This is a genomic window from Desulfobacter postgatei 2ac9, assembly GCF_000233695.2.
In the GTDB taxonomy this organism is placed as follows: domain Bacteria; phylum Desulfobacterota; class Desulfobacteria; order Desulfobacterales; family Desulfobacteraceae; genus Desulfobacter; species Desulfobacter postgatei.
The window spans coordinates 561,938-677,280 of the sequence record NZ_CM001488.1 but is presented as its reverse complement, the minus strand read 5'-3'; the positions used below and the strand labels follow the sequence as shown (position 1 = coordinate 677,280).

Here is a 115,343-nt window from a genome sequence, read left to right as displayed (position 1 = left end):
AAATTCGCCATATTGACAGTACCCTGCCTGTTGTGGTGATGACCGGGTATCCTTCCCTTGAAAATACCATCCAGACCCTGAAAAACGGCGTTGTGGATTACCTGATCAAGCCGGTGAAGCTGGAGCAGATGGAGTTGACCCTTCGCAGGGTACTGCGTGAACGCGAACTTTTTGTTGAAAATCTGATCCTCAAGGAAGAAGTGGAACGTCGGGAGCGGCTGCACCAGCTCAATAACGACCTGGTCAAAAAAGTGGAGGAGGTCAACACTTTAAACCGGGTCATGGAGGATTTTGCCGCGCTGAACTCCAGTTACGAAATTTTCAACAAGGTTGTCCGGTTGAGCGTCGAAGAACTCAAAGCAGATCTGGCCTTTTTTCATGTTTATTCACAACAGGACAGCACCCTGATTCTCGTGGATAAGGCCGGCGCGGAAAATAAAAAACACCCGGCAGCCTATTCCATAGATATTCCTGAACAGGAAAAAGCATTTATCATAGAGTCGTTGGGAAACGATCACACCCCCTGTCTTATCAAGGATGCCGTAGGTATCCCGTCAATGAAAGGACAGGTAAACTCCTTTATGGTTGCACCGTTGAAAATCCGGGATAAAATTTTCGGTATTGTTTCGGCTTATATTTTCCAAGAGCCGCGTTTTTTTGGTGAACAGGATATTTATTATTTAAGCTTTATCACTCAGAAAGCCGCTTCGAGTATCGAACATATCGCTCTATATGAAAATATATATGAAAATCTGTTCTCTACCCTGTTTGCATTTGTTTCGGCTCTTGAGGTCAGGGATCTTTATACGCGCAAACACTCCACCAGGGTCGCCAGGCTGGCCCAACTGATCGCCGAAGAAATGGGGTGTAGCGAAGAAGAACTGGACATGATCAATGTGGCAGGCAGCCTCCATGATATCGGTAAAATAGGCATCAGAGATGATATCCTCTTAAAACCCGGACGCCTTACCGAAGATGAATACGAAAAAATAAAAGAGCATCCTGCCATCGGTGCTGATATTATAAGCACACTGGGCCTGTGGGACAGGGAATCGCAAATTATCCGGCATCATCACGAACGTTTTGACGGTATGGGATATCCGGACGGCCTTAAAGGAAAACAGATTCCCACGCTTGCAAGGATCTTGTCCGTTGCCGACTGTTATGACGCCATGGCCTCGGACAGGGCCTACCGAAAAAAAATGGACAAGGAGGTTGTCCTTGACATCATAATTAAAAATTCAGGCACCCAGTTTGATCCTGATGTGGTCGATGTTTTTCTGCAGGTAGCGGATCAGGATCTGCCCGATGATTTTTAATGGCTTGAGCCTGAAAATGAAATATGCTAATCTGACCTAAAAAATTATTACGTAGTATAACATTTTAGATCTTTCAGCGTGGAGTGAATTTGCATTGAGCATTTCAGACAAAAACGACAGGCGAAAACATTCCAGGGTAGTTTTTACAACCAAAATCGACATTCATATGCTTGATGAGTCCGGACAAAACGTCAAGCTTGCGGCCAATTCAAAGGATTTGAGCCAAAGAGGGGTGTTTGTTAAGACAAACTCGCGGCCTTCCTTGGATACGCCCTGCCGGGTGGGTGTTTATCTGTCCGGAGGGATAGACGATCTCAAACTGGAAATTCAGGGACGAATCGTCAGACATACGGATGCCGGATTCGGTGTAGAGTTCCAGTCCATGGACTTAGAGACATATACCCATCTCAAAACGTTGATTTTGTATAATATTGAAGGCAGTGACTAGTGCCGGGCAGTATATTGGGTAAAATTTAAAACCGGCTGGAGGTGTCGGACTTGGACGTCACACTGATAAATCCATTCATCAATGCAACCATTAACGTACTTGAAACAATGGCTTTTGTTACGGTTTCGGCGGGAAAACCCTATCTGAAAAAAGATAATATCGCCGTGGGTGATGTGACCGGTGTCCTGGGACTGACCGGCGTCGCCCACGGAACCATTGCCGTCACCTTTGAGAAACAATGCATTTTAACGGTTGTTTCCAACATGTTCGGAGAAAAAATAGACGGGCTCAACGAAGATATCGCCGATGCCGTCGGGGAATTGACAAATATGATTTCCGGACAGGCACGGCGGGAACTTGATGAAATGGGCAAGGTGTTTAAAGCGGCCATACCATCAGTGATCACTGGGAAAAAACATACCATCAGACACTATGGGAACGGCCCTAAAATCGCGATCCCTTTTCAAATCGATGGTGGAAAATTTACAATTGAGGTATGTTTTGAAAGATAGAAGATGGGTTTTAATCCAATTAAGAAGGAGAATGTGGCAATGGACACATCCATCAAGATTTTGATAGTTGACGATTTTGCGACCATGCGCCGTATTCTGAAGAATATTTTAAAACAACTTGGTTTTAAAAATCTGGTGGAGGCCGATGATGGAACAACGGCGTGGAATGTCCTTGAAAGCCAGAAGATTGATCTGATTATTTCTGACTGGAACATGCCCAAAATGACGGGGCTTGAACTGCTGAAAAAGGTGCGTGCCAGCGATCAGTACAAGAAAGCGCCTTTCCTGATGGTTACGGCAGAAGCACAGAAACAAAACGTTATTGAAGCCGTACAAGCCGGGGTGTCCAATTACGTGGTCAAGCCGTTTACAGCAGAGGGCATTTCCGACAAACTCAAAAAGATCCTTAAATAAGTCAGGTACTCATGGCCCAAGCTACAGCCGAAAAAACAACAGGATCTGTTGAAGCCCCGCCCAAAGAGGTATCGGGCTTCAACCGCAGCGGGATTGCCGGCGTAAGTAAAGGACTGATGGCCGTACTCGACCGGGTGCGTAAAGTTGCGCGCTCTGATTCATCGGTGCTTATCACAGGAGAAAGCGGTACAGGCAAAGAACTCATTGCCCGGGCCATTCATAAAAATTCAGCAAGAAAAAACGGCCCCATGGTGGTAATCAATTGCGGGGCCATTCCCAGCGAGCTTCTTGAAAGTGAGTTGTTCGGCCATGAGAGGGGTGCATTTACCGGTGCCCACCGGACAAGAATCGGTCGCTTTGAAATTGCCGATAAAGGCACTATTTTTCTGGATGAAATCGGTGACATGAGTCCTGATCTCCAGGTCAAACTGTTGCGCGCGTTGCAGGAAAGAAGGTTCGAGCGGGTAGGTGGCTCGCAGACCATTGCGGTGGATATCAGGGTAATTTCGGCCACCAACAAAAACCTGACCGCAGCCATTGAGGATAACGAATTCAGGGAAGACCTGTATTACCGCCTTAATGTGATCCCCATCAACATCCTTCCCCTGCGGGAACGCCCTGAAGATATCATGCCTCTTGTGGCCCATTTTCAGTCCGGTCTTGCACGGCGCAATGCCGAATACATGCCCAAGGCCTTTCCCGATTCAGTTAAACAGGTGCTTGCGACCTATGAATGGCCTGGAAATATCCGGGAACTGGAAAATCTGGTGGAACGGCTGTCCGTCCTTGTGGAGGGAGATACCGTCACCATAGCCGATCTGCCGGGCTGTATGACCGGTGCCAGGGCAAATGTTACTCCGGTCTGTGTGGCCGGCGTATTCCAAAATAACATCGGTTTTAATGAGGCCGTGGAATCATATCAAAAGTCTTTAATTACCCACGCCCTGAATAAAACCGGATGGGTAAAGGCCAAAGCCGCCGAAATGTTGAAAATGAACCGGACTACCCTGGTTGAGAAGATAAAAAAGATGGATATTGAACCGGAAGATGAGATGCCGGTTTTTTGACACCTGCCGCCGCAAATCCCCACACCCGCTCTAAACTTTTTATATGAAAGTCTGGGTACGTTACTCTGATCTTTCAAACTTTGTTGTGGGCTATGCCTGGCAGTTGATATGTCAGGTCAGCCCCATGGCTGTTCTTTGTAAATTCATTTGCCGGACATGCTTTTTAAAGGCCGTTTAATCTGATATCATGGATAATTATAGGTATGGCATATTACTTGCTTTTTTAGTTCTCCAACCATGAACCCTTTTGGAAAAAATATGTCATGAGCGAATCAACCCTCACATATCTGAAGGTTTTATCAGCGGCCTGGGCTGCATTGTTCTGCGTGTTCATGCCGGCAGGATCCGCCATGGCCGGCTACCCCGTCGTCAAATCAATCCACGTCAAAGACAATCCCTTCTCCGTGACGGTTAATATGACCGGGAAAGCCCCTGTAAAAGTTATCCGTATCGGAAAACGGGAAGTCCTTGTGGCCATTAAGAATGCAACTCTTAGCAAAGGGCTTGTCATCGCCGGAAAGGACAATCCTAACCTTGAATCCGTCCATGTGGAAACCCTTGAAGGCAACGTTGTCGCCTTGATGCTGACAAGCAAGTACGCGGGTAAAGAAAAGATTAAATCCTCTTTCGATACCGCCAATAACCGATTGACCGTGGTTTTAAATAAAGCCGTGGCGCCCCGTCACAAAGCCCCCCCTGTTCCGCAGGCGGCGACTATCCAGAAACCCTTAACCCAGGGTGTTTCCAAACCGGGAAAACAGGCGTCAACTCCGGCAACGGAATATAGCGTCAAAAAAAAGGATACCCGCCCGGCTAAAGCGGATGAAAGAATCAAGGAGCCACCGCTTTATATACCCCCAGAGCGTCAGGCCAGTCGTTTTAAAGGAGATATCAGTGATATGTACCGGGGCGAGGACCCGTTGCAGGGCTGCCAGACCAAGGCGGTCGAAAATGCGATGCTTCTGGTTAAAAAACAGTTGTACAAAGAAGCCGGTGCCATCCTGGAACAGTATTTGTTTGAAGAAAATCCCCTTTGCATGGAGCAGGTCTACTATTTAAAGGCTTATGTCAATTTTATGGATGTTGACAATGATGACCATAAAGGGCTTTTAAATGCAGAACGCATGTTCCAGGACGCCATGGTCGCCTACCCCAAATCAAGCTATCTTCCCTTTGCCTATGCGGCCATGGGCCTGATTCATACCCGTTTGCACAACAACGCTACCGCCGAAGGATATTTTGATATCATCAGCAAGGACTTTCCGGACTATTCCGGCATGCCTGAGGTGGAGTATCATCTGGCCGAAATTTATAATGACAAAGGGTATATCGACAAAGCGTTGAATCTGTATAAAAAGGTATTTGAGTCAAAAATAAGCAACGGATATATATCGGATGCAGGGATAGGTTATGGTAAGGCACTGTTTGAAAACCTTCGGTATTATGACGCGTTGAGTGTTTTTAATTATGTTATAAAAAATGATGTAAAAAAGGTTTATGAATCTGCTGATCTGCTCAAATACACGGCGGATGCCAATTTTGAATTGGGCTTAAGTAAAGGCGCTCGGGAGAATTATATCCGGCTGTTGAATCTTTTTCCCGATATTAAAGCCCCTGATATGGCTTTAAGCAAGGCCGGGGATGCCTACGGGATGGAGAATCAGGAAGAAAAGGCGATCAAGCTGTATGAACTGGTTCGAAAAACATATCCGGACTCCCCAGGATATATCAATGCCTCCATCGGGCTTGCCAGGTATTTAAAAACGGATGCTGAAAAGATTGATATTTACGAAATGATCAAGACTCAATTCCCTGAAAATACCTATGCCCGGATCGCCATGATGCGCCTGGCTGAAATTTATCAGAAGAATGGTGAGTATGATAAGTGCATCCAGGAAATCGAGGACCTGTTGTCCACACATCCCAAGGGGTTGCGCTACGAGGCGGTTAAATTAATGCAAAAAGCCTATGAGGCTTTGTTCAAAGAACAGTTGAAAGCCGATGGATATACCTCTGTATTGATGCGGTATGAAAAAGAACACTTGAAGATAAAAAAAATGGGGGGGCAACTGATTCCCTTTTATGTGGGCAGTGCATATTTACAGGCCAATCTGTATGAAGAGGCGTTTAATCAGTTGATTTCTGCATATAAACTTTATAAAAGGGAAGAGCGGCCGGCTTTATTGCTGTTTGGACTGGGCAAGGCCATGGATGAGTCCGGCAGGGACGAGGATGCTTTAAACCTATTAAACACCTTTGCAAAAAGATTTCCAACGCATAAAAACAGGGTAGAGGCGCTGACCAGGGTCGGGCAGATTTATCTGGAAAAAGGAAACGCTTCAAAGGCGGATGATGCTTTTGTCTCTGCGTATCAGGCGGAGGAGAATACGCTGGATAAAGGACGGATACTCATGCTTCGCGCCGGTGTTTACCAGAAAAAGTCAGACTTGAAGACGGCATCCGAACTTCAGGCCCGTGCGGTGAAGGCGTTCGCCGCATCTCCCGGCGAAAATTACGAGATACTGGCAGGTGCTTATAAAACGTTGGGTTCAACTTACCTGGAAATGAAAGCCTATGGCCAGGCAGCCAATGCCTTTGCCAAAGCCTTTGATTTTTCCGAAGGAGACCAGGCCAAGGCCAATATCGGTTTTTTGCTCGGGGACGCTTACCAGAAAGGCAATGTGCTGGACAAGGCGAAAAAAACCTTTGAGCAGGTAGCACAGTCTTACGACTCGGTCTGGGCCCGGCTTGCCCGGCAACGCCTGAGTACTATCGAGCTGGTGGAAAAAATGATAAATTCATAAGGATGCTTTGGCAACGTGCCTGGACAGCGATTATTTCTCATAATTGAAAACCCCAAAGAGCGAATGACATATACCGACTTGTTCGAGGGGATGGGTTTTCTGGTTGATGCCGTTCCGGAAGGCTCGGATGCGCTCACCTACCTGCTTTCTCAAAAACCTGCGGTGGTTGTGGCCGACGATGGTACGCCGGGATTCTCAGCTCTGGATTTCCTTAAACAGGCGGCTGATTCAGATATAGGTGTGCCAAAAACCATTATCCTGACCCCGGATCCTGTGGTGGATTATGCCGTCAGCCTGATACAGCACGGTGCCATGGATTATCTGATCAAGCCGGTTGACCTAAGACAGCTTGAACTCAGCGTTAAAAAATCTTTAGCCGCAGCCATTTCGCCCTTGCCTGCTGAAAAGGAAAAAACCGTTCAGCATAAAGCGGTTCAAATCATTACTAAAGACCATAGAATGGAGAATCTGCTTAAACTTGCCGCCCGGGTGGCGGATTCGTCGGCATCGGTGCTCATCCAGGGGGAAAGCGGCACCGGCAAGGAGCTGCTTGCAAAATTTCTGCATGAGAAAAGCGCCCGCCGGCATCAGCCTTTTATTGCCGTCAACTGCGCAGCCCTGCCGGAAAACCTTTTGGAAAGCGAATTGTTCGGCCATGAAAAAGGGGCTTTTACCGGCGCATTGGCAAGGAAAGCCGGTAAATTTGAACTGGCTGATAAGGGGACCCTGTTTCTGGACGAAATTACGGAGATGCAGTTCCACCTTCAATCCAAACTGCTACGGGTACTCCAGGAAAAGGTGGTGGACCGGGTGGGAGGAACCCAGCCCGTGGATGTGAATGTCCGGGTGGTCGCCACCACCAACCGGGATGCCAAGGCGGCCGTTGAAAATCAGGAGTTCAGAGAAGATCTCTATTACCGCCTCAATACCATTCCGCTGATTATCCCTCCCTTACGGGAACGCAGGCGGGATATTCTGCCCTTATGCGATTTTTTCATAAAAAAATACTGCAGGATTGACGCAAGATATGTCAAAGGATTGACGGAGCATGCGCTTTCCGTGCTCCATAACCACTCCTTTCCCGGCAATGTCCGGGAACTTGAAAATGTTATTCATCGTGCTGTCCTTCTTGCAGAAACCGATATGATCACCGCTTCTGATCTGCTCATGGATAATGACGCACAAACAGCTCTTTTTGAAGATACAGACGCAGAATCCTTTACTGATGAAGACTTTTCCGCAGGCTCCCTTAAAGAGATGGAACAAAAAATGATTTTCAGAACACTGGATCAAACCGAGGGGAACCGGACCCATGCGGCAAAAATTTTGGGGATCAGTGTCAGAACCCTTCGCAATAAGCTAAACGAATACAAAGAGCCTCTCTGATTATTCTTCTTGTTTATCATTTCAGGCATGAAATTTGCTTTTTCGTTTGCAGTATTGATATTCCGGCGCCCTTGCCCGGATATCTAACCCGGATATCAGGGACAATGCCACCTGTGGTTGACCCGGAGCGTCAATTAAAAAAACGGAGGTTAAAATGGCCGATTCAAGAATTTTCGGGAACACCTACGAGATGATCGCAAAAAGCATGGGCATCTCAACCCGGCGCCATAACCTGATCGCAGGCAATATCGCCAACATGGATACCATCGGGTATACGCCCAGCGATATAGATTTTCAAACTGCACTCAAACGGGCCATGGCAGAACCCGAACCGGATTACCTGGAAAAAACCAATGAAAAACATCTGCCCGGCAATATTGAAGGGGCAAACGGGCAAATGAAGGGCATGAACAGCGAGGATGTGGATATCTACCACCTGGATTCGGTAAACATTGATACGGAAATGATGAATCTGATGGAGAACAATATAAAATTCAGGTCCACGGCCGAGATGCTGCTGCGTAAAATGACCATACTCAACTATGCCATTGATGAGGGAGGAAAATAATCCATGGATTTAATGAATGCATCAAAAATCAGCGGAACGGCCCTTGCGGCCCATCGTATGAAGCTCAATGTCATTGCTGAAAACCTGGCCAACGTCGATACCACCAGAAGCGAAGACGGCGGACCCTATCGTAGAAAAATGGTGGTCTTCAAAGGCGACGATATCGACTCTTTTGAAAGTGTGGTGCAGCAAAAAATTCGAAAAGAGCAGTCCGGCGGGATTGAATTATCCGCCATTGAGCTTGAGGATGAGAAAAAGCCGGATAACGGCACAGGTGTAAGAGTTGATCAAATTGTCAGATCCCAGGAAGATTTTCATCTGGTGTACAACCCGGCTCACCCCGATGCAGATCCGGATACAGGCTATGTGAAGATGCCTAACGTGGATCATTTAACCGAGATCTCAGACATGATGGTGGCCCGTCGCAGTTATGAGGCCAGTGTCACGGCGCTTTCCACCACAAAAAATATGATCAGCAAAGCCCTTGAGATAGGTAGATAATTTTAGGTAAAGGAGTGAAGCAATGGATGAAATAAAAACACAACTCCCCGGCAAACTCTCCTTGTACAGGGAACCCGTGGCGAACCGGGCAGCCAAGCAAAGCCCCGAATTTATGGAACGGCTGGAATCAGCCCTCCAGGAAGTTAATAATAATCAGCATGTGGCAGATGAGTCGGTTGAAGCCGTCATTGAAGGCAGGCTTGGTATTCATGAAGGCATGATGGCGTTAGGCAAAGCCTCCACCTCCCTTAAAGTATTGGCACAGGTCCGGAACAAGGCCATGAGTGCCTATAACGAAGTGATGCGTATGCAGGTATAATCCCTTGCAGAGCAGGAGCCGCTTAAATGAATCCAGTAATTGAAAAAATCATTACCATGTTCAAACAGATGAGCATGATCCGTAAAATCCTCCTGGGCGGACTTGTCCTGGTGGTGGTGGCAGGGTTTATCACCATGTTTGTATGGGCCAATAAAATGCCCTATAAAACTGCGTATTCAGGATTGAGCCAGGAAGATGCCGCCGCTGTGGTGGAGACATTAAAAGCTTCCAAGACGCCCTACCGCCTGACCGGTGACGGAACCACGATTCTGGTGCCGGATGCGATGGTGTATGATGTCCGGCTGACCATGGCCAAGGAAGGGATTCCCAAAGGGAGCGGGGTTGGATACGAGATTTTTGATAAAAACGAATTCGGCACCACCGAGTTCGTGCAGAAAATCAATAAGAAGCGGGCACTTCAGGGGGAGCTGGCGCGCACCATTGCCGCATTTGATGCTGTTAAGGATGCCAAGGTAATGATCGTGATGCCAAAGGAGTCGGTTTTTGTGGAGGAGACCAAACAGCCTTCGGCATCCATTCTGCTGGAACTGGTCGCTGATCTTCAGAAAGAAGAAGTGGCGGCCATTGCACATCTGGTAGCCTCTTCCGTCCAGGATATGACCCCCAAACTGGTCACCATTGTGGATACTGCCGGCCGGATTTTGTTTGAGGGAAAATCCGAAGAAGAACAGGCCCGCATTGATGCAGAAAGCCTTGCAGATGCCCAGTATCAGTATAAAGTTCGGTTTGAAGAGAACCTGACACGCAGAATCCAGACCATGCTTGAGCGCATCGTAGGTACGGATAAAGCCATTGTCCGGGTGACCTCGGAAATGGATTTTTCCAAAAACAATATGAATGAAGAAGTTTATGACCCGTTTGAACGGGGCGGAGAATTCATACGCAGCCGGAAAAACAAAGCTGAAAAGATACTCCAGCTTGACGAGGAAGTCGGTATCCCTTCTTCGGTCAACCCCATCACCGATGAAGATGAGGCAGGCGATAAAAACCGGGAGCGGGTCAATAAGAGTGATGATACTGTCAATTATGAAATCAGCCGCCGGGTCAGGGAAACCCAGAAACCCATGGCCGAACTTACAAGACTTTCGGTTGCAGCCGTGATTGACGGTAAGTATGACTTCCAGACGGATAACAACGGCGACACCAAACGGGTATATATGCCCAGGTCTGCCGAGGAGATGCAGCAGTTTCAAAGTATTGTCAGCAGGGCCATGGGGTATAATGAGGAGCGCAACGACCAGGTTTCCATGGAGTGCTTCCCCTTTGCCTCCATCGATGATATGCAGGGCACCCAAGAAAAATTGACCGGCTGGCGCATGGTCCAGAAGGAATACGGACGTCTTATTGCCAATTTACTGCTGGTATTTGTATTGTTCCTTTTCATCATCCGGCCTATCATAAAAACTGTTCGCGACATCAAAATTAAGGTAGAACAGGAAGCGTTACCCTCACCGGAAGAACTTACCCTGCTTGAAAAAGAGGATAAGGAACCTTCCTTTGTTGAGATGAATGCGAATCAGCAGCGTGACTTCTTTGAAACCATGACCGAGGAACAAAAGGAAGAGTTCATCCAGAAAATGACCGCAGCAGAACGGAACGCATATATAGCCAATATGAATGCCCAGGACAAAGCCAGATATTATGCTGAAAAAGATCTGTTCAAGACCGTGAATATAATCAAGGGATGGCTCAGTGAAGTAGCGGAAGAAGAGGAGGGGTAATTCCATGTCCAAAACAATTGATCCGGAAAATCTGAACGGTTATCAAAAGGCGGCAATATTTCTCATGTACATGGGAGAAGAATACACAACCCAGGTGTTTTCAAGAATGAAAGAACACGAGATCGGGGAGGTTGCCTTTGAAATGTCCAAGGTCGACCAGATTACACCTGACATGCTCAAGGTTGTGTGTGCTGATTTCAATGTCAAATATGAAGGCGAACCCAAGATGATTGTTGAAGGGGACTCCTTTATCAAGAATGTGGTCACCGCGACACTCAAGGACAAGGAAGCTAAAGCCATTCTCGAAGACCTGGAAAAAAAGAAACAGGCCAGACCCTTTATATGGAGCCGGAATGTGAATACGGGTACTTTATCTGCATATATTGAAGGTGAACACCCCCAGACCATAGCCATGATCCTGGCCCATATGCCTGCAGAAATTGCTTCGGAAATTTTAATGAATCTGCAGGATGAACTTAAAGGCGACATTGCCATGAGAATTGCCCGTTTGGGCCAGATTTCCGAAGACGTTGTCAGGGACGTGGACAAGGCATTAAAATATGAGCTCAGCGGTGCAGTCGGCCCAGGTGGTAAGGCAGGCGGTATAGAAGTCCTGGTGGATATCATCAATGGTGTGGACAAATCCACCGAAGATGCCGTTATGGAATATGTTGAAGAAGATGATGCGGAAATGGCCAATGAGATCCGCAAACTCATGTTTGTATTTGAAGATCTGACCAACGTGGATGATACTGCCATGAGAGAGATTCTCAAGAAGGTGGAAGGCCAGCAACTCACCTACGCATTGAAAACCGCCACCGAAGACATGAAGGCCAAGATCTTTGCCAACCTGTCCCAACGAGCCGGTGAAATGCTCAAGGACGACCTGGATGCCATGGGTCCTGTTCGCCTGACAGAGGTGGAAGAAGCCCAGCAGGCCGTTGTCAGGGCGGCTAAGGAGCTTGAGGCGGACGGCACCATAACCCTGGGCAAAGGAAAGGATGATGTCCTTGTCTGATCAAGAAGAACATACCGAGGGGAATTTTTTGTCACAGGATCATGGATTCAAGCCCATTGATGTGGGGGCCCTCGACAGTTTTGATGACGAGGTCTCTCTTAAGAAACCAGATACCGAACCTGATTTTAATCGATTTAAACTATTGTTTGATCCTTTGGAAATTCAAAGGGAAGAAGGTGGGTTTGAGGCTGTCTATAGAGTGACCAAAAAGCTTAAGGAAGAATTGTTCGAACCTTTGATCCAGGGTGCGGATGTGGTTACGAATAAACCCGATGTAAAAAAGGAGATGTGCGCCCCCTTAGAGGAAACCCAGAACGTTGATGAGCCCGAAGATGAACCGACGCCGGAAGAACAGGGCTTTGCCGCAGGCTATGAACAGGGTATGGCCCAGGGACTTGAAAAAGGGCTGGCAGATGGTCATGCCAAAGGCTATGGAGAGGGGCTGGAAAAAGGCCGGAAAGAGGGATTTAAACAGGGGGAGACCGACGGATTTACCAAAGGCGAAGCCGCTGGTTTTGAAAAGGGACTGGAAGAGGGGCGAGATGTCGGAAAACAGGAGATTGTCCAGGAAATGACCCAGGTCCTGGATCCTTTTCGGCAGGCATTGGAAACCGCAGACCAGATGTTGGAAAACATGCTGGCCCGATACGAAATTCAGCTGGTAGAACTTGTCTGCCAGATTGCGGGGAAAGTGGTGATGGCCAAACTGGACTCGGACGATACCGTGATCAAAAACACAATCCTGGATGCGTTGTCCCAGCTTGCCTCCCCGGAGGAAATCACCTTGAGTGTGGCCGAAGAAGACTATGAATATGTGGAAATGATCAAGGAGGTCTTTTTTGAGTCGGTCCGCTCCTTGACGCATATTACGGTGAATACCGACGCCATGATTCCCAAAGGGGGATGTCGCATTGAAAGTGCCGGAGCCAGCATTGCCACGGATCCGGAAACCAAACTTAAGGCGGTTTATGAGGCCATTGCCCAGGCGGGGGTATGATGAGCGATTTTTTTAAAAAAGTGGATTTTTCCGTTTATGCCAGGGCTGTGGAAAAGGTTCGAACCGTAACCCCCGAAGGCCGGGTGTCCCAGGTGATCGGGTTGATTGCCGAAGGGGACAGCCTAGGCCTTGGCGTGGGGGGTGTGTGCCGTATAATCAATGACTATGGATTGGACGTGATGGCCGAAGTGGTGGGTTTCCGGCAAGAAAAAGCGCTGCTCATGCCCTTTGGTGATATCAGGGGAATCAGCATGGGAAGCCGGATTGTGCCGGTATGCTCTTCCCCCATGGTGCCGGTGGGCGATGAGATGCTCGGACGCGTACTGGATGGAATGGGAAATCCCATTGACAATAAGGGCCCTATTTCAGGCTCAAGTTCCTATTATCTGTATGGAAAGCCCCTGGGGCCTCTGCAACGAAAAATGATCAAAGATCCCCTTGATGTCGGTATCGGGGCCATTAATTCCATGATAACCCTGGGCCGGGGACAGCGGGTGGCCATCATGGCCGGCTCCGGTGTGGGAAAAAGTGTGCTCATGGGCATGATGACCAAGCATACCAGTGCGGATGTGGTGGTGATCGGGCTTATTGGGGAGCGGGGCCGTGAAGTCAAGGATTTTGTGGAGGAGACCCTGGGAGAAGAGGGGCTTAAACGGGCTGTCCTGGTGGCAGCCACATCGGATTCTCCGCCGTTGACCCGCATGCGGGGCGCCTATCTGGCCACCACCATAGCCGAGTACTTCAGGGATCAGGGAAAGGATGTACTGCTCATGCTCGATTCCATTACCCGGTTTGCCATGTCCTCCAGGGATGTGGGCCTGGCTGCCGGCGAGCCGCCGACCACCCGAGGATATACGCCCTCTTTTTTTGTTCAGATTCCCATTCTTCTTGAACGTCCCGGAGTCCTTGAAAACGGCGGTTCAATAACAGGAATTTATACGGTTCTGGTGGAAGGCGATGACATGAACGACCCGGTCGGGGATACGGTCCGTTCCATAACGGACGGACATATTGTCTTATCCAGGGATCTTGCCAATCGTGGGCACTACCCGGCCATTGACGTCATGGCCAGTGTTTCCAGGGTCATGCGGGATGTCAGCAAACCCGACCACATGGCGATGCGGGACAAAGCCGTCAAGATTATGGCGGCATATCGAAACGCAGAGGACATGATCAGCATCGGTGCTTATGTGGACGGCTCCGACCCCGATGTGGACCAGGCCAGGAAACTGATGCCCGGCATTAACCGGCTGTTGCGCCAGAATATTGGCCAAAAGATGGACATGCGGGCCAGTGTAGCCGGTCTGAAAAAAGCGCTGGAAATAAAGGACCCGCCGCCTGGAACAAAAAAGAATCAGGCCTAAGCCATGAAAAAATTTCAGTTCAGACTGCAAAGCCTTTTAAAGTATAAACGGCATCTTGAGCAGGTCGCCAAGCAGTCAATGGCACAGGCTGTGGGCGATCTCCTGGCCTGTGAACAGCATATAGCGGAGTTGCAAAATGACAGAATAACGGCAACGGACCAGCTTGACGCCCTGGTGGAAAAAGGGATGGGTGCAGGTCAATTCAACCGGTACAGGCAATTTATTACAGCGGTTGATTAGATGATCATGCTTGAACACACCAGAAAAACCGAACTTGAAAAGATTCTGGACGACAAGCGGGAGGCCCTTAAACAGAGAACCATTGAAAAAAAAGCCCTGGAGCGCTTACGGGAAAAACAGGCCCGGGAATATACCCATAAAATGCTCCGGGAAGAGCAAAAGAACCTGGATGAAATCACATCTTTGAGAACGGCCAGGAAGGTGAACAATGAACGCATTTAAACGCTGGATAAGCGGACTTTTGGTCAGTCTGCTTTTGGTAACGGCAGCCTTTATTGGTATTTCATATATACATGAGGAGCAACCCGCATCGGTTTGGGCAGAAGATAAACCGGAAAAGGCACCGGCTGACGGTGAAAAAGAGGAAGAAGTATCTTCACCATGCCCGGAGTGCCCGGAGTGTCCAGAGTGTCCAGACCCTGCCAAGGTCGTTCTCCAGGGCCTTGAAGATAAAAAAAAAGCCGTGGCTGAGGCCAGTGAAAAACTTGCCAAAGAAAAAAAGGACCTGGAGACCTACGAAGCCCAGATTGACGAAAAACTGGCCTCTCTGACGGCCTTGAAAAAGCAGATTGAAGAGGATATGGCACGACTTGAAAAGAAGAAAACAGCAAAAGAACGGGAAGAAGATGCCGCATTTGAGGCAAAAATGAATCGTCTGGTGAAAATGTATGCCAGCATGAAACCCAAAGCGGCTGCAGAAATTGTCAATAAGATGGAACTTTCTGTTGCCTATGAAATATTCTTAAGAATGCGCGAGGTGTCCGCCTCCCAGATCCTGGCTTTTGTGGAGAAGGAAAAAGCCGCAAAAATCAGCGAACGCCTGGCCTTTAAAAAACGGGGATAATTTCAGGCACGACAGAAGAGATACTATTCTGCCGTGCCGAACACTGTTGTAACCATCGGTTCAAAAAAAGAATTCCTGGAACCAAAATCATTACTTTAATTTAAACCTGTCGCCAGGTTTGGGAATAAAGGCATTATATCCTTTTTCGTTGAGGCGACGAGCAAAGGCTTGGCTTTGTTCAGCTTCACCGTGGACAACGGCAATGTTTTTCACCCGAAGATTCGATCCGGCAACCACCTTCATCAGTTCATGGCGGTCTGCATGGGCGGAAAACCCGCCGATTTTTTCCACATGTGCCCTTAAAGGGTAGGATTTCCCCAAAATTTTGACTTCCGGTGCCTTGTCTGCGGTCCTGTTTTCCTGCAGACCCAGTTCTTCAATACGCCGACCCAGGGTGTGGTTGGCCATATACCCCACCATCAGGATGGTATGTTTGGGATTATGGATCTTATAACGCAGGTGATGAAGAATCCGGCCCGCCTCACACATGCCTGATGCCGAGATCACGATGTGCGGGGTGTTATCCTGGGTGACGCGCATGGACTCCTCCACGGACTCAACAAATTTAATATTTTTAAAATAAAAGGGATTGATACCCTTTTCCAAAAATATTTTATGGGTTTCCTTATCATAGGTTTCCGGATGTTCTCCAAAGACCTTTGTGATATTTGATGCCAGAGGACTGTCCACATAAACAGGCACTTTGGGAACAGTGCCTGAGTCATACAACTGGTGAAGAATGTAAATAAGCTCCTGGGTTCTGCCAAAGGCAAAAGAAGGAATCAGAAGAGCGCCCCCCCGGTCAATTGTCCGCATAAGGGTGTCTTTAAGTTGGCCGGAAAGATCCGCTACCGGGGAATGATCTCGGTCCCCGTAGGTACTTTCAATGATCATCAAGTCAATCTCCCTGTCCTCTTCATCAAATTCCAGGGTGGGATCTTTTAAAATGGGTTTTTCAAACCGGCCGACATCACCGGTAAAAAGTATCTTAAGGGGTTTGCCGCCGTTTTCCGGGTTCACAGTAATCAGAGAAAAGGCAGACCCGAGGATATGACCAGCCACATAAAATTTCACAGTGGTTCCCGTACCGATCATCACCTCCGAGCCAAAAGGATATCCATCAATAAAAGAAAGGGACTCCATAGCATCTTCCTGAGTATACAGCGGCGTCACCATATCAAGACCGTACTCCTTGTGAAGTGCGGCAATGGCCTCCACATTGAGTTCATGGGGACTTGTTTTCAGCAAGTTTTTGATCCTGGCTTTTTCCTTGTTGGAAATCTGATGTTTGGTTTTGGACTGCTCAGCCTGATACAGAAACGAGCGCAGGGATTTATAGTTAAGATACAGGGCATCCGATTCCTGGATATGCCCTGAGTCCAAAAGCATGTAATCCAAAGCGTCTTTAGTGGGGCGGGTGGTGATGATCCGGCCGGAAAACCCCTCTTTTGTCAACAGCGGAATCCGGCCGGAATGATCAATGTGTGCGTGGGAAAGAACCATATTGGTGATTTGTGACCGGTTTATGGGAAAATTCTCATTTTTCTCCCGGCTCTCCTTTCTTCGGCCCTGGAACATGCCGCAGTCCAATAAAATCTTATCAACGCCTGTATCCAGCATATGCATGGATCCGGTCACCTCGCCTGCCGCTCCGAAAAATCCAACTTCAACCATAGATTCGTCCCTTTATCCAAATAATCAGTTAAATAATTTTTTTAACAATGCTGTAGTCTGCTTCGCCGGATTCTCCCGGATAGCCTTTTCTTCCTTTGCCAGATAATAAAAAATGCCGTCCAGGGCTTCTTCAACAGTATAATCAACCAGATTGCCCTTTACATCGGGAACCAGGGGCAGGGATTTATACTTTCCCATCATCTGGTTATAGGATTGAACTGCCCCGATCTCTTCGAGGGTATTCTCTATCACCGGGGTAAAGGCCTCGGTGAGATCGTCAGAGGTTTTTTCCTTGAAATACTGGGTAGCGGCATCATCTGCGCCATTCAGAATACTTGTGGCATCATCAAAGGACATCTGGGAAATGGCATTTAAAAACAATGCCTTGGCCTTGGGAGTAGCCGCCTCGGCAGCCCGATTCAGTTTCAGTTCCAGATCTTTTGCATAGGACCCCAGCCCGGGCTTATCCATCAAGGTCTGCGCCTTGGAAAGATAGGAAGGCAAAGGGATATGAATGCTGGAATCGGAATTAAACCCGTTTTCAGTGCCCAACCGGCTGACAACGGTTCCGGCGCCTGTTTCCAGCGCTTCCTTAAGACCGGAAATGATTTCGCTGCTGGTCAGAGTGCCGGCGCTTGAACTGGAACCATCAGAACTGTCACTGCTTTCACTACTGCCGCTCTTGTCCATGGATTTAATCAATGAAGCGCCCTGGTCCAGCAGAGAATTTCCGGCCAAAGTAGGTGCCTGAAACCCCAGAACAAAGGCAAAAACCATAGTTACGGCTGAAACGCTGATTCTTTTTTTACACATTTTAAACGCCTCTCCTATAACAGCCATGGGCTGGCCCTGGTCTATCACCTAGGCTCAACCCACAACAAAACATAAGGTATTGATTAGCCCATCCGAAAAATTCTTATTTCAGCTTTTTCCGGATGGTTACCCGTTCTATTTTTTCACCGATTACGACAGGGCAGCCAGCGCAGATTCATAATCAGGTTCCTGTTTAATCTCAGGGACAAGCTGGGCATAAACCACCTCACCGGCCGTATTTAGAACAACAACGGCCCGGGCAGTAAGGCCGGCCAGCGGGCCGTCCTGCATGGCCACACCATAGTCAAGGGCAAACTGCGGATTACGGAAGGCAGACGCGGTCACAACATTCTCAATGCCTTCGGCAACGCAGAACCGTTTGTGGGCAAAGGGCAGATCCCCTGAGATACAAAGGACAACCGTATTATCTTTGGTACCGGCTGTTTCATTGAATTTACGAATAGCTGTGGCGCATATGGGGGTGTCAAGGCTTGGAAAAATGTTGAGCACCACCTGTTTACCGGCATACGCAGAGAGTTTGACCTCTGACAAATCCTGTCCCACCAGGTTAAAATCTTTTGCCTTTTCACCGGTTTTCGGAAAAGTACCTGCCAAAGTTACCGGATTTCCGCCAAGTGTAATAGATCCCATAAATGTTCTCCTTTTTTGGTTTCACGCGTCTTGTTTAAATGATCAAATATCGACCTGGGAAATTATGTATTATAATATCCGCCATCCCGTCCATTTGTAAAGAATAATGGCGTTCTGTGTTATTTCAAGTTTACCAAGCCGCATAAATGAAAGATGCAGACGCACTTTTTATAACGGCCGGGACCGCGGTATGGGTGTTGATTCGAGTTTGCCTGATTTGAGGAAAAATGCAGGTTTCTGGAAAGCTTATCCGCCCATAGTAAACCTGGGCAAATCGTTCAGTGAAATGGCAGACCGTGTCTGATTTGACAAACAGCCTGGATTAACTGTTTTCCGCCACGGATTTCTGAACTTTCTTGATTGACTCGATATGATCCATTGTCTCTGAGTGAAGAATTTTCAATGTGCCTTTTACGTTATCACTCAGTGAATCGAAATGGGTGAATACATTTTTTTCAATCAGGGAATTTTCATAATCCACTGCACATATCAAGGCTGTTTTTATGTTATATTCAACATTTTCAGCTTTCTGCAGAATCTGTTCGAGTCGTGAGATGAATGCGTTCAGACTATATGTCGTTATTTTGCCTTCATCAAAGATGATTTTCCCTCTTTTAGCGGCAACCAACAATTTTTGAATCAATCTTGCGTGCCTGTATTCCTCTTTTGACAAGCGATCCCAAAATTTACTGTATTCAGGGAATTGTACAGAAAAATATCCGTACAGTTTTGAAAGCATTTCTTCCTGCATGATCAATTGTTTTATGATTTTTTCCTGATGTACTTTTAGTTCCATAGATTAAGCTCCGTTGTTATCTTAAACTTTAATTTCATAACACACTGAAAAAAAAGTTTTCAACGCTTTTTGTCAAAGTCCGGAAATAAAAGTCCGTCCATCCGGGAGGTTACGCCAGAGGTTCCGGCCACAGTTGCAGTCTTTGTGGCTGCAGCGAAGACATTCGAGGTTTCCTTAGACGGGAGAGCATAATTGACAACCATACTCTCATCATTCTGTTGCTCAACAGATACCGGGATACTGAATACTATCTCTTTTTCCTGGTTCGTTATCACGGGAAACCCATAATGGGTATTTTCATACTTGATGGGTTTTCCCGCGTCCAGGCGCCCCTGGACAAATTCATTATGAAGATCTATGCGTTGCTGAATGACTGATGAAAACTGGTCAAGGGAATTATTACATTTATCGTAAAAATTTTCCAAAAGAGTGGGGTCGATTTCATATCCTGCACAATTGCGCCCTGCAGCCATGGCCGCAAGTATTGTGGTGCCCGTACCCAGAAACGGATCCAAAACAAGATCCTGTTTCACGGAATACATATTAATCAGGCGATAGGCCAGTTCAAAGGGGAAGGCGCCGCTGCGGGTTCGGTTCTTTTGTTTTCCCATGGCCTGGCGGGTGCCTTTAAGATCAATCCAGATGTCTGAAAACCACTGGTTTCGTTCCTCCCAGAACAATGCGCTTTGCCGCCGGTTTTCCTTGGCGGCAGGAGAGGTAAATTCGCGTTTTCCCCCCTTTCTTAGAATAAGAATATATTCATGCTCTAACGTAACATAGGCCCCGGCCGGCAGCATGCCAGATCCCATGAACTTGTTGGGCGCATTGGTCTGCTTGCGCCATAATATGCAGGGCAAGGCCGTGAATCCTAATGCCTGGGCCGCATTTAATATTCTGGCGTGATTGGGGTAAAGGGCAAAATTATCCCCCAGGGTGCGCGTGGCATCACCGATATTGATACAGGCAAATCCACCGGGTGAAAGTACCCGGAATACCTCTTTCCAGACCCGATCCAGCACCTGGTGCATGAGTTCAAAGGCAAGGAGTCCCTCGGATTTTTTAAGGGCCTTTTCTATTTTTGCGTCCTGGCGGCTAAAAATTTCATCCCACATCTCAATCATGGGATAAGGAGGCGATGTCACCACAAGACTGACACTGCGGTCAGCCACCGCAGCCATTTTTGCGGCATTGCAGATATAGTGTTTATGGGTTGTTTTCATATGTTTAAAAATTAAGCCGCTCCAAAAAGCGCGGGAATCAGAATTTTTAAGCCAAGACCAATCAAAATTATTCCGCCTACAATCTCCATTCTGCTGCCGAGCGCCGCCCCCAGGCGTTTTCCGATGTATATGGCGGCCACGGACATGGCACAGGTAATGATACCAATAAGCGCTGAAGGGTACCAGATATTGACATCCATCACGGCCAGCCCCAGGCCGATGGCCAGGGCATCAATACTGGTGGCAACACTGAGCATGACCATGGTCAGGCCCTTGGAAGGATCCCTGTGAAGGCACTCTTCGGTGTGGGAGAAACCCTCCCACGCCATGCGCCCGCCCACAAAAGCCAGAAGGCCAAAAGCGATCCAGTGGTCCACGGGTCGGACATATGAAACAAATCCGGTCCCCAGAAACCACCCGATCACCGGCATCATGAACTGGAACAGACCAAAATGAAACACCAGGCGGAACACGGCCCGCGGATCTTGTGTATACCCGCAGGCCGCAGCAGCCATGGAGACCGCCGAGGCATCCATGGCCAGTCCGATGGCTATAACAACAATATCAAACAGCTGCATTAAAATTCTTTTCGTACCGCAGCCATCTCCACCACCGGCAAAGGCCCGAGAGGCTCGCCGGGCAACTGATTAAGAATTTTCTGCGGCATGGACCGGTACATCAGCCGTGCGGTCAGTGTGTATCCCTTTTGGGGTGTAGTATTTAAATTAAATAAATGGACCGCACTTTTTCCTACAGGAATACGGGTGTCGGACAAAATTTCCTTTGCTTTGGCCATGTTGATGACCGGGTTGCCAACGCCGTCTCCAAGAATGGTTTTAAACATCACAGTGTTTTCCGGCAATTCATTGTTTTTATCGGGAACACCTGTTTGAAAAACGGCTTTTCCGTCACTGTCCGTCAAGGTTACTTCAATCCATACCTGACGCAGGTCCCCTACCCCTGTGGGTAAACTGTGGCCGGCACCTGTATTGGTGACAACGACCCGGGCCGTGTGACTATCTATCATGACCAGAAAAATATCTGCCGCATGTGTCAAACGTTCCACAGCCATGACCGATTTATCTTTGGCGGAAAACATTTCCGGCACACCTGAGTTGGCGCCCACAAAACCGTGGGTGAAGATATGGGGCCGCTGTTTTGCATCTGCCGCCGCACTACCCGGGTTGGCAGGTCTCGGCGTCGATCCTGTGGCCGGCACCCCGGGCCGCTGGTACATGTGGCATCCCTGGCAGGAAACATGCTTTTCAGGATCAGGGCTGTTATACGGACCGTTTTTCCATTCCGTGTATGTGGTTTCAAGGTCGGTGCCAAAGACCGCATGTTTGACATCGTGGCAGGTACCGCAAATTTTTGAATCCGTATGCAACTTTGAAAAGGCAGCGTCGTGGAAATCAGGTTCAGCATCGTCAAAGGGACCAAACTTGACACCGGGATCATCCTCGCCCTGCCCCGGGGATAAAACCAGTCCGTTATTATACATCCGGGTGACATCCACAGCCGTGTGGCAATAGTCGCACTGGATGCCCTGGGCAGGGATCTGCCCGGTTTGGGATAGATCATCGGACAGTTTTTTCGGAAAACCCGTAATATATCCCACCGGAGTATGGCACTTTACGCAGGACTCGGCCTCCTCAATCTGGCCTGCATCAGTTAGTCCCTGGCGAAAAAATTGTGCCACCCGGTTATAAATCGGGTCTTTATGTGAAAGATTGTGCATGGAACCCTGCCACTGGGCCATAATCTCATCGTGGCATGCCCCACAGGTCTCGGGATCAATGAATTGATCCGGTTTAAAGGTATTTTCCTTGGAAGACGCGCCGGCGGGTAGCGCGGACATCAAAAGAACACACAGGAAAGTAATCCCACAGTAAGCCGCTGCAAACCATATATTTTGTTTTTTGTACATGATTGAGTAATCCTTTTACAAACAGAGTCAAAATCTTCAGTCCCCCGGACCGGTCATTTTTTTGGGGTTCAGAATTTACAGGGACCACGGCCCTGTTGCTTGGCCCTTTGGGTCCCCTTTGCAATCCAATTAAAATAACGGACAATAAAATTTTTTTTCTTGTCTTTTTTTATTCCTGGTTTTATGCCAGAGTCGTCACTGTTTTTCATGGGTTACCACATGATAAATAAGTAGAAGGTGCCCGTCTCCGATATCCTGACTGGACTCAAAAGTCAGGCCAATGTCAAGATCAAGGGGCGGGGCAAATATAGACAACCCTGAACCAAATAACCGGGGTACAATCGTCAGGTGTACCTGGGTGATCAGGTTGTCACGGGCAAACAACGTGTTGACCATGGCTCCACCAATCAGGGCAGCACTGCTATATCCCTTGCGCTCAAGATCTTCAAGAATCTTAGCCGGGGGCAGATCCGTAAATATCAGATTGTCCTGATCACTTTGTCTGGATTTATCCCGGGTCATGACAACATTAAGGCGTTCCGGCAGGGGTTTGCCAATGGTGTCATAGGTTTTTGATCCCATAATCATGGCACCTGACTTTTTGGTCAGTTCCACAAAATATTTTTTATCGGCTTTGCCGGTCCAGTCGACAAGCTGGCCGGAGTGCCTGGCAATCTTACCGTCCACAGTTGAGGCCATCAGCAGAATGACTTCCATATATTCTCCCTTTCCAGATGGAAACAGGACAAACAGAGACCGTAATAAATCCGGCAGCCCCGTCTGTCCTGTTTGACTTTAAAAACAAATCGGATATTAAAGTACTATTTATACCAGTCTTTTAAAAAAGTCATTGCCCTTATCATCAACAAGGATAAACGCAGGAAATTTTTCCACCGTGATCATCCACACCGCTTCCATGCCCAGCTCTTCATATTCAACCAGCTCGACCTTTTTAATAAAATCCTTGCCCAGACGTGCGGCAGGACCACCAGGAGAACCCAGATAAAAACCGCCGTAAGTCTTGCAGGAATCGGTAACGACCTGGGAACGGTTGCCCTTGGCCAGCATGACCATGGACCCACCTTCTTTCTGGAAAATAGGCACATAGGGGTCCATGCGGCCGGCTGTGGTGGGCCCGAATGATCCGGAAGCTTCCCCTTCAGGTGTCTTTGCAGGCCCTGCATAATAGATGACGTGATTTTTAATGTAATCGGGCAGCCCATCGCCCTTTTCATAGCGTTCCATAAACTTGGAATGGGCAATATCTCTGGCCACAATGATTTTACCGGTCAAAGAGAGACGGGTGGATACCGGATATTTGGTCAGTTCCGCGCGAATTTCATCCATGGGACGGTTCAGGTCAATCTCAACGGCAGGAGCCATTTCAGGTTCGCTGGCAGGCAGGTATTCTGCCGGGTTTTCAACCAGCTGTTCCAGGAACACGCCATCCCGGGTAATTTTGCCCTTGATCTGACGGTCAGCTGAGCAGGAAACGCCGATGCCGATGGGGCAGGATGCCCCGTGGCGGGGAAGTCTTACGACCCGGATATCCAGGGCAAAATATTTGCCGCCGAACTGTGCACCAAGACCTAAATCCCTGGACCGGTCCAGAACTTTTTGCTCAAGGTCAATGTCCCTGAACGCATGACCGGTTTCACTGCCCGTGGTGGGCAGGGTATCCAGGTAACGGGCCGAGGCCAGCTTTACAGCCTTGAGATTGAGTTCCGCAGAGGTTCCGCCAACAACAAATGCGATGTGATACGGGGGACAGGCGGCTGTGCCCAGGTGTTTCATTTCTTTCAGCATGAAGTTAATCAGGCTCTCTTCGGTATTGAGCACGGCCTTGGTCATCTGGAACAGGGCTGTTTTATTGGCAGAACCACCGCCTTTTGCCATGAACAGGAAGTTATATTCATCACCCTGGACCGCAGCGATGTCCACCTGAGCAGGCATATTGTTTTTGGTATTCACTTCTTTGTACATAGTGAGCGGCGCATTCTGGGAATACCGCAAATTATTTTGTGTATAAGCTTCAAAGGCGCCTTTGGACAATTCGCACTCATCATTGGACCAAGTCCAGATCTGCTGCCCCTTTTTACCCATAACAATGGCGGTGCCGGTGTCCTGACACATGGGATAGACCTTTTCAGCCGAAATTACGGCATTTTTCAAAAGCTCCAGGGCTACATAGCGGTCATTGTCAGAACTTTCAGGGTCATCAATCACGGCCCTCACCTGCGCCAGATGTTCAGCTCGGTACAGATGGGCCACATCCTTAAAGGCAGCCTTGGCCAGTAGAGTCAATGCAACGGGCTCCACCATGACCACATCCTTACCCTCAAATTCCCGGACCCGGACATGATCCTTGGTCAACAGGCGGTATTGCGTTCCATCCTTTTTTAACGGAAACATGGGTTCATAGTTAAATTCCATTCGTTTTTCCCTCTTTTAGTTTTTCCCTCTTTTAGAAGATCTGACAAGCAGCAATATGAACTGCCTGCTGCCTGCCGCCATTATTTGAAATAGTTAATATAAAAGTCCGAACAAATTGTCCAATTTTCTTTTATATTTTTCCAATTTTATAAAAAACTTTTTTCACCCTTGCAGAATATGCCGCCCAAAAGGTACCGCCTAAAGGCGCCAGCCCTGAAATCAGTAAACAGCTTCAGGGCTTTGCGGTCCATTGGCTGATCCGGTTATAACCGCGTTATCATAAAGCTGATCTTGCAACCACCATATCATTCTTATCAACACCCAGTAAATTTGCTATTGGATGACATTTTGCAATTAAAAGAAAAAATTGATTTGAATGGCAACTTTCCATAAGGCCTTCAAAATTGCCCTGCCCTTTGGATATGATAAGATCCGCATTCTTATATTCTTCGGCAAATTCGTCTGAACAAAAATCAATAAGTGTTGAAGGCGCATCAAACCCATTGGAAATAACCTTGCAAACTTTGTCAATGCCCACTTGATTTGCATCTTCAAGCGTTACATCGTTGATAACAGGGTTTCCCCGTACAGCAAAAGTAATGTTTGGATGCTTCATGGTTTCAATAAACAATTTATCAAAAACGATTTCGCCACAATTATCGCCTAAATACAAAATATTTTGAGCTTTACTGATTTGATTTTTTAACTCCACGGTCATATCAATTTTTAAATTTTTATGAAAAAAAGATTCAATCTGACCCGATATGTCGTCATCAACACTTTGTGCGCCATAATCAATTATATTGCCAATAACAGAAAGTTTTGCCGCCGTGCAAAAAGGATTTTCGCTTTCATTCACTATGGTTTCCCAATATGAGTACTCTTTCAGGAGAATGTTGTTGGCCTTTAATTTCTCTTCGGCGTATAGGTTTGTATTGCCAAGATGACTCTTGGCGATGCGGTGAATTTGAGTGGCCAATTGGGGATTTGAGAGTTCCCGGTTGGATTCAATAAATTTGTGAACCGCGAAAATAAAATTTTCTGCAATTTTTTCATCAGGCTTAAATTTCTTAATAAGGTTTTCAATTGTCCTTATATGACAAAAATAGCATTCGTGTCTCATAATTTCCCTTTTATGTTAAAGAACCAATAAGTTGCTAAGTTACTTTCATGACGCTCTTCAAATCACAGCGCTGAATATGACTGCTCAAGGGCGTTGCCCTAACGATTATTTTACGGCCCTACCTTGGGCAGTACATCCTTAAAGACAACGCCGTAAATATCCCAGATGGTGACAAACAATGCGGCAATAATAGGGCCGATGATAATGCCGATAATACCGAACATGGCAATGCCGCCAAGGGTGGAAAATAAAATAAAAAGATCGTGCATTTCCGTATCTTTACCCACAAGCCTGGGCCGCAGAAGATTGTCAACACTTCCCACGGTCATCCCGCAGAAAACGATAAGAGCGCTGGCCTTGAACCATGCGCCCTGGGCGAATAGCCAAAGCGCCGCCGGAATCCATATCAAAGCCGTTCCAACGGCCGGTATAATGGACAACACCGTCATGACAGCACCCCAGAAAAACGAACTGTCAATGCCGACCACGGCAAACGCGATGCCGGATGCCCCGCCCTGAACAATACCGATGATGATGGTTCCCTTGATCGTGGCCCGTGCCACAGAGGTAAATTTTTCAAGAAGCCGTCTTTCATACTTATCGTCCAGGGGCATATAAAATAAAATTTTCTCTAACAGCTTATCTCCGTCTATAAGAAAAAAGAACATGGTATATAAAAGAATGGCTGCCATAAATATAAAATTTATAGTGCCCATGGTCGCGGTTTGAAGCCCGTTGACAAAAAACTGACTTGCGGCGCCCACCAGTTCTCCGGCCTTGATGTAGATGGTTTCCCTGTAGGGTTCTACCTGTTCATAAAAAGGCAGATCTTCCAGCCACTGAGAAATCGCTATGGGTGAAGACAATTGTTTCTGGACCCAGGGTTTAGCTGTCTGCCCCACCTTGATCGCCTGGCTGGTTACAATGCCTAAAAGACCGCTTAAAGGAAGAAGAACGATCAGGATGATAATCATGATGGTAATTCCTGAAGCCGCAGCCTGCCTGCCTTTCAGGCATTTGTTAAGCCACTGATACAACGGATAGGCCAGGGATGAAAAAATCCCGGCCAGCAGAATAGCCATGAGAAAAGATTTAATCATTACAAGAAAAACAGCTGAAATAAACAACACCAGTAATAATAAAAACGAGGGGTGAATCAGGTCTCGATTCATGGGGGTTAACCTCCGGTAAATTTTTTTGAACACCCTATCCTATAAATAAAACATAGCTATCCAAGTCCAGTTGTTTCGATCCATGCGGCTTCAGACAAATCTGAAATTATTTTTACCGTAACAGGAGAGGGCAAATTGATCAACATTTGATCATCGGCAGATCATGAAAAAACAATTGACAAAATCAATATGGCTCATTATGTAATTTTACCGAATTTTCGCCGGAAGGCGATCCTATAACCTCATTTTTTTTAAAAGTAAAACGTAATAGTAATGTCAAACCACGAAGGCTGTTTTTGAAAAAAATGAACTGTCTGTTTTTTTTATACCAAAAGGGAAAAAATATAACTATTTGAATTTAAGAGGATCAGAGCATGGCCGGACACGCCCTTTCAGCGGATGACAGATGTGCTGTATTTGAGGACCTTGGTATCCGGGATTATCTTCAGGTCCTTGATCTTCAGACCACTGTCCGGGAAAAGATGATCCAGGATCGGCTCCTTGGTGACCGGGTTTTTTTTGTCCAGCACCCTGCGGTTTACACATTAGGTAAAAGAGGGGGACGGGAAAACCTTGTGGTGTCGGAACAGTTTCTGGCTGAAAAAGGGATTGAGATTGTCCAGACCGAAAGAGGAGGGAACATTACCTTTCACGGGCCGGGCCAGGCTGTGCTCTATCCCATCATCAATCTGGAGCGATCCAGGATCGGGGTGGCCGACTTTGTCCATGGTCTTGAGGAAATTATGATGAGAACGGCCCGGCAGTTTGGGGTAGAGGCCCGAAGGGATCCGCAAAACCACGGACTCTGGGTGGGGAAGAAGAAAATCGGCAGTGTGGGCCTCTCGATTAAAAAAGGGATCTGTATCCATGGCCTGGCGCTGAATGTCTGTCCGGACCTGACCCCTTTTACCTGGATCAATCCCTGCGGTCTGCAAAATTTATCCATGACTTCCCTTGCACAGGAACATCAAAATATCTTATTTGATCCAAAAATGTCCATGGAACGGGTCAAAAATCTTTTTTTTTATTTTTTTTGCAAAATTTTTAATTTTAACATAAAGGGACAAAACCCATGAACAACCGCAACGGCCATACAGAAACGTCTCCTTCCGGTTCTAACACCATCCGGAAAAGCAAACCCAGGTGGCTGAAAAAAAGCATGCCCAAAGGCGGGGATTACCAGCGGGTTACCCGGCTTTTATCCGAAGCAGGCCTTCATACCGTCTGCCAGGAAGCGGCCTGTCCCAACATCTTTGAATGTTTTTCAAAAAACACTGCCACATTCATGATCCTGGGATCCAGCTGCACCCGGAACTGCAGATTCTGCAATATAACCTCAAATGCGCCGACTCCGGTTGACCCGGATGAACCCCAAAGGGTGGCCGAGACCGTACTCAAACTGAAACTGACCTATGTGGTTGTCACTTCCGTTACAAGGGACGATCTTCCCGACGGCGGGGCATCCCACTTTGCACATGTGATTCAGGCCATTAAAAAGGCCGGTCCCCGCATCCGGGTAGAAGTCCTGATCCCGGATTTCCAGGGCGATCTCAAGGCCCTTGAAACCGTAGCCAAAGCATGGCCTGACGTGATCAACCACAACATTGAGACGGTTAAGAACCTTTACGCCAGGGTCCGTCCCCAGGCCCAGTACCAGAGATCCCTTGACCTGATTCGAAATGTCACAAAACGCTTTCCCGGACGGCAGACCAAGTCAGGCATCATGGTGGGCCTGGGCGAAACCATAGAGGAACTTGAAGCCACCTTCCAGGACATGTATGATCATGGCTGCAATATCCTCACCGTGGGCCAGTACCTTCAACCCACAAGAACCCACCTTTCCGTGGAAAAATTCTACAGCCCGCAAGAATTTGAACAACTTGACCGCATGGCCCGGGAGATCGGATTTAAACAGGTGGCTTCCGGCCCCTTTGTCAGAAGTTCCTACAAGGCCAGAGAGTTATTCGAAACACCCGAGACAAATATATGTCGTGATAAATTATGAATTTGGCGATTGATAATTTTGATTATCATTTATTTGAATCCCACTGGGAAAAATTATCACGGCAGGAAAAGGTCTTGATCGTCAAAAATGCCGGCAAATTAGATCCGGAAATTGCCATCTTGCCGGTGCTTACCGGTTTGACTTCGTATTATGCATCCGTGAGAAGCCATGCTCAAAAAAGTCTTGAAGCCATTCAAATAAATATCGGCGAACTTTTAGCAGATGCTTTGGATAAAAACCAATATGCAACGGGCATGAAAAAAAGCTTGTCCCTGTGTGCCAGGATATATGCCGCGATTCAACCCGATATGGCATTTGATCAACTGAGTTTCTTTATAAAAACATTGCTGGGGATTAAAGGTAAAGGTGCCTACTTTGCATTCAAGGCCCTTTGTCAGGGGCTTGTCAGCATTGATGACATGGAAAAACTGATTTTCACGGTCCCTGAACCCGAACGCCTGGCTTTTGTGGATGAATATATTCAATCTTCGCCAGGCATCAGGTTGAAGTTCGGATTTATGTTTAAGCGGATATTGAACTCGATTCAACAACGGGACTGTGTTGTTAAATTCTTTGCCGGTCTGTTTGACCGGCAAAGGGATGTAGACCCATTTTTAAATAATATTAATTCTGAATTAAGAGATCCTGAACAGATCCTTTCCAATGAGATACGCTCCCAATTTCCAGAAACAAGAGTAATCGGGCTGAAGGCGCTTGCCATGATGGTCACAAAAATTTCTCCTGATTTGTTGATCGATATTCTGGATAGAGAGGAAAGTGAAGAAAATCGGATTGCCGTTTACAATATTGTTGAAGAATCTTCGGTGGGGACCTATAAAGAGCTTGCCGATCCGATCCTGCGTCTTTTTTATCAACGGAGTAAAAGAGAAGCGCTTCATGCCTTTAAAGCCCTTGTTGTATCGGGAAAGTTTGCACCGCATACGTTATTGAAAATGATGCGCAATAAATATCCGTCCCTGATACCATTGATCCATAGTGACATATCCGAGTTGTCCAAATTTTCTTTCTTTATTATTCAGGACATTGCGCTGAATCAAAATCAATATGTAAATTTAAATTTCGGAGCAAATCTGGCTTGTATTTTTGGAATGATCAAAAAACGGCCGGAACGGATCGTTAAAATATTTGTCAAATATGCAACCGATGATAAAGCTGTCGACAGAACGGCAATAAAATCGTTTATCGAAAAAACAAAACAGATTCTGGCACAGGAAAAGAAAAGTATTGAAACGGAGTTTGATCCTGTAATCCAATTGGTGAATAAAAAGATCAGCGAGATGTCGCGTGCATCGTTAACTTTAATGCAAAACAGGATAGAGAAACTCAAACATAACGAAAACTCAATAACCGTATATCTTGAAGATCAGGTCTTCACCAGTGTGAATTTGTCCTCTTGTGACTTCTCGCTGACTTCTCTCTTTTTTAATAAATCCATCATTGATAACAGTGACTTTTCCAAAACCTCTTTTTCCAACACGTTTTTCAAGAAGACGGTTTTCCATAATGTTGATATGCGTCAGGCACGGTTTAAAGAGGTCAATTTTGACCATGCCGTTTTTATTAACGTGAATGCAGCATCCGCCGTTTTTACAAACTGCAGTTTTCAACATACTGCCATGTATAATTGCGACTTCAGTCATGCCTGTCTGAAAGAGGCGCCCTTTATAGAAGCCACGATTTCAAAAGTATCATTTAACCTGGCCGACCTTTCCGGATCGTGCTTTTCCTATTCCACCATTTCCGCTGTCTCATTTATGAATGCCGTCATTGATCAGGTCGATTTTTCAGGCACCAATGCCCGGTTCTGTCAATTTCCGCCAAAAGGATCCGTTCACTACAGAGCGGACGCCCTGAATTTCAACGCCAGGAAATATCAACTTTCTGTTGAGAATCTGCCGCCCATGAGAAAATCAATTGTGGCGGAAATGAATATGCAGATTTTCTGTGAGTTTATTCATTATGGAGAGAAAAAATTTTTAAAACAAAATCAGCTTTCCATACTCACAGCCCTTGATCTTTTTAATAAAGATCAGACGGATTTGTTTCAACTGATCCCATTGCTGCTTGATGAAAACATTGTTCTGCCCGGAATGCCGACCATAGACCCCCAGACACCTTGTGGGATCTGGAATTATATGACAAACCCTGAAATCCTTGAAATCTTAAGCAAATACATTGACAGCAAAAAAAAAATAACGGTTGGAGGATGCCGGGAGTATGCGATAGAAAGCCTTTTTACAATCGGAAGTGTCGGGTCCATTGCACAGGAATCAGGCTCCGATATTGATTACTGGGTCTGCATCAATGAAGCCAACTTGAGCTTCCTGGATATCGCGTTATTGAAAAAGAAACTGGAAATTCTGGAAAAAATGGCCTTGGATCAGTTTCATACCCAAGTTACATTTTTCATCGTTGATGTGCAAAGGGCAAAAAACAATGATTTTGGCGAGACAACCCATGAAAGCTCGGGTACGGCGCAATCAAATCTTTTAAAAGAAGAATTTTACAGGACAATGCTGCATGTTGCAGGAAAAATAGCGCTGTGGGCGGTTGTGCCCAGCGCCATATGTATGAATTGCTACAGCGGGATCAGCAACAGCGTGATCATTTGTTCCAATACCTCTAAATATATCGATTTGGGAGATGTCAATGCCATCTCCCCGGGTGAATATTTGGGCGCATCTTTATGGCAGATGTTTAAAAGCTTGAAAAGCCCCTATAAATCCGTCATCAAAATGGCGCTTCTTGAAAAATATGTTTATGCGTATAAGGGGAAAAAACTGCTGTGCAATGAGTATAAAGATGAATGGATGAATTCGGGAGCCCAACTAAAACTTGCCCAGAATGATGCATATTTTATCCTGTTAGAACATCTGCGTGACTATTTTCAAACGGTTGGCGATCCAGATTCGGTTGCGCTGTTGCTGCGCTGCTTTTTTCTAAAGCTGGGCATTTCAGAACAAGCCCAAATTGATGATACCATCTTTGGCCTCAGGAAAATACTTCTTGAACACTGCATCCATCAATGGGGTGTGACCAAATATGACATTTTCAAATTGGGTTGCTTCAAAGATTGGAAATACGGCGAAGTCGCAACTCTTTCAAAGAGTATCAACGACTATATGATCAAAACATATAAAAAAATAATGGATACGCTTTCCGGTCAAGCTCTCAGCCGCTCAAGGCTTAGCCCTGAGGACCGAACCGTGCTGGGGAGAAAGGTGTTTATTGAATTTGTAAAACAACCCGGTAGAATCGAAAAGATGCTTTTCTTACCTCAAAATGACCGTTACTATCAACACTTGTACCTGCAGCATATAAAAGATGGGAAGAATAGGGGCATGTGGCAGTTGCTAAACAAGGAGAGAAACGGGCACCAATATCTGGAAGATATTTTAATTAAAGCAAAGACGATTGAGGCGATAGGTGCATGGTTGATTTACAACCGGCTTTACCGTGAGGATCGCGTCATCAATTTAGTTCCGAATCCAACCTGTGTAACCTTTAATGCAATCCGGAATCTTTATAAGGCCATGCATAATTTTTTCAGTCCGCTATTGGAAAACCCTGTCAGCTTTGATCAACTGTTGATGGCCGACAAGGTTGTTGGACTGTTTGTCTCGACCAATTTTTATGCGCCGTCGAAACAAGAAAAAACAACAGATTATACAATTATTTATCTGAACTCATGGGGAGAAATGTTTCATGAGGGGTGTTCGACCCAGGGTTTTTCCACCATTGAAGAAACAGAGCAAGATATCCTGCGCAAAATGAAGCTGAAAGAGATGCCCTTAAACACAATTTTTTATTCTTCGGAAAAAGATAAAATGATCTATTGAGTCCCTAATCAAAATTAAAGAATTTACCGCACCCTTTTCTCCTTGCTTTTTTACCCCTGTCTGATAGCTTCACGGTCATGACTCTCCCATGGAACCTTTAAAATGATCAAACAATTAAAATTTATTATTTATACCCGTCCCTTTATCTGCTTTTTATATTATTTCATACGTCTTTATACCGCGACCTTCAGGTTAAAAATTGAAAATGAAAAGAGCTGGCAGAGCATGCTCAATGGAAATCAGCCGGTAATTCTGGTAACCTGGCACCAACAGTTTTTTTCGGCCATCCGGCATTTTAAAAAATATGCCCGGTATAATCCGGGGCTGATGATTTCCAGAAGCCGGGACGGGGACCTTATTTCCGCCGTGGCCCGGCGTAGCGGATGGCGCACACCAAGAGGCTCATCCTCAAAGGGGGGCAAAGAGGCCATGGCAGCAATGATTGTGCACCTCAATACCTATGGCTTTGGCGCGCATATCCTGGACGGTCCCACCGGCCCCATGGGCAAGGTCAAACCGGGCATCATAAAAATGGCATTGCAGACCAATGCCCTGCTGGTCCCTTTTTTTATCGATTCGCATCAGGCATGGTTTTTTAATTCCTGGGACCGCTTCATGATACCCAAGCCCTTTGCCAAAGTCCGGCTGCGTTTTTTAGATCCCATCCATATCTACGGGGAAAAAAATGAGGATTTTGACGTCCTGCGCGAACGGCTTGAAACGCTTATGCTGCCGGGCCTCCACCCTTAATTCAGATGAATGACAACAACCCCTCCCCGGTCATACCCAAAAGGCCTGAACACCCCGGCGTATGGGGTGGAGATACCTTTGTAAAAGGTATTGAAGGGGATGCGGTAGGAAAACTTCTGGTCCGGGTCAACATCCAGGATGGTGACAAAACCGGTTGACGGATCAAAGCCTCCCACAGGCGAAATATGGGGAATGTTCAATTCCTTTATAAACGCACCCTGGTCAAAATGGGCAATAATCAGACAACTATTGAAAAATTGAAATTTTTTAAGGTGCCCAAGAATCTGCTGCCTTACCCTGGCCCTGCGCTGGTTTAAGGAACCCCGGATCATTTCAACCTTTTTAAAGGGGATACTATAGGCCACAAGACTGTCTTTCACCACAGCCGAAAGAACCGCCAGCGGCAACCCCCGCCGTCCCTCGTATCCGCCCGGTTCCATGCGCTCTTTCCAGTGGGCTGTTCTCACTTTTTCCAGAATGGCCTGCTGGGTAATCGTCGGACCGGGGGATTCGTACCGCTCCCTTAACACATTGACCACACAGACCACCGACGCCACGGAACACGAAGATTCATGGTATTGTTTGACATGGTGGCGAAACAGGGCAGCCGGAAGGCCTGGCCCTTTGGACAGTCCTGGGGACGGAGTGATATGCCTTGCCTGGCCCGGAGCAAAACTGCCCGTGCGCGTGATCCAGTGAAAAAAATACCTGATGGCCAGGTAAGTGCGGACGATGCAAAATCTGAAAAGATTCATCATCATACCCCAAAAGGCTGATTTATTTTTCACGGATAACGGTCTGTGTCTGGCCAAGTTTCAATGCCAGACCCTGGGGAGTGTCTGTTAAAAAAGCGGTCATCTTTGCCAGGGAATTCTGGGTGAATTTGATCAGATGGGTGTCGGTTTCCATAAACAGGGCGTCCGCTTTTATGTAAAGGGCTTCAGGCTCAAGGGCAATGGTGTCAAGGGTATTTAAGGTCAATTCAATGCCGGCGTTTTTTTTGACAAGCTCCACCACAAAAACAGCCGTCTCTTCATAAGGGAAATAGACCTTTTCTTCAACATCATTAGTTATATTCTGGCGTAAAAAATATCCCTGGTCGTCTTTTTGGATGGATTGATTGAAATATTTTATAATTTTGGGGTGTTCCAGTTTCCCGTGTTCATTGTGCCAGGTGCCGTCGTTGTCCATCCAGAAAACGGCCTGCTCTTTGGGGATAATATTCTGTTTTCTTGTCCGGGTCATGGGCGATCCTTATGTTTAGAATTTAAGGTTTTCTTGTATCTGAAAACAAAAACAGATACAAGTGGCAAACATCTTTAACGATACGCAGAAACACCTTGTGATGACCCGCCATTTGGAAAACGGTCTTTCAATGCTGCCCCGCAAGGTAAAAGATTTTCCCGGCATTGCAGGCCTCTGTGCTGGGGCAGATGAACAGAGCCCTGGAAGAGAAACGTTATCTCCTGCTGGCAGCCACGCCCATTGCCGAGAGATCCCTGACCATCCAGGGTATCCGGGTGGTGGTGAATTCAAGCCTGGTCAACCAGCCGGAGTTTTCACCCTGGAAAACCTGGACCGTACTGTGAGACAAAAATTTAATTCCCTTGACATACTCACCGATTACTGTATACTCCTCAACTATTGCACTACTTTAAAGTGCTTGAGTTTCTTCCTTAGATATTTTCCCCGAGAAATCAGTGATTATTCTTTAAGATCGAGACGATTTATTTTTATTTTTGTTTAGGAGAATACTTATATGTCAAACGGTATAGTAAAATGGTTTAGCGAGTCAAAAGGTTTTGGATTTATTGAACATGCAGGTGGCGGCAAAGATGTGTTTGTGCATCATTCAGGCATCAATGCATCCGGCTTTAAAGTTCTCAATGAAGGTGATCACGTATCATTCGACATTGAAGACGGTCCCAAAGGACCATCAGCTGCAAATGTGACTGTGATTTAAAATACCATTTTATCTTTGTGACATTTTAGCCCCTGAGTAGATTATTACTCAGGGGCTTTTTCATTTTCATCTATCCTCAAATACAACCGCTCCAAAATTCCAAGATATATATCCAACATTAATAAGTCTAAAAAATTTTGGGATGTTGCATTTCATTGTAACCGCTCCATCGCCATTCTGATGGATGGGAGACGACGCCTGTTCGTACCATATTCATGTCAATATAAATCAGAAAACTGACCCAAAGGGTTACACTCAAAAAACTTTAGCGGTATAAAAACAAGAAAATCAGGTACAGAGAAGAAGCCGCCTGCTGTTTCGGGGCAGACCGAATAAATATTAAAAGAAGTGACAGCAATATTTAAAGAACATCAATGAGCTTTTCAATTGATTTGGCGCCGGGTAAGCTATAGAATATTACGGATTTGCAAATTTTATTAAATCCGACAAAGCAAACGAACGTCGAAACAAAAATCGCCCGCAATGACCCTTGCCCATGCGGAAGCGGGAAAAAGTATAAAAAATGCTGCGGGTAAGGAAAAATTATTGATATAACACCCATTGCACAGGAGAATTAACGATGCAAGACGATTTTTACCCCAATATCATGGCCTTTTTTAACGATTTAAAGATAACGCAAAAAGCCACTTATCCCGACCGGATGAATAAGGACGAAGTGTCCACGGTTATTGACCTTGCAATCCACGCCAAAAATTCAGAGTCAATGGGTGGCGGCATCAAGGGGTATGACAAGCTTTTAGAACAAATCACTCGTCGGATGTCATTGGATCACGGCGAAGAAGCCGTAATCGGGTCTTTAAACCAGATTATAACACAATTGGAGAAGATCGCTGAGTATGCCCGTCAATTAGATGAAGAAGAAGCCGGGTGTAAAAGCAATGAAGCTTCGTATTAACATTCAAGGATGGTTGATTACCCAAATTAAAAACAATTTTTCCATGGACTTAAATGAGTTAAGGCACAATACCGCAGACGGATGATTTCAAAAGGGATCTGGGCTCCCGCTGACAATATCCGGGCCGCAAAACAGGAAGTGGCGGATAAGAGGGCAACGCCAGTCTATGCCAATGAGCGAAAGCGGGAACTGGCACGAAGAGAGGCCAAGCAAAACGCCTATACACAAAAATTTAATGATCAAATCATCAAGTTTTTGAATTTCCACCCCAGGTATGAAAAAGAGGCCCAACGCCTTGGAAAAATCATAACCACCCACGCAACCCCTGTGGGCAGCGGAACCGTTGATAGGACCCAGCTTATTCCTATTAATAAGAGAGCTCAAGCTGCTGTAATTGCATGGATGCGACATAAGACCACTGCATATGATTCGATGTTGAAAATCAATTAAAGGAAAACAGAGCCAAATGAAAAAAGACAGGATGTGGAAATCCTGTCTTTCGTAAATCGGCTGTTTTGGTCAATTTACCCCTACAGCCCTCTCTCAAAGGTTAATTTTCAGGGTGTGTATCCGTCTGATAGCGTTCTTAGAAACGCAACAATATCGGCCTCTTCCTCTGGAGTCAGACCTAAATCTCCCAGTTCATCGGTGTTGACATGCACCTCGACTTCCGGGTCCGGCCACGCGTTAACATCTCTTGTGTTGTAAAAATGGACAATCTCTTCTAAAGATTTAAAAAAACCGTTGTGTGCATATGCTTTAACAAAACCTTCCTCCGGCCTCTTATCCACATTTCGAAGGGTGGGGACTTTCTGCTTTCCATTCTGATCGGAATCACCAAGAAATCCCCCAAGCCCCAAATCAACCCAGTCCTCGCCATCCGGATTGATTTTTTTCGGCTGAGAATAGAAAGGATTCTCAGGTTTTTTAGGTACTCCAAGATTATCGTATGTAAAATCAGTAAACAATGGTTTGTCGCCGCTGCTAGGATGACAAGCAGCGCAGTTGCCCTTCTTGTCGTCATTAAAAAGCGAAAGCCCCCGTTGCTCTTGGGCTGTAAGCTCTACTTGGCCTTTCAGATAATAATCGAATTTTGAGGTGAAAGGATTCACCTCCTCGGATCTTTCATAAGCAGCGATGGATTGAGCGATCATCACATAAACATCGTAAGTATTCTGTTTTATATATTTAAAATCGAGAGTTCCAGGCCCCCATACTTCTTCGAAAAGCCCGGCATAGTCCGAAATGGCCACCTTAAGCACAATAAGTAACATATTGGGAGCAGCTTGCTCTACAGGATTCAGGAATGGCCCCATGGCCTGCTCGGCTAAAGGATCACCGAGTACCCATCCTGAAGCTCTTCCGTCCCAGAACATACCGCCGACCCATGCCTCATCAGCGTCGTGATAGTCCAATACAGGACTCTCGCCGCCATAAGCAGCTGTCGGGGGTTTCCGGTTACCCGCCCGGGTATGAATCGTCCCATTATAAACCGCTGGGCCTGCATTGATAAGTGAATCAGGTCCGGTAAACCCAGTTTCAGGAGCGTGACAGCTTGCACAGGACATCTTTCCGTTAACGGAAAGATTTTCGTCAAAAAAAAGAGCCTTGCCGAGTTGCTCTATAGGGCTAAGCTCTTGAGCCATAAGAAGCGTTGGTACGATTGCCAATACAACCATTAAAAACAAATAAAACAATCCTTTTTTCATAAATACCTCCATCAGGTTAAAGTGAAAAATTCATAAATAGCCTCTTTACACTGGAAAGAAGCATTAACCAGCCCAAGGGATGCTCTTGCTTTTAATTTGATTATTTTTTCTCCTGATTCCACCTAAGGCTACCAGGTCAGCACTATTAAGAGAGAAGGGCAGTTGTTATTCAAGTACAACAATTATTGGTGCATATTCAGATAGCTACGATGAAGAGTAACAACAGGATAGCAAGCATAATATTTAAATACAAGCCCTTTTTGAAATTGTAGTTTCAACAAACAACCGTTTAAAAAGAGACATCCGAATAAAACACAAAAAACAGTAATGTTGTTAAAATTCATCCATCATGCTAAATTTATTTTTGATTAAAACAAACATGGGAACAATATGCGAATCGCCGTCATTTCAGACATTCATGGTAATATAGAAGCATTTAAAACCGTGCTTAAAGATATGGAACTTCAGGCGATCAATAAAATTATTTCCCTGGGCGATAATATCGGATACGGCGCTGATAGCGAGGCGGTTATCCAGCAGATAATCGCAAGCAGGATACCATCTATTCTTGGCAATCATGAACTGGCCTGTATCAATGAAAAAGTGTATAAATGGTATATCGGGGATACAAAAAAATCGCTGGATGCCACCCTGTCCAAATTGTCACCATCATCTATTGACTATTTAAAGGGATTACCCGTCAATCTTTCTCAGTATCAGGCTTTTTTTGTCCATGGGTTCTGGCCGGATTCCGTTCGGCATTATCTTCACCAAATCCCCAACTCTGAATTGCGCCATGCGTTTGGGCAGATAAAAGAATCCATCTGTTTTTTAGGGCATACCCACAGATTAAGCCTTGTTTTCCCTGAAGATCGCGACATTCAGGTTCAACCATTGAATCCGGGGTTGACTCAGCTTGACAAAAATAAAAAATATATGGTGAATGTCGGCAGTGTCGGCCAGCCCCGTGACGGCGACCCAAGAGCCAAATATGTGATCTGGGATACGGAAAAATATTGTCTGGACATCCGGTATATAGACTATGACAATCAAACAGCCGCCCGGAAAATACTGGCCGCAGGCCTGCCGTTTAAATACGCCCAGGCAGTAGATCCGGACATAAAAAAATAAGTGCCTCTTTTCTTTATTTTACAGAACAGACCCCTTTGACAAAATTATAATCAAAAAGATCGCTGCAGTTTACAAATCCCATTTGAGCATCCACGGTCCAGACAGCTCTTTTTGAACGGGTATCACTGCTCCAGAGCCACTTTTGATCGGGTGAAAATACGTGTTCCATGCAAAAATCGTCATCATGCTTTGGGTTAACCAGTGACAGTATCTCGTTGATGGTGGGCATTCGCCAATTTTGACGTCCGCCGAATCCGGATTCGGACAGCAGTTGAATATAACGTTGGGCCTGATCCCACATCATGGGATAGCGCGAACCCGATTGCTGCCAGACCAGATTGGTGGCATGGTCTATCACCGTGGTATCACTTATTTTTTGAAACGCATTTTCAACAAAGACCAATGGCTGGTTTAAATCATCCAGATTGAAAACCTTGCCGGCGTCCTTTGCAAGTATTCTGGACGATTCGGATCTGATGGGGAGCGTGGGTTTGATCCGGGGAGCCGTTTTTTTTTCCTGAAAAATTTCATCCGGCGCAAAACATTCTCCCTGTCTGGCATTCTTATATTGTACGGAAAACGCCTTTAATCCATCCGACATTGCCTCCGCTGTCTGAAACCGGTCATCCGGATGAGGGGCAATGGCCTTGAGAATGAACCGGTCACAGTTGCCATCCAATTGCGGATTTAATTCACTGGGCTGGGCTGGATTTTTATCGGGCAGATGACCTGTTACCATCCGGTAAAGGATCACCCCGGCAGAATACAGGTCTGCTCTTTGATCCACGGTTTCAGGAGAATCAATCTGTTCCGGAGCACTATAAAACGGTGTGCCGATGGTAAGTTTTTCTGCACAAAAAAATTGTTTTTCACCCCTGCGTTTGGAAAGACCAAAATCAACAATCTTCACCGTTCCCGTATCTGCAATCATGATATTAAAGGGTTTTATATCCCGGTGAATGATATCCGCCTCGTGCAGGCGGCAAAGCCCTTCAACAATCTGGGTCAGGTAATGGCAGGCTTTGTCAACGGACACCTTTCTGGAGGGCCTGTCTGCCCAATAGGATTCTCCAATGAGTTGTCCTAGATTCCGGCAGTAATATTCCATCAGGTAAAACAATTCATTTGCTCTCTCTTCAAGACTCCAGATGCCCACCACATTGGGATGCCGGATATTTGCAATCACCGCTGCCTCATGAATAAACTGCTCTCTGAGGCATGTTAAACCGACCTTTTCAATCAAGGCCCGGCTGGGGGTGAACAATTTTAAAGCAGCCGTTTTTTCAAGCACCGGGATGGTGACGCGATAAATCCGGCCCATGGTGCCACTGCCGAGAAATGCGTTGATCTTGTATCTACCGATATATTTGTCGTTTTTACTCGTCATCATTTTTTTCTTAAAAGCATATCATCTTCTTTAAAAAATCGCGAAGTCAGCACCGCGATTCACGGCGGCTCAGCCGCCGTGAACGTTACAAATAACCGGCGTGTCCGGTTCATTTAACCGGAAATTGGACAAAAAAGCTATTTGTTAAAAGGACACTGGTTAGCGCAGAGCTTTCATGGCCCCCATATATCCACGCAGTTTTTTACCCACTATTTCCACAGGATGGTTACGGATGGCATCATTAACCTGGATCAGGCGGATGTTGTCCACGCTGTTGTCTTCAAGCGCCAGGCCCTTGCCGATCACATCAGTATCAAGGCCTGCCATGAAATCTTTAAGCAGGGGCACCGCGGTATGGGAAAACAGATAGCAGCCATATTCGGCAGTATCTGAAATCACCACGTTCATTTCATACAGTTTTTTCCTGGCAATGAGGTTAGAGATCAGGGGCACCTCATGCAGGGATTCGTAATAGGCGGATTCGGCAATAATGCCGGCTGACACCATGGTATCAAAAGCCAGTTCCACGCCAGCCTTGATCATGGCCACCATGAGAATGCCGTTGTCAAAATATTCCTGCTCCGGGATGTCTGCCTCCTGGGACGTTGATTTTTCAAAGGCCGTATCCTGGGTCTGGGCCCGCCATTTGAGCAGATTGGCGTCATCATTGGCCCAGTCTTCCATCATGGTTTTTGAAAACGTACCTGTCATGATGTCGTCCATGTGCTTGTTGTACAAAGGTGTCCAGAGCGCCTTGAGCTGCTGGCTTAATTCAAAGGCCTTGATTTTAGCCGGATTGGACAGCCTGTCCATCATGTTGGTGATGCCGCCGTGTTTCAGGGCTTCGGTCACGGTTTCCCAGCCATACTGAACCAGTTTGGATGCGTATCCTTCATCCATGCCGCTGTCAATCATCTTGTCATAGCACAGCAGCGCGCCGGTTTGCAGAACCCCGCATAAAATGGTCTGCTCGCCCATGAGATCCGATTTTACCTCAGCCACAAATGAGGACTGCAAAACACCGGCCTTGTGACCGCCTGTGCCGGCCGCATAAGCTTTGGCAAGTTCAAGGCCCTCCCCTCTGGGATCGTTTTCCCGGTGTACGGCAATCAGGGTGGGCACGCCAAAGCCTCTTTTGTACTCTTCCCTTACTTCGGTTCCCGGGGATTTGGGAGCCACCATGATAACAGTGAGGTCTTTTCTGATCTGCATGCCCTCTTCAACAATATTAAACCCGTGGGAATAGGAAAGGCAGGCATCCTTTTTCATCAAAGGCATGACGGATTCAATGACATTGGAGTGCTGTTTGTCCGGGGTCAGGTTGATGACCAGATCTGCCGTCGGCAGCATCTGTTCATAGGTACCCACGGCAAAGCCGTTCTCCGTGGCATTTTTCCAGGATTGCCGTTTCCCGGAAATGGCGGCTTCTCTTAATGCATAGGAGACATCCAGGCCGCTGTCCCTTAAATTCAGGCCCTGGTGCAGCCCCTGGGACCCGCATCCCACGATCACAATTTTTTTCCCCTTGAGTGCCTCAACCCCGTTAAATTCGGAAGGGTCCATGAAGCGGCACTGGGAGAGTTCTTCAAGTTGCAGCCGCAATGGCAGAGTGTTGAAATAGTTGATGCCCATATATTGTCTCCTTAATTTTAGTTTCTGAACGACAAGTCACTCATCTGCGACGCCGAAGATGGGCAACTTCTCGTCCAAACAACAGGTAAATGTTGTGAATAAAATGGCTTAAAACTATCGTTGCGTCAAATGAATCATTTGCAATTTAGTATTGCAAACATCGAAACAAACTTTTAAAATATTTGATATGACAATGCGTCACCATAATTGAGGCAAAAACAAGAGATGGATATCCGCACCCTTGAATTATTCCACCACCTGGCCGGCTCTGTACACTTCTCCCGGACAAGCCAGGCATGCAATATTTCACCGTCAGCCCTGACCCGGGTAATCCAGCGTCTGGAAACGGATGTGGGAAAACAGCTTTTTATCCGGAGCAACCGCTGTGTGGAGTTGACCTATGCCGGACAGGCCTTTAAAAAATATGCCGAAGATGTGCTTGGCCGGTTTGAACGACTCCAGGGAGAATTATCAAAGGATGCAATCCTGTCCGGCCAGCTTTCAATTTACTGCTCGGTGACCGCCGCATACAGTATCCTGCCCAGATTTATTCCCCGCTATCGCGCCATGCACCCAAGGGTGCAGATTCACCTTGAAACAGGAGACCCGGCCCAGGCGATAGATCGACTGATGAACCGGGATGCAGATGCAGTCATTGCCGCCCTGCCGGAAAAACCCGGAACCCAGATCAGTTTTTTAAACATGGCGGTCAGCCCCCTGGTTTTTATCGGGGCCGGGCATTATCCCGATGTGCTGGTAAGAAACAGCAAAAAGGAGCCAAACTGGGAAAAAATACCCCTGATTCTTGCGGATAAAGGCTTAAGCCGGGAGCGTATTGATCGGTGGTTTGTGGAAAATTCCGTGCTACCGCGCATTTACTCCCAGGTCACGGGCCATGAAGCCATTATCGCCCTGGTCAACCTGGGATTCGGTATCGGATTTGTGCCACGCCTGGTTCTGGAAAAAAGCCAACTTTACCGGGATATTGTTGTACTGGACAACATGCCGGAACTGCCCCCTTATGAAATAGCCCTTTGCACACGGAATACAAACCTTTCCAATCCCCGGGTCCGTGCTTTGTGGGATATCGTTGCAGGGGTGTCTTGAATTCGGTTTTAAATATACATACAGCTTGTTTGGTAATTGCGACAAACCAAGACCAAAAGAGACTTGACCCTTGAATTTGATACATATCGAATTATATTCCCTCGAATGTTTTGCCGAAACCAACAGCCTGCAAGCTGTAACAAAACCCCTGGAGACCAGATATGTCACAAGAAAAAGATCTTCCCGCCGGTGTATTTCTGCAACGGGACGGTAAAACCTTTGCTGCCCGCATCACACCGCCTTCCGGAAAACTCAGCGCCCGGGATCTGGAAAAAATGGCTGAACTTGTCCGGGCCTACGAGGTGCCGATGGTAAAGCTGACCTCGGGACAGCGCATTGGCTTTTACGGACTCAGCAGGGAAAAGATTCATGCCCTGTGTGACGCCATGCCGTTCAGAAGCGGCGGACACTATGTCCAGGCATGTCCGGGGACGGATTGGTGTAAATTTGCCAAGCAGGATGCCATGGGCCTTGCCCAAATCCTTGAGGAAAAATATGGCGCCATTCCAACACCGGCCAAAATCAAACTGGGCATTTCCGGCTGCACCTTTAGCTGCGCAGAATCCCGCCTCCGGGATATCGGATTCATCGGTACGCCCACAGGCTGGCGTATGTTTGTGGGCGGTAATTCCGGCATGAAACCCAGAATCGGTGATGAGCTGGCCAAAGAGCTCTCCATCCAAAAAGCCCTTGCGCTTTGCCAAAAATTTCTCGACCTTTACTGTGAAACAGCCCCGGCCCAAAACAGAACCTCCCGTTTTGTTGAAAAGATGGGTATCCAAACCATCAAAGAAAAGTTAGGTCTTCAGCTGTAATAATAACCACCTCAACCTTCATTCAGGAAAAATAATGGAATTAAACACCGCCGGGAAAGTGGTGAAATGAGGAATATTCAACGCCATGAAGTCTGCCGTTTGGATTATTGATAAAGATCACTGCATCTTAAAATCGAACAATGCTGCCGAGCGTTTATTCAATCGAAGCAATTTAGAGATAATCGGGAAAAAATGCTGGCAAATTGTGCATGGTGCCGACCAGCCGGTTAAAGAGTGTCCTCTTATAAAAGCCCGTCAAACTCTGCAACAAGAATCTATTGAGATCCAAATTAATGAGAGATGGTTTGAGGTCATTGTAGATCCGATTTTCGATTCTACGGCAAAGCCCTCAACGTTTATTCACATCATCACTGATATTACCGAAAGCAAACGGACATCTGATAAATTAGAACGCAGCCAAAAACTGCTTGATAATGCTCAACGCTTGGCAAAAACAGGTGGATGGGAGTGGAATGTAGAAGACCAAAAGATGTATTGGACAAAAGAGTTGTATCGGCTGCATGGATTTGAACCCACTCAGTATGAATCCGGTTCGTCTGAGCATATTAATGCAAGTCTTGAATGCTATAATCCTGAAGACCGACCTAAAATATTGTCGGCTTTCCATCAATGTGAAAAGAAAGGGATTGGCTATGACCTGGAATTTGAATTCCAGAAATCGTCAGGGGAAAAAAAATGGATTAAAACTGTGGCCGAACCTATTTGGAAAGGAGATAAAGTTGAAAAAATCGTCGGCAATGTTATGGATATTACCGAATCTAAATCGGCGAAGGACAAACTTGTCGTACAATCGAAAAGAATCAAGACCTTTTTCAATTCCATCAATGACGCAATATTTATCCATCCTGTGAAACAGGAGGGTTTTGCACCGTTTGTAGAAGTTAATGACATAGCCTGTAAACGATATGGGTATACCTATGATGAGTTGATGAATCTTTCGGTACCGGATATAACCGTCAAGCCTGATGTTAACGGGCATGCCAAACCCGATTATAGAAACAAATTGCGCAAAGAAGGGCATCTGGTTTTTGAAACATTTCATATCAAGAAATCAGGTGAAACCTTTCCCGTTGAAGTAAATTCAAACATCTTCTATAAAAATGGAAAACCTCACATTCTTGCCGTTGTTCGGGATATTACAGATCGAAAAAATATGGAAGAACTGCAGATTCAAAATTGGCACCTTAAAAAACAGGAAAGCCTTAGCCGAATGGCGGCAGCGATTGCGCACCACTTCAACAATTACCTGATGGGGATCATGGGGAATCTGGAACTGAGTCTTAAGTTAATTGAGTTGGAGAAATCCCCACGTGACAATCTGATGAAAGCCATACGACTTGCTCAAAAGGCTTCCAAAGTCAATGGGTTGATGCTTACCTACCTTGGGAAAAACAATTCTGGGAAAATGAACATGGATATAGGCAAGGTCTGCAATATGATCATGCCTCTTCTTCGGGCCTCATTGTCAAGCAATATCGTTCTGGAAGCAAATTTTCCGGCTCATGGTCCCATGATCTATGGGAATGTGAATCAGATTCAACAACTTGTCATCAACCTTGTTAGCAATGCCGCAGAGTCCTATCAAAAAGAAGGCACTGTCTATCTTAGTTTGAAGACCGTCCTCGCCAACGAAATACCCCAAAAGTATAGCTTCCCTGTAGATTGGATACCTGACTGCAATGAATATGTCTGCCTGCAGATAGAAGACTTTGGTTGTGGAATTGAGGAACAGAACCTCGAAAAAATTTTCGATCCGTTTTTTTCGACCAAAGCGGCAGGCAGAGGGCTGGATTTACCTGTTGTTATGGGGATTGTAAAAGCAAACAATGGTGTCATTACCGTAAATAGCAAATACGGTCAGGGGAGTACGTTTCGGTTCTTTGTCCCTGTGGCAGTAAAACAAAATTCATAGACAAAAATTATTCAATCGGTCATTTTAGGAAGTTGGAAACTGATCTGGGGCGGCATAGAAATATCTTTTCTTGACATAGTTGGCTCCTCCTTATAAAAACGACGAGCTTGTTTCTTTTAAAAGAAACAAGCTCGTCTGACAAATTGATATACACCCTTAATGGAAAAGGAGCCGGATCATATGCCCACCAAAATTTTTTTAAACGAGGATGAAATTCCCCGCCAATGGTATAACCTGGCAGCAGACCTGCCGGGCACCATCAATCCGCCCCTGGGACAGGACGGCAAACCCATCAGCCCGGATATGCTGGCCGCCGTGTTTCCCATGAATCTGATCGAACAGGAGATGTCCCAACAGCGCTGGATTGATATCCCAGAGGGTATTCTGGATCTGCTTTACCGGTGGCGGCCCTCTCCGTTGCACCGGGCGATACATCTGGAAAAGGCGCTGGGAACACCGGCAAAGATTTTTTATAAAAATGAAAGCGTTTCTCCGGCCGGCAGCCATAAACCCAATACTGCCGTGGCCCAGGCCTGGTACAATAAGGAGTTCGGCATCAAGCGGTTGACCACGGAGACCGGGGCCGGGCAGTGGGGGTCTGCCCTGTCCTATTCCTGCGCCCTTCTGGGCATGGAGTGCAAGGTATTCATGGTCAGGATCAGTTTTGACCAGAAGCCCTTCAGAAAGTCACTCATGGAGACCTGGGGCGGAGAATGTGTTGCAAGTCCGTCAAATGAAACCCAGGTAGGCCGGGATATTCTGGCTAAAATGCCGGATACGCCGGGATCCCTGGGCATTGCCATTTCAGAGGCCATTGAAGCTGCCGTCAGTGATAAAACCGGAAAGACCCGGTACGCTTTAGGATCAGTGCTCAATCATGTCATGCTCCACCAGACCATTATCGGACTGGAAGCAAAAAAACAGCTGGACAAATTCGGAATAAAAAAGGTGGACACCGTGATCGGGTGCGCCGGAGGCGGTTCCAATTTTGCAGGGCTGGCCTTCCCCTTTGTTCTGGATAAAATCAACGGCGCGGATATTGAAATCATTCCCGTGGAACCCGCCTCCTGCCCCACCCTGACTGCAACCCCGTTTTCCTATGACTTCGGGGATGTGGCCCAGATGACCCCCATGCTGCCCATGCACTCTTTAGGGCACAAATTCATCCCGGCCCCCATCCATGCCGGCGGTTTAAGATACCACGGCATGGCGCCCCTGGTGTCCCATGCCGTTGAAGCCGGACTGATGAGCCCCATGGCCATCAAACAGCTGGAATGTTATGAGGCAGGCCTCACGTTTGCCCGCACCGAAGGCCTGGTTGTAGCCCCTGAAACATGCCATGCCGTAGCCTGTGCCATCCGCTGTGCAAAACAGGCAAAAGAAGAAGGAAAGGAAAAAACCATTATATTCAACCTGTCAGGCCATGGGCTCATGGACCTGGCCGGGTATGCAAAATTCATGGCAGGGGAACTCCAGGATATTGTCATGTCTGCCCAGGATGTCAAGGAATCCAGAAGGATAAGTATTACCGGATATCCAGTTCCAAAAATTTAATCGCTGTACCTGAAAATTTTACCCCGGCACCACCGTATGGCCTGCCGCAATATCCTGGTACGCCGGGGTAGATATAAAAAAAACAGGTAATTATTTCCCTTGTGATTTTTTTATGGGAAAATCCTGCCCCGGCAACTGTAACACTTTCAATTTCATGCACAGACAAACTTGTCGTAATACATTGAAAAAATTACATGTTAATCAATATTCAATTGGTTGGCATGATGGTTGCTTTTTTTGATGGTAAAACTCATGAAAAAGGCCATTAAATTAAAGGTGACTCATGTTATCCAATGTTTCAGACATCAATGCGTTACTGACAGGACGTTCTTCAGACGCCCTCATGGGTGCAACCGCTACCGGCACTGTTTCCACAGACAGTGGTGCTGCGGTCTCTGCATTTCAGGGGCAGCTGGACAAGGCCATGCAACGGGACTCAGGCATGGAACGCTCAAGAGAGATAAACACCGTTGAGCAAGAGACCCATGTCAGGCGTTCAGAGGATAACAGTGTTCAGACGCAGGCCTCACCGCTTACCACTGCGCAAAAGCCCAACTTGTCCACCGAAGAACAGAACACTGAAATATCCACGGTGGAAAAATCTCGTTTTGCTGTCCGAACAACTAAACAAAAGGTTTCAGACCTTGAAGATGCCCTGGAACATGGCGGGGGTTCTGACTTTCTTACGGAATTAAAAAGTCTGCTTTTATCCATTTCCAATTACGATCTGGACAATCTGTCCCTGGATGAAGAGGGGCTTGACGCCCTTGGCGATCTGCTTGTTCAGGCTGGTTTTGATCAGGCATCTGTTGAGGAAATGCTGTCGGATCTGACCCTGAGCCTTGAAGAGGGGGGCGGCCTGATCTCCGTGGCCGGTTTCATGGATGATCTGTTTGACCTGCCCCTTGCCGAAGCTGAAGAGATCACCCCGGCAGAGACGCTCATGCCCACCTCTGATCTGCCCTATATCAAATCCCTTTTGTCAATGATGGGCATGGATGATCAGGAAATGACATCAATCATGGATCAAGCCTCCGAAGGGACCCGTGGATTTGATTTTGATACGTTTATTGAACAGCTTGAGCAACTTCTGGATACCGCCGGTGAATCCGGCGTGACCTATCAGACAAAAGATGAAGACGATGCCTATACCACCCTTTTGCAACAGCTTGATCTGGATTCTTTCATTGAAACATCTGACGAGCCGTTGACCCTGGCCACGATAATTGATGCCTTTGCCCAGAAGCGTAACCTGTTGGAAGAGAATCAGGCAAACCAGACTGAACAATCATTATCAGACACATTTACAACCGATTCTTTTGATGCCCTCGCAACCCGGTCCGGCCGACACGGATTGCTTAACCAATTTTTTTCCGGACTGAATTTTCAAGAAGAGCGTGAGGGAGCTGTCGATTATAGCATAACGCTTAGCGAAAGTTCCGACGCCATGGTCAAAGAAATTGAGGAGCGGTTCCAGGTTCAGTTCATGGATCAGATCAACAGGCGTGAGGTGAGTGCAAAAACGGCTGCCGAGGCCTCTGCGGTTGGAAATAGTGCCTCCGGTAACCTTCAAACAGGAAAAACCGATTCTGATGATGCATTTAAAATCGCCAACAGTTTTTCTGACACCGCAGGAACAAGCAAGGAATCGGCATCACAGATTTCCACCACGGCAACCCAGGCCGATGCAGCTGCTCTGGAAAAGATGACCGCCTCCACAAATTCCCAGTCAGGGGATACAATGTCCAAAAATTCAGAAGCCCATGCCCTTGTTTTTGGCGTGGAAAAATCAACCACGACAGGGAGTGTGGGAACTTCGGGTACACAACGCACCGAGCAGGCCTTTTCCACACTGCCTGACTTTGTCACCCGGCAGGTGGGAAAAAGCATTGTCCGATCAATCAATACCGGAGACGACACCATCCGGATGCAACTAAAACCCCCTGAATTAGGCCGGGTCTACATGAGCATTGACCATAATGGGAACGGCATAAAGATCAGCGTGATTACTGAACACCAGTCAGCAAAAGATATTCTGGCAGCCAATGTTAATGAAATCAAAACCATGCTCTCTTCCTCCGGTATCAGCCTTGAGAGCTTTGAAGTTGATATGAGCAGCGATTTCCAGCAGTCCATGGCCGATGCCCGGGCCCAGGGGCAGTCAGCCGGAAAAAAGCAGACAAAGCGCGGGTCCGGTGACGATGCCCAGGAAGAGGCGGCAGATCATTTAACGGATCATACCGCGGCTATAAATAACAGGGGTTCGCTGCATTTTGTTGCATAATCCCCCTGCCCTCTTGACCGTGGATCTGTCAAAAGATTGACAGATCCACGGTCAAAGTGACGTTTTTTTATATCGTGTTTGAACGATACTCAAATAAATAATTTTGCAAATCTTTCTTCTTTCCTATAATCTTTACCATAAATTTTTTGTTTCCCTTCTATCCAGGTAAAACCCATGCAGGCTGGCATAAGGCTTGCTGTCACTTCTTATAGCCTGATATATTAAGGGTATTTGCAATGCAGCCTGCAAAGACCAGCTCGGCAAATGAAGGACCAGACTATTTTGGGAGGTGTTGTGGCTGAAGATCTGCTGGAAGAACTCGAAGGCGATGAACTGACCGAATCCATAAACAATGGTGGCGGGGTTTCAGAAGAAGGACCTGTCAAAAAGGGATTGATCGGCAGACTGCTGTCAGGAAAGAAAAAACTGATCATTATTCTCCTGTCGTTTCTCCTTTTATTGGGCGGGATTGGTGCCGGTGTGTTCTTTTTTTTATTTGGCGGTAAGACAAAAGAGGTCCCTGAACAGCCGGTTGCTGAAAATGTCGTGACTGAGGAAAGCATTCAGGCGGCCCTGAAAGACCAGAACAAAGCGATATTTGAGGATATTGTGCAGCTGGAACCCTTTGAACAAATTCTTTTAAAACAAGATTCAAACATGCATTACATATCCATGGGCATCGCCCTTGAAATGATAGATCCCGAGTTTCGAAGGCAGGTCTATACCATGGAGCCCAGGATAAGAAAAATAATTGAAAGCCAGATGCGGCAGATGAGCTGGATGGATCTGCGAAGCCCCCATGGCAAACTTAAACTGAAATTTGCACTTCTCGACCGAATTAATCAGATTTTTCCCAAAGTTGCCATAAGGCAAATTTATTTTACCAATTTTATAATGCAGTGATGGTGCCATGAGTGAAATTCTATCCCAGGACGAGGTTGACAGTCTACTAGACGGACTGGATTCCGGAGAAGTAGACACTGAGACCGATATTCCGGAAATTGATGAGGAGGCGATTGAAGGTGTTGTTGCCTATGATTTCACCAGCCAGGACAAGGTGGTCAGGGCAAGAATGCCTACCTTTGACGTTATTAATGAACGTCTCTCCAGGGAAGTTCGGGCCACATTGTCTTCACTGCTCCAGACCAATGTGGATGTGTCTGCCAATCCCTTTGACACCCTGAAGTTTTCTGAATTCGTCCGCAGCCTTCCTGTGCCCACAAGTCTTCACGTATTCAGGATGGAGCCGTTAAGGGGACATGGTCTGGTGGTGTTTGAAAGCCAGCTGGTTTATAACCTCATTGATACTTTTTTTGGTGGAGAAGCATTGGGAAAAGCAAGGGTGGAGGGCCGCGAATTTACCCGCATTGAAGAGGTGATGATTAAAAAGGCAGTCCTGGCGGTTCTCAAAAACATTGAGGCCTCCTGGGCCCCCATAGAGCTGGTCAAAGCATCCCTGATCCGTTCGGAAATGAACCCCCAGTTCACGGCCATTGTACTGCCCACAGACCTTGTCATCGTTACCCGGTTTGAAATCGAACTGGAGCAGGCCGCAGGGAATCTTGTGGTCTGCTATCCCTATTCCATGATCGAACCCATGCGCAACAAACTGTCATCCGGTGTCCAGACGGAAATTGAAGAAATCGACTACAACTGGCGGCGGATGATTGAAGAGGTGATCCTCAATTCCCAGGTGGATTTAAGAATTCTTCTGGGTAAAACAGAGATCACCGGTGAACGGCTCTTGTATATGCAGCCCGGTGACGTCATCCAACTGGATAACGACGCATCCGACCCATTACCCTGCTTTGTGGGAGGGCTTGTGAAACTGACAGGATTCATTGGTGTTCAGCGGGGTTTTCAGGCATTTAAGATTAAAGATAAAATTGTAACCGACTGTAAGAGGTAAAGATGGTTGATAAAAACGGCACGACAAATGATGATTATCTGGAAGAAGAATCCAGGCATGACGAGGAGCATGGCGCAAGGGAACTGGATTTTATCCTGGATATCCCTTTGGAGCTTTCCGTGGAACTGGGCAAAACCAAAATGCTGGTCAATGATCTCCTACAGCTGGCCCAGGGATCCATTATTGAGTTGAACAAACTTGCCGGTGAACCCCTGGAGGTATATATCAACCGTAAGCTCATTGCCCGGGGAGAAGTTGTGGTGGTCAATGAGAAATTCGGGGTTCGTCTCACCGACGTCATCACGCCCATTGACCGTGTCAAATCCCTGGCCTCGGAAGATCAGTGAATACGCATACCGATATGTGGGTGGAATTTGCCAAAAGTTTCGGCATGCTGTTTGCTGTTCTGGCTTTTTTTCTACTGGCCCTTTATCTTGTTCGCAGGGTTTCAGGCCGGTTCGGCGCGCGAGATTCAGCGGAACTGATAAAGGTTTTATCCGTCCATCATTTATCCCCCAAGGAAAAACTGGTACTGGTATCTGTTCAGGATGAATCGGTTCTTATCGGGGTTTCGCCCGCCGGCATATCGTCTTTGGCCCGTTTTCGCGAGGTCCAAAAAACCGTATTGGCACCTTCGGAAAAGACCACAGGATTTCAGACGCTGCTCAAAAAAAGTTTGATGAAAGAGAGCAGTGGTCACAATATGCCCTTGGAAAATAATTCTTCCAATTCCCGTCCCGATTCCGGGAAAGGAGAGAGATCATGATCAGACATGGTCGCTTGATCGGGTGGGCAGGGTTGATTCTGCTTGCAACCATCATGATCACAGGCGTTGCTGATACCGCAGGTGCCGTCACCTTCCCTATTCCTTCCCTGGAACTGAGTGTCGGCACAGCCCAGGAACCCGAAGAGGTGGCGGTCGTCCTTGAAATCATTGCCCTTTTAACCATTATTGCCCTGGCTCCGGCCATTTTGATCCTGATGACCCCGTTTACCCGTCTGGTGGTGGTATTTCACTTCCTGCGCCAGGCCATCGGCACCCAGTCAAGCCCGCCCAACCAGGTGATCATAGGGCTTTCACTATTTATGACTTTTTTTATTATAAAACCCGTGGCGCTGGAAGTGTATGACAAAGCCTTAAATCCCTATCTTGAACGTGAAATTTCCTATGAAACGGCCTTTGACGAGGCGCAGAAGCCCATACGGAAATTTTTGCTGCTCAACACCAGGGAAGCCGACATTGCCCTGTTTGTCAAAGAGGCCGGAATGAAAAAGCCTGAAACCAGAGATGATGTGTCACTTCTGGCACTGATTCCGGCCTATGTGATTTCCGAGCTTAAAACAGCATTTATCGTAGGCTTTATTTTGTACGTTCCCTTTCTTGTCATTGATATGGTCGTCGCCTCGGTGCTGCTGGCCATGGGCATGATGATGCTGCCCCCGGTTATGATTTCCCTGCCTTTCAAGCTGATGCTTTTTGTCCTTGTGGACGGCTGGCATTTGATTGCAGGCTCAATGATAAAAAGTTTTGGAGTGTAAAATGACCCCTGAATTTGTTATAGAATTTGCCAAACAGGCCATTATCCTGACCATTCTTTTGTCCCTGCCCATGCTGGGTTTGGGCCTGATTGCAGGTCTTATCATCAGTGTGTTCCAGGCTGTTACCCAGATCCAGGAGATGACCCTTACCTTTGTACCCAAAATCCTTGCCGTTTTTATCGGGCTTTTATTTGCTGCGCCGTGGATGATGGAAAAACTAATCTCTTTTACGAGCAATATCATTACCAATATACCCATGTATATCCGGTGATCTAAACCTGAGGTGTCTAAAAAAGGCTATTTTGCTTCATTTTTATTGCTCGGAATTTTGCTCGGCAAGCTAATCAGTAGTGTATTGATCTTGACATCGAGTCCATTTTACATACAATAATATTTTTTTCAATCCTTCTACAAAACATATGAGCAGCCGTATTTTTCCTCAAATTATGCCAGCCAGAACCATCTTTGAAAAGCTTCCGGAAAAAAGTGGCCTGATTTTAATGAAGGATTGTTTGGCAGTCAAATTCAAAAAAATCTAACAGCGAGTGGTAAACAAGGAAACAATGAAATACAGCTTGAAAGAACTGGTTGACATAGACAAACTGCAAGAGTTAACCGATGAATTGTACATAATCACCTCTGTTCACTCTGCCATCATCGACATGGATGGGGAGGTCCTAACCAGCTCGGGGGGGCAAAGGATATGTACGGATTTTTACAGGCAGCATCCACAGACCCTAAAAGAGTGTATCAAGAGCAATACAAAGATCAGAAAAAATCTGTATACGGCTGCGCCTTTTGTGATCCATACGTGTCCGCGTGGATTGGTTTATGCATCGTCTCAGATTATCATAGCAGGGGAACATGTTGCCAATGTATTTTCAGGGCAGGTTTTTTTGGAACCCCCGGATAAAACCAAAGAGCAATTTTTCAGAGAGCAGGCACAAAAATTTGGATTTGACGAGACAGAGTACATTAAAGCTTTCAGGGGAATTCCGATTTGCACAGAGAAAAAGTTCCGAGCGATCCTCTCTTTCCTATTCAAATTTGCGCAAATGACCGCCCAACTAGGATATACCCGGCTGAACGAGTTAGAATCTTTAACGGCGTTACAAGAAAACGAGAAAAGATTTGACCTTAACTCCCGCGGCAAGGCTATCTTTGATGAAATCGGCAATCCTGTTCGAATGGTTGGCTGCACCCGTGACATCCACGAACAAAAATCAGCAGAAGAGGCTTTGCGTAAAAGTGAGGCCAATTTTGCTGAAGCTCAACGCATCGCGCACTTGGGAAGTTGGGAGTGGGATATCATAACGGATGAGATTCAACTTTCCCATGAGGCTTACCGAATAGTTGGCCTGGACCCACAGAAAATGAAGTTATCCCTTGACGATTTCATAGACGTTGTTCATCCCGAAGACAAAGCCTATATCCGGGAACAAATTGACAAGATTCGGAATAAAGAGATGGATGAAGGTTACGAATACAGAATAGTGCATTCAAACGGTGATGTTCGACATGTACAAAGCTTTGGTAAGATCTTCCTTAATAAAAACGGTGTTTGGGAAAAGATGATCGGTACGGTGCAAGACATTACCGATCAGGTGCAGCGTGAGCTGCAATTAAAGGAAAGTGATGACCGATTTAAAAGATTACTTAACTCACTAAATGATGTTGCCTGGGCTGCTGATCTTGATGGACAGCTCCTCTACCTTAACCCTGCTGCTGAATCTGTCTATGGCAGAGCGCTGTCGAAGCTTTATGCAAACCCGGAATTCTGGATTGAAATGGTTCACCCTGAAGACCGTGAAAAAATATCATGGGAAGCCGAGCATTTGTTAAAAAATGGAAAAGTTGAGAGTCAATACCGGATTATTAGAGATGACGGCAAGATCCGATGGCTCAATGATAAAAAAACTGTTGTTTATAATGACGCGGGTGATCCTGTCCAGATTGGTGGTATTGCAAGAGATATTACAACAGAGAAAATAGCTGTTAACCAAAACAAAAAGTTCATGTATGAACTTGGCGAACGTCTAAAAGAACTTGACTGTATGTATAAAATATCCAACTCCATACGCCTTAGCAAAACACTTGATCAGATTTTTGAAGATGTTGTGCGATTTATACCACCCAGTTTTCAGTATCCTGAATCAACATGCTGCAGGTTGCGTTTTGGAAAAAAAGAATATATTTCAGAAAAATTTAAAAAAACCCCCTGGAAAATTTCCTCTGATATTATTTTTTCTAATCAAAAAGAGGGCGAAATCGAGGTTTTCTATTTAAAAGAATCTGTTTTTGATGAAACACCTTTTTTGAAAGAGGAACAAAACCTTATTAATGGTATCTGCCAAATCTTGGCCGAGGCCTGTCAGCAGCACAAGACACAAAAGAAAATTGCCCAAATTAACAGCACATTGAACTTGCACAGCGAGTGTAATAAAATTATAGTTCATGCTAAAAATGAATCTGATATGATTAATAGTATCTGCCGGATTATTGTTGAAAAAGGAAATTACCGTTATGCCTGGATCGGTTTTGCTGGCCAGGGCAAAGAAAAACTCATAATTCCGTCAGCTCAATATGGATGTGGGGAAGGCTATCTTGACAACTTGAATGTTAGATGGGACGATACAGAATTGGGCCGAAGCCCAATAGGCAGAGCAATTCGCGAGAACACCCCTGCTGTCAGTCAACAAATATCTTCTGATCCTAATTTTTCCCCCTGGAGAAAACGAGCGGGAAAGAGGGGTTTTCGCTCAAACATTGCCCTGCCGCTGAGTTTCGAACATCATATTTTTGGCGCTTTGAGCATTTATGCCTCTGAAAAGAAGGCGTTTTCTGCTAAAAAGGCAGCACTTTTAAAGGAAATCGCAAATGACCTGGCATATGGTATCATGGCAATACGCGCCTCTGAAAAACACAGGAATATTAAAAAAAATCTGCAAAGCGAACGTAACAAACTTCAAAGCGTATTAAATGGTGTTGGAGACAGCGTGCATGTTATTAATAAGGACTATACCATCGAATTCCAGAACAATGTTTCCAAAGATGTGTTTGGAGAGTTGCAAGGCAAAAAATGTTATAAAAATTTTTTTCAGATGGATGAACCTTGTGAATTCTGCCTTCTGCAAGAATCTTTGAGTGAGAATCGTATTCAGCACCTGGAAACAAATTTTACGGATCAAAAACGATATGATATTGTTTTCTCCCCTTTTCAGGAATCAGACGAAAAAATGAAATCAGTTATTGTTATGAGGGATATTACTGAAAAAAACCGCCTGCAGGCCGAGGCCATGCGAGCAGGTCATCTTGCTTCCCTGGGTGAACTGGCTGCCGGAGTTGCGCATGAGATCAATAATCCTGTTACCGGTATCATCAATATTGCTGAGATCCTTATTGATAAATTCCATGAACTTGGCGGGGATAAAAAGATTCCGGAACGAATTGTCCATGAAGGAGAACGAATCGGAAACATTGTAAAAAATCTGCTTTTATTTGCAAGGGACAAAAAGGAAGAACACAGTCCAGCCCAGATTAATGATATTCTTACTTTGACACTTGAACTTGTGGAAAGACAGCTCTTAAAGGATGGTATACATTTGTCTGTAAATATCCCCTCTGATATGCCTCTAATTAAAATGCGCCGTCAGGAAATCCAGCAGGTTTTTTTAAATATTATCAGTAATGCACGGTATGCTTTAAATAAAAAATATAAAAATCCACATGAGAACAAAATACTCGAAATCAATGGCGAAATTATTGAATCAGGGAAAGAAAAGTATGTGCGTTTAATATTTTATGACAGAGGCCTGGGAATTCCCAAGAAGCTTGTCGATAAAGTAGCTGACCCCTTTTTTTCCACAAAGCCCCAAGGTGAGGGGACAGGGCTGGGGCTTTCCATCAGCCATGGAATTATCAAAAATCATGGGGGGAACCTCTGGTTTGAAAGCAGGGAAGGTGAATATACAAAAGCCATGGTCAATCTGCCGGTGAATAACGGGTGGCAATCAAAAAAGGAAATATGAAACCAAAGATTCTTATCATTGATGATGAAGAAAATATTCGTTTCGGCTTTGAAATGATCCTTGCTGATCAGGGCTATGATGTGATGACAGCCATAGACTATGATTCAGCGCTTAAAATCATTTCAGACAAAGAACTTGACCTGATAATTTCTGATATTATCCTTGGGAGCCATTCAGGGATTGATTTTCTCCATGAAATAAAAACCAGGAAATTACACTGCCCGGTTATCATGATAACGGGTGAGCCCAATATTCAGACGTCAACAGATGCTGTCCGCCTTGGGGCCTTTGATTATATTCCCAAACCCATTCGCAAAGAGACCCTTTTACGCATAACCAGTCATGGTCTTCAACATAAAAAACTCTTAGACACTAAAATACAGATGGAAGAGGATAATTTAAGAATTCGTCATAATATGGAGGCCATCTTCAGAAGTCTGAAAGATGGCGTTGTCACGGTGGATAAAGCCTTGCGGGTAATTGAGGCCAATGAGGCTGTCAAAGATCTCTGCAGGTTTCCTGTCAAAGATATTACCGGGAAAAATTTTGGAGAAATTCAAACAAGATGCAGCAGGTCATGCATCAATGTTTTAAAAAAGACTTTGAAAACCCAAAAAACAATCAATGAGTTTCGAATTGAATGTAGGCATCCTGACAAACCAGGGCAGATAGTGCTTTTAACAGGGTCTCCTCTCAGGCATAACGACATCAAGTCTCTTGGCGCCGTCCTTGTTGTCAGGGATATTACAAGGCTTACCAATCTTGAACGTGAGTTAAAAGAGCGGAACCAATTTCACCGGATCATCGGAAAAAGTCACAGGATGCAAAAAATTTATGCCCTCCTTGAAAATCTTTCAGATACAGACAGCACGGTTTTGATTACCGGTAAAACCGGGACAGGCAAAGAACTGATTGCCGATGCCATTCACCATAACAGTACGCGTAAAGGAAAACCCTTTGTAAAAGTCAATTGCAGTGCCCTTTCTGAAAATCTTCTTGAAAGCGAATTGTTCGGCCATGTTAAAGGCGCATTTACAGGTGCCGTTAAAAACAGGGAAGGCCGGTTCCAGATGGCAGACCAGGGCACCCTTTTTCTGGATGAAATAGGTGATGTTTCTCCTTTGATCCAGCTTAAACTTTTAAGAGTGATCCAAGAAAAAGAAATTGAACGGGTGGGTGATTCAACTCCGATGAAAATTGATGTCCGTGTCATAGCCGCTACAAACTGCAATCTGAAAGAAAAGATAAAAACCGGAGCGTTCAGGGAAGACCTGTATTACCGGATCAAGGTTGTGGATATCCCGGTTCCTTCACTTAGTGAAAGGCGCGAGGACATCCCTCTTCTGATAAACCATTTTTTAGGGATATTTAACACACGGTTCAAAAAACAGATTAATGGACTGTCCAATGAAGTGGTTACTGCATTTATGAATTATCCCTGGCCGGGAAACATAAGAGAACTTGAACATACCATGGAACATGGGTTTGTTTTATGTCAGGGGCAAACCATGCTGTTCGATCATTTGCCTGTGGAAATAAAAGAGTATTCAGGAACTCAAAAACCGGTTTGCTCAGGAAAAAAGTCTGTGAATAAAGATGACATCCTGAATGCTTTAGAAAAAGCCTATTGGAACAAATCCCAGGCCGCCCGCCTGCTTGGAATAGGCCGTAGAACCATCTACCGAAAAATCAAAGAATACAAGATTTTAGACCCAACGAAATGAGTGTGCCGACACACTTTGTACCCGGCACACTTTGTGCCAAAGACATCCGATAGAACCCCTCTTAAGTACCCACCATTGAATTGTCTTTCATTGTAACTATCTGATAGAACAGATAGAGCTAAATTAAACTCCATACATCTTGTTTGTATTGGCACACAAATTGCTTTAACCCTATTTGTACGAATAAAATTCATCGAGTAACCCGATTATTGCATAAAAGGGGTTTGAGTGTTCATGACCAGGCCTCTTTTTTTCAATTATCTCCACTGCGTTACAGGGCACAGGCATTAACAAATGCCCGGACAAAAAACGACAATGGTAAGAAGGATTTAACATGACAAAAGTACTGATAGTTGATGATGAAGAAAACATAAGATTTTCTTTTGCAACGATACTTACAGATGCCGGACACGATGTCATAAAAGCAGGGCACCTGATTGATGCAAAAGCAATCCTTAATGCAAATCAGTTTCATGTTGCAGTTATCGACAGGCTTCTTGAATCACATAACGGCATGGAATTGGTTAAATATATTAATAAAACACAACCGTTTTGCACCACTATTTTAATATCGGCATTCCCAAACTTTAAATCTGCATCAGAAGGATTCACATATAACCTTTTTGCATACCTTCAAAAACCGGTAAAAAAAGATCACCTCTGCAATATAGTTGAAAAAGCAGCGCAAAACAGCAAGAAAAAACTAAAAACACACAATGTCGAATACCAGCTTATGCAGGCTCAAAAAATGGCAACCATAGGAACGCTTTCCAGCGCCATCGTGCATGACTTAAATAATTTGCTTATGACTATCAACGGGTATGTTGATCTGTCCGGCTTTTATCTCTCCTCGAAAGATCCTCTTTCAAAAAGTTTGACGAAGATACGCAAAATTAGTGAACACGGTGAAAATCTTTCAAATCTGATCCTTTCATATATTCAACAAACCAATGAAAAGCCCGAGTACGTACAAATTCAATTCCTGGTTAAAAAAACATTGGAGTTTTTGCAAATTCTTTTACCAAGAAAAATTAGAATCAGAGAAAAAATTAACAACGGCAATGATACGATCCTTGCTCATCCGGTTCAAATTCAACAGGTCATTGTGAATCTTGGGATCAATGCAATGCATGCAATGGGAAATGAGGGAGGCATAATTGAAGTGAGCCTTGAAAAGGTTAAACTCGATACCACGTCAATGAAATGCCTGGACATCAAAACCCGCGACTGTATTAAGTTTTCCATGAAAGACACAGGGTGCGGCATGGATGAAAAGACGTTGGAACAGATATTTAAAACCTTTTATTCAACTAGAGAAAAAGGAAAAGGCTCAGGTTTAGGCCTGAGCATCACCCACGATATTTTGAAAAATCATGGGGGCGGCATTAAAGTGGAAAGCCTGTTGGGAAAAGGAAGTTCGTTCCATGTGTATCTTCCAATAATTGATAAATCACATAAAAACTGAGGCTCAAGTTCTGGTATGGCCACTGGGTCAACATTATAAGAAACTGGGGCGCATTCCTTGCGGTGTAATTTTATAGACATAGACTGCACCCTATCGGTTTGCACCCCTTACCCCCCTCGTGGCCGAGGTTATGATCAAGCATCTATTTTTAAAAGAAATAAAGGACCCGTGTACGCATGCAGAAAAGTCATATAAATGATTTAAATACACATTTTTTAGTTGTCAGTTACCATTCAATTATTAAATCATCAATAAAGCAAATTTTAAAAAACAATGACTTCCATAACTATTTGTTTGCCCGGAATGGACATGAAGCACTCAGGATTATTCAAAGCCATGAAAACAAAGTAGAGTTCATTATTTCAGATTGGGATATGCCGATTATCAATGGTATAGAACTGCTGAAAAAGATAAAGAATGACCCCGAGCTTTTCATGTTGCCGTTTATGCTGCTATCTAAATATTGGTCAGTAGAATTACGACAGATATATGCGATAGAAGAAGATGCGGACATATTTATGACTATTCCATTTAAAGAAACGGACGTGATAAACAACCTATTAAATTGCTTGAATAATTTTAAGCATTTGACATATGAAAAAAAAATGCTAAAAAAAATGATCCATAACAAACTAAATAATAATTACATGGAGGTTTTAAATTTAGGAGTTCAGTTAAGCAAAAGGGATCTGTCTGCAAAGGCTTCCATTCTGACCGGGGAAAGTTTATACCATTTAGAAAAATATGATCAGGCCAAACAGGTTTTAAAGAAATCCTTGTCCAAAGAAAAAAACAGCAAGGCCTACGATCTGTTGGGCAAAATCTACTCAAAACAGGGTGACTCTAAAGAATCATTGAAAAATTTTAAGATGGCACAGGAACGCAATCCCCTGAATATTAGTCGGTCAATCAATCTGGCTAGGGAATATCTTTTACAGGGAAAAATTAGAATGGCATTCGAACTTGTAAATGATATTTTAAAGTCAAAACCCACGTATCTCGATCTAATTAATATAGCAAATCTTTACTTAGGGATGGGTTATTTGGACGAGGCTTATAAAATTTTAAAAATTTTAGATCCCATTAATGATACGGCGCAGGTTTTTTATATCTGTTGCGTAAAATTATGGCAGAAAGGGGCTCGTAAAAGTACTCTTAGCCTTTTAAGTCGTTGCATCAATAAACTTCCCCAAAATCATCTTTTTCTCTATTATCTTGGAATCATTTTTTTAAAAAAAGAAAAATTCCTGCTGGCAAATAAATATATCATGAAAGCTCTGAAGATAAATCCTAATTATGAACCGGCCAAGCGGGGCATGGCGTATTTGAAGAAAATTGACCCCAAATTTGGACTATTTAGGGAAGCCCCATGACTTCTGCAACGCTGGGGTAAGAAAGGGCCGCCTGTGGAACTGCTTGATCTCATTGACCCCATTCGTTTCAGAACCTTTATGCTGGTTTTGGCACGGGTATCGGTATTTTTATTTTTGTTCCCTATTTTCAGCTCATCTGCGTTTCCCAACCAGTTGAAAATAGGACTGGCCTTGGTTTTAGCCCTGTTGTTTTATACGGTGGTGCCTGTGGATCCCGCCCGGTTCCCAAGGGATATCCCCACCTTTGGCTTGATGCTGGGGGCAGAGATCCTGGTGGGCTTTACCCTGGGGCTTTGCCTGAGAATCTTTTTTGCAGGGGTCCAGATGGCCGGCGAACTCATCGGCTTTCAGGTCGGTTTTTCCATGATCAATGTCATGGATCCCCAAAGCGGTGAGAATGTGTCCATCATGGACCAGATCGGCTACTGGGTCTGCCTGATCATTTTTCTTGTACTCAACGGACACCACATTATCATCATGTCCATGATCGACAGTTTTGAACTGGTTCCTGTGGGCGGGTTTGTCATGCATGCGGCCATCCCCCCCCGGGTTATGGATGTGGCAGCCGGGCTGTTTGTGGATGCCGTTAAAATCAGCGCTCCGGTAATAGCCGTTTTAACTTTTGTCAATACCGGCTTCGGACTGGTTGCAAAATTTTCACCCCAGACCAATGTCATGATTGTGGCGTTCCCGGTAAAGATCGTAGTGGGTCTGATCTTTTTTGCCATGACCTTGCCCATCATCGCCATTGTCAGCCGGGACTACATTGAACCCTGCAGAAAACTGTTTCTGGCTTTATTGTTTTATATGGGCGGAGGATAAAATATGGCAGAAGATCCGGAGGGTGGCGGCGAGAAGACCGAAGACGCGTCGTCACGAAAGCTCGACAAGGCAAGAGAGGAAGGGCAGGTTGCCAAAAGTATGGAAATCCCTTCGGTATTTGTCTTGTTGGGCGGTGTTATGGCTTTATATACCACGGGATTTTTTTTCTACCAGAACTGCGTGGAGGTATTTCATTATAATTTTATCTTTGAACGGGTACCTGAACTGAACCCGGCAGACTTGACCGCGCTGCTGATTTATCATGCCAAAAAGATGTTTTTTATGTGTCTGCCCGTATTTGCAGCAGTCTGCGTCGTGGCACTTGTGTCCAATCTCGCCCAGGTCGGGTTCCATGTATCCTGGAAAGCCATAGAGCCGAAACTGAGCAAGCTGAATCCCATTAACGGGTTTAAACAAAAATTTTCTTCCCGGGCTGTAATCGAATTTGTGAAATCACTGGTTAAGATTGCCGTTATTTCACTGGTCTGCTATCTGGCCACAAAGGGTGAACTTTCAAAAGTGCTTACCCTGTACGATAATTCCACAGCCCAGATTCTTTTATTTCTTCTTATTAAATCCTTCTGGATTTTCATAAAAGTTTGTCTTGTAATGACTCTGGTTGCCATCCTGGACTATGCGTTCCAGAAATGGAAATTTTTAGAAGAGCAAAAAATGACCAAAAAAGAGGTCAAGGATGAACACAAACAGACAGAAGGTGATCCGGCGGTTAAATCCAGGATTCGCCAACTCCAGATGGCTGCGGCCAGAAAACGCATGATGGCTGCCGTACCCAAGGCAGATGTCGTTGTGACCAACCCGACGCACCTTGCTGTGGCATTGCAGTATGACAGAGAAAAGATGGTTGCCCCGACCGTCGTGGCCAAAGGCGCCGGGGCCGTGGCTGAAAATATCAAAAAAATTGCCCAGGAAAATGATGTCCCCATCGTGGAAGATAAGCCTTTGGCCCAGAATTTGTATAAATCAGTCGATATTGGAGGGCAGGTTCCCTTTGAATATTACCAGACTGTAGCTGAACTGCTCGCTTACGTTTACGGACTTAAGAACAGTTAGACACCAGGCAGTCAAATTTTTGGCACAAGATGTCAAGTATCCATCAATAAGCAGTAAGAAGTAAGGAGGATAAATGGCCGCAGAAAACGTCGGTATCATGGCCACAATGAAGAAAGAGTCATCAGATATCCTGATGGTTCTGGCCTTTATCGGCATTCTCATGGCGATGATTCTGCCCTTGCATCCCATTATCCTTGATTTCTTTCTGGCCCTGAATATCTCCCTTGCCGTGGTGGTACTGATCACCACCATGTATACCCAGAAACCACTGGACTTCAGTATCTTTCCTTCCCTGCTTCTGATGCTCACCCTTTTCAGGCTCTCGTTGAACGTGGCATCCACACGGCTGATTCTTTTGCACGGCAGCGAAGGCCCGGAGGCAGCCGGGGCGATCATCATGTCATTCGGTGCCTTTGTGGTGGGCGGCAACTATGTGGTGGGTCTAATTATTTTCATTATTCTGGTACTCATCAATTTCATGGTAATCACCAAGGGTGCCGGTCGTATTGCAGAGGTGGCCGCCCGTTTTACCCTGGATGCCATGCCCGGCAAACAGATGGCCATTGATGCGGACCTCAATGCCGGCATGATCGACGAAATAGAAGCCGGCGAGCGAAGGGCTGCCATTGCCAGGGAATCGGAATTTCATGGCGCCATGGACGGTGCCTCCAAATTTGTCCGTGGCGACGCCATTGCCGGCATTGTGATCACTTTGATTAATATCGGCGCAGGCTTTCTTATCGGTGTGGTGCAGCAGGGGATGCCGCTTGGGGAGGCTTTGACCAATTACACCCTGCTCACCGTGGGTGACGGCCTTGTCTCCCAGATTCCGGCGCTTTTGATTTCTGCTGCCTCAGGTCTTCTGGTATCCCGTTCCGGCGCAGACAGCAAGATGGGACAGGCTTTTGCCAAGCATCTGTTTTCCAGTACCACCCCGGTAATGGTGGGGGCTGTGGTTGTTTTTCTCATAGGCGTTATCCCGGGCCTTCCCACTATCCCCTTTATGACTTTAGGAATTACCATGGGAACCATTGCCTGGTATTTTTTAGGACAAGAGGGAAAAAAAGAGGAAGAAAAACAGCAGGCCATTGAAAAGGCCCAGACCCAGGCCCAGGAAGAGACACCCGGAAAACCCGAGGATGTGGATCATCTGCTGCGTCTGGATACCATGGAACTGGAAGTGGGATATGGCCTTATTCCCCTGGTGGACAAGCAGCAGGACGGTACGCTTCTGGGACGGATCAAGGCCATCCGCCGGCAGTTTGCCACGGAGATGGGTATCATTGTTCCGCCTATCCATATCCGGGATAATCTGAATTTAAGCCCGGCCCAGTACCGCCTTATGATTAAGGGCGTTGAGACTGCCGGTGCAGAGCTTATGGTCAATCACTATCTGGCCATGGATCCCGGTGGTGCGGCTAAAAAAATTGACGGGATTGATACGGTTGAACCGGCCTTTAATCTGCCGGCCCTGTGGATACCCATGTCCAGGGAAGAGGAGGCCAAATTTTCCGGATACACTGTGGTGGACAACTCCACGGTTATTGCCACCCATTTGACGGAAATCATCAGAAACAATGCCCACAATCTGCTTAGCCGACAAGATGTCCAGCATCTTCTGGATAACCTGGCCAAAACCAGTCCCAAGGTTGTGGAGGAACTGGTGCCCAATCTTTTAAGTGTCGGCGCTGTCCAGAAGGTGCTCCAGAATCTTTTGCGGGAACGTGTCTCCATTCGGGATCTGTTGACCATTGTGGAAACCCTGGCAGATTTTGCCCCGGCGGGCAAGGACCCGGATCTGTTAACCGAATATGTGCGCCAGCGGGTTGCCAAAGGTATGCTGGCGCCTTACCTGCAGCCCGGTAAAAAATTGCAAGTCATGACATTGGACCGCAGGCTTGAAGAAATTCTAACAAAAAATATCAAGCGGACCGACCACGGGACTTACCTGGCTTTAGAGCCTGTCCTGATAACGGAATTTGTCGGTGCCGTATCCAAACAGGTGGAAAAACTCATCACACTGAATACCCAGCCTGTGCTCATGACCTCGCCCACATTGCGCCGTCACGTTCGTCGTCTGATTGAGCCCTCTCTTCCCAACGTTTTTGTGGTATCCCACGCAGAGATCGTGGATGATATTAACCTGCAGGCTGTCGGAAAGGTGACCTTAAAGAATGGATAAAAAAATTTTCAGGGCACCGAATATCCAGACCGCCCTTGCCGGGATCAAGGAGGAACTTGGGCCCGATGCCATGATTCTTTCCACCCGAAAGGTGCCCAAATCCCCAAGAGATCCCTACGCAAAGACCATGTTCGAGGTTGAGGCCGCAATCCCTTCGACCGGTGACAACAAACCTGAATCCCCTCTTGTCCAGGATGTGAAAGCCCTTAAGTCAGATCTTGCGCAAATAAAAGACATCCTTTCTGTAGCCGGTTTTGGTTCCGGGGTATCCTCCATTCTGTGCAACCATTTTGAGTCCGTAGGTGTGCTGGCATCCCTGCTTCGCTGCGGCGTCAGCGAACGCCTGGCGGCAGATCTTGTTCAAAAAGCTGCCTTAGATTTGGATAAAACCCTTGATACGGCAACACAAATGAAGCAGTTGAAAAAGAGCGTTATGGGCCTTTGCCTGGATCAATTTCGCACCAAGGATTTTTTCACACGGCATAACGCTTCGGGGCTCCCCCAGGTGGCGGCCTTTGTGGGGCCGACCGGTGTGGGAAAAACCACCACCATTGCCAAACTGGCGGCCTGTTTAAGTTTTACCCGGAAAATGAAGGTGGGCTTAGTCTCCATAGACAATTACAGGATCGGGGCCTTTGAGCAGCTCAAAGCGTATGCCGGCATCATGGGGCTGCCCTGTATGCCTGCCTTTTCACGCCAGGATCTGGCATGCGCCCTGGACCGGATGAAATCCATGGATCTGGTGCTTATTGATACGGCCGGACACAGCCATTACGATAAGGAAAAAATTGACGAAATCCTTGAACTGGTCAGAAATGATTTCCAGATCAGTGTTCATTTAACCTTGAGTGTTACCTCTGAATTGATTAATATGAAAGAAGCGGCATCTGCTTTTTCCGTATTTAATCCAGACACCTATGTGTTTACAAAAACTGATGAGACAAAAAGATGCGGGAAAATCCTTGACCAGGCGGCAAGCTATGACTTGCCGGTTTCATTGGTGACCAACGGCCAGAAGGTGCCCGAGGATTTGATTATCCCGGACCGCCATGAGCTTTTGAAGATAATTCTGAAAAAAGAGCCCAAAGGAGATTAGGTGGATCAAGCAAAAGGACTGCGGCAGATAGCCAGGACAAGTGCGATGCAAAGACGGGAACGGAACGGGGCTTCCAATGGCAATTCATACCCCAGGGTCATTGCGGTGACCAGCGGTAAAGGCGGGGTGGGTAAAACCAATATTGTGGGAAATCTGGCCGTGGCCATGACACGACTCGGCAAACGGGTGGTGATCATAGATACGGATGTGGGCCTGGCCAATATTGACATCGTATTTAACCTAAGACACAAATATAACATCCGCCATCTGATATCCGGGGAAAAAACATTATCCCAGGTGATGGTAACAACGAATCATGGCATCGGTATTCTCCCGGGGGGATCCGGGTTTGCCGATTTGACCCATTTCAGTGAAGGTGAGAAATTGACCCTGCTGTCGGAGTTTGAGGCTTTTTCCAACATGGCAGATATTATTTTGCTGGATACAGGCGCCGGTATTTCATCCAATGTGCTCTATTTTAACGCATCTGCAGACCAGTGCCTGGTGGTGGCAACCACGGAACCCACCTCAATCACCGATGCCTATGCCCTGATGAAGGTCATGTCTCAAAATTATGGGATAAAGTATTTCAAACTGGTGGTGAACATGGCGGAGAACCGAACCGGGGCCAAAAAAGTTTACGGATCTTTAAGCAACGCCCTGGATAAATTTTTAAAAAATGTGGTTCTTGAATACTGTGGACATGTCCCTTTTGATCCGGCTCTGCAAAAGGCCGTTCGAAACCGCAGCATCCTTTTAGATATGGTAAAACACAGTCCTGCAGCCGATGCCATCGCTGATCTTGCAAAGAATCTGCTCAATGACGACAGGACGAACCAGAACCAGGGAAACCTGACCTTTTTTATGAACCGGGTGTTTGAAGCGGCCCAATAAGCGATGATCGTCATTTTATAAAAGGAAATAATAACGGTTCCATGAAATACCCCCTTAAAAAAAATCAAGCGGCGTGGGAAACCTGGCGACAGGAGAGTATTGTCAATTACGCTTATCTGGTCCGGTACATTGCCTCCCGGTTTGCCATGCGTCTGCCCGCCAGTGTGCTTTTTGACGAACTGATGTCAGCAGGTTCCCTGGGCCTCATTGATGCGGTGGATAAATTTGATCCAGGCAAACATGTCAGCCTTGAGACCTATGCCCGGTATCGTATTAAAGGGGCCATTCTGGATGAATTGCGCAGCATGGACACCTATTCAAGGTCCATGCGAAAAAAAATCCAGAATATCGCCCGGGCTGCAAAAACCATTGAGGATGAAAAGGGGCGGCCGGCCGATGACGATGAAATCAGTGAGGCGTTGGGTGTCGATCTGGAAACTTACCAGAATATGCTGACCGATATCCATGGGGCTGCTGTCCTCAGCCTGGATGATTTCATCAAGACGAAAACAAATGATATTTCTTACCAGACCCGTTTTCAGGCCGGACTCAGAGATGACGAAAATCCCGAAAACGACTTTTACCGAGCAGAATTGAAATCCGTTCTGGTGAAGGCCATCAAAAAATTAACGGAAAAAGAGCAGATTGTTATCTCTCTTTACTATTATGACGAACTGACCTTGAAAGAAATTGGAGAGGTTTTGTCTTTGACGGAATCCAGGATATGTCAAATCCATACGGCTGTTCTGGTGAAACTGCACGCAAGCCTGGATAGTTATGGGAAATAATCAATAAAAATGGCCTGGTATTTGCTTTATTTCAATCAATTAAGACAATCAATAAGAATCCATCTGTTTTGAATTTTAGGGGGCAGTTATGTCAGACCCGATTTTGGAAAAAGAAGATGATCTAATTTCCCAGGATGATATTGATAAACTGCTGGATATCTCTTCCGGAGATGACGATGCCGGCGAGTTGTCCCAAGATGATATAGACAGTCTGCTCAACGGGCCGCTTCTGGATGACGATGACAATCTTGAAGACGATGGCGGTGAATTATCCCAGGATGATATTGACCAATTCATGAATGATTCTAAGGAGTCTGATTCAGATGACGATGACGAATTGATCTCACTGGAAGATATTCAGGGTGCAATCAGTGGCGATACCCAGGGGAATGATCCATCCGAGTCTGAACCTGAGGATTTAGAAGCGCAATCAAACCAGGACGAAGTGGCGGAGAAAACGACCGAGTCTGTGATCGTTAACGACACCCCGGCCACGGAAGCCTTGGGCCAGGAAAAAGACCCCTTTGATGAACCCATAGATGAAAGCCAGGCTGCAGAGGTGACCGATTGTATAATCACCCAGGACGCCATGGATGCGCTGATTGAGGCCGGCCTGCCGGCCCAGGAGGTTCCGGAAGCGGATGCCGGGGACGATCGAGAGGATAATCTGCCGTACAGGATAGACCTGATGTCTGCAATAGATGGTCGCGGCGCGGATGATGACGTAACGCAGGAAGATATTGATGCCCTTCTCCAGCAGTCAGATGAGCAGGATGGGTTGCTGGATGGAGATGAGGATATCCTCATATCTCAGGACGACATCAATACTCTTCTCATGGCCGCAGATCAGGAGGATGAAGATCTACTCGGCGATATTGGGGGAGAAGACGATGCGCCTGATATGGAGGACCAGCTCGATGATGCGTTTGATAACCTGGAATCCGACTCGGATCAGGTGGTTCTGGAAGGCATCGAAGGTGCTGAAATTTCCGGCGAAAATAGACCTGTCCCAGCAGGACCGTCGAAAAAAGGCGGGCGGATCAAAGCCTTTCTCAAGTCAAAGGTGATGCTTGCTGCCGCTTCTGTCCTGCTGTTCATGGGCATATCCGTTCCATTAAGTTATTTTCTGTTTTTTTCAAGTGCGCCTGTGCCACTGCCGAAAAAACAGACCGCCTCCTTGACCGAAATTGATCTTATCCGGGACGGCCAGGCTAATTTTCCTGCAAAGATAGCGGCTCCCGCGCACAGCCGCAGGCCAGGAACAATTTTGTTAACAGATTTTATCATTCTTGCCTCAGATCAAAGCCGGACCATGACCTATGTGTATGCAGATGTCTCTATTGATTATTCAGATCAAAGGGCTTATGATGAAATAAACAGTAATCTTGCCTTTTACCGGGACTTAATTTACGGCGCTATCCAGACCCGGCTGGTGTCGGAAAAAAACAATGATGTGACGGAAGCTGATCTGCTATCGGGTGTGGAGGCCTCATTGAAAAAGGTGTTGCCGCCCCAATATATTGAAAAGATTAGTTTTAAATCTTTTAAAGCAACTTAACACTGGAAACAAATGACCACAGTTCATGGACATAACCAGATTTTTCAGCAATCCGGTATTGCCCAGGATTTGGCCCAGCAGATTCAGTCCCCAAAACCGGATCCTGACCAGGCAGCCATACAACATCAAAATCACCAGGTGGTGGAAAATACAACTGTTCAGGAAAGCGAAGAAACACTCTCTTTGAAACAGGAAAAAGAAAAGCGACAAGAGGTGCTTAAAGCCAAACGTGCAAAAAAACAGCCTTCCAAAGATGACCTGCCGCCGGACCCCGATGGATCGGGCCGACTTTTAGATATCACGGTATGATGCTAAAGGTCCCCACCGAATTGCTTGTTTTACTTTCACTTATCATTGATCTGTTCTTAATCTTTCTGCTGCTTCTCTTTATCCGACGGGCCAACCGGCTTCAACGCAATCCCAAGCCGATACAGGGAACTGACCTTGGCGACATTGCCGCCCAGACCCGTGAAAAAGCCCAGGTTATGGCCAGGGAGGTTCTGACGGAAGCGTCTGAGATTATCGAACCTATTTTGGAAGCGTCAAAGAGTGCGGCCATGGAGTTTGAGCGGCTGGTACAGGAAAAACAGACACTGACCCGGAAACTTGATCAGTCCCTGGATTCAAAAATCATCAGCATCAATCTGCTTTTATCCCGGGCCAACACCCTATACAGCCAGCTTGAAAATCAGCATAAGTCCCTGCTGAATGCCCTGCCCAAGGGAGGATCTGCTTTTTTTCACAAAGAGACCGATCTCCTTGATCAACAGCAGCGGATCATAGATCTTTATTATCAGAAGATGGATGTTGACACCATTGCAGAAAGGCTTTCCATACCCAGAAGGGAGGTTTCGCTTGTCATTGACCTCAAAGAAAAGTTTATTGCAATGGAGAAGTCCAGATGATTCCCAGCCATCCCCTTACGTCCCTGATACTTAGCGGCAGCAGCCAGGAACACTCCAAACTGTCAGGTATCATGAATTTAAAGCCCGGCCAGATTGTCCCGGATTCAAACCCACGTCCAGAGGCGGATAACTCCTTTCAGAGGACCTTTTCCCAATCTTTTTCACTGGCAAAAATTTTCCAGGGATTGAGTGCGCTCAGCCAGACCCAGGAACCGATTCTGAGTGATATCCTTATGGAACTTTCCCTGAAATCCGATGTCCGGGATGATCAGTTCCTGTCCAAAGTAATAAAAAATATGGGCTTAGGCTTTGAAAAGAAACTCGCAACCGCTCTTGAAAAGGCCGGGGATAAAAAAACGGTTGCGCATGAGATCAAACAATTGGCGACCCAGGACTTAAAAGCTGCCTCTTTATCCCTTGCCGGCACAGAAGGTGATCCGGCAAAAGCCTCTGTATTGAAACATATTTCAGAGGCGTTGGATAATTTTGCCCAGTTAAATGTCAAATCAGGGGATAGTGGGCAAAGTCAGGATGGCGTACGATTTCTGATGCCCTTTCCTGTCTGGCGGGAAGGTGGTTTTGATTTCGGCCAGCTCATGATAGACATGGGAAAGAGAGGCACAGCAGATACAGAAAAAAAGATGCTCAGTATTTCCTTTTTATTGAACATGACCGCCCTTGGCCCCTTACGGGCAGATTTTTCCATTCTGGATAAAACCATTGCCGGCCGATTTTTATTGGAAAATCAGGCAAGCTGTGATTACCTTGCCCCAAGAATTTCAGAGTTGAGACAGCGTCTGGCAGGAATCGGATATCAGGCAGGAAATATCGACTGCCAAGTGGCCCGACCGGAACAAATTGCCCCGACCAGTTTAATGCTTTCCATGAAAACACCCGATCAGATTCCGGGTCTCAATATTGTGGTTTGACCATGACACCTAAAGACAAAAGAAAAAAAGCAGTTGCCCTGAAATATGACAGGCTTAAGGACGGAGCTCCGGAGGTCACCGCTAAGGGCCAGGGCAAGGTGGCTGAAAATATCATTGCCCTGGCACTGGCCCATGGCGTTCCGGTAAAGGACGATCCTGACCTGGTGGAGGTTCTGGCATCCCTTGACATCAGCCAGGAAATTCCGCCTGAAATATATGTGGCGGTGGCCGAACTTCTTGCTTTTGTTTATGGGGCCAATGCTAAAAAGCCCGAAAAAAAATCCTGATGTCGTCCAGAATCATTATTGTTCAAGCTTTTTACTGTCAATAAGCCGATTGCATTTATGACAGGCCATTTTATACTCCCAAAACAGTGGGAAAAAATTTCTGGGTGCGTCAAATCCGGCTGCCTCAGGTGTCGGCCTTTTGGCACATTATTTTTAAAATCAACTTGTTTCCCTTTAATTATAAGCTTTAAAAAATAATTTTTCCTGAAAAGAGCGTTGTTCAGAGTCTATAATTAATTGAAAAGAAATATGGCACTCCATTTGCATGGGGTGTGGATAAGGTGCGATTAAACCAATCAATGCCGTAGAAACACCGGCAAACCATGCAAAGGAGTAAACTGCCCTATGATTCTTGAAATGACGCGGCCGACCCAGGGCGGGTTAAGGCAGGAAAGAAAACTTGAAGCCGTCTCCAATAATCTGGCCAATGCCTCCACCATTGGGTTTAAAAAAGATTTCGTCAGTTTTGATAAAGCATTCAAGGCCCGGGTGGATCAGGACTTTACCCAGGGTGATGTTATAAAAACCGATAATCCCCTGGATGTGGCCTTAGGCCCCCAGGGCCTTTTCAAAGTGGAAACCCCGGACGGCATAAAATACACGCGAAACGGAAATTTTTCTTTGAGCAGCGAAGGCATTCTTGTGGATAAAAGCGGTAATCCTGTCATGGGTCAGGGCGGGGCGATCTTCATTGATACTGTCGACCCAAATACAAGTGTAAATATTGATGAATACGGGCAAATCTTTTTAAATAATGAAATTTTGGATACCCTTGATGTGGTCTCCTTTGAAAACATGAAAGGGCTTGAGAAAACCGGAGATAATCTGTTTGTCTATACCGGAGATACAGCAGATGAAATTCCCCCTGAAAATGTCAGGGTTGAAGCCGGCTCCCTTGAGCAGGCCAATGTTCAGGTCGTAGAAGAAATGGCTAAAATGATTGATTATCAGCGGATGTTTGAAACTTACACCAAGTCCATGAAGACATTTGATGAAATTGATTCAAAGGCAATAAATGACGTAGGGCTGTTTACATAAAGGAGTAAACTTATGATACGGGCACTTTGGTCGGCAGCTACAGGAATGATGGCCCAGGATACGCAGATTGGCGTTACCGCCAATAACCTGGCCAACTCTTCCACCACCGGGTTTAAAAAATCCCGGGCAGCATTTGAGGATTTAATGTATATGACCCAGCGGGTCGCAGGACAGACAACCCCCGGCGGGGGACAGGTGCCTACCGGAATTCAGGTGGGTATGGGCGTGAATACGGCAGGTGTTCAAAAAATATTTACCCAGGGAGATTATGTCCAGACTGATAATCAGCTGGACTTTGCCATTCAGGGAGAGGGATTTTTCAGGGTCCTGCACGGGGACGAGGATATGTATACCCGGGCCGGGGATTTTTCCCTGGACAGCGAGGGGTACGTTACCTCCCAGGCAGGGGACCGTCTTCAGCCCGAGATATCCATCCCTTCGGAGGCTGTTACGATTACCCTGGACAACGACGGGACCCTGACCGTATTTGCCGACGATGATACCATTCTGGCCACAGAGCAGGTGCTTGTAACCACCTTTGTGAATCCCGCCGGACTATATGCCGTAGGCGGCAACCTGTTCAGGGAAACCGAAGGTTCGGGCACCCCCCAGGAAAATACGCCGGGGGAAAACGGGGCCGGAACCGTGTTGAACTACTATATTGAAAGTTCCAACGTAGATGTTGTAGAGGAGATGGTCAGTCTGATTTCAGGCCAGCGCACCTATGAGGCCAATTCAAAATCCATCACCACCGCCGATAGTATGCTGGCAACGGCGGTCCAGTTAAAATCTTAAAAAAACATTGAATGGATACCGCCATGAATACCTCCACGATTTATAAAAAATTTTTGATGGCAGTGTCCTGTCTGGCCTGCATGTTTGCTTTCAGTCTGCCGGTCTTGGCCACCCCGCCGGGGAAAATTATTATTGAGGTTGCCCGGACAGCAGAAGTGATAAGCCCTGTCATATATTTAGGAGAGATCGCAAAGATAACAGCCCCTGATTTTTTCAAAGAAGAACTGACCCGCATTGATCTTGGGAAATCACCCGGGGCCGGACGGATGAAACAGCTTTCAGGTGAAAGGGTTACAGCCGCCATAACCGCCATGGGCCTTAATGACAATGATATTAATATACAGGTGCCTAAACGGGTGTTTGTCAAACGCGCCGGTCAGGACCTTGACCCGTCGTACGTGGAAAAGGAGCTTGAACAGTTTTTATCCGGCTTTTTGCCAAAGGATAAATTCAAGTTAACGGCCTTCAGTGTCCGGGGGATTGAACCCTATCCCAAGGGCAATTTATCCCTGGTGTTTGATAAACGATATACACCTTCAGACAATGGCCGCCTGTCCGTTCATGCCGAAGTTTGGGTGGACGGCGTCAAACAAGACCGATTGACCGTCACAGGGCGTCTCTCACAGATGAAGCCTGTCGTTGTAGCGGCAACGCGCCTGGAAAGGGGACAGACCATTACCCCGGCTGATGTCACCCTGCGTGACATGGACCTATTCGGACAGCAGCCGGATGTAATGACTTCGGTTGAGCAGGTCAACGGTATGGTGACAACCCGGACCATTGACAAAGGAGAATGCGTGACCAGGGGTGAATTCAAACAGGCGCCGTCCATTGAAAAAGGCGCTGTGGTAAAACTGGTGGCCCAAAAAAATCGTTTATCCATTGTTACGTTAGGAATCAGTAAGGAGGACGGCTATCCGGGCCAGCCTGTGACAGTGCAAAATTTAACATCGGGAAAAGTGGTGCGCGGCATTGTTAGGGCAGACGGCACCGTGGAAGTCGTTTTTTAGCCAGGAGGCTTGGTATGCAGTCCATTCATAAACAAATAATACGTGGGGGAGTCGCATTGTTGCTGACGCTTATGGCAGGGACGTTTACCGGTTGTATGTCCGGTCGCGGGGAGTCGGCCTTAAGCGTTGTGCCCCAGGACACAATACCTGCACCTGCCGTGCAACCTGAATACACCATGGCAAAGCCTGTGGAAGGCTCTCTTTGGACGGCGCAGAACAGATTCCTGCTGGATGACACCAAGGCGGCTTATGTCGGGGATACGGTGATCGTGGATATTGTCGAAAACGCCTCTTCGGAAATGGAGGTAAATTCCGAGGGTGGGCGGACAACCAGTATGTCGGTGGGAGTGCCTACATTGAATGCATTCGGAAAAGTAACGCATCTTGGCGGCGGTTCTGATGGAGGCAACCTCATTGACACCAGTTTTGAAAATTCCACCAAAGGGGAGGCCGCAAGTGACCGGTCAGGTCAGGTAACCGCCTCTATTGCGGCCCGGGTTACGGAGGTAATGCCCAACGGCAACTTGAGCATTTTCGGACGCAGGGCCATGAAAGTGGATAATGAGGTTCAGTACATCATGGTCTCAGGAATTGTCAGACCCGAGGACATTGATTCGGACAATCGGGTGGAATCCACCTCGTTAGCGGACTCTCGCATTGAGTACTACGGCAGAGGGGCCCTGGCCGACAAACAGAAACCGGGCTGGGGTACGCGGATAATTGATAATATTTGGCCCTGGTAAGCCTTGGGGGATAAAGGAGTGGGCATCATGAACAATCTGTTGAAAAAAATAACCATCGGTATAGGGGCCGTGCTGTGTCTGCTTTCCCTCTCAGAGCCCGCCATGGCCACCCGAATCAAGGACATGGCCGCCATCCAGGGGGTCCGTTCCAATCAGCTCACCGGATACGGTCTGGTGGTGGGGCTTAACGGCACAGGAGATAAGAACAATATTCTATTCACCCGCCAATCTTTGACCAATATGCTTAAAAAAATGAATCTTCATTTTAACAAAAACCAGATCAAGGTCAAGAATGTGGCCGCCGTCATGGCCACGGCAAATATTCCGCCCTTTGCCCGGATCGGGGACCGCATCGACATCACGGTTTCGTCGTTAGGTGATGCCACAAGCCTTAAGGGCGGAACCCTTTTAATGATGCCCATGAAAGGGGTTAACGGTAACGTTTATGCCATTGCCCAGGGTGCAGTAAGTCTTGCGATACCCGCCGGTGTGAACGACCGGAGCAGTCATCTTCTCACGGCCCGGATTATCAACGGGGCCACAGTGGAGCGCGAGATCCCATTTCGTCTGGAAGGAAAAGAACAATTGACGTTATCCCTGTTCCGGCCGGATTTCACCACGGCCCGGCGGGTGGGCGATACCATCAATGCCGCTTTAGGGGAAGGGATTGCAAAGATTATTGATGCCGGTTCCATCCGTCTGAACGTGCCCGAATCCATGCAGCAGGAACATGTAGCCGAGTTTATTGCCGATGTGGAAGGGCTCTCTGTGGTTCCGGATACCGTTGCCAAGGTTGTGATCAATGAAAAAACCGGTACGGTGGTTATCGGCAGTGAGGTGACCATTTCAAATGTGGCCGTGGCCCATGGAGATCTGAACGTGACGATCCAGGGACAAAACCCCCAGTATATTATGGAACTACCCGGCACCTCCACCATCGGAGAACTGGTTAATGGACTGAACTCTTTAGGGGTCCAGCCCAGGGACCTGATCAGTATTCTGGAAAGTATTAAGGCGGCCGGGGCGCTACAGGCCAGTCTGGAGATACTTTAGACTTATTAGAGGGGAAAAATTATGGCTATTCAAATGCCTGGGGTTATGACGCCTGTTACAGATACCCAGGATACGACCAATACGACCCGGCAGATCGAGCGTGAAAAAGATCTTGAAAAAGCCTGCCAGGGGTTTGAGGCTTTAATGCTCAATACCTTGATGCAGCGTATGCGGGACACCCTGCCCGGAGACAGTCTTTTCCCCGAAAGCAATGCCTCTGACGTCTACCAGTCCCTACATGACCAGTTTCTTACGCAAAATTTATCCCAGGGTCGTCGTGTGACCGGCTTCAAAGAATTTTTATACCAGCAGCTTCAGGACTCAGTTTGACAGCCTGTTGAAACATTTTGATTGTATTGGATCATGGCATAATAGTTGCTTTTTTTTAAATCCGCACAAAACGAAAAACGGAAAATATTTCCTTGTTTTACGGATTGAAAATATTCTTAACTATTCAATATCGTAGTTGATAGAAACAAGATAAGGAGAAGGGATATGAAAAAAGCTGCCGATAGTATCCAAACGCTGCTTAAGGAAAAACTTGCCTGCTACCAGCAGCTGAACCTGGTATTAAAGGCTGAAAAAAAGGCTATCGGAACCGTTGACATTGGCATGATATGGGAAACAACCAGAGCAAAAAAAGATCTTATCGGCAAAATCGAAGAATTGCGAAACAATATTCTTGTTGCCTGCCAAAATCATTTTCCCGGCATGGATAAAAAAACGGATACCTTTTCCCTGGGCGCACTGGTACATGCTCTGCCGCTGCCCAACAAAAACAAAATCGAGATAAGACAGCTCAAACGAACCATTGATAAAGAAAAAGAGATCGTGGCCCATTTTATAAAATCCAATCGCGTTCAGGTTAAAAAGCATCTGTCTGTTGTGGATAACATTATGGCGCTAATCGGAAACAACCCTGCTCAGGCCCGATACACCGGCAAGGGGATGGTGACCCAGGGAAAAAAGAACAGCTGTCTGTTCATGGCCCAGGTGTAGCACGACCTGCGGGAACAAAGGTTGACTCTGACGTTGCATATGATTATAACAATGGTACGTTCGGCGATGAATTTAAGAGTCAATTGGGGCGGTCTGTAAGTCCTTTTTGAATTCAACGGCTAAAAATATTAATGTCAGCCTGATGGATTATTTGTTAAGCCTATGCTTATTCTAACACGAAAAGTTGGTGAGAGTATCGTCATTGCTAATGATATCATCGTAAAGGTGGTTGAAACCGGCAAAAACAGCATTCGGTTAGGTATTGATGCGCCCCGGGAAATATCGGTCCTGCGACAGGAGGTATTTGACGCCATTCAAAAGGAGAATATCCTTTCCTCCCAGGGGACAACAGATAATATTGATATTGCAAAGGCAGCCAAACTGATAGGTAATAAGGACAAGGAGTCTGAATAAAAGGTAATGAAGATTAATACAAGGCAATTGGGTGAAGTGAATATTGATGATGATAAAATCATCAATATGCCGGAGGGTATCCCCGGATTCAGGCAGCAGAAACGATATGTTGTTCTTGAAAAAAAGGAAACCTCTCCTTTTTATCTGTTTCAATGCGTGGATGACCCGAATCTGGGCTTTGTGATCATGGACCCCCTTCGTTTCTATCCAGAGTACACACTCTCTGTTAAGGATTTTGATAAGACGATTAAATGGGAATTTGGAAAGGAAGAGCTATCCTGTTTTGTTATTATCACTATTCCCCAGGGCAAGCCTGAAGATATGACGGCGAATTTTATGGCGCCCATTGTGATTAACAATGAACGAAAAGAAGGGATGCAACTGATCCTCCAGGGCAGTCCCTACTCACACCAGCAACCGCTTTTGAAATAAAAAAATCAAATTAAACATTCGTACTGAAAAGAAGGCCGCTTAAGTCCTGCATTTTTTCACGAAGCTCAAGAAGTTCTTCTGCAGGGAACTGCTTGATCACTTCATCGGTTTCTTTGTCCATAATTTTGACCACCACATCCTCGGTGCCGTCGTCGATGGTAAAATTCAGCCTGGTCTGAACAGTGTTGGCGAACGCTTCAAGGGCTTCGACCATCTCTTCGACATCTTTTCTGGTCAGTTTGGCCTGATTGCCGGAAGTTTCACTCTTTTGTTCAGAAGTCCGGCTTTCAGCGCGCTTAATATTTGCCGAAGAAGATGTACTCTGCTTTAATTCGGACAGCGTATTACTGTTTGCACTTACTGTCTTGGCAGTAGCTTCCTGACCCCGAATGCCGGGTTCAGGTCTATCTGTATTGGTTATTGAACTTCCTGTTACATTCATATTTTTTACCTTCCTAAGGTAAACAATTCCTATCGGCTGATGCTGATAAGTCTTGAAATGCCCTTTGACCTCGGCCGGCTCTCCAGGGTTGCTTTCCCGTGCTTGAGATGTTTAAAACTTTTTTCCAATTGGTTTTTATGCCTTTGTATCTCAACCCCGATGTTTTCGTCAACCATTTAGTATCGGTAAAAATCGGTAATACTTTATACATAATTCTGATGATTTTTTTTTACCTTTCCCACAGGGGCAAGGTATATCGCAAACTCTTCTTCACCATCAAGACCGAGCAGTTCATCTAATTCTTCCTGATCGTAAGCGGCAATCGCACAGGTCCCGGCATCAATCGTTTCACAGGCAAGGTATAGATTCTGGCAAACATGGCCTGCATCCAGAGCAATGACCTTATGCGCTGCCAAACCATACCGCCATTCCATTCTATACGGTATGGCAGACCAGATGAACGTAACAGCCGATTTGCCCGGATAGGACTGGTTAAGGGAAGCAATGATCATTTTTTCTGACAGCAGGTCATCCTTGAATTCAAATACGAGTTGATGGGAAAGGGGTAAATATCTGTAAACGCCTGGCTCAATGTCATCCACATTAAAAACGGCAAGATAAGTTTCAATAGCATGACGACAGCCGGCGGACGGCACATTCCTGTATGCATGTCCGTGAAATCTTTTTCCCCTGACACCCTGGGTACACCACAACAGGTAAGCCAGCTCTTCTAATGTCAGGCTTTGATTCAAATAAACCCGATGACTCTTTCTGTTGCCTATGGCATGCGTGAGATCTGTCTGGGAAATCCTATTCCATTCATCAGGACCAGGAAGATCTATTAATATTGCGCCCTCAGAATATGGTTTTTCAATGGGAGGGACTGGAACGCCCAGGTTTTGGTCGGTAAATTTGAAAGGAATTGTTTTACGAATACTATCTTTGAGAAAGTATCGATACTTTTTGAATTTGTCATCCTTCATGATTTCCCCTGAAAAAGTGGTTTTGTTCAAAAGAGGTTTTAAAATCATATTTTTCGTTTCGGCTGGTTATCATTCGCCAGCAACTCATCCAAAACAAAAAAACACCACCTCAAAAATCTTCATCTGTCTGCTGCTTCAGTTCCTCCAGGGCTTTGCGTAATTTTTGATTTTCAGAGATCATATTTCGCATTTTCGTAAAAGTGCGCATGATCTGGATGTTTACCTGAATTGCCCGGTCACTTCGCAATACACTGGAAAGCATGGCAACACCTTGTTCCGTGAATACCATAGGCGGATATCTTAAACGCCTCTGATCAAAAGTGGGGGTTGCAATCCGTGACCTTAAATCTGCAAATTCCTCTTTTGACAATTCAAACATAAAATCATTGGGAAAACGGTTCATATTTCTTCTGACAGCCTGTTTTAAGCGCTTTGTTTCAACTCTATAAAGGGCTGCAAGATCCCGGTCTAACATCACCTGAACGCCTCGGATAAGATAAATTTTTTCTGTAATTTGTTCAGTGGTAACAAGTTCTATTTCAGCCACCTTATCTCCTGTCTTAATACCACAGGCTATGATATTAAAAAATCCCCCAGCGCTTCAGCGCCATCGCCTTCATTACCCTGCGTTGAGCCAGATGCAAAGCAGCTTCCCTGGGGAGGATGTTCTTTTGTTTGGCCTCCTCCAGCATAGTGCGGGTATTGGCGGTGATTTTATCGCGGATGTTTTCCATGGCTGTTGCCTGGGATCCTCCGTGATATTCCACCGCAGCGCAGATGACGCCGCCGGCATTGGCGATGAAATCGGGCAGGTTCAGCACCCCCTTGGCATGCAGATACTGCTCTGCTTCAGGGGTCAGCGGGATGTTGGCCCCTTGCGCAACCAACTTTGTTTTCAGGCGATGAACGTTGTCCTTATTCAGGATGTCGGGTCGGGCGGCAGGCACCCAGATGTCACAGTCAAGGTCAATCACCTCTTCGCTCTCAAGTTTCTTACCCCGTGGATAGTCCAACACCGAGCCTCCGCCCGTCTTGATCCGGACCAGTTCCTCCACATCAATACCGTTCGGGTCATGGATGGTTGCCCTGGAATCGGCCACCCCTACCAGGATAACGCCTTTTTGTGAGAGAAAACGGGCAGCATGGCTGCCCACCGCGCCAAAACCCTGTATCACAAGACGCGCGCCGGCAAGGGAAAAATTGCAGTACTCGATCGCAACCTCTATGGCCTGCTGAACACCGAACCCGGTGGCACCGATCACGTCCAGAGGAATGCCGCCCAACTCAAAGGGCAACCCCACGGAACGGCCGATTTCATCCTTGACCCAGGCCATGCATTCCTCATTGGTGCCCATATCCGGACCGAAAATATAATCCTTCTCATTACGAAGGGCATGGGCAAAGGCACGAATCAACAGTTCCTTTTTTCCCGGATCCATTTGCGGGTCACCGCAAAGCACGGACTTGCCCCCGCCATGGGGAAGTCCCGCTGCCGCGTTCTTCAAGGTCATAGCCCTGGCCAGACGGGCACATTCGACCGTGCTTACATCCGCCGCCATGCGCAGTCCTCCAATGGAGGGGCCGGTGGCGACATTGTCTACCACAAGTACCCCTTTAAGGCCAAGGTGCGGCTGATAAACATGAATAACCTTAGCGGGTCCTAAACTGTCACCCAATGCAAAAATGTCTTCCACAGCAGTCTTGCCTCCTCTGTGATCGGAATAGTATTCAAAGGATGGAAATATCCTTTTCTATAAAATTAAGAATAACAAAGAACAAAACGATTATCAAGAACCTGAAATATAGCCCGAATGGGCACGACGAGCAACATGTCGGGACTGTGCCCGGTTGGGGTTTCGATGCCAGATCAGCCTTGACATGATAAATAGTTTTCTATAGATGACTTTACGAGTTCATATATTGACACCAGAAGGTAAAGGAGCATGCAATGGCAGCCTTTCAACCAGCCTATATTGAGACCAAAGAGAAAGGACTGCTCCGGGATAAAATCAATAAAGCGCGACATCTGTTAAAATCCTGTGAGCTTTGTCCTAGAGCGTGTAAGGTCGACCGTCTTTCCGGGGAGTTGGGTGAGTGCTCTACCGGTGAAGAAGCGGTTGTTTCCAGTTTTAATCCCCACTTTGGGGAAGAACCCCCATTGGTCGGGGCTTTTGGCTCCGGCACCATTTTTTTCACCCACTGTAACTTGAAATGTAATTTTTGCCAGAATTACGATATCAGTCACGAGGGAAACGGAGAGGAGTGTGGACTCGGGCAGTTGGCCGGCATGATGTTGATCCTGCAGAATAACGGTTGCCATAACATTAATTTTGTGACCCCCACCCATGTGGTGCCACAGATTTTGTCTGCCCTTGATATGGCGATTGACGGGGGATTAAGGATACCCCTGGTATATAATTCCAGCGGATACGACAAGGTGGAAACGTTAAAACTGCTGGAGGGAGTGATCGATATTTATATGCCGGATTTTAAATTTTGGGATCCGGCTATTGCCGAACAAACCTGCAATGCGCCGGATTATCCCCAAATAGCCGCAAAAGCCGTTATCGAAATGCATCGACAGGTTGGCGATCTGCAGCTTGATGAAAACGGTATTGCCACACGAGGGTTACTGCTCAGACACCTGGTCATGCCCTCCGGGATGGCCGGGACCGGGGAGGTGATGTCATTTATTGCCAACCATGTCTCAAAAAACACCTATGTCAACATCATGGATCAATATCGCCCTTGTGGGAAGGCGCTCCACGTGAAAGAATTAGCAAGGCGTGTCTCTGTGACTGAATTCAACAAAGCTGTCAAAGAGGCTAAAGACGCGGGGATCAGCCGATTTGCAGCATTTTAGATAGCGCCCGGACGATTGATCCCCAGTCTTCAGCCTTCTGTCTGAAGCAGGCGGAACAAGGTTTTCCTGGCCAGGATATCCCCCGAAATGTGGTCATAATTTTTGTCAACGGGGCATCCATGGGCAGTTTCAGGGCTGTGGCCCGGGTGATGTCCCAATTGGTCACGATGCCGATGGGCCGACCCTTTTCCGAGACTACCGTAACAATAGATACATGGCTCTCCACCAGAAGTTCGGCGGCATCTGTTATCTGCTTGTTCAGGCCGATGACGGGTGCCGGAGCCATAACATCCCTGGCGGTTTTGGATTTTTCTTTTGATGCAATCCGCCGTACCGATATCTTTTCCGCCACTTCACAGGGCAGGCTCTCCCCGTCCCGGCACAACCCCTGGATGAGTTCTTTCATATTGGCGGGAATAATCCGTTCATGGGCCGCATAGATGACCCCTCCTGCATTGACCAGGTAATCGGTAGCAATGAGTATCCCCCTGTCCCGAAAAACATGACGCTCCATCCGTCGACGCTGGGCTTTCCGGGCCGGATCCGGGGAATAGGTGTTGGCCCCTTCCACAATCATTTGCCATTTTCCCATCCGGTCGCAGGTCATGGAGGGGGAGGTTATAGGGGAAACGTCCAGATAATTAAACACGGGTGAGGCCGGAATCAGGCAGAAGGCCGACTCGGTGAGCAGGTTGTCCGGGTTGTTGGAAAAGACGGTTTTAGAGCCCACCGGATGAGAACCGTGCATGATCCGTTCGTGGTAATACGCCCCGGCAACGTTCCCCAGGGTTTTCCACATACTGAACAATTGGGACCAGGGCAGACCGTCCGGATTGAGCAGATAGCCTGTGGCGTCGCTGATGCCCTTTATCCTGGGCCGGTAGTTGCGGGTGTTCTCATGGAAGAGCCTTGCGGTATTTGCCCCTACGGCCCCGAAGCCCTGGATGAGTACATCCAGTTCCCCGACAGGGGGGATCTCCATGGTTTTAAACTGGGGCAGTTCCCTGAGGCGGGGAAGATGCTCTACCAGGGCATTGAACGCCGCAACTACCCCCCTGGCGGCTGCGCCCAGTTCGTCAATCCGGTTCCCGCCCATGTCCGCCGGCTTGGAAACCACGTTATCAATCCCGTTTTCAATGGCGAAAATTTTCATGTCCTGGTCATTGGTCCCCACATCCGGTCCCGGGATGTAGATATCCTTATACCGCTTGATCAGTCGGCCAAACCCCTTGATGATCTCTTTTCGCTCTTTTTTGTCCATGGCACCTGGACAGACAATATTGTTGAAGCAAAATGATCATAAGAACCTAACCCTATACCCCTTCCCTCAATTCCATAAACAAACGCTCGGGCGTAATGGGCGCGCAATAGGAAGCGTTCTCACTACCGGCGGCCATCTTTATGGCAAAAAAAGCCCCGATTCCGTACATAAAGGGAGGCTCCCCCACGGCCTTGGAACCCTTAACGGCTCTGTCGTTATGTGCATCCTCCAAAAATTTTACTTTCATATCCAAAGGGGCGGAAGAGATATCAGGCATTTTATAAGTTCCCGCAGTGGCCGTAAGGGGTCTGCCCGCCTCGCTGTAACGCATCTCTTCCATGGTCACCCATCCAATCCCCTGAACCATGCCGCCTTCAACCTGGCCAAGATCAATGAGGGGATTTATAGATCGCCCAAGGTCATGCACCACATAGGCCTTTTCTATCGTGTAGGTTCCCAGTAAGCGGTCCACTTCGGCCTCAAAATAGGCTGTTCCGTAAGTATGGTAGGCAAAGGGACGACCCTTCTCGACAGATGTATCAAAGTGAAGGTCCGGCGTGGAATAGTGGGCTTCGGCGCTTAACTGCACCCGAGAACCATAGGCTTGCATCACCAAATCCTCCCAACCGAGCCCACAGACTTTCTCCTCTCTATATAACCGGCCGTCTCTAAGTGAAAAATCCTCCCATACACATTGATATTCATCGGCCATAAATTTAAAGAGGCGCTCTTTTATCATCTCACAGGCCATCAGGGCGGCCGCCCCATTCAGGTCGGTTCCGCTGCTGGCAGCGGTGGGACTGGTATTGGAAACGCGCGTGGTATTGGTGGATTCGAGCTTAACCCGCTCAGGAGCGATCCCCAGGCTGTCGGCGACGATTTCGCGGATTTTGTGGTTTACCCCCTGCCCCATTTCCACAGCCCCCGTACTTACGCCCACGCTACCGTCCGTGTAAACGTGGATATGCGCCCGGGCCTGGTTTAAAAATATGGTGGTAAAGCTTATGCCGAAACATACGGGCATCAGGGCATACCCTCTGCCGTAGCGGGAGACTTGACCGGAAGAATTCTTCTCTTTCCTTCGGGCGTCGTCAATGACACGCATCCGTTTCTCAAGGTCATAATGCGCATATGCCTTGTCCCAACAGCGCTCGGCCCGGGCATTTTCCGCCGCCATGCCATAGGCAAAACAATCTCCCGTTTTAATCAGATTTTTGCGCTGCAGTGTTTCTACGCAGATCCCGCTTATTCGGGATGCCTCCCGGATGGCTGCTTCAAAGACGAACATGGCCTGGGGAGCGCCGAATCCCCGGAAGGCGGTGTTAGGGGTTATATTGGTGCGGCAGGAAGCTGCTGTGGCATGTACGTTGGGTACATAATAGGATGCGGTGGCGTGGAAGAGGGTTCTTTCCAAAACAGAAGTGGACAAGTCGGCCGCCGCTCCGGCATTCTGATAATAGATAACCTTGAAGGCCAAAAATTTTCCCGCCCCATCCAGGGCCAGGGTAAAATCAGAGCTATAGGGATGCCGTTTGCCCGTGGCCCGCATATCATCGGAACGTCTTAAAACCATACGGCATGGAACACCTGATTTTTGAGCCCCCAGGGCGGCAAAACAGCCCCAGGTATTGGCTTGGATCTCCTTGCCCCCAAAGCCTCCTCCCAGTCGCCGAACATCTACTTCAATCCTGTTCATGGGCAATCCGCAAACCCTGGCAACGCATCGCTGCACCATAGTGGGGGCCTGGGTACTGGAAGCCAGATGGAGATTGCCCTCCTCCGAGGGAGTCGCTACGGTGCCCTGGCCCTCCAGGTAAAAATGCTCCTGGGCGCCCGATTCGGCCTCTCCCTTGACGACATATACTGCAGACGCAATGCCCTCTTCCACATCGCCCAGGGTAAAGGATCGTACCGGGGCAATCAATTGATTCCGGTTGTAGGCCTCCCGGGGATTCAGAACAGGGGTTTCTTCGGCAATGTCGATTTTAATAAATCCCACCGCATCCCGGGCGGCCTCCTCAGTCCAGGCATAAACCGCGGCCACCGGCATACCCGCAAAGGTCACCTCATCCTCGGCCAAGAGGAGTTCGTCCTGAATTATGCCGCCGATCTGATTTTCCCCGGGAATATCCTTTGCGGTAAGGATGAACGCCACTCCCGGAACCTTCCGGGCGGCGGAAATATCCAAATTCCGAATTTTTCCCCTGGCTAAGGGAGAGAAGAAGACAACACAGTGCAATCCACGGGCGGGAAAATCCCTGTCATCCACATAGCGGGTAAGCCCCATCACATGATAGGTGGTATCAGGATTGATCATAGCACCCCTCCTTTTACAAAATCGCCGTAGGAACAGGTATCGGAAAAACAGTGCAGATAGTGATCCGCCATCAGGGCACAAGCCAATCGCCTTTTATACTCGGCACTCCCCCGAATATCGTCTATGGGACTGATCTCTTCCTGCAGGACTTCCATGGAGCCCAGAAATGTTTCCCTGGTCAGGGGTTTTTCCCTAAGCCACGCCATGGTCTGACGGGCTGTAAAGGGGATAGGTGCCACACCGCCAAAAGCCAAACCAACAGAAGCCAATGCCTGGTTATTAACCGTAAAAACCGCCGCAGAGTTGCAGCCGGCGATATCCAGACGTTTTCTCTTGCTCACCTTGGTGTAGTTCCATAATTGGGCGCCATCCTGTTTTGTCACCAAGAGGGATTCCACAAGCTCATCGCTGTTGAGGTCCAACTCTTTATAGCCCAGAAAGAACTCCCTTAGAGGCAGTCGACGTCGGAAACCTTTGGACGAAACCAATTGGATTTGGGCATCCAAGGCGAGCAGAAGAACGGCACAGTCCGCAATGGGTGAGGCATTGACCAGATTGCCCCCTATAGTGGCCCGATTCCGTATAATATGGGAGGCCATGACTATGAGCTTTTCACGCCACCCGGGAAATTGATCAATTAAGTGAGGATCCCGCAGCAACTGCTCCATGGAGGCTGATGCGGCGATTTCTATCATCCCTTCCTTTACCCGGATAGGCTCGGATTCGGGTATGAGGAACCGGGGTTTCGACTTATTCAGGGCGTCTCCCTGTTGAACATACAGATCGGTGCCCCCCGCAATAAGAAGCCGATCTTTTTCACCCCCTTCAAAGGTCAAATCCGGCGAATCAGCCAGGCAGTTACCTCTCAGCTTGGCAAGTCTCTGAGGGATCGTGGCAAAATAGGCAGGAAGCAGGTCCAGTTCAATCAGTCCCTGAAGGGAAGGAACCTTACCCAACAAAGGTTCAACGATCTGCGCCACGGCCCGGCGAATGGATCCGTAGCCGGTACATCGGCAGAGATTGCCGTCCAGGGCATCCACAGCGTCCTGGAGGGTAACGGTCCTCCCCTCCAGAAGATAACCGGTGAGGGAGAGGATGAATCCGGGGGTACAAAATCCGCACTGGGTCGCGCCCTGATTGATAAAGGCTTGCTGGAGTCGATTGGGTCTCTCCCCCTGAAGTCCCTCTATGGTCACAAGATGGGTGTTGCTGATCTGTCCTGCCGGCATAAGACAGGAAGGCATAGGCCGATAGCCAACCAGGGGGAATCGTCCCAGTATCACTGTACAGGCGCCGCACTCACCTTCCCGGCAGCCTTCTTTGGTTCCGTACAGTCCCAAATCTTTTCTCAGAAGATCCAGGACCGACCGGCCCTGCGACAGGCAAAGGTCCATCTCTTTGTCATTTAAAATAAATCGACAGCTTTTTTTCATAATTGCCTACCTGCTAAAATCCTTGTTTTAATATGCCTGTCGTCTCCGGCGTAAAGGAACCGCTCCAATTGATTGAGGGGAGACAAATCTACCGCTTCAGGCAGTCCCATATCAATGGCAAGGGCGTCAAAACTCATGCCCGGCTCAAAGGCACCGCAAGGCACCCATCCCTGGCGGGTGAAAAATTTACCATTTCCCATGGTGGCCAAATAAAAGGCTTCCGAAAGGGTTACCGCTCTGTGATTCTCTTCGGGCCGCAAAATCCGAAGCAGCGTGGAAGCCTGTACCGCTTGAACAACCGAGCGATACATGGCAAGGGTGTGCCCGGCGCCCACATCGGAACCCAGCCCCAGGTTGACACCCCTGTCCAAATAACGTCCCAGAGGCATGATGCCGCTGCCCAAATTGATATTGGCGCTGGGGCAGTGAACCAGTGTGGATTCCCGCTCCATGATCAGATTGATCTCCTCATCATTTAAGAAGATGGCGTGGGCCATCAAACTCGCCGGTCCCAGGAGGCCGCAGTCATTATACACATCGGTATAGCTGCGACTTTCCGGGAAGAGCTGGGAGACCCATTGCGCTTCGGTGAGGGTTTCGGCAAGATGAGACTGGACCGGCAGATTCAACCGTTGAGAGAGCCGGCCCAACTCTTTCATGAGCTTTTTCGTGCAGCTCGGCGCAAAACGAGGGGTAACTATGGGCCGGACCCTGCCCTGACCCGCCAATCTCCGGCAGAATTCCTCACTGCCTTTGAAGGAGGCTTCGGAGGTCTCCTTAAGATCATCGGGCGCATTCCGATCCATGTTGACCTTGCCCACAAAAGCAATCAGTCCGGCCTTTTCCAGGGCTTGCGCCAGAATCAGGGTCGATTCCAAATGAACCGTACCGTAAACCACAGACCGGAGGCTGCCCTGCCGCAGCAGTTCGGCGGCAAACAAGGGATAAAGCGACCGGGCATACGCTTCGTCGGCAAAGCGGGACTCCCGGGGAAACGTATGATTTTCCAGCCAATCGAGCAGTCCGAGAGTCAGCCCCACCCCCATCTGCATATGCTGGGGCGCATGGACATGGAGATCAATAAAAGAAGGAATAACCACCCCCGCTCCCGAGTCCTTTACAGGAAGAGACGAAAACTGAGCCGGTACCTCCCTCTCCAGGGAGAGGAGCTTGCCATCCTCAACGATGGCGATAGCATCTTTTCTTACCCTGAACTGCCCCGGTGTGGGCGTGTCGATAAAATGGCCTTTATATAATGCTGTCAAATTCACCGCTCCCTCATATGACGAATTTTATTTTCCTGTATTTAACGGCGCTTATCTCTGCTTTTGACCGCAGGTTCAGCGCCTGCCGAGGATATGTTCGGCCAACAATTAAGTACTGACTGCTGCCAAACGGTCTCATTTCCTCCTGCCCAAGCCCGGAGCAAAAGTTTCCGGCGCCCCGGCTTAATGGTAACCACATCCGTACCCAACATGGCAATCGCGACATGATGTCGTTCCATTGATTTCATGAGTTTGAAAAATTTAAATTCGGGTCATTTCAGCTGTTAAAATCTCCATCAAGAGTCAATAATAGCTCCCTTTCCCCGGCTTTATCTTGCTTGCACTCCATATTAGTCGTCTCCTTTCAACCCTATCTCAACGGCAACCTCACGCATTCCCATGATCGTATCCCTAATCAGGTCGCCCAATTCAACCCCCAACATATCCGCGCCTTTCTGGATAATTGATCGATCAACGCCCGCCGCAAAACTTTTGTCTTTCCACTTTTTCTTGACCGATTTGGCTTTCATGTCCATAACGCTCTTTGACGGCAAATGCGTGTTTGATAAGGCTCTGACTCGTGTTGTATTTTTTTAGAAGCGCCAAGGCTGCGTCACGTGTAGGTATTTGACTGCTCATCAGATCTCCTCTTTATGGTGAATTCTTTTTGAATACAGCAAATACTTAGCATAACCTTCATTCGCCTAACAAGCCCCTGAAACGATCGAGGTCGCACCCCAATAATTGTCTTAGGCCATTTTTTCGGTTAAGTTAAGCAAAAGTCAGGTTTAAATAATGTTAAGACGAAACCCTGCAAAAGAGACAGACAAGGAGAATCCAATGAAAAAAAGTCATACCAATCCATACGCGGCCCTGGATCAGCCCCAGGTGCTTCAATTTTTGTTTCACCCAAGGCGTGATACTTCGAAAAAGGCAGTTTCCGAAAAGGAGCATTTTATTCCGGTTGATCAGGATATTGAAGTCGGAGCGGCCTTTCACCTCGCAGATCGGTCATTTCCCAACATCCTTTTCTTTCACGGCAATGGCGAGATCGTATCCGACTATGATGATCTTGGCCCCATTTTCAACCGTATGGGCATCAACTTCCTGGTGGTGGATTACCGGGGATACGGTAAATCCTCAGGCTCGCCCACGGTCTTTTCAATGCTTCTGGACTGCCACACAATTCTGGATTTTGTCGTTAACGAACTTAAAAATCTCAATTTCACAGGTTCTCTTACTGTTATGGGCCGTTCCCTTGGGAGTGCATCGGCTCTGGAGTTGGCTGCCACCCGCCAGGACAGCATTGACAGGCTGATCATCGAAAGCGGATTTGCCCATGCAGCCCCGCTTTTGAAAACCCTTGGGCTTGATCCTGACATGATCGGTTTTCAGGAATCACAAGGATTCGGCAATGCCGATAAAATCAAGCATTGGAACAAACCGCTTTTAATTATTCATGCACAGTTTGACCATATTATCGACTTTTCACAAGGAGAAGTGCTTTATAACCTTTGCCCGTCTGCCGACAAAGACCTTTTGATGATTCCCGGCGCAAATCACAACGATATTTTTATTAAGGGGTTTGATATGTATTTAAACAGCCTGAAAAATTTTCTCCTTCCACCGGACTTGTAGGCAGACATGAGCCATAATAAATCGTTATACCTGTTTATTGTTTAGTTTTCTTCATTAATCAGGAGCGCAGTCGGGTGGGAACGTTTTTTTTGTGCCCACCCGTTGTCCATAAACTTGAAGCCCATCTGATTTATCGTTCAGGCACAAAATATTATACATACAATGGTGGGCAACGCTGCGCTTTTGCCCACCCTATATGGATAGTTTGAAAGAAGATACAATTAGAAAATCGTGGATTGTCCCCTATTTTATCTATTTTGGAACTTTGTCCAACGAAATGCCCAGTGCCTTGGCCACTCCTTCTCCGTAGGCCGGATCGGCCTTCAAACAGTTGCCGATATGACGGATTTTAATCATCTCCGGGGCATCGTCCATTGCACGGGCAGTGTTGCCAAACAGAACCTCCTGTTGCTCATTACTCATCAAACGAAAAAGCTTTCCGGGCTGGGTATAGTAATCACTGTCATCCTCGCGTGCGTTCCAGTGAGTTGCTGCACCGCTCAATGCCAGAGGCGGCTCGGAGAAGTCTGGCTGTTCTTGCCATTCACCATAGCTGTTTGGCTCGTAGCCAAGGGTTGAACCATAATTGCCGTCCACCCGCATTTGACCGTCGCGGTGGTAACTATGGAAGGGACAACGGGCTTTGTTTACCGGGATGAGATGGTGATTGACACCTAACCGGTAACGTTGAGTATCTCCATAGGAAAAAAGTCTGCCCTGAAGCATCTTATCTGGCGAGAAGCTAATCCCCGGAACCACACTGGCTGGATTGAAAGCCGATTGTTCGACTTCAGCAAAATAATTCTCCGGGTTTTTGTTAAGCTCAAAAAAACCGACCTCAATTAGCGGGAAATCCTTTTTGTACCAGACTTTCGTCAAATCAAAAGGATTGTAAGGAAGCTTGGTGGCCTCTTCTTCGGTCATAATCTGGACAAACATGGTCCAGCGCGGGAATTCTCCATTCTCAATACTGTAGTATAGGTCGCGTTGATTGCTTTCACGACATTTCCCGATTACTGCTTCAGCTTCCTTATCGGTTAGGTTTTTGATGCCCTGTTGGGTGCGGAAATGAAATTTGCACCAGTAACGCTCGTTTTTAGCGTTAATAAAGCTGAATGTATGACTGCCGAATCCATGCATATTGCGGAAGCTTGCTGGAATTCCGCGATCACTCATAACCACTGTCACTTGATGCAATGCCTCGGGCAGGGAAGTCCAAAAATCCCAGTTGTTTTTAGCACTGCGGAGGTTGGTGCGAGGGTCACGATGTACGACATGGTTAAGGTCTGGAAATTTGAGAGGATCGCGTAAAAAGAAGACCGGTGTATTATTCCCCACCATATCCCAGTTGCCTTCCTCGGTGTAAAATTTAAGTGCAAAACCACGAATATCACGCTCTGCGTCTGCAGCGCCCCGTTCTCCGGCCACGGTGGAAAAGCGTGCAAACAATTGAGTTTTTTTACCGATCTCAGAAAAGATCTTGGCGCGGGTGTATTGGGTGATGTCGTGGGTTACGGTGAAAGTTCCATAAGCTCCGGAACCCTTAGCATGCATCCGTCGCTCGGGAATTACCTCTCTATCAAAATGGGCCATTTTTTCCAGGTACCAGACATCCTGGAGCAACTGAGGGCCGCGAGGACCAGCGGTCATGACGTTCTGATTGTCCGGTACCGGAGCCCCAGCATTGGTTGTGAGCTTATTGTTCTGATCCTTCATTATTGTTCTCCTTTTTTGTTATTATTTTGTTAGACTAACAGATTGTACAAGTTGGTACAGCAGGAAAAAATATTATCCAAGCATTATATGCAAAAGGTTGGGACAAAAAGGAAAATAAAAATATTTTAAAATTAACATTTCCAGCCGAAAATTGCAACACTAAATTCCCGGCTCTGGAAGGCTTCAACAGTATAGGTGTGACAAGCCTGTCAGGTGAGATCCACAATCCCGTCCACCTTGAACCCCTCCAGCATACGGGTTAAAAGAGCTTCACGACCCCGGTTGGGACTCATGACCGATTAATTGGCGTTGGACGTATCGATTTTTCCGCCGCCCATGACCTTGTAAAGGTTAATCAAATTGCTTAAGTAAGCCTGCTTCAGGACAATGGCTCCCTGCTCAGCGCTGAATAGGGAGCGCTGGGAATCCAGAACCGTGAGGAAATCATCTACGCCGTTGTCATACCTGGCCTTGGACAGATCGTAAGCTTTCTGGCTGGCCGACACCAATGCATTCTGGGCATCCAGCTGACCTTTGTAGTGTTTGCGCGCCGCCAGCTGGTCTGCCACTTCCCTGAAGGCTGTCTGAATGGCGCCTTCATACTGGGCTGCCGCAATTTTTTCGCCAACAGTGGCGACATCCAGGCTGGCCTTGAGCCCTTCCCGATTGAAGATGGGAATGGTGAGATTGGGAGAAAAGGCCCAGGAAAGGCTTCTGGACGGATCAAACAGATAGGAAAGCCCCTGGGCGGCAAACCCGAAGGAGCCGGTCAGGCTTATGGTGGGATACATGGCTGCCCGGGCCGCGCCAATGTCTGCATTCGCAGCCTTTAACTGATGCTCAGCAGCCTGGATATCCGGTCTATCCAGGAGAATTTGAGAGGGAAGCCCCGCCGGCAGTTGAGTCAGAACGCCGATGTCGTCAATTGTTTCAGAAGGGGGGGGGGCAAAGGCATTGATAAGATCATATACCCCGGGGCCTGCAAGGTACACCAGGGCGTTTTCCGCCTGGGAGACCAGCCGTTTGTACTCGTAAATGGAGGCTTTGGCACTCTCTGTGGATGTTGCGGCCTGGGCCAGGGCAAGCTGGTCTGTGGAGCCTGCGTCATACTGGGTCTTGATTACATCATATGTGGATTTCTGGGCCTTGTAGGTCTCCTCGGCAAGATGCTGCAGCTTTCTTTGGGCCAAAAGGTTGACATAAGCGTCTGCGGTTTGCGCCACCAGGGCAATGCGGGTGCTTGATGCCGCTTCCCGGGTCGCAAGATAGGTTTCAAGCGCACTTTGGCTCAGGCTTTTAACCCGGCCGAAAAGATCAAGTTCATAGGCCGTGAGGCCCAGTCCCACACTCATGGATGTATCTGTGGTATACGGCTTTCCCAAAGAACTGCTGTCTTCGGCAATACCCTGGCGGTTTAAGCCTGTGCTGCCTGCAATGACAGGCAGTTCATCGGATTTCTGTATCCTGTAGGCAGCCTTTGCCTGTTCAATATTAAGCAGAGCCACCTTCAGATCACGGTTGTTTTCCAGAGCCATGGCAATGATCTCCTGCAAGGTCCGGGAAGTAAAGTAATCCTGGTAGACGATATCTGCTGCGGCGTGGCCGGACAGTGCATCTTCTTTTGGGTCTGTGCCTGACCAGGCGTCGGACACCGGCATTTCCGGCGGTCTGTATTCTGGAATAAATGAGCAGCCGGCAGTAAAAAGTATGAGAGCGGCAAGGATTACCGTAATTAATCTATATATCATCATTCATTCTCCTTGGCCTATTTTGGCCTGTTTTTTCTTTTCACTGCCTCGTTCAATGAGGACGAAAAAGAGAGGAACAAAGATAATCGCCAGGGTTGTGGCTGCCAGCATGCCGCCGATAACACCGATGCCGATGGCGTTCTGGCTGGCAGAACCCGCACCGTCGGAAATGGCAAGCGGTGTCACACCCAGAATAAACGCAAAGGAGGTCATCAGGATGGGTCGAAGCCTGAGCTCTGCGGCTATGACTGCCGATTGAACCAGTTCAATCCCGCTTTCGTACAGACTTTTTGCAAACTCGACAATGAGAATGGCATTTTTGGCTGCAAGCCCCACCGTGGTAAGCAGCGCAATCTGAAAATAGACGTCATTGCTTAATCCCGCCAACTTGGTGGCCACCACGGATCCGATAATACCCAAAGGCACAACCAGCATGACCGAAAATGGAATGGACCAGGACTCATAAAGGGCGGCCAGACACAGGAACACAAACAAAAGGGATATGGCGTAAAGCATTCCGCTCTGGGAACCGGCCATCCGCTCTTCATAGGAGAGGCCCGTCCATTCCAGAAAAATTCCCTTGGGCAGTTTCTGGGCCATATCCTCAACAATAGTCATGGCTTCACCCGAGGAAACCCCCGGGGCCGGTGCGCCTAATATCTCCACCGAAGAGGTGCCGTTATACCGTTCCAACCTTGGAGATCCATAGGTCCACTCGCCATAGGTGAATGAAGAGAACGGCACCATGGTGCCCTGGTTATTCCGCACATGCCATCTGTCAATATCTTCGGGGAGCATGCGCGATCCTTGATCCCCCTGGATATATACTTTTTTGAGCCGGTTGCCGTCCATGAAATCATTGACATAGGATGAGCCCCAGGCGGTCTGGAGCACATTGGTAATATTGGCCGTGGTCACGCCCAAAGCTTCGGCCTTTTCATAATCAATGTGCAGCTTGTACTGCGGCACATCAGACAATCCGTTGGGGCGGACACCGACCAGCTTGGGATTCTGAGCAGCCATTCCCAGCATCTGGTTTCTGGCGTTCATCAATGCAGTATGACCTAATCCCCCACGATCCACCAGCTCAAAGTCAAACCCGGTGGCATCGCCCAGGGCCAGGATGGCCGGCGGAATAAAGGCATAGACGGATGCGTCCTTGATGCTGAACATACTGGCCATGGCCCGGCCTGCAATTGCGGCGGCTTTCTGGTCGGGCCGGTGACGCAGGGACCAGTCCGTAAGGTTCATAAAGCCCATGGCCACATTCTGGCCCCGGCCGGAATGGCTGTAGCCGACTACGGTGAACAGACCTTTTACATTACCTTTCTCCTGGTCCAGAAAGTAGTCTTCCACCTTATTTACGGCCTTCTGGGTCCGTTCCATGGTCGCACCCGGCGGGGCGGAGATGATGGTCATCATCATGCCCTGATCTTCGTCAGGCAAAAATCCTGTGGGGATCCCTTTAAAAATGTAAATCAGTCCCACAATGATCAGTGCATAGACGACCAGGAATCTTACCGCCCGGGAGGCTGAATACCTGACACTGGATTTATACATGGCCTTGCTGAGGTCAAAGCCTTTGTTGAACCAGGCGAAAAAGCCGCGTTTATGTTCATGGTGCCCTTTTTTCACAGGTTTGAGCAGTGTGGAGCAAAGCGCAGGGGTCAAAACCAGGGCCACAAGCACTGAAAGCGCCATAGCCGATACCAGGGTCAGTGAAAACTGACGATAGATGGCACCGGTGGAGCCGGAGAAAAACGCCATGGGAATAAACACCGCAGACAGCACCATGGCAATACCCACAAGGGCGCCGGTGATCTGATCCATGGACTCCCGGGTGGCTTCTTTGGGGGATTTACCGGTTTCGGACATCACCCGCTCCACGTTTTCAACCACAACAATGGCATCATCCACCAGAAGCCCGATGGCAAGGACCATGGCAAACATGGACAATGTATTGATACTGAACCCAAATGCCGACAAAACGGCAAAAGTGCCGAGCAATACCACCGGCACCGCAATGGTTGGGATTAACGTTGCCCGAAAGCTTTGCAAAAACAGATACATGACCAGGAACACCAGCACAATGGCTTCTAACAGGGTCTTGACAACTTCTTCGATGGAGAGCCGGACAAAGGGCGTGGTATCATAGGGAAAAATAACTTCCAGTCCCGGAGGCAGGAACTGGCTTAATTCCTTAACTTTATCTTTGACCCGTTCGGCCGTATCAAGGGCATTGGCGCCGGTGGCAAGACTGATAGCCATGGCTGCGGCAGGATTCCGGTTATATCGGGTGTTGAACCCGTATCTTTCAGGTCCCTTTTCCACTTTGGCCACATCCTTCACCCGGACCTGGGATCCGTCCGGGTTGACCTTGACCAAAACCTTTTCAAAATCTTCCACCGTCTGCAGTTTGGACTGGGCCGTCACAACGGCATTGATCTGCTGGCCTTTGATGGCCGGGGCACCGCCAAGCTGACCGGATGAGACGTCGGCGTTTCGCGCCTGGATGGCAGAAACAACATCCGAGGGCATCAGGCTAAACGCGTTGAGTTTTTCCGGATTAACCCATATCCGCATGGCGTACTGGGAGCCGAACACGGTTAAATCGCCCACCCCCTGTACGCGGGAAACCGGATCCGCCATGTTGGATTTAAGATAATCGGAGAGATCATCACCCCTATAGGTGCCGTCTTCGGAGTACAATCCGACCAACAAAAGAAAGCTGTCAGAGGCCTTCTGGACGGTCAGGCCCTGCTGCTGAACTTCCTGGGGCAGCAGACTTTCCACTTTTGATATTTTATTCTGCACCTGAACCTGGGCAATATCCGGATCCGCTTCCGGTTCAAAGGTCAGGCTGATGGTGAGCTGGCCGCTGGATTCACTGGATGAAGAGAAATATCTTAAATAATCAATGCCGGTCAGGGCCTGCTCAATGACCTGGGTGACACTGTCTTCCACCACCTGGGCGGAGGCGCCTGGGTACATGGTTGAAATGGTAATGCTGGGCGGGGCAATCTTGGGATATTGTTCCACCGGCAGAGTGAGCACGGCAAACAGCCCGGACAGCATGATGACAATTGCAATAACCCATGCAAAGATGGGCCGATCTATAAAAAAACGAGACATGTTTTTATCCTGCTATCATGAGTTGGTGGATGCTTTGTATTCCACGGTCGTAACCTTGGCCTGGGGGCTGATTTTCTGCAACCCCTCAACCACCACCCGGTCACCGGGGGAGAGGCCGGCAGAGACCACCCACTGGTCCTTGACTGCCTGAGAGACTTCAACCGGCTGATATTCAACCGTATTTTGCTCATTCACAACCCACACGGAAACAGACCCGTCCGCATTGCGCACCACAGCCTGCTGGGGAACGGCAATGGCTTTATCCTGGCGGGACTGCTCTACCCTGGCACGGACAAACAGGCCCGGCAGAAGTTCCTTTTCAGGGTTGGGGAACAGTATCCTCAACTGGACCATCCCGGTGCCCTGGTCCACCGTGGCATCGGAGAACAGCAGTTTGCCCTTCAGGTCATAGGGGGTGCTCTCCTTTCCGATGAACAGGCTGACCATAGAGTTCTGTTCAGAATTGTTCAGGCCTTTCTTAAGCGCCATGAGCTCCTCGCTGGACTGGTTTACGTCTACATAAATCTGGTCCAGATTCTGCACCACAGCGAGGGCGGTAGTTTGATTGGCCGTCACCAAAGCGCCTTCGGTCACCGATGACTTGCCGATGCGCCCGGATATAGGCGAAAACACCTTGGTATAGTCCAGATTGATTTTTGCGGTGGCCAGATTTGCTTTGGCAACAGCCACGTCAGCCTTGGCCTGGGCCAGGGCTGCCACGGTATCGTCATAAACCTGGCGGCTGACACCGCCCATTTTAACCAACCGGCTGTACCGGGCAAGTTTGGGCTCCGCTGCCTTGACGTCGGCCTCGGCGCGAACCAGACTCGCGGCTGCAGATTCATATGCGGCCTTGTAGGTGGAGGGATCAATTTGATAAAGCTGCTGCCCTTTGTTAACCAAACTGCCCTGGGTAAACATCCGTTTAAGTATGATGCCTGTTACCTGGGGACGAATTTCAGCCACCTGGTATGCAGACGTTCTGCCGGCCAGATCCTTAGTCAATACAACTTCCTGGGGCTTGACCGTATAAACCGCCACTTCAACCGGGGGACGGGCCTGGGCAGACTGAGCATGTGTCTGCTGGGGCTGGGGTGACGCCTGGCTTTTTTTTGCCCCTGCCCACGGCAGCGAAAGCTGTCCCGTAAAATACAAGTATCCGCCGCCAATGAGTACGGCCGTGATAAAACCAAGCAAAAAACGCTTCATAACGATCTCTCCTGTTCCTTAAGTATACTTTTGTCCAGAAAGCGGACTATTTCCTGTTTGAGTTTTTCCAAATCCTGGAGCGCATCCTCCCGGTAAGTCAGGGACTCCAAAGGACCCACCACCGTACCGAATATCATGGCTGCCATGACATAGGGGTCCGCATCCATAAACTGCCCCTGGTGCATGCCTTCCCGGCAGATGTTAACCAGGGGGATGATGATGAGATCCATGCGCTCGGTGACGGCAGCAGCTGCCGAACGCTGGCTCTGGATAAATTTAAAATAAAGTGGGTACTCTTTCTGAAAATTAAACACATTCTCCACGAACCCGTATATTTTTTCCATGGGTGGAATCTTTTTTTCAAATATTTTGCATGATTCCTTTTTAATGGGAATGATCACAGCCTCATGGACAGTGTTCAACAGGTCTTTTTTGTTTTTAAAATAATTGTACACGGTTCCTTTGGACACACCGCACCTGAACGCCACCTTGTCCATGGTAACGGGTGTCCCTTCATGGATCATTGCCAGCACGGTTTTTACCACCTGCTCCTTGAGCAGGCGGTTCATCATCTCTTTTCTTCTTGTGGGCAAATTCATTGAATGTTTCCTTGGGTTGCCCCCGCCATCATTCCTGTGGGGAAAAACAAAAACATCTCCTGACTATATCGGTTAAATAAATGACCAGATAGTCAGAAAATGACTTTCGAGTACAATAAAGACGAAGGCCCTTTCTGTCAAGGGTATTTTCACAGCTTGTAATTGCTATCCTGTCTTAATTCTTGACAAAACAAAAGACGCTATCATACTATCAATACTATTATTTATAAGGTCCTTCATTCGTTCGTTTTCATGAAAGAAAATTGATTTTTTAGGGTCTTTCAATTTTTTATACAAATAATTTATAAGGAAGAATTTGCATGAACAGGAAAACAAATTTAATTTTAGTGGCAGCCTGTATTCTATTCTTTATGACGGCAGGGTGTATGTCTTCAATGTCAACCGGCGACAGTGGCGCAAAAACAACCGCCACAGGCGCTGCCGGCGGGTCAACGGCCCAGAACGCAAACCAGGGTCTTGAGCGTTGCACGGCTTCTTTGGGCACTTTAGCCATTTATGAAGATAAAAATGAACCCTGGTATCACTATTTGACAAGAGACCTGCGCTTGCCGTCCACCGTGCCCGTGCTTCGCCTCCTTGCCCAGCAGTCCAATTGCTTTGTGGTGGTTGAACGCGGCAAGGCGATGAACCAGATGATGGAGGAGCGTGCGCTGATGCAGTCCGGTGAAATGCGCAGTGGGTCGAATTTTGGAAAGGGACAGATGGTGGCGGCAGACTATACCATGACGCCGAGCATCACTTTCAGCGCCCGTGATACCAGTGGGGGCAGGGCTGTTGTGGGAGCGCTTCTCGGGTCAGTGGCCGGTGCCGTGGCCGGTGGATTCAAAACCAGCGATGCCAGTACCATGCTGACGCTCATTGAAAACCGTTCCGGGGTTCAGCTGGCTGCGGCTGAAGGCAGTGCCAGAAATACGGATTTCTCGCTTGTGGGCGGAATGTTTGGACATCATGCCGGGGGCGCGGCAGGGGCCTATGGCAGAACACCCGAGGGCAAAGTGATTATCGCTGCATTCACCGATTCCATGAACAATATGATCAGAGCGGTCAAATCTTATAAAGCACAATCGGTGGCGGGCGGGCTTGGCACAGGCGGGACCATGGCTGTGCAGGGCGGAGCAACGGCAATGGCGGCATCCAATGTTCTTGAAGGTGTCATGACCCAACGCAATTACAACGCTGCCTCCGGAGTTTATGATTATGTCATCATCACCAAGGACGGTTCCCGGACATTTACATTCAGCAGTGCCCAAAAAATCCCATACAAAAATGACCTTGTCCAATTTTATGCGCCGGGCGGGCAGGTGGATGTAAACTCATTCAAATTGATAGAAAAAAGATATATGCAGAAGTATTTGCAGTAATTATTTGATGTAAAAGATAACAATTCCAACAACTTAAAAAAGCGTACATTCAGACAAATGAACTTCTCGAATGTACGCTTTTTTTCGCGTCTTTTAATGGTCTAATGCAACCTCATGGGCAAGCAGATCAGCAGCTTCTTTCACATTCATCCCTTCATGTATCAAGCCATAGACCGCTGACAGCAATGCGGTGGGGTGCGGGCTTTGCCACACGTTTCTTCCCATGACGATGCCTTTGGCACCGCCCTGGAGCGCACCATATATCATATTTAACGTGTCAAGATCCGTTTCACATTTGGGCCCGCCGGCAATCATCACCGGCACAGGGCATCCGGCCACAACCTTCTCAAAATCGGTTTCCGTATAATAGGTCTTGATGATATCCGCCCCGTGCTCCGCACCAACCCTTGCACCCAGTGCAATGAATTTGGGATCTTTTTTTTTGTCTTCATTGGTTTTTCCCAGACCAATCACCCCTAAAAGCGGCATATCCCATTTTCGGCATTCCGTTGCCATCCGGGCCATACTGATCAGGGTTTCATGCTCATATACCGAGCCCACAAACGCGGTGGTTGCCATGGCATCCACGCCAAGCCGCAACGCCTCTTCGGCATCTGCGGTTTGACCCTCCCGGGTCAACTCCGGCCCGGCAATGGTCGCCCCGCCGCTGGCGCGAAGGATAACCCCCGGATCTCCTGACGGGTCAAACGCATGGGTATATATGCCTTTGGTCATAAGCCAGCAATCAACCTTGTTGGTAGCGTCCAGCGTTCGAATCGTACCGGCAATATCCACAATACCGGTCATGGCACCAAGCGCCATGCCGTGATCAACCGCAAGGACCAAAGAACGTCCCGTTTTTTTATTAATAATTTTTCTCAGCCGTCTTTCTTTTCCGTCCATAAGATGACATTCCTTTTCGTATATTAAAATTCGACAATTCCACGAATCATTTGCTGGTTCTTGGCACACTCTACGGCTTCTAAAAAGGTATCAAGGGTAAACCGGTCCGTAACAAGATCATCGACGGTGATTTCATTGTTTATAATAAGCTCAAGGCTCTTTTTGAAATCGCTGGGTGATGCCGCAAAGGTCCCGGTTAAATTTATTTCGCAGTAATGAAGCCATCTTGGATCCACCGATATGGTATGGCCTGCCGGAGGCCCGCCGAAAATATTAAATGTGCCGCCTTTTCTGGTCAGCTGTAAGTTTTCCTCAATAACCGACGGGATACCCAGGGATGCAATAACGGCTTGTGCACCTTTCTTGTCGGTCAGCTTCATTATTTCTTCAATGTGATTTGTCTGCGTTGGATTGATGCAATGGTCTGCGCCCATATCTTTAGCAATCGCCAACCGGTTTTCCAGTAAATCGACAACAATCACAACAGCACCCATCCACTTTGCCAGTTTCAGGTGCATGAGCCCCATGGGGCCGGCGCCCAAAATCACTACAACCTGGTCAGGTCCCACCTTACAGGTTGACAGGGACGCCATGGCGCATGATAAGGGCTCGGATAAAACCGCTTTATCAAACGGCACATCATCCGGAATCTTTATGACCCCGCCAATGTTCACAATCTCTTTAGGAAGACGCACATATTCGGCAAAACCACCTTCAATACCGTGGGCCAACCCGAATTCGTGCTCACATAAATTATGCCGCCCCTGGCGGCAGTAATAACACTGCCCGCAAACAGCAATGGGATAAACCGCCACCCGGTCACCGGGTTGATACGCCGTAACGCCCTTCCCTATTTCAAATATCTCACCCACCACCTCATGCCCCAAAATGGTCGGCAAGTCCTTGGGAAGCCCTTGACCGAGCAAAGTCTTAATGTCAGTGGCGCAAATGCCGGACACTTTTGTTTTTACAATAACTTCTCCGGCGCTTGCCGTTGGTGTGGGATATTCTTCAATGCGAATATCATCTTTTCCATAAACTACTGCTGCTTTCACGAATGAATTCTCCTATTTTGAATGCTTACCGCGAATGGTTGTCATAAGAGACCTTAGCTTTGCCGCATCTTTCTTTCCGCGGGTCGCTTCCACGCCGGAGCATAAATCAATGCCGTAGGGGTTGATCCTGTCAATGGCCTCTCCTACATTGTCCGGATTGATCCCGCCGGCCAGCCAGATAGGCAACGTACCCCGCATCGCATCCATCAGTTCCTTAACGATGTCCCAATCCGAAGTAACGCCCGTGCCGCCAAATTTCATCGCTCCTTTGGACAAGGCGGCGGTATCGAAAAGAAGGGCGTCGACACCGGCTGTCACAGAGGTTTGAGCCGTCTTTTGAAAATCTTCCAGATCCACCGCTTCACCCGCCCGGGGCAAATGGAGCGATTGCCAGATTTCAACCTTCGGATAAGTCTTCTTTAAATATGTGACAAAAGAGGTTTCTGCCAAACTTAAAAATTGTACGGCAAATGGGTTCAGTTGCTGAATAAGCGATTCAACACGCGTTGATGCCATATTGTAAACCAGGGCCACCGCCGGAATGAGGGGAGACGAAAAGAGAGGTTTGGCCGCTTCAATGGTCAAAGACCTCGGGGAAAAATCGACCTCCACCACCACGCCAAAAAAATCAGCCCCTTCACGGGCAGCCATTTCGGCATCTTCCATATTGGTGGTGCCGCAAATTTTGGCTTTGTAACCGCTTGTCATAAGAATTATCCTTGAAGCCAGGTATCATTTATAAAGGTTCTTTCAACACCGTTTTCCGTAATCGTACCGCCTATGTTGTCAACTTCGGTTTCTATAATGCGCGTGTCTGAAATGTTTTTTGCTTTAAGGTATTTCAGCGCCCGATCATATGCATCCTGATTTCGGGTCAATGCAAAAACCGTGGGTCCCACGGAACTCATGCCGGCAACCTCAATCCCCATCCCCCGAAAGGCATTAATATAGCTGTATATGGGCGTTCCAAAAGCACCGTGCTGTTCGCACTCGGCCCGTTTGGATCCCATGTGCGTCAGTTCAAAAAGGGCATCGCCCATCTTTTTAAGATCATTTCGAATCATTGCGGGTATCATGTCCAACAAGACAATCTGTGCCTTAGCGCCAACCTGAAGCGCATCAAGGGTTCTTGCCCGTCTCATTAAAAGCTCGACTTCGGATTCGGCAGCGGTCTCCTTTCCTTGGAATTCGTCCTCCAGGGTATCAACCTCCGGGATGAACATCAGCACCTTGGTATCCGGCAGTGCCACACGCTGAACCAGCACCAGGTCATCACTGGCAACCACCCAGCCACCGTTGATACTGACCATGGCACCGATACCGGTTTCAAAGGCCGGAAGCAGATATTGTTCATTCACAGGGCTCTCCTCGCAGGAGTGAAATCCCATAATCCGCCTCAGTTCCCACCCATAAAAAGGCCTGCCCAGGACTTCATTCATACCGATACACACGGCACACATGGAACCGATGGAAGAGCCAAGCCCCACATGACGGCGCTTATGGTCTTGAAGTTCTATTTCAAACCCACCGTCATACCCCAATAATTTTTTAAAAATATGTCCGTAATGCGCCATGATAAGTTGGCGTTCGCCTGTGGTACGAATAACCGGCTCGGGAATCGACTTCACCTTTGCATAAAAATAGACGCCGATACTCACACCAAGGCCGCCACCACCGGGGCGGTTCAAATTAAACCGGTTCATATCAAACACGTTCAGATGAAGCCTTGCCGGCACCTTGACATCTACTTCCCTGCTTTCAACATCTCCAACCTGTCGTGGTTCAAGACCCATCTTCTCATAGGAGTGAATAAAATTTTCGTCCCCAGGCTCAAACTCCTCCAACACCGTGGTCACTTTATCAAATCGGCCGCCTACAATGTCAATTTCCACCTTCTGTTTTTGTTGCTTTGAAGTCTGACTCTCCATTCGGTTCCCCTTTGCTTGAAAATCGTTAATTAGGCTGTCAAAATATAGGCTGTCAAAATAGGCGGATAGCATACTTAAATAGACAATTCTCGTCAAGACATCACACTGTCTCCTGGCAGATGAACCGCAATCTGGGGAAAGGGAATATCCCAGTTGTATTGGGAAGCCGCGTCAACGCACCATCTTTGTATGCTTCGTGTCAAACGGTTGTACACGGGTGCCTGACTGCCTTTGAAATCGGTAATGACCACCAGATCCAGGGATGAGGCCCCGGCTTGCGCAAATTCCACCCTCAGGTTCAGCAGGTCGTCAGCATACCCTTCTTTTTCAATCTGTTCTTGGATAAATGCGGATAAAAGTTCAGGAATCGTTGTAGTGGCATCTTTCTGGTGGCCATAACCAATACCGAAGGGCACCTTAATTCGGAAATTCACAGAAAGGTTCAAAGGCGTCATGGCCAAAAAATCAGCCGTTTGATAGGTCTTTTTCGCACCGCCCCTTAATACCAGCTCCACGGTTTCATGGCTTAAATGGGTTACACCGCCCCGGGTGCCGTCGGAAAGGATTACCCAGTCGTTTTTCCGGCAGGGGAACCAGGATTCATGGGGATCACATCTCCGGGATGTTTTGCCGATAAGTTCCATAATGGGTATCCTCAGTGTAATGCCCAAATCAGGATTTTCCAGCAGGGTATGAAAATTGATGTTTTTAACCCGCCATGCAACGCCCTGGTAGATCATGCGTTCGCCTTCCCTGACCGCCCCGACATTGAGCATCAGCTTACTCTTGTCCAGATACATGGGCAACGTGTACTTAGTGGCCCACACCACGCCCATAATAAAAATAATGGTCAGGGAAAGCAGCACCCAGTCCTCCACAAAATAAAAGACCGCCATGACCGCCAGCACCGTCAATACAAGCATCATGAGCCGGTACACCAGTTCAAGCACCCGTATATGAAAGGGGCGGTACTCCAGTTTGTATCCGGGCACAAGGCGGATCAGGGTGTGGTAGAGACCTTTGATTAACAGCACCACACCAATGCAGGCCAGGATAGCCAGAAACAGGTATAATCCGCGGGTTCTGAAAAATCTTTTAACAGAGTCCTGGGTGCTGTCAATCACCGACGCCTCTTGACGCTTGATTTCCTCAAGTTTAAGCTGGACAAGGTCCACCTTATTCTTTATCTGACTTTCAATCCCTTTGTATTCGGGCAGGATATCTTTAAGGGCGGTGACCAGCGCCTGATCCTCGGTCTGACTGAGCAAAGACTCAACGCGGGTTCTGGCCTTGATTGCCACGGGAAGCAACTCCTGGTAATTGGCCAATTCATCATTGAGTTTAGATTTATGCCTGGCTTTGACCGTCAGCCGCTTAAGCTCCATAATCCCGGGCTCGGCCAGGGAGAGAAGTTCGTCTTTCCAGTCAAACCGCTCTTTTTTCTTGGCCACAAACCGACCAATTTCAACCCCTGTGGCGGTCATTTCAAAATCGGTTACAGCATCCGCCATCTGTTTATCCAGTGCGGCAAGCTCTTCGTTAAGATATTGTCTTTCGGTTTCGGAACTGGCCTTGTCCATGGCCTGTTTCTTTTCATCCATACGTTGTTTCAGCGTGGCTTTACTTTTGACAATAGACCTGAGAATTTCAAGGGTATTCTGTTGTGCTTCAGCCTCAAATGTTGACGAATCATCCGCTTTACCCAGGGTCTGGGCCGCAGCCCCTGATGCCGAAGAAGCAGCGGGGGTTTCCTGGCTGATTGCGATGCAGGGCAACAAAATTAATGCTGTAATTAATGCTGTAATGATCAGTGCTATATATTTTTTCATGTGCTTTTTCTCCGGTTCATCCAATGGCATCTTGTGACATTAAAAAAAAAGGGCGAAGCGCATTAAATGCCCTCGCCCCTGAACCATTACCGGTTTAATTATTGTTGAACTTTATTCTTCTTTTCCGGCATCTGCCATCATTTTAAGCATGGCATATTTTTCCTCAACCTCTTCTCCAAGGGCTGCCCTTAAACGTTTGGACTCCTCGGGGAAACTTTTTTCCAGGGCCGCAAACCGCACTTCACCGCTCAAGAACTCCTGCAGGGTGCCGTCAGGTTGTTTGGAGTCAAGGATAAAGGGGTTTTTACCTTCATGGGTAAGCTGGGGATTGAACCGGAAAATAGGCCAGTAACCGGATTCAACAGCCAATTTCATCTCTTCCTGGGTTTTACCCATACCTTTTTTGATGCCCTGGTTAATGCATGGGGCATAGGCGATGATCAGGGAGGGGCCGGGATAGCTTTCCGCTTCCAGGATCGCCTTAAGCGTCTGGTTCTTACTGGCGCCCATGGAGATGGTTGCAACATAAATATACCCATAACTCATCATCATGCGGGCCATATCTTTTTTCCCGATTTTCTTTCCGGATGCAGCGTATTTGGCAATGGCACCGGTGGGAGTGGCCTTGGAGGACTGCCCGCCCGTGTTCGAGTAGACTTCGGTATCCAGCACCAGAATATTAATATCATCCCCGGATGCCAGTACATGGTCCAGGCCGCCAAAACCAATATCATAGGCCCAGCCGTCACCGCCGAAAACCCAATGGGATTTTTTCACGAACAGATCATTTTCATCATAGATCTCTTTAAGCAAGCCCGAGGAGGCATCTTTGAGCAGTTGTTTAAGCTCACCACCGTATTTTTGGGACTCTTCAAGATTGTCCTTGCCTGCGATCCAGCCTTCCATGGCGGCTTTGATATCATCGGAAACGCCCTGTTCAATGGCCTTTTTCATCTTTGAAGCCAGGGTGTTGCGTCTGGATTTGGTGGCCAGCAGCATACCGTAACCATATTCGGCAGCATCCTCAAACAGGGAAGATGCCCAGGCAGGACCCTGGCCGTCGGCATTGGTACAATAGGGCATAGACGGCGCAGATCCGCCCCAGATGGAGGAGCAGCCCGTGGCATTGGCAACGGTCATTCTCTCACCGAAAAGCTGGGTGATCAGTTTAACATACGGTGTTTCCCCGCAGCCTGAGCATGCACCGGAGAATTCAAGCAGCGGTTTCCAGAACTGGCTGCCCTTGAGCGTGTCGCGTTTCATAAGATCGGTCTTGAACGGAACAGTCAAAGAAAATTTGTGATTTTCTTTTTCCACGTCCACCTGGGAAGCAAGGGGTTTCATTACAAGGGCAGGTGTCTTGGCCGGGCAGATATCCGCGCAGTTACCGCAGCCCTGGCAGTCAAGGGGATTGACCTGAACTCTGAATTTCAAATCTTCCATGCCCTTGCCTTTGGCGTCAACGGTAACAAAGGATGCCGGGGCATCTTTGAGTTCATCCGCTGTGGCCACAACGGGGATAATAGCGGCATGGGGACATACAAAAGAACACTGGTTGCACTGGATGCAGTTGTCGGCAATCCACTCGGGCACATTAATGGCAACACCGCGTTTTTCATACTGGGATGTCCCTGCTTCAAATACGCCATCCACGGAGAAGGCCGATACGGGCAGATCGTCACCTTCCTGGACATTGATCTTGCGCATAACATTGTCCACAAAGGGTGTGGCAGGTTCCTCAATTCTGGGCTGGTCTTTGGCGTCTTTCCAGGATTCGGGTACATCCACTTTCACCAGGTTGTCCAGGGTTTTGTCCACGGCCTCGATGTTCATGTTTACGATGGCATCGCCCTTTTTGCCGAATTTCTTTTTAATATCGGTTTTAAGCAGGTCGATGGCTGTGTCAACGGGAAGGATATTAGCCAGATTAAAAAAGCAGGTCTGCATAATCATGTTGATGCGGTTGCCTAGACCGACTTCTCCGGCGATTTTCACGGCGTCAATATTGTAGAAGTTCAGATTTTTCTCATATATGGTTCGGCGCACATGCCCCGGGATATGTTTTTCCATATCGGTAATAGTACTCCATTCGGAATTAAGCAGAAAAGTGCCGCCTTGTTTAATCCCCATAAGTACATCGTAAATTTCCACATAATTGGCCTTGTGGCAGGCCACGAAATCCGGCGAGTCAATCATGTAGGTGCTTTTGATTTTCACGTCCCCAAACCGCAGATGGGAAACCGTAAGCCCGCCGGATTTTTTGGAGTCATAGGCAAAATACCCCTGGGCATATTTATCCGTATTGTCACCGATAATTGTAATGGCAGACTGATTGGCACCCACGGTTCCGTCGGACCCAAGCCCCCAGAACTTCGCGGAGACGGTGCCTTCCGGTGCAGCGTCAAACCCTTTTTCCACATCCAGGGAAGTATGGGTGACGTCGTCGATGATCCCCACGGTGAAATGATTTTTCGGGGAAATGGACTTCATGTTGTCATATATGGCTTTGACCATGGACGGATTGAATTCCTTGGAGGAAAGTCCGTAACGGCCGCCGATGATCCGGGGGCCTTCGCCGTATTCCATAAAAGCGGTGCAGACATCCTGATACAAGGGTTCGCCGATGGCACCGGGTTCCTTGGTCCTGTCAATCACCGTCAGGGTCTCCACGGAAGAGGGCACGGTGCGCAAAAATTCCTGGACGTCAAAGGGTCTGTACAACCGTACTTTTATCAGGCCTAAGCGCTCGCCCATGGAATTGAGTTTTTCAATGGTCTCTTCAATGGCTTCACAGCTGGAACCCATGGCAACAATAACGCGGTCGGCTTCAGGGTCACCCACATAATCAAAGGGTTGATAACGCCGTCCGGTAAGATCGCCTACCTTCTTCATATAGTGTTTAACAATGGCAGGAACTTTAAGGTAAAAGGAGTTGGTTGCTTCCCTGCCCTGAAAATAGATATCCGGATTCTGGGCGGTCCCGCGGGTGTCAGGGTGTTCAGGGTTCATGGCCCTGGCCTTGAATGCCCAGTATGCATCATAGTTAAACAGCGATGCCATCTCCTCGTACTCAATCATTTCAATTTTTTGAATTTCATGGGAGGTTCTGAATCCGTCGTAGAAATGGAGGAACGGCACCCGGGCGTCCATGGTTGCAAGATGTGCCACAAGGGCTAAGTCCTGGGCTTCCTGAACAGAGTTGGAGGAGAGCATGGCAAAACCGGTCTGCCTGGCGGCCATAACATCCTGATGATCTCCGAAGATGGAGAGGGCATGGGCGGAAATGGCGCGGGCCGTTACATGAAAAACACAAGGAAGCAGTTCGCCTGCAATCTTGTACATATTGGGTATCTTGAGCAACAATCCCTGGGAGGCTGTAAAAGTGGAGGTCAAAGCGCCTGCGGCAAGGGAACCGTGGACAGCACCGGCAGCACCGGCCTCGGACTGCATCTGCTTGATGTCCAGGATCTGCCCGAAAATGTTTTTTCTTCCCTGGGAAGCCCAGGAGTCCGCAATTTCACCCAGAGGGCTCGAAGGTGTGATCGGGTAAATCGCTGCCACCTCGCTCATGGCGTATGCCACATGGGTTGCCGCAGTATTCCCGTCAATGGTCTGCATTCTTTTTTTCATAATCTTTCACCTCGTTGAATGGTAATGCAAATAAGATTTAACCCAAATATATAGAATCCATTGAACAATATAACAAAAAAATTGAACAATATAACAAAAATAACAAAAAAATCGGCTTGTAGAACTTGCCGCAAACCAACTTTTTAAGTCGTTTTTAGTTAATAAATAAGCAATCTATTGCTTATTGAACTGCTTTTATATCTCACAACTGAAAAACCCGGTCAAGACCTATTTTGACATCAACCATGTGATCGAAACAATAGACGATATATCGAAACAGAGCAATCTTCTGGCCTTGAAAGAGAATCCGATTCCAGCCAGGTTGGCGGAAATCGGATTTTTTATGTTTGCCCATGCAATCCAAAGCCCCTATGCCAGACCGCTGGGAGGGATTCCTATATGCCCAATTTCTTTTCCAGTTCGGCCACGGCCAGGGTCGTCTTGATCACAGTGTCCGGATTAAGGGACATGGTCTCGATGCCGCATTCCACCACAAATTCGGCGAACTCCAGGTAATCGCTGGGGGCCTGGCCGCAGATGCCAATGTATTTGCCCTTTTTTACGGCGATCTCAATCACCTGGCGGACCATCTTTTTCACCGCCGGATTGCGCTCGTCATATACATGGGAGACAAGGGACGAATCCCGGTCCACGCCGAGCAGCAATTGTGTCAGGTCATTGGTGCCGATGGAGAAACCGTCGAAAATCTCCAGAAATTCTTCGGCCAGGATTACATTGGACGGAATCTCGCACATGCAGATAATCTTAAACCCGTCTTCACCCTGGCATAGACCGAATTCGGCCATGGTATCAATCACCTGTCTGGCCTCGTCCAGCGTTCGGCAGAAGGGGATCATAACCTGGACGTTATGAAGCCCCATCTCGTTCCTGATTTTAAGCATGGCCTTGCATTCCAGGCCGAAAGCTTCCTTGTATTCCTTGGCATAGTAACGCGAGGCCCCGCGCCAGCCGATCATGGGATTCTCCTCGCCCGGCTCGAACTGGGTGCCACCAATGAGGTTGGCGTATTCGTTGGTCTTGAAATCCGAAAGCCGGACAATGACCGGTTTGGGATAAAAGGCTGCGGCCAGCATGCCCACGCCCTCGGCCAGCTTGTCCACGAAATATTCGCTCTTGTCGTTGTAGCCGATGGTCATATCCGCTATGGCCCGTTTTAAAATCTCGTCTCCCAGTTCATCGTACCTCAGAAGGGCCAGGGGATGAATCTTGATATAAGAATTGATGATGAATTCCTCACGGGCCAGGCCCACCCCATGGTTGGGGATAAAACTCTTTTCAAAGGCCTGCTCCGGGCTGGCCAGGTTCAACATGATCTTGGTTTTGGTCTTGGGCAGATTTTCCAGATTCGTCTCCTTGACCTCGTAGGGCAGAAGTCCCGCATACACATAACCGACACTGCCCTGGGAGCAGTCCACAGTCACTTCCTGGCCGGTTTCCATCCGGGTGGTGGCGTTACCGGCGCCCACGATACACGGAATGCCCAATTCACGGCTGACAATGGCCGCATGGCAGGTGCGCCCGCCCCTGTTGGTGACGATGGCCCCGGCAATCTTCATCACCGGTTCCCAATCCGGGTCTGTCATGTCCGTGACCAGCACCTGTCCCTTCTGGAACCGGGAAATCATCTGAGCGGATTTTATGACGTTGACCCCACCCTGACCGATGAGTTCGCCTACGGACTGGCCGGTGCACACCACCTCGCCCTTCTCCTTGAGGTGGAATTCCCTGAGAACGGCCTGGTCCTTCAAGGTGTGCACGGTCTCAGGCCGGGCCTGGACGATGAACAGCTTGCCGGTCTCGCCGTCCTTGGCCCATTCGATGTCCATGGGCTTAAGGTATCCGGCCTTTGCCGAATAGTGATCCTCAATAACGCAGGCCATCCGGCCCAATTCCACCACCTCATCGTCCCTGAGCACCAGACGGCGGCGGTCCTCATCCGGTACAGCCACGTTCTTGGTGGGCTGTTTGGCATCCGTGGTGTAGATCATTTTTATGGCCTTGCCACCGGTCTTTTTCATGATGATGGGTTTGAAGCCCTGCTTGAGCGTGGGTTTGAACACGTACCATTCATCCGGATTGACCGCACCCTGGACCACATTCTCCCCCAGTCCGTAGGCGCCGGTGATGAACACCGCGTCCCGAAAGCCGGATTCCGTATCAATGCTGAACATAACCCCGCTTGAGGCCAAATCGCTTCTGACCATCTTTTGCACGGCAATGGACAGGGCAATGGAAAAATGGTCAAAACCCTTGTCTTCGCGGTAGGATATGGCCCGGTTGGTGAACAGGGAGGCAAAACAGCGGTGGCAGGCGTCCACCAGATCTTCGACGCCACGAATGTTCAGGTAGGTGTCCTGCTGTCCGGCAAAACTGGCGTCCGGCAGGTCTTCGGCCGTTGCCGAGGAACGTACGGCCACATCGACGTTCTTGCCGTATTCCTCTTCCAATTTGGCGTAGGCACTGGCTATTTCCTTATACACCTCACCTGGAAATTCCAGGCTGCGGATCAGGTTCCTGACCCTGGCCCCGCGTTCCTGAAGGTTGTCCATGTCATGGGTGTCCAGGTCCGACAATATCTCCCGAACCCTGTCCATGGCTTTGGATTTTTCCAAAAGATAGGTATAGGCATGGGCGGTGACCGCAAATCCATTGGGAATACTCACTCCCTTGGGGCTCAAATTGCGGTACATCTCCCCCAGACTGGCATTTTTGCCCCCCACCAAGGGCACGTCCTCAATCCTCAAATCCTTGAACCAGGCCACGAACGGCTTTTGATCTTTATGGGTATTTTTGCCCATTTTTACCTCCGATTTTGTTCAGGTTATGGCTTGATCAATGTCCTCAGCACATCTTCCTTGCCCACAATGCCCAGCATTTTGCCTTCCTGAACCACGGGAATGGTGTGAAAATGCTTTTCAACCATCAGGGCTGCAATCTCACTGACCGGTGTGTCGGGTGTTACGGTGACAGGATCTGTAACCATGGCCTGGGCCACGGTGCTGGCAGCCATTTTTTTTATCTGTTGTTCTAGTTTCTTAGATGAAGACAAGGGAATAATACCGTCCAAAAAAGTGAGTATGGGTGGCAGAGAGATTGTTTTCTGCTGGAAAATGAGATCACTCTGGCACAGAATTCCTTTAAGCATGCCATTTTCATCCACTACGGGCACACCATTAATGTGATTGTTTAACAAAATATCCACGGCCCGAGCGATGTCGGTTTCCGGGGTTATTGAGATAACTTCTTTTTCCATGATGTCTTGAGCTGTTTTCATTTTTGATCTTCCTAAATAATAATTGATTTGTTCATCGTCTCCAGAACCGCCCTGACAACATCCTCCGGAGCGGGTATAAAAACCTTTTCAAGGCTTGATGCGACAGGCACCGGAATCTGTGGTGCACCCACCCGTTTAACAGGCCCCTTCAAATCGTAGAAAGCTTCCTCGGCCACCATGGCGGCCAATTCCGCCCCAAAGCCGCAAAAACGGTTCGCCTCATGCACGACCACCAGGTGACCTGTCTTGCGAACCGATTCGAGAATACAAGCCTTGTCCAAGGGTACCAGAGACCGCAGGTCGATGACCTCACACGAGATGCCTTTCTCACTTAATGGTTCAACAGCGTTCATGGCAGTGTAAAGGGCCTTGCCGTAAGCAATCACGGTGCAGTCGGCACCCGGTACGGCAATCCGGGCCTTGCCCAGAGGGGTGCGGACGTCTGCGTCCGGAAACGTCCCTTTCATCCCGTAGAGCATCATGTCTTCCACGATGATCACCGGGTCCGGGTCAAAAATAGCGCTGAGAAGAAGTCCCTTGGCATCCTCTGCAGTTGACGGCCAGACGATTTTCAGACCCGGAGTGTGGGCTATCCACGCTTCCAGGTTGTGAGAGTGCTGACTGCCGGCGCCGAACCCGACACCGGCTTTGACGCGCACGGTCAGTGGGAAACTTGATTTGCCGCCGCTCATGTAGCGCAATTTCCCGGCGTGGTTGACCAGCATGTCACTGGCCAGGGTAATGAACGGAAAAAACATGATCTCCACAACCGGCCGCAGCCCCATGCAGGAGGCCCCCACAGCGAGCCCTGCAATGGCCGCTTCACTGACCGGCGTATCTTTCACCCGGCGGCGTCCAAATTTATCCAGAAGACCGTAAGTCGGCATGTTTGGATCACTGTGGATGGACACGCCCACACCTTCTCCGGCAATAAATACCGTATCATCCATATCCATGGCAGTGGACAGCGCGTTGTTTATTGCATTTCCGAACGTTTTTTGACTCATGGCACAACTCCTTTCAGGCATTGAACGCCCGGACAAATACATCTGTCATAGCGGTGTCGGATTCAGGATAGGGACTGGCCTCGCCAAAGGCCACAGCCGCTGCCACGCGAGCTTCGGCATCCTGTTCGATGTTTTGAATTTGGGCCTCATCCAGAATGCCGGTGTTGAGAAGCGCACGGCGGTACCTCATTATTGGGCACTTGAGGGCCCACGCCTTGAGCTCCTCGGGATCTACATAATACTGGTGGTCCTGCTC

At 47.6% G+C, this 115,343-nt stretch carries 103 protein-coding genes and 1 pseudogene (2 of these 104 running past the window's edge); 64 read left to right on the top strand and 40 right to left on the bottom strand.

Annotated elements, in window-relative coordinates; translation table 11 throughout:
* From DESPODRAFT_RS03155 to DESPODRAFT_RS03075, 16 genes and pseudogenes are all read left to right on the top strand, one after another.
* Window positions 1–1,319, top strand: partial view of an HD domain-containing phosphohydrolase gene (locus DESPODRAFT_RS03155; protein WP_004071251.1) — the 3' portion only. 208 nt of this gene lie to the left of the window's left edge; only the last 1,319 of its 1,527 coding nucleotides appear in the window; its start codon lies beyond the left edge, outside the window; it ends in the stop codon at window positions 1,317–1,319.
* A gap of 94 nt (window positions 1,320–1,413) precedes the next feature.
* On the top strand, window positions 1,414–1,767 hold the full coding sequence (locus DESPODRAFT_RS03150; protein ID WP_004071250.1) for a PilZ domain-containing protein: 354 nt from the start codon (window positions 1,414–1,416) through the stop codon (window positions 1,765–1,767).
* 50 nt (window positions 1,768–1,817) lie between these two features.
* The gene (locus DESPODRAFT_RS03145; protein WP_004071248.1) at window positions 1,818–2,279 is read left to right on the top strand and encodes a chemotaxis protein CheX; all 462 of its coding nucleotides are present in this window, start codon (window positions 1,818–1,820) and stop codon (window positions 2,277–2,279) included.
* 39 nt (window positions 2,280–2,318) lie between these two features.
* On the top strand, window positions 2,319–2,693 hold the full coding sequence (locus tag DESPODRAFT_RS03140; protein WP_004071246.1) for a response regulator: 375 nt from the start codon (window positions 2,319–2,321) through the stop codon (window positions 2,691–2,693).
* Between the two features lie 11 nt (window positions 2,694–2,704).
* Entirely contained in the window at window positions 2,705–3,760 is a 1,056-nt protein-coding gene (locus tag DESPODRAFT_RS03135; protein WP_004071245.1) for a sigma-54 interaction domain-containing protein, read from the top strand.
* Window positions 3,761–4,023: 263 nt separating this feature from the next.
* On the top strand, window positions 4,024–6,564 hold the full coding sequence (locus tag DESPODRAFT_RS03130; protein WP_004071242.1) for a tetratricopeptide repeat protein: 2,541 nt from the start codon (window positions 4,024–4,026) through the stop codon (window positions 6,562–6,564).
* 15 nt (window positions 6,565–6,579) lie between these two features.
* Window positions 6,580–7,950: a sigma-54-dependent transcriptional regulator gene (locus tag DESPODRAFT_RS03125; RefSeq protein ID WP_004071240.1), complete on the top strand. Its 1,371-nt coding sequence runs from the start codon at window positions 6,580–6,582 to the stop codon at window positions 7,948–7,950.
* A 154-nt stretch (window positions 7,951–8,104) separates the two neighbouring features.
* On the top strand, window positions 8,105–8,518 hold the full coding sequence (gene flgB / locus DESPODRAFT_RS03120) for a flagellar basal body rod protein FlgB (RefSeq protein ID WP_004071238.1): 414 nt from the start codon (window positions 8,105–8,107) through the stop codon (window positions 8,516–8,518).
* A 3-nt stretch (window positions 8,519–8,521) separates the two neighbouring features.
* Complete coding sequence (gene flgC, locus DESPODRAFT_RS03115) at window positions 8,522–9,019, top strand: flagellar basal body rod protein FlgC (protein WP_004071237.1); 498 nt, start codon at window positions 8,522–8,524, stop codon at window positions 9,017–9,019.
* A 22-nt stretch (window positions 9,020–9,041) separates the two neighbouring features.
* The gene (fliE, locus tag DESPODRAFT_RS03110; protein WP_004071235.1) at window positions 9,042–9,338 is read left to right on the top strand and encodes a flagellar hook-basal body complex protein FliE; all 297 of its coding nucleotides are present in this window, start codon (window positions 9,042–9,044) and stop codon (window positions 9,336–9,338) included.
* 26 nt (window positions 9,339–9,364) lie between these two features.
* Window positions 9,365–11,080 carry a flagellar basal-body MS-ring/collar protein FliF gene (gene fliF, locus DESPODRAFT_RS03105; protein WP_004071233.1) on the top strand — a complete coding sequence of 572 codons (1,716 nt, stop codon included), beginning with the start codon at window positions 9,365–9,367 and terminating at the stop codon, window positions 11,078–11,080.
* Between the two features lie 4 nt (window positions 11,081–11,084).
* Window positions 11,085–12,098: a flagellar motor switch protein FliG gene (fliG, locus tag DESPODRAFT_RS03100; protein WP_004071232.1), complete on the top strand. Its 1,014-nt coding sequence runs from the start codon at window positions 11,085–11,087 to the stop codon at window positions 12,096–12,098.
* Window positions 12,085–13,095 carry a FliH/SctL family protein gene (locus tag DESPODRAFT_RS03095; RefSeq protein WP_004071229.1) on the top strand — a complete coding sequence of 337 codons (1,011 nt, stop codon included), beginning with the start codon at window positions 12,085–12,087 and terminating at the stop codon, window positions 13,093–13,095. The genes fliG and DESPODRAFT_RS03095 overlap by 14 nt, the downstream gene beginning before the upstream one ends.
* Entirely contained in the window at window positions 13,092–14,459 is a 1,368-nt protein-coding gene (locus DESPODRAFT_RS03090) for a FliI/YscN family ATPase (protein WP_004071228.1), read from the top strand. Before DESPODRAFT_RS03095 ends, DESPODRAFT_RS03090 begins: the two co-directional genes overlap by 4 nt.
* A gap of 3 nt (window positions 14,460–14,462) precedes the next feature.
* A pseudogene (gene fliJ, locus DESPODRAFT_RS22025) lies at window positions 14,463–14,921 on the top strand (flagellar export protein FliJ).
* A complete protein-coding gene (locus DESPODRAFT_RS03075) occupies window positions 14,908–15,543 on the top strand; it encodes a MotE family protein (protein ID WP_004071226.1) in 636 nt (211 codons plus the stop codon). Before fliJ ends, DESPODRAFT_RS03075 begins: the two are co-directional and overlap by 14 nt.
* 90 nt (window positions 15,544–15,633) lie before the next feature.
* Here the strand turns inward: DESPODRAFT_RS03075 and DESPODRAFT_RS03070 are convergent, their stop codons facing one another.
* From DESPODRAFT_RS03070 to DESPODRAFT_RS03020, 11 genes are all read right to left on the bottom strand, one after another.
* On the bottom strand, window positions 15,634–17,217 hold the full coding sequence (locus DESPODRAFT_RS03070) for an MBL fold metallo-hydrolase RNA specificity domain-containing protein (protein WP_004071224.1): 1,584 nt from the start codon (window positions 17,215–17,217) through the stop codon (window positions 15,634–15,636).
* A 24-nt stretch (window positions 17,218–17,241) separates the two neighbouring features.
* Window positions 17,242–18,030, bottom strand: coding sequence for a DUF4197 domain-containing protein (locus DESPODRAFT_RS03065; protein WP_040015812.1), 789 nt, complete (start codon window positions 18,028–18,030; stop codon window positions 17,242–17,244).
* 150 nt (window positions 18,031–18,180) lie between these two features.
* Window positions 18,181–18,681, bottom strand: a complete 501-nt coding sequence (gene tpx, locus DESPODRAFT_RS03060) for a thiol peroxidase (RefSeq protein ID WP_004071220.1) — start codon at window positions 18,679–18,681, stop codon at window positions 18,181–18,183.
* A 322-nt stretch (window positions 18,682–19,003) separates the two neighbouring features.
* The gene (locus DESPODRAFT_RS03055) at window positions 19,004–19,477 is read right to left on the bottom strand and encodes a hypothetical protein (RefSeq protein ID WP_004071218.1); all 474 of its coding nucleotides are present in this window, start codon (window positions 19,475–19,477) and stop codon (window positions 19,004–19,006) included.
* Window positions 19,478–19,536: 59 nt separating this feature from the next.
* On the bottom strand, window positions 19,537–20,697 hold the full coding sequence (locus DESPODRAFT_RS03050) for a DNA-methyltransferase (protein ID WP_004071216.1): 1,161 nt from the start codon (window positions 20,695–20,697) through the stop codon (window positions 19,537–19,539).
* A gap of 11 nt (window positions 20,698–20,708) precedes the next feature.
* Window positions 20,709–21,275 (bottom strand): manganese efflux pump MntP, encoded by a 567-nt coding sequence (locus tag DESPODRAFT_RS03045; protein ID WP_004071214.1) that lies wholly within the window; start codon window positions 21,273–21,275, stop codon window positions 20,709–20,711.
* Window positions 21,275–22,624 (bottom strand): multiheme c-type cytochrome, encoded by a 1,350-nt coding sequence (locus tag DESPODRAFT_RS03040; RefSeq protein ID WP_004071213.1) that lies wholly within the window; start codon window positions 22,622–22,624, stop codon window positions 21,275–21,277. Before DESPODRAFT_RS03040 ends, DESPODRAFT_RS03045 begins: the two co-directional genes overlap by 1 nt.
* 195 nt (window positions 22,625–22,819) lie before the next feature.
* Window positions 22,820–23,341 (bottom strand): dihydrofolate reductase family protein, encoded by a 522-nt coding sequence (locus DESPODRAFT_RS03035; RefSeq protein ID WP_004071212.1) that lies wholly within the window; start codon window positions 23,339–23,341, stop codon window positions 22,820–22,822.
* A 108-nt stretch (window positions 23,342–23,449) separates the two neighbouring features.
* Window positions 23,450–25,057, bottom strand: a complete 1,608-nt coding sequence (locus DESPODRAFT_RS03030; RefSeq protein WP_004071211.1) for a fumarate hydratase — start codon at window positions 25,055–25,057, stop codon at window positions 23,450–23,452.
* A 277-nt stretch (window positions 25,058–25,334) separates the two neighbouring features.
* A complete protein-coding gene (locus tag DESPODRAFT_RS03025) occupies window positions 25,335–26,180 on the bottom strand; it encodes a damage-control phosphatase ARMT1 family protein (RefSeq protein ID WP_004071210.1) in 846 nt (281 codons plus the stop codon).
* A gap of 110 nt (window positions 26,181–26,290) precedes the next feature.
* Window positions 26,291–27,352, bottom strand: a complete 1,062-nt coding sequence (locus tag DESPODRAFT_RS03020; RefSeq protein WP_004071209.1) for an AI-2E family transporter — start codon at window positions 27,350–27,352, stop codon at window positions 26,291–26,293.
* Window positions 27,353–27,726: 374 nt separating this feature from the next.
* Between DESPODRAFT_RS03020 and lipB the strand changes: the two genes are divergently transcribed.
* From lipB to DESPODRAFT_RS03000, 4 genes are all read left to right on the top strand, one after another.
* Complete coding sequence (gene lipB, locus DESPODRAFT_RS03015; RefSeq protein ID WP_004071208.1) at window positions 27,727–28,428, top strand: lipoyl(octanoyl) transferase LipB; 702 nt, start codon at window positions 27,727–27,729, stop codon at window positions 28,426–28,428.
* Window positions 28,425–29,357 carry a lipoyl synthase gene (gene lipA / locus DESPODRAFT_RS03010; RefSeq protein WP_004071207.1) on the top strand — a complete coding sequence of 311 codons (933 nt, stop codon included), beginning with the start codon at window positions 28,425–28,427 and terminating at the stop codon, window positions 29,355–29,357. The genes lipB and lipA overlap by 4 nt, the downstream gene beginning before the upstream one ends.
* Before the next feature lie 74 nt (window positions 29,358–29,431).
* On the top strand, window positions 29,432–33,217 hold the full coding sequence (locus DESPODRAFT_RS03005) for a class I adenylate cyclase domain-containing protein (protein ID WP_245532003.1): 3,786 nt from the start codon (window positions 29,432–29,434) through the stop codon (window positions 33,215–33,217).
* 102 nt (window positions 33,218–33,319) lie between these two features.
* Entirely contained in the window at window positions 33,320–33,967 is a 648-nt protein-coding gene (locus DESPODRAFT_RS03000; RefSeq protein WP_004071205.1) for a lysophospholipid acyltransferase family protein, read from the top strand.
* On the opposite strand, the gene DESPODRAFT_RS02995 is transcribed toward DESPODRAFT_RS03000, so the two are convergent.
* The gene (locus DESPODRAFT_RS02995) at window positions 33,964–34,755 is read right to left on the bottom strand and encodes a phytochelatin synthase family protein (protein WP_245532002.1); all 792 of its coding nucleotides are present in this window, start codon (window positions 34,753–34,755) and stop codon (window positions 33,964–33,966) included. The two genes, DESPODRAFT_RS03000 and DESPODRAFT_RS02995, sit on opposite strands and share 4 nt — an antisense overlap.
* Window positions 34,745–35,212 (bottom strand): hypothetical protein, encoded by a 468-nt coding sequence (locus DESPODRAFT_RS02990; RefSeq protein ID WP_004071203.1) that lies wholly within the window; start codon window positions 35,210–35,212, stop codon window positions 34,745–34,747. Before DESPODRAFT_RS02990 ends, DESPODRAFT_RS02995 begins: the two co-directional genes overlap by 11 nt.
* Window positions 35,213–35,400: 188 nt before the next feature.
* On the opposite strand from DESPODRAFT_RS02990, the gene DESPODRAFT_RS02985 reads away from it, so the two are divergent.
* From DESPODRAFT_RS02985 to DESPODRAFT_RS02970, 5 genes are all read left to right on the top strand, one after another.
* Window positions 35,401–35,556, top strand: a complete 156-nt coding sequence (locus DESPODRAFT_RS02985) for a hypothetical protein (RefSeq protein WP_157488400.1) — start codon at window positions 35,401–35,403, stop codon at window positions 35,554–35,556.
* A gap of 170 nt (window positions 35,557–35,726) precedes the next feature.
* The gene (locus DESPODRAFT_RS02980) at window positions 35,727–35,930 is read left to right on the top strand and encodes a cold-shock protein (RefSeq protein WP_004071202.1); all 204 of its coding nucleotides are present in this window, start codon (window positions 35,727–35,729) and stop codon (window positions 35,928–35,930) included.
* A gap of 425 nt (window positions 35,931–36,355) precedes the next feature.
* Complete coding sequence (locus tag DESPODRAFT_RS21670) at window positions 36,356–36,466, top strand: SEC-C metal-binding domain-containing protein (protein WP_216594034.1); 111 nt, start codon at window positions 36,356–36,358, stop codon at window positions 36,464–36,466.
* A 44-nt stretch (window positions 36,467–36,510) separates the two neighbouring features.
* Complete coding sequence (locus tag DESPODRAFT_RS02975; RefSeq protein WP_004071201.1) at window positions 36,511–36,846, top strand: hypothetical protein; 336 nt, start codon at window positions 36,511–36,513, stop codon at window positions 36,844–36,846.
* A gap of 81 nt (window positions 36,847–36,927) precedes the next feature.
* Window positions 36,928–37,296 carry a DUF2293 domain-containing protein gene (locus tag DESPODRAFT_RS02970; RefSeq protein ID WP_245532001.1) on the top strand — a complete coding sequence of 123 codons (369 nt, stop codon included), beginning with the start codon at window positions 36,928–36,930 and terminating at the stop codon, window positions 37,294–37,296.
* A gap of 107 nt (window positions 37,297–37,403) precedes the next feature.
* Here the strand turns inward: DESPODRAFT_RS02970 and DESPODRAFT_RS02965 are convergent, their stop codons facing one another.
* The gene (locus tag DESPODRAFT_RS02965) at window positions 37,404–38,555 is read right to left on the bottom strand and encodes a cytochrome-c peroxidase (RefSeq protein WP_004071200.1); all 1,152 of its coding nucleotides are present in this window, start codon (window positions 38,553–38,555) and stop codon (window positions 37,404–37,406) included.
* A gap of 390 nt (window positions 38,556–38,945) precedes the next feature.
* On the opposite strand from DESPODRAFT_RS02965, the gene DESPODRAFT_RS02960 reads away from it, so the two are divergent.
* Window positions 38,946–39,686: a metallophosphoesterase family protein gene (locus DESPODRAFT_RS02960; protein ID WP_004071199.1), complete on the top strand. Its 741-nt coding sequence runs from the start codon at window positions 38,946–38,948 to the stop codon at window positions 39,684–39,686.
* Window positions 39,687–39,699: 13 nt separating this feature from the next.
* On the opposite strand, the gene DESPODRAFT_RS02955 is transcribed toward DESPODRAFT_RS02960, so the two are convergent.
* Both DESPODRAFT_RS02955 and ilvC read right to left on the bottom strand, forming a co-directional pair.
* On the bottom strand, window positions 39,700–41,076 hold the full coding sequence (locus tag DESPODRAFT_RS02955; protein WP_004071198.1) for a protein kinase domain-containing protein: 1,377 nt from the start codon (window positions 41,074–41,076) through the stop codon (window positions 39,700–39,702).
* Between the two features lie 156 nt (window positions 41,077–41,232).
* On the bottom strand, window positions 41,233–42,705 hold the full coding sequence (gene ilvC / locus DESPODRAFT_RS02950; protein WP_004071197.1) for a ketol-acid reductoisomerase: 1,473 nt from the start codon (window positions 42,703–42,705) through the stop codon (window positions 41,233–41,235).
* A gap of 225 nt (window positions 42,706–42,930) precedes the next feature.
* On the opposite strand from ilvC, the gene ilvY reads away from it, so the two are divergent.
* The 35 genes from ilvY (at window position 42,931) to fliW (ending at window position 79,452) form a co-directional block, all read left to right on the top strand.
* Window positions 42,931–43,812: an HTH-type transcriptional activator IlvY gene (gene ilvY / locus DESPODRAFT_RS02945; RefSeq protein WP_004071196.1), complete on the top strand. Its 882-nt coding sequence runs from the start codon at window positions 42,931–42,933 to the stop codon at window positions 43,810–43,812.
* A gap of 161 nt (window positions 43,813–43,973) precedes the next feature.
* Complete coding sequence (locus DESPODRAFT_RS02940; protein WP_004071195.1) at window positions 43,974–44,627, top strand: ferredoxin-like domain-containing protein; 654 nt, start codon at window positions 43,974–43,976, stop codon at window positions 44,625–44,627.
* Window positions 44,628–44,712: 85 nt separating this feature from the next.
* Window positions 44,713–46,560 carry a PAS domain-containing sensor histidine kinase gene (locus tag DESPODRAFT_RS02935; protein WP_004071194.1) on the top strand — a complete coding sequence of 616 codons (1,848 nt, stop codon included), beginning with the start codon at window positions 44,713–44,715 and terminating at the stop codon, window positions 46,558–46,560.
* 180 nt (window positions 46,561–46,740) lie between these two features.
* Complete coding sequence (locus tag DESPODRAFT_RS02930) at window positions 46,741–48,114, top strand: TrpB-like pyridoxal phosphate-dependent enzyme (RefSeq protein WP_004071193.1); 1,374 nt, start codon at window positions 46,741–46,743, stop codon at window positions 48,112–48,114.
* Window positions 48,115–48,397: 283 nt separating this feature from the next.
* Complete coding sequence (locus DESPODRAFT_RS02920) at window positions 48,398–50,398, top strand: flagellar hook-length control protein FliK (protein ID WP_004071192.1); 2,001 nt, start codon at window positions 48,398–48,400, stop codon at window positions 50,396–50,398.
* A gap of 294 nt (window positions 50,399–50,692) precedes the next feature.
* The gene (locus tag DESPODRAFT_RS02915) at window positions 50,693–51,301 is read left to right on the top strand and encodes a flagellar basal body-associated FliL family protein (RefSeq protein WP_245532000.1); all 609 of its coding nucleotides are present in this window, start codon (window positions 50,693–50,695) and stop codon (window positions 51,299–51,301) included.
* 7 nt (window positions 51,302–51,308) lie between these two features.
* The gene (fliM, locus tag DESPODRAFT_RS02910; protein ID WP_004071190.1) at window positions 51,309–52,307 is read left to right on the top strand and encodes a flagellar motor switch protein FliM; all 999 of its coding nucleotides are present in this window, start codon (window positions 51,309–51,311) and stop codon (window positions 52,305–52,307) included.
* A 2-nt stretch (window positions 52,308–52,309) separates the two neighbouring features.
* Complete coding sequence (gene fliN / locus DESPODRAFT_RS02905) at window positions 52,310–52,654, top strand: flagellar motor switch protein FliN (protein WP_004071189.1); 345 nt, start codon at window positions 52,310–52,312, stop codon at window positions 52,652–52,654.
* Window positions 52,651–53,073, top strand: coding sequence for a flagellar biosynthetic protein FliO (fliO, locus tag DESPODRAFT_RS02900; RefSeq protein WP_004071188.1), 423 nt, complete (start codon window positions 52,651–52,653; stop codon window positions 53,071–53,073). Before fliN ends, fliO begins: the two co-directional genes overlap by 4 nt.
* A complete protein-coding gene (fliP, locus tag DESPODRAFT_RS02895) occupies window positions 53,070–53,846 on the top strand; it encodes a flagellar type III secretion system pore protein FliP (RefSeq protein WP_004071187.1) in 777 nt (258 codons plus the stop codon). Before fliO ends, fliP begins: the two co-directional genes overlap by 4 nt.
* A 1-nt stretch (window position 53,847) precedes the next feature.
* Window positions 53,848–54,117 (top strand): flagellar biosynthesis protein FliQ, encoded by a 270-nt coding sequence (gene fliQ / locus DESPODRAFT_RS02890; RefSeq protein WP_004071186.1) that lies wholly within the window; start codon window positions 53,848–53,850, stop codon window positions 54,115–54,117.
* A gap of 292 nt (window positions 54,118–54,409) precedes the next feature.
* Window positions 54,410–57,874: a PocR ligand-binding domain-containing protein gene (locus tag DESPODRAFT_RS18515; RefSeq protein WP_004071185.1), complete on the top strand. Its 3,465-nt coding sequence runs from the start codon at window positions 54,410–54,412 to the stop codon at window positions 57,872–57,874.
* Entirely contained in the window at window positions 57,871–59,598 is a 1,728-nt protein-coding gene (locus DESPODRAFT_RS02880; RefSeq protein ID WP_004071184.1) for a sigma-54 dependent transcriptional regulator, read from the top strand. The genes DESPODRAFT_RS18515 and DESPODRAFT_RS02880 overlap by 4 nt, the downstream gene beginning before the upstream one ends.
* A 334-nt stretch (window positions 59,599–59,932) precedes the next feature.
* Window positions 59,933–61,063 carry a hybrid sensor histidine kinase/response regulator gene (locus DESPODRAFT_RS02875; protein ID WP_004071183.1) on the top strand — a complete coding sequence of 377 codons (1,131 nt, stop codon included), beginning with the start codon at window positions 59,933–59,935 and terminating at the stop codon, window positions 61,061–61,063.
* Window positions 61,064–61,239: 176 nt separating this feature from the next.
* The gene (locus DESPODRAFT_RS02870; protein WP_004071182.1) at window positions 61,240–62,436 is read left to right on the top strand and encodes a response regulator; all 1,197 of its coding nucleotides are present in this window, start codon (window positions 61,240–61,242) and stop codon (window positions 62,434–62,436) included.
* 33 nt (window positions 62,437–62,469) lie between these two features.
* The gene (gene fliR / locus DESPODRAFT_RS02865; RefSeq protein ID WP_004071181.1) at window positions 62,470–63,258 is read left to right on the top strand and encodes a flagellar biosynthetic protein FliR; all 789 of its coding nucleotides are present in this window, start codon (window positions 62,470–62,472) and stop codon (window positions 63,256–63,258) included.
* A 3-nt stretch (window positions 63,259–63,261) separates the two neighbouring features.
* The gene (gene flhB / locus DESPODRAFT_RS02860) at window positions 63,262–64,329 is read left to right on the top strand and encodes a flagellar biosynthesis protein FlhB (RefSeq protein WP_004071180.1); all 1,068 of its coding nucleotides are present in this window, start codon (window positions 63,262–63,264) and stop codon (window positions 64,327–64,329) included.
* Between the two features lie 73 nt (window positions 64,330–64,402).
* Window positions 64,403–66,511, top strand: coding sequence for a flagellar biosynthesis protein FlhA (flhA, locus tag DESPODRAFT_RS02855; RefSeq protein ID WP_004071179.1), 2,109 nt, complete (start codon window positions 64,403–64,405; stop codon window positions 66,509–66,511).
* Window positions 66,504–67,607, top strand: a complete 1,104-nt coding sequence (locus DESPODRAFT_RS02850) for a flagellar biosynthesis protein FlhF (RefSeq protein ID WP_004071178.1) — start codon at window positions 66,504–66,506, stop codon at window positions 67,605–67,607. Before flhA ends, DESPODRAFT_RS02850 begins: the two co-directional genes overlap by 8 nt.
* On the top strand, window positions 67,608–68,501 hold the full coding sequence (locus tag DESPODRAFT_RS02845) for a MinD/ParA family protein (protein WP_004071177.1): 894 nt from the start codon (window positions 67,608–67,610) through the stop codon (window positions 68,499–68,501). It begins immediately after the preceding gene.
* A gap of 41 nt (window positions 68,502–68,542) precedes the next feature.
* Complete coding sequence (locus DESPODRAFT_RS02840) at window positions 68,543–69,289, top strand: FliA/WhiG family RNA polymerase sigma factor (RefSeq protein ID WP_004071176.1); 747 nt, start codon at window positions 68,543–68,545, stop codon at window positions 69,287–69,289.
* Window positions 69,290–69,377: 88 nt separating this feature from the next.
* A complete protein-coding gene (locus DESPODRAFT_RS02835; protein ID WP_004071175.1) occupies window positions 69,378–70,847 on the top strand; it encodes a hypothetical protein in 1,470 nt (489 codons plus the stop codon).
* Between the two features lie 12 nt (window positions 70,848–70,859).
* Complete coding sequence (locus DESPODRAFT_RS02830; RefSeq protein WP_004071174.1) at window positions 70,860–71,156, top strand: hypothetical protein; 297 nt, start codon at window positions 70,860–70,862, stop codon at window positions 71,154–71,156.
* Window positions 71,153–71,752 (top strand): hypothetical protein, encoded by a 600-nt coding sequence (locus DESPODRAFT_RS02825; protein ID WP_004071173.1) that lies wholly within the window; start codon window positions 71,153–71,155, stop codon window positions 71,750–71,752. Before DESPODRAFT_RS02830 ends, DESPODRAFT_RS02825 begins: the two co-directional genes overlap by 4 nt.
* Complete coding sequence (gene fliK, locus DESPODRAFT_RS02820; protein WP_004071172.1) at window positions 71,749–72,681, top strand: flagellar hook-length control protein FliK; 933 nt, start codon at window positions 71,749–71,751, stop codon at window positions 72,679–72,681. The genes DESPODRAFT_RS02825 and fliK overlap by 4 nt, the downstream gene beginning before the upstream one ends.
* Window positions 72,682–72,683: 2 nt before the next feature.
* The gene (locus DESPODRAFT_RS02815; protein ID WP_004071171.1) at window positions 72,684–72,968 is read left to right on the top strand and encodes an EscU/YscU/HrcU family type III secretion system export apparatus switch protein; all 285 of its coding nucleotides are present in this window, start codon (window positions 72,684–72,686) and stop codon (window positions 72,966–72,968) included.
* Window positions 72,969–73,313: 345 nt separating this feature from the next.
* The gene (locus DESPODRAFT_RS02810) at window positions 73,314–74,006 is read left to right on the top strand and encodes a flagellar hook-basal body protein (protein WP_004071170.1); all 693 of its coding nucleotides are present in this window, start codon (window positions 73,314–73,316) and stop codon (window positions 74,004–74,006) included.
* A gap of 12 nt (window positions 74,007–74,018) precedes the next feature.
* A complete protein-coding gene (flgG, locus tag DESPODRAFT_RS02805; RefSeq protein ID WP_004071169.1) occupies window positions 74,019–74,801 on the top strand; it encodes a flagellar basal-body rod protein FlgG in 783 nt (260 codons plus the stop codon).
* A gap of 23 nt (window positions 74,802–74,824) precedes the next feature.
* The gene (flgA, locus tag DESPODRAFT_RS02800) at window positions 74,825–75,811 is read left to right on the top strand and encodes a flagellar basal body P-ring formation chaperone FlgA (protein ID WP_004071168.1); all 987 of its coding nucleotides are present in this window, start codon (window positions 74,825–74,827) and stop codon (window positions 75,809–75,811) included.
* Between the two features lie 14 nt (window positions 75,812–75,825).
* Window positions 75,826–76,554, top strand: a complete 729-nt coding sequence (locus DESPODRAFT_RS02795; RefSeq protein ID WP_004071167.1) for a flagellar basal body L-ring protein FlgH — start codon at window positions 75,826–75,828, stop codon at window positions 76,552–76,554.
* A gap of 27 nt (window positions 76,555–76,581) precedes the next feature.
* Window positions 76,582–77,607, top strand: coding sequence for a flagellar basal body P-ring protein FlgI (locus DESPODRAFT_RS02790; RefSeq protein ID WP_004071166.1), 1,026 nt, complete (start codon window positions 76,582–76,584; stop codon window positions 77,605–77,607).
* Between the two features lie 21 nt (window positions 77,608–77,628).
* Entirely contained in the window at window positions 77,629–77,937 is a 309-nt protein-coding gene (locus DESPODRAFT_RS02785) for a rod-binding protein (protein ID WP_004071165.1), read from the top strand.
* Between the two features lie 165 nt (window positions 77,938–78,102).
* Window positions 78,103–78,606, top strand: a complete 504-nt coding sequence (flgN, locus tag DESPODRAFT_RS02780; protein WP_004071164.1) for a flagellar export chaperone FlgN — start codon at window positions 78,103–78,105, stop codon at window positions 78,604–78,606.
* Window positions 78,607–78,768: 162 nt separating this feature from the next.
* Window positions 78,769–79,020, top strand: a complete 252-nt coding sequence (csrA, locus tag DESPODRAFT_RS02775; protein ID WP_004071163.1) for a carbon storage regulator CsrA — start codon at window positions 78,769–78,771, stop codon at window positions 79,018–79,020.
* A 6-nt stretch (window positions 79,021–79,026) separates the two neighbouring features.
* Complete coding sequence (gene fliW, locus DESPODRAFT_RS02770) at window positions 79,027–79,452, top strand: flagellar assembly protein FliW (protein WP_004071162.1); 426 nt, start codon at window positions 79,027–79,029, stop codon at window positions 79,450–79,452.
* A gap of 10 nt (window positions 79,453–79,462) precedes the next feature.
* On the opposite strand, the gene DESPODRAFT_RS02765 is transcribed toward fliW, so the two are convergent.
* The 4 genes from DESPODRAFT_RS02765 to DESPODRAFT_RS02750 form a co-directional block, all read right to left on the bottom strand.
* Window positions 79,463–79,894 (bottom strand): flagellar protein FlaG, encoded by a 432-nt coding sequence (locus tag DESPODRAFT_RS02765; RefSeq protein WP_004071161.1) that lies wholly within the window; start codon window positions 79,892–79,894, stop codon window positions 79,463–79,465.
* Window positions 79,895–80,097: 203 nt separating this feature from the next.
* Window positions 80,098–80,877, bottom strand: a complete 780-nt coding sequence (locus DESPODRAFT_RS02760; RefSeq protein WP_004071160.1) for a SagB/ThcOx family dehydrogenase — start codon at window positions 80,875–80,877, stop codon at window positions 80,098–80,100.
* A 109-nt stretch (window positions 80,878–80,986) separates the two neighbouring features.
* A complete protein-coding gene (locus DESPODRAFT_RS02755) occupies window positions 80,987–81,424 on the bottom strand; it encodes an ORF6N domain-containing protein (protein ID WP_004071159.1) in 438 nt (145 codons plus the stop codon).
* 34 nt (window positions 81,425–81,458) lie between these two features.
* Complete coding sequence (locus tag DESPODRAFT_RS02750; RefSeq protein WP_004071158.1) at window positions 81,459–82,571, bottom strand: Glu/Leu/Phe/Val family dehydrogenase; 1,113 nt, start codon at window positions 82,569–82,571, stop codon at window positions 81,459–81,461.
* Between the two features lie 254 nt (window positions 82,572–82,825).
* On the opposite strand from DESPODRAFT_RS02750, the gene DESPODRAFT_RS02745 reads away from it, so the two are divergent.
* Window positions 82,826–83,740 carry a radical SAM protein gene (locus DESPODRAFT_RS02745; RefSeq protein ID WP_004071157.1) on the top strand — a complete coding sequence of 305 codons (915 nt, stop codon included), beginning with the start codon at window positions 82,826–82,828 and terminating at the stop codon, window positions 83,738–83,740.
* Here the strand turns inward: DESPODRAFT_RS02745 and DESPODRAFT_RS02740 are convergent.
* From DESPODRAFT_RS02740 to DESPODRAFT_RS20240, 5 genes are all read right to left on the bottom strand, one after another.
* Complete coding sequence (locus tag DESPODRAFT_RS02740) at window positions 83,718–85,001, bottom strand: CBS domain-containing protein (protein ID WP_004071156.1); 1,284 nt, start codon at window positions 84,999–85,001, stop codon at window positions 83,718–83,720. The two genes, DESPODRAFT_RS02745 and DESPODRAFT_RS02740, sit on opposite strands and share 23 nt — an antisense overlap.
* 52 nt (window positions 85,002–85,053) lie before the next feature.
* Window positions 85,054–87,318 carry a molybdopterin cofactor-binding domain-containing protein gene (locus tag DESPODRAFT_RS02735; RefSeq protein WP_004071155.1) on the bottom strand — a complete coding sequence of 755 codons (2,265 nt, stop codon included), beginning with the start codon at window positions 87,316–87,318 and terminating at the stop codon, window positions 85,054–85,056.
* Window positions 87,315–88,751 carry an FAD binding domain-containing protein gene (locus DESPODRAFT_RS02730; protein WP_004071154.1) on the bottom strand — a complete coding sequence of 479 codons (1,437 nt, stop codon included), beginning with the start codon at window positions 88,749–88,751 and terminating at the stop codon, window positions 87,315–87,317. The genes DESPODRAFT_RS02735 and DESPODRAFT_RS02730 overlap by 4 nt, the downstream gene beginning before the upstream one ends.
* Window positions 88,748–90,016, bottom strand: coding sequence for an amidohydrolase family protein (locus tag DESPODRAFT_RS02725; RefSeq protein ID WP_040016148.1), 1,269 nt, complete (start codon window positions 90,014–90,016; stop codon window positions 88,748–88,750). The genes DESPODRAFT_RS02730 and DESPODRAFT_RS02725 overlap by 4 nt, the downstream gene beginning before the upstream one ends.
* A 471-nt stretch (window positions 90,017–90,487) precedes the next feature.
* A complete protein-coding gene (locus tag DESPODRAFT_RS20240) occupies window positions 90,488–90,655 on the bottom strand; it encodes a hypothetical protein (RefSeq protein ID WP_172635706.1) in 168 nt (55 codons plus the stop codon).
* A gap of 201 nt (window positions 90,656–90,856) precedes the next feature.
* Between DESPODRAFT_RS20240 and DESPODRAFT_RS02715 the strand changes: the two genes are divergently transcribed.
* Window positions 90,857–91,654, top strand: a complete 798-nt coding sequence (locus DESPODRAFT_RS02715) for an alpha/beta hydrolase (RefSeq protein ID WP_004071152.1) — start codon at window positions 90,857–90,859, stop codon at window positions 91,652–91,654.
* A gap of 252 nt (window positions 91,655–91,906) precedes the next feature.
* Here the strand turns inward: DESPODRAFT_RS02715 and DESPODRAFT_RS02710 are convergent, their stop codons facing one another.
* The 5 genes from DESPODRAFT_RS02710 to DESPODRAFT_RS02690 all read right to left on the bottom strand — a co-directional run bounded on the left by DESPODRAFT_RS02710 (window position 91,907) and on the right by DESPODRAFT_RS02690 (window position 100,058).
* Window positions 91,907–93,370, bottom strand: a complete 1,464-nt coding sequence (locus DESPODRAFT_RS02710) for a catalase (protein ID WP_004071151.1) — start codon at window positions 93,368–93,370, stop codon at window positions 91,907–91,909.
* 299 nt (window positions 93,371–93,669) lie between these two features.
* Window positions 93,670–95,121, bottom strand: coding sequence for an efflux transporter outer membrane subunit (locus tag DESPODRAFT_RS02705; RefSeq protein ID WP_004071150.1), 1,452 nt, complete (start codon window positions 95,119–95,121; stop codon window positions 93,670–93,672).
* The gene (locus DESPODRAFT_RS02700; protein ID WP_004071149.1) at window positions 95,122–98,250 is read right to left on the bottom strand and encodes an efflux RND transporter permease subunit; all 3,129 of its coding nucleotides are present in this window, start codon (window positions 98,248–98,250) and stop codon (window positions 95,122–95,124) included.
* 15 nt (window positions 98,251–98,265) lie between these two features.
* The gene (locus tag DESPODRAFT_RS02695; RefSeq protein ID WP_004071148.1) at window positions 98,266–99,459 is read right to left on the bottom strand and encodes an efflux RND transporter periplasmic adaptor subunit; all 1,194 of its coding nucleotides are present in this window, start codon (window positions 99,457–99,459) and stop codon (window positions 98,266–98,268) included.
* Window positions 99,456–100,058, bottom strand: coding sequence for a TetR/AcrR family transcriptional regulator (locus tag DESPODRAFT_RS02690; protein WP_004071147.1), 603 nt, complete (start codon window positions 100,056–100,058; stop codon window positions 99,456–99,458). The genes DESPODRAFT_RS02695 and DESPODRAFT_RS02690 overlap by 4 nt, the downstream gene beginning before the upstream one ends.
* Before the next feature lie 320 nt (window positions 100,059–100,378).
* Between DESPODRAFT_RS02690 and DESPODRAFT_RS02685 the strand changes: the two genes are divergently transcribed.
* Complete coding sequence (locus DESPODRAFT_RS02685; protein WP_004071146.1) at window positions 100,379–101,440, top strand: CsgG/HfaB family protein; 1,062 nt, start codon at window positions 100,379–100,381, stop codon at window positions 101,438–101,440.
* Between the two features lie 93 nt (window positions 101,441–101,533).
* Here the strand turns inward: DESPODRAFT_RS02685 and DESPODRAFT_RS02680 are convergent, their stop codons facing one another.
* From DESPODRAFT_RS02680 to DESPODRAFT_RS02635, 10 genes are all read right to left on the bottom strand, one after another.
* Window positions 101,534–102,343: a class I fructose-bisphosphate aldolase gene (locus DESPODRAFT_RS02680; RefSeq protein ID WP_004071145.1), complete on the bottom strand. Its 810-nt coding sequence runs from the start codon at window positions 102,341–102,343 to the stop codon at window positions 101,534–101,536.
* A 23-nt stretch (window positions 102,344–102,366) separates the two neighbouring features.
* A complete protein-coding gene (locus tag DESPODRAFT_RS02675) occupies window positions 102,367–103,398 on the bottom strand; it encodes a zinc-dependent dehydrogenase (protein WP_004071144.1) in 1,032 nt (343 codons plus the stop codon).
* A 12-nt stretch (window positions 103,399–103,410) separates the two neighbouring features.
* Window positions 103,411–104,106, bottom strand: coding sequence for a phosphoribosylanthranilate isomerase (locus tag DESPODRAFT_RS02670; RefSeq protein WP_004071143.1), 696 nt, complete (start codon window positions 104,104–104,106; stop codon window positions 103,411–103,413).
* Between the two features lie 5 nt (window positions 104,107–104,111).
* Window positions 104,112–105,326 carry a sugar kinase gene (locus tag DESPODRAFT_RS02665; protein ID WP_040015808.1) on the bottom strand — a complete coding sequence of 405 codons (1,215 nt, stop codon included), beginning with the start codon at window positions 105,324–105,326 and terminating at the stop codon, window positions 104,112–104,114.
* A 92-nt stretch (window positions 105,327–105,418) separates the two neighbouring features.
* A complete protein-coding gene (locus tag DESPODRAFT_RS02660; RefSeq protein ID WP_004071141.1) occupies window positions 105,419–107,155 on the bottom strand; it encodes a hypothetical protein in 1,737 nt (578 codons plus the stop codon).
* A 111-nt stretch (window positions 107,156–107,266) separates the two neighbouring features.
* Entirely contained in the window at window positions 107,267–110,785 is a 3,519-nt protein-coding gene (nifJ, locus tag DESPODRAFT_RS02655) for a pyruvate:ferredoxin (flavodoxin) oxidoreductase (protein ID WP_004071140.1), read from the bottom strand.
* A 395-nt stretch (window positions 110,786–111,180) separates the two neighbouring features.
* Window positions 111,181–113,604 carry a phosphoenolpyruvate synthase gene (ppsA, locus tag DESPODRAFT_RS02650; protein WP_004071139.1) on the bottom strand — a complete coding sequence of 808 codons (2,424 nt, stop codon included), beginning with the start codon at window positions 113,602–113,604 and terminating at the stop codon, window positions 111,181–111,183.
* A 23-nt stretch (window positions 113,605–113,627) separates the two neighbouring features.
* A complete protein-coding gene (locus tag DESPODRAFT_RS02645) occupies window positions 113,628–114,080 on the bottom strand; it encodes a CBS domain-containing protein (RefSeq protein ID WP_004071138.1) in 453 nt (150 codons plus the stop codon).
* An 11-nt stretch (window positions 114,081–114,091) separates the two neighbouring features.
* Window positions 114,092–115,087, bottom strand: coding sequence for an alpha-ketoacid dehydrogenase subunit beta (locus DESPODRAFT_RS02640; protein ID WP_004071137.1), 996 nt, complete (start codon window positions 115,085–115,087; stop codon window positions 114,092–114,094).
* A gap of 13 nt (window positions 115,088–115,100) precedes the next feature.
* Window positions 115,101–115,343, bottom strand: the final stretch of a protein-coding gene (locus tag DESPODRAFT_RS02635) for a thiamine pyrophosphate-dependent dehydrogenase E1 component subunit alpha (protein ID WP_004071136.1). Its footprint extends 744 nt past the window's final position; 243 of the gene's 987 nt are visible here — the last part of the coding sequence; its start codon lies beyond the right edge, outside the window — the gene reads right to left on this strand; it ends in the stop codon at window positions 115,101–115,103.

Bases quoted from the DNA above. Each gene is read 5' to 3' on its own strand.
- DESPODRAFT_RS03140 (WP_004071246.1), top strand. From the start codon at position 2,319: ATGGACACATCCATCAAGATTTTGATAGTTGACGATTTTGCGACCATG.
- ilvC (WP_004071197.1), bottom strand. From the start codon at position 42,705: ATGGGCATCAACTATTTCAACACTCTGCCATTGCGGCTGCAACTTGAA.
- DESPODRAFT_RS03130 (WP_004071242.1), top strand. From the start codon at position 4,024: ATGAGCGAATCAACCCTCACATATCTGAAGGTTTTATCAGCGGCCTGG.
- DESPODRAFT_RS02850 (WP_004071178.1), top strand. From the start codon at position 66,504: ATGGATAAAAAAATTTTCAGGGCACCGAATATCCAGACCGCCCTTGCC.
- DESPODRAFT_RS18515 (WP_004071185.1), top strand. From the start codon at position 54,410: ATGAAATACAGCTTGAAAGAACTGGTTGACATAGACAAACTGCAAGAG.
- DESPODRAFT_RS03025 (WP_004071210.1), bottom strand. From the start codon at position 26,180: ATGAGACACGAATGCTATTTTTGTCATATAAGGACAATTGAAAACCTT.
- DESPODRAFT_RS02960 (WP_004071199.1), top strand. From the start codon at position 38,946: ATGCGAATCGCCGTCATTTCAGACATTCATGGTAATATAGAAGCATTT.
- DESPODRAFT_RS03050 (WP_004071216.1), bottom strand. From the start codon at position 20,697: ATGAAAACAACCCATAAACACTATATCTGCAATGCCGCAAAAATGGCT.
- fliE (WP_004071235.1), top strand. From the start codon at position 9,042: ATGGATGAAATAAAAACACAACTCCCCGGCAAACTCTCCTTGTACAGG.
- DESPODRAFT_RS03030 (WP_004071211.1), bottom strand. From the start codon at position 25,057: ATGGAATTTAACTATGAACCCATGTTTCCGTTAAAAAAGGATGGAACG.
- DESPODRAFT_RS02830 (WP_004071174.1), top strand. From the start codon at position 70,860: ATGACCACAGTTCATGGACATAACCAGATTTTTCAGCAATCCGGTATT.
- ilvY (WP_004071196.1), top strand. From the start codon at position 42,931: ATGGATATCCGCACCCTTGAATTATTCCACCACCTGGCCGGCTCTGTA.
- DESPODRAFT_RS02745 (WP_004071157.1), top strand. From the start codon at position 82,826: ATGGCAGCCTTTCAACCAGCCTATATTGAGACCAAAGAGAAAGGACTG.
- fliW (WP_004071162.1), top strand. From the start codon at position 79,027: ATGAAGATTAATACAAGGCAATTGGGTGAAGTGAATATTGATGATGAT.
- DESPODRAFT_RS03045 (WP_004071214.1), bottom strand. From the start codon at position 21,275: ATGCAGCTGTTTGATATTGTTGTTATAGCCATCGGACTGGCCATGGAT.
- flgN (WP_004071164.1), top strand. From the start codon at position 78,103: ATGAAAAAAGCTGCCGATAGTATCCAAACGCTGCTTAAGGAAAAACTT.
- flgA (WP_004071168.1), top strand. From the start codon at position 74,825: ATGAATACCTCCACGATTTATAAAAAATTTTTGATGGCAGTGTCCTGT.
- DESPODRAFT_RS03040 (WP_004071213.1), bottom strand. From the start codon at position 22,624: ATGTACAAAAAACAAAATATATGGTTTGCAGCGGCTTACTGTGGGATT.
- DESPODRAFT_RS02975 (WP_004071201.1), top strand. From the start codon at position 36,511: ATGCAAGACGATTTTTACCCCAATATCATGGCCTTTTTTAACGATTTA.
- DESPODRAFT_RS02690 (WP_004071147.1), bottom strand. From the start codon at position 100,058: ATGAATTTGCCCACAAGAAGAAAAGAGATGATGAACCGCCTGCTCAAG.
- fliM (WP_004071190.1), top strand. From the start codon at position 51,309: ATGAGTGAAATTCTATCCCAGGACGAGGTTGACAGTCTACTAGACGGA.
- DESPODRAFT_RS02680 (WP_004071145.1), bottom strand. From the start codon at position 102,343: ATGGACGGAAAAGAAAGACGGCTGAGAAAAATTATTAATAAAAAAACG.
- DESPODRAFT_RS02715 (WP_004071152.1), top strand. From the start codon at position 90,857: ATGAAAAAAAGTCATACCAATCCATACGCGGCCCTGGATCAGCCCCAG.
- lipA (WP_004071207.1), top strand. From the start codon at position 28,425: ATGAACAACCGCAACGGCCATACAGAAACGTCTCCTTCCGGTTCTAAC.
- DESPODRAFT_RS02825 (WP_004071173.1), top strand. From the start codon at position 71,153: ATGATGCTAAAGGTCCCCACCGAATTGCTTGTTTTACTTTCACTTATC.
- DESPODRAFT_RS02730 (WP_004071154.1), bottom strand. From the start codon at position 88,751: ATGAAAAAAAGCTGTCGATTTATTTTAAATGACAAAGAGATGGACCTT.
- fliG (WP_004071232.1), top strand. From the start codon at position 11,085: ATGTCCAAAACAATTGATCCGGAAAATCTGAACGGTTATCAAAAGGCG.
- DESPODRAFT_RS02740 (WP_004071156.1), bottom strand. From the start codon at position 85,001: ATGGACAAAAAAGAGCGAAAAGAGATCATCAAGGGGTTTGGCCGACTG.
- DESPODRAFT_RS02785 (WP_004071165.1), top strand. From the start codon at position 77,629: ATGGCTATTCAAATGCCTGGGGTTATGACGCCTGTTACAGATACCCAG.
- DESPODRAFT_RS02695 (WP_004071148.1), bottom strand. From the start codon at position 99,459: ATGAAGCGTTTTTTGCTTGGTTTTATCACGGCCGTACTCATTGGCGGC.
- flgB (WP_004071238.1), top strand. From the start codon at position 8,105: ATGGCCGATTCAAGAATTTTCGGGAACACCTACGAGATGATCGCAAAA.
- DESPODRAFT_RS02700 (WP_004071149.1), bottom strand. From the start codon at position 98,250: ATGTCTCGTTTTTTTATAGATCGGCCCATCTTTGCATGGGTTATTGCA.
- fliP (WP_004071187.1), top strand. From the start codon at position 53,070: ATGATCAGACATGGTCGCTTGATCGGGTGGGCAGGGTTGATTCTGCTT.
- DESPODRAFT_RS02795 (WP_004071167.1), top strand. From the start codon at position 75,826: ATGCAGTCCATTCATAAACAAATAATACGTGGGGGAGTCGCATTGTTG.
- DESPODRAFT_RS02985 (WP_157488400.1), top strand. From the start codon at position 35,401: ATGAACAGAGCCCTGGAAGAGAAACGTTATCTCCTGCTGGCAGCCACG.
- flhA (WP_004071179.1), top strand. From the start codon at position 64,403: ATGGCCGCAGAAAACGTCGGTATCATGGCCACAATGAAGAAAGAGTCA.
- DESPODRAFT_RS02980 (WP_004071202.1), top strand. From the start codon at position 35,727: ATGTCAAACGGTATAGTAAAATGGTTTAGCGAGTCAAAAGGTTTTGGA.
- DESPODRAFT_RS02710 (WP_004071151.1), bottom strand. From the start codon at position 93,370: ATGAAGGATCAGAACAATAAGCTCACAACCAATGCTGGGGCTCCGGTA.
- ppsA (WP_004071139.1), bottom strand. From the start codon at position 113,604: ATGGGCAAAAATACCCATAAAGATCAAAAGCCGTTCGTGGCCTGGTTC.
- lipB (WP_004071208.1), top strand. From the start codon at position 27,727: ATGGCCGGACACGCCCTTTCAGCGGATGACAGATGTGCTGTATTTGAG.
- flgG (WP_004071169.1), top strand. From the start codon at position 74,019: ATGATACGGGCACTTTGGTCGGCAGCTACAGGAATGATGGCCCAGGAT.
- DESPODRAFT_RS02840 (WP_004071176.1), top strand. From the start codon at position 68,543: ATGAAATACCCCCTTAAAAAAAATCAAGCGGCGTGGGAAACCTGGCGA.
- fliN (WP_004071189.1), top strand. From the start codon at position 52,310: ATGGTTGATAAAAACGGCACGACAAATGATGATTATCTGGAAGAAGAA.
- DESPODRAFT_RS02935 (WP_004071194.1), top strand. From the start codon at position 44,713: ATGAAGTCTGCCGTTTGGATTATTGATAAAGATCACTGCATCTTAAAA.
- DESPODRAFT_RS02990 (WP_004071203.1), bottom strand. From the start codon at position 35,212: ATGACCCGGACAAGAAAACAGAATATTATCCCCAAAGAGCAGGCCGTT.
- DESPODRAFT_RS02765 (WP_004071161.1), bottom strand. From the start codon at position 79,894: ATGAATGTAACAGGAAGTTCAATAACCAATACAGATAGACCTGAACCC.
- DESPODRAFT_RS02670 (WP_004071143.1), bottom strand. From the start codon at position 104,106: ATGACAAGCGGTTACAAAGCCAAAATTTGCGGCACCACCAATATGGAA.
- DESPODRAFT_RS02665 (WP_040015808.1), bottom strand. From the start codon at position 105,326: ATGGAGAGTCAGACTTCAAAGCAACAAAAACAGAAGGTGGAAATTGAC.
- DESPODRAFT_RS03135 (WP_004071245.1), top strand. From the start codon at position 2,705: ATGGCCCAAGCTACAGCCGAAAAAACAACAGGATCTGTTGAAGCCCCG.
- DESPODRAFT_RS03070 (WP_004071224.1), bottom strand. From the start codon at position 17,217: ATGGTTGAAGTTGGATTTTTCGGAGCGGCAGGCGAGGTGACCGGATCC.
- DESPODRAFT_RS03075 (WP_004071226.1), top strand. From the start codon at position 14,908: ATGAACGCATTTAAACGCTGGATAAGCGGACTTTTGGTCAGTCTGCTT.
- DESPODRAFT_RS02815 (WP_004071171.1), top strand. From the start codon at position 72,684: ATGACACCTAAAGACAAAAGAAAAAAAGCAGTTGCCCTGAAATATGAC.
- DESPODRAFT_RS03000 (WP_004071205.1), top strand. From the start codon at position 33,320: ATGATCAAACAATTAAAATTTATTATTTATACCCGTCCCTTTATCTGC.
- DESPODRAFT_RS02640 (WP_004071137.1), bottom strand. From the start codon at position 115,087: ATGAGTCAAAAAACGTTCGGAAATGCAATAAACAACGCGCTGTCCACT.
- DESPODRAFT_RS02810 (WP_004071170.1), top strand. From the start codon at position 73,314: ATGATTCTTGAAATGACGCGGCCGACCCAGGGCGGGTTAAGGCAGGAA.
- DESPODRAFT_RS02880 (WP_004071184.1), top strand. From the start codon at position 57,871: ATGAAACCAAAGATTCTTATCATTGATGATGAAGAAAATATTCGTTTC.
- DESPODRAFT_RS02835 (WP_004071175.1), top strand. From the start codon at position 69,378: ATGTCAGACCCGATTTTGGAAAAAGAAGATGATCTAATTTCCCAGGAT.
- DESPODRAFT_RS02930 (WP_004071193.1), top strand. From the start codon at position 46,741: ATGCCCACCAAAATTTTTTTAAACGAGGATGAAATTCCCCGCCAATGG.
- DESPODRAFT_RS02645 (WP_004071138.1), bottom strand. From the start codon at position 114,080: ATGAAAACAGCTCAAGACATCATGGAAAAAGAAGTTATCTCAATAACC.
- DESPODRAFT_RS20240 (WP_172635706.1), bottom strand. From the start codon at position 90,655: ATGAGCAGTCAAATACCTACACGTGACGCAGCCTTGGCGCTTCTAAAA.
- flhB (WP_004071180.1), top strand. From the start codon at position 63,262: ATGGCAGAAGATCCGGAGGGTGGCGGCGAGAAGACCGAAGACGCGTCG.
- DESPODRAFT_RS02870 (WP_004071182.1), top strand. From the start codon at position 61,240: ATGCAGAAAAGTCATATAAATGATTTAAATACACATTTTTTAGTTGTC.
- csrA (WP_004071163.1), top strand. From the start codon at position 78,769: ATGCTTATTCTAACACGAAAAGTTGGTGAGAGTATCGTCATTGCTAAT.
- fliK (WP_004071172.1), top strand. From the start codon at position 71,749: ATGATTCCCAGCCATCCCCTTACGTCCCTGATACTTAGCGGCAGCAGC.
- DESPODRAFT_RS03020 (WP_004071209.1), bottom strand. From the start codon at position 27,352: ATGAATCGAGACCTGATTCACCCCTCGTTTTTATTATTACTGGTGTTG.
- DESPODRAFT_RS02705 (WP_004071150.1), bottom strand. From the start codon at position 95,121: ATGATGATATATAGATTAATTACGGTAATCCTTGCCGCTCTCATACTT.
- DESPODRAFT_RS02920 (WP_004071192.1), top strand. From the start codon at position 48,398: ATGTTATCCAATGTTTCAGACATCAATGCGTTACTGACAGGACGTTCT.
- tpx (WP_004071220.1), bottom strand. From the start codon at position 18,681: ATGGGATCTATTACACTTGGCGGAAATCCGGTAACTTTGGCAGGTACT.
- DESPODRAFT_RS02965 (WP_004071200.1), bottom strand. From the start codon at position 38,555: ATGAAAAAAGGATTGTTTTATTTGTTTTTAATGGTTGTATTGGCAATC.
- DESPODRAFT_RS03055 (WP_004071218.1), bottom strand. From the start codon at position 19,477: ATGGAACTAAAAGTACATCAGGAAAAAATCATAAAACAATTGATCATG.
- DESPODRAFT_RS02875 (WP_004071183.1), top strand. From the start codon at position 59,933: ATGACAAAAGTACTGATAGTTGATGATGAAGAAAACATAAGATTTTCT.
- DESPODRAFT_RS02735 (WP_004071155.1), bottom strand. From the start codon at position 87,318: ATGATCAATCCTGATACCACCTATCATGTGATGGGGCTTACCCGCTAT.
- DESPODRAFT_RS02685 (WP_004071146.1), top strand. From the start codon at position 100,379: ATGAACAGGAAAACAAATTTAATTTTAGTGGCAGCCTGTATTCTATTC.
- DESPODRAFT_RS02660 (WP_004071141.1), bottom strand. From the start codon at position 107,155: ATGAAAAAATATATAGCACTGATCATTACAGCATTAATTACAGCATTA.
- DESPODRAFT_RS03035 (WP_004071212.1), bottom strand. From the start codon at position 23,341: ATGGAAGTCATTCTGCTGATGGCCTCAACTGTGGACGGTAAGATTGCC.
- flgC (WP_004071237.1), top strand. From the start codon at position 8,522: ATGGATTTAATGAATGCATCAAAAATCAGCGGAACGGCCCTTGCGGCC.
- DESPODRAFT_RS03095 (WP_004071229.1), top strand. From the start codon at position 12,085: ATGTCCTTGTCTGATCAAGAAGAACATACCGAGGGGAATTTTTTGTCA.
- DESPODRAFT_RS03090 (WP_004071228.1), top strand. From the start codon at position 13,092: ATGATGAGCGATTTTTTTAAAAAAGTGGATTTTTCCGTTTATGCCAGG.
- DESPODRAFT_RS02760 (WP_004071160.1), bottom strand. From the start codon at position 80,877: ATGAAGGATGACAAATTCAAAAAGTATCGATACTTTCTCAAAGATAGT.
- DESPODRAFT_RS02955 (WP_004071198.1), bottom strand. From the start codon at position 41,076: ATGATGACGAGTAAAAACGACAAATATATCGGTAGATACAAGATCAAC.
- fliF (WP_004071233.1), top strand. From the start codon at position 9,365: ATGAATCCAGTAATTGAAAAAATCATTACCATGTTCAAACAGATGAGC.
- DESPODRAFT_RS03065 (WP_040015812.1), bottom strand. From the start codon at position 18,030: ATGTGTAAAAAAAGAATCAGCGTTTCAGCCGTAACTATGGTTTTTGCC.
- DESPODRAFT_RS02790 (WP_004071166.1), top strand. From the start codon at position 76,582: ATGAACAATCTGTTGAAAAAAATAACCATCGGTATAGGGGCCGTGCTG.
- DESPODRAFT_RS02970 (WP_245532001.1), top strand. From the start codon at position 36,928: ATGATTTCAAAAGGGATCTGGGCTCCCGCTGACAATATCCGGGCCGCA.
- nifJ (WP_004071140.1), bottom strand. From the start codon at position 110,785: ATGAAAAAAAGAATGCAGACCATTGACGGGAATACTGCGGCAACCCAT.
- DESPODRAFT_RS02940 (WP_004071195.1), top strand. From the start codon at position 43,974: ATGTCACAAGAAAAAGATCTTCCCGCCGGTGTATTTCTGCAACGGGAC.
- fliQ (WP_004071186.1), top strand. From the start codon at position 53,848: ATGACCCCTGAATTTGTTATAGAATTTGCCAAACAGGCCATTATCCTG.